At 69.9% G+C, this 90,813-nt stretch carries 66 protein-coding genes and 2 pseudogenes; 46 read left to right on the plus strand and 22 right to left on the minus strand.

The window, feature by feature from the left end; genetic code table 11:
• Positions 1 to 43 precede the first annotated feature (43 nt).
• The 6 genes from FB600_RS30670 to FB600_RS30695 all read right to left on the minus strand — a co-directional run bounded on the left by FB600_RS30670 (position 44) and on the right by FB600_RS30695 (position 6,003).
• The gene (locus FB600_RS30670; RefSeq protein ID WP_036031966.1) at positions 44 to 730 is read right to left on the minus strand and encodes an SDR family NAD(P)-dependent oxidoreductase; all 687 of its coding nucleotides are present in this window, start codon (positions 728 to 730) and stop codon (positions 44 to 46) included.
• Positions 731 to 785: 55 nt separating this feature from the next.
• Positions 786 to 2,123: an NAD(P)/FAD-dependent oxidoreductase gene (locus FB600_RS30675; RefSeq protein ID WP_013697599.1), complete on the minus strand. Its 1,338-nt coding sequence runs from the start codon at positions 2,121 to 2,123 to the stop codon at positions 786 to 788.
• A gap of 57 nt (positions 2,124 to 2,180) precedes the next feature.
• On the minus strand, positions 2,181 to 2,960 hold the full coding sequence (locus FB600_RS30680) for an amino acid ABC transporter permease (protein ID WP_047835442.1): 780 nt from the start codon (positions 2,958 to 2,960) through the stop codon (positions 2,181 to 2,183).
• A 70-nt stretch (positions 2,961 to 3,030) separates the two neighbouring features.
• Positions 3,031 to 3,858 (minus strand): substrate-binding periplasmic protein, encoded by an 828-nt coding sequence (locus FB600_RS30685; protein WP_013697601.1) that lies wholly within the window; start codon positions 3,856 to 3,858, stop codon positions 3,031 to 3,033.
• Positions 3,859 to 3,914: 56 nt separating this feature from the next.
• Positions 3,915 to 4,640 carry an amino acid ABC transporter ATP-binding protein gene (locus FB600_RS30690; RefSeq protein WP_098154215.1) on the minus strand — a complete coding sequence of 242 codons (726 nt, stop codon included), beginning with the start codon at positions 4,638 to 4,640 and terminating at the stop codon, positions 3,915 to 3,917.
• 28 nt (positions 4,641 to 4,668) lie between these two features.
• A complete protein-coding gene (locus FB600_RS30695; RefSeq protein WP_145757908.1) occupies positions 4,669 to 6,003 on the minus strand; it encodes an NAD(P)/FAD-dependent oxidoreductase in 1,335 nt (444 codons plus the stop codon).
• A gap of 132 nt (positions 6,004 to 6,135) precedes the next feature.
• Between FB600_RS30695 and FB600_RS30700 the strand changes: the two genes are divergently transcribed.
• Both FB600_RS30700 and FB600_RS30705 read left to right on the plus strand, forming a co-directional pair.
• Complete coding sequence (locus tag FB600_RS30700; RefSeq protein ID WP_096749266.1) at positions 6,136 to 7,047, plus strand: LysR substrate-binding domain-containing protein; 912 nt, start codon at positions 6,136 to 6,138, stop codon at positions 7,045 to 7,047.
• Positions 7,048 to 7,263: 216 nt separating this feature from the next.
• The gene (locus FB600_RS30705) at positions 7,264 to 9,240 is read left to right on the plus strand and encodes a methyl-accepting chemotaxis protein (RefSeq protein WP_098154214.1); all 1,977 of its coding nucleotides are present in this window, start codon (positions 7,264 to 7,266) and stop codon (positions 9,238 to 9,240) included.
• 52 nt (positions 9,241 to 9,292) lie between these two features.
• Here FB600_RS30705 and FB600_RS30710 read toward each other — a convergent pair whose 3' ends face one another.
• Positions 9,293 to 10,021, minus strand: coding sequence for a GntR family transcriptional regulator (locus FB600_RS30710; RefSeq protein WP_025100022.1), 729 nt, complete (start codon positions 10,019 to 10,021; stop codon positions 9,293 to 9,295).
• A 190-nt stretch (positions 10,022 to 10,211) separates the two neighbouring features.
• On the opposite strand from FB600_RS30710, the gene FB600_RS30715 reads away from it, so the two are divergent.
• The 3 genes from FB600_RS30715 (at position 10,212) to FB600_RS30725 (ending at position 14,397) form a co-directional block, all read left to right on the plus strand.
• Positions 10,212 to 11,570 carry an MFS transporter gene (locus FB600_RS30715; protein WP_145757909.1) on the plus strand — a complete coding sequence of 453 codons (1,359 nt, stop codon included), beginning with the start codon at positions 10,212 to 10,214 and terminating at the stop codon, positions 11,568 to 11,570.
• Between the two features lie 35 nt (positions 11,571 to 11,605).
• Positions 11,606 to 12,880, plus strand: coding sequence for a glucarate dehydratase family protein (locus FB600_RS30720; protein ID WP_096749261.1), 1,275 nt, complete (start codon positions 11,606 to 11,608; stop codon positions 12,878 to 12,880).
• A gap of 185 nt (positions 12,881 to 13,065) precedes the next feature.
• Entirely contained in the window at positions 13,066 to 14,397 is a 1,332-nt protein-coding gene (locus FB600_RS30725) for an MFS transporter (protein ID WP_096749260.1), read from the plus strand.
• A gap of 31 nt (positions 14,398 to 14,428) precedes the next feature.
• On the opposite strand, the gene FB600_RS30730 is transcribed toward FB600_RS30725, so the two are convergent.
• The 3 genes from FB600_RS30730 to FB600_RS30740 all read right to left on the minus strand — a co-directional run bounded on the left by FB600_RS30730 (position 14,429) and on the right by FB600_RS30740 (position 15,937).
• On the minus strand, positions 14,429 to 15,238 hold the full coding sequence (locus tag FB600_RS30730; protein WP_145757910.1) for a TlpA family protein disulfide reductase: 810 nt from the start codon (positions 15,236 to 15,238) through the stop codon (positions 14,429 to 14,431).
• The gene (locus FB600_RS30735; protein ID WP_127837622.1) at positions 15,235 to 15,417 is read right to left on the minus strand and encodes a hypothetical protein; all 183 of its coding nucleotides are present in this window, start codon (positions 15,415 to 15,417) and stop codon (positions 15,235 to 15,237) included. The genes FB600_RS30730 and FB600_RS30735 overlap by 4 nt, the downstream gene beginning before the upstream one ends.
• A 64-nt stretch (positions 15,418 to 15,481) precedes the next feature.
• On the minus strand, positions 15,482 to 15,937 hold the full coding sequence (locus tag FB600_RS30740) for a GNAT family N-acetyltransferase (protein ID WP_096749258.1): 456 nt from the start codon (positions 15,935 to 15,937) through the stop codon (positions 15,482 to 15,484).
• A gap of 139 nt (positions 15,938 to 16,076) precedes the next feature.
• Between FB600_RS30740 and FB600_RS30745 the strand changes: the two genes are divergently transcribed.
• The 5 genes from FB600_RS30745 (at position 16,077) to FB600_RS30760 (ending at position 20,121) form a co-directional block, all read left to right on the plus strand.
• Positions 16,077 to 16,739 (plus strand): GntR family transcriptional regulator, encoded by a 663-nt coding sequence (locus FB600_RS30745; RefSeq protein WP_013697612.1) that lies wholly within the window; start codon positions 16,077 to 16,079, stop codon positions 16,737 to 16,739.
• Positions 16,723 to 17,970, plus strand: coding sequence for a dicarboxylate/amino acid:cation symporter (locus FB600_RS30750; protein ID WP_096749257.1), 1,248 nt, complete (start codon positions 16,723 to 16,725; stop codon positions 17,968 to 17,970). The genes FB600_RS30745 and FB600_RS30750 overlap by 17 nt, the downstream gene beginning before the upstream one ends.
• A 273-nt stretch (positions 17,971 to 18,243) precedes the next feature.
• The gene (locus FB600_RS30755) at positions 18,244 to 19,125 is read left to right on the plus strand and encodes an autoinducer binding domain-containing protein (protein WP_186083387.1); all 882 of its coding nucleotides are present in this window, start codon (positions 18,244 to 18,246) and stop codon (positions 19,123 to 19,125) included.
• 270 nt (positions 19,126 to 19,395) lie between these two features.
• Positions 19,396 to 19,674: a hypothetical protein gene (locus FB600_RS37375; RefSeq protein ID WP_127837621.1), complete on the plus strand. Its 279-nt coding sequence runs from the start codon at positions 19,396 to 19,398 to the stop codon at positions 19,672 to 19,674.
• Positions 19,675 to 19,797: 123 nt separating this feature from the next.
• A complete protein-coding gene (locus FB600_RS30760; RefSeq protein WP_127837620.1) occupies positions 19,798 to 20,121 on the plus strand; it encodes a hypothetical protein in 324 nt (107 codons plus the stop codon).
• 70 nt (positions 20,122 to 20,191) lie between these two features.
• On the opposite strand, the gene FB600_RS30765 is transcribed toward FB600_RS30760, so the two are convergent.
• The 6 genes from FB600_RS30765 to FB600_RS30790 all read right to left on the minus strand — a co-directional run bounded on the left by FB600_RS30765 (position 20,192) and on the right by FB600_RS30790 (position 25,484).
• Entirely contained in the window at positions 20,192 to 20,833 is a 642-nt protein-coding gene (locus tag FB600_RS30765; protein ID WP_096749255.1) for a DUF1109 domain-containing protein, read from the minus strand.
• 37 nt (positions 20,834 to 20,870) lie between these two features.
• The gene (locus FB600_RS30770; RefSeq protein WP_096750626.1) at positions 20,871 to 21,374 is read right to left on the minus strand and encodes a DoxX family protein; all 504 of its coding nucleotides are present in this window, start codon (positions 21,372 to 21,374) and stop codon (positions 20,871 to 20,873) included.
• A 5-nt stretch (positions 21,375 to 21,379) separates the two neighbouring features.
• Positions 21,380 to 22,159: a DNA-binding domain-containing protein gene (locus FB600_RS30775; protein ID WP_098154208.1), complete on the minus strand. Its 780-nt coding sequence runs from the start codon at positions 22,157 to 22,159 to the stop codon at positions 21,380 to 21,382.
• Positions 22,149 to 23,087, minus strand: coding sequence for a DUF692 domain-containing protein (locus tag FB600_RS30780; RefSeq protein ID WP_096749254.1), 939 nt, complete (start codon positions 23,085 to 23,087; stop codon positions 22,149 to 22,151). Before FB600_RS30780 ends, FB600_RS30775 begins: the two co-directional genes overlap by 11 nt.
• Positions 23,088 to 23,114: 27 nt before the next feature.
• Complete coding sequence (locus FB600_RS30785) at positions 23,115 to 23,426, minus strand: DUF2282 domain-containing protein (RefSeq protein ID WP_013697620.1); 312 nt, start codon at positions 23,424 to 23,426, stop codon at positions 23,115 to 23,117.
• A gap of 204 nt (positions 23,427 to 23,630) precedes the next feature.
• Entirely contained in the window at positions 23,631 to 25,484 is a 1,854-nt protein-coding gene (locus tag FB600_RS30790; RefSeq protein ID WP_244099358.1) for an alpha/beta fold hydrolase, read from the minus strand.
• 889 nt (positions 25,485 to 26,373) lie between these two features.
• On the opposite strand from FB600_RS30790, the gene FB600_RS30795 reads away from it, so the two are divergent.
• The 17 genes from FB600_RS30795 (at position 26,374) to FB600_RS30875 (ending at position 64,983) form a co-directional block, all read left to right on the plus strand.
• Complete coding sequence (locus FB600_RS30795; RefSeq protein WP_013697622.1) at positions 26,374 to 26,598, plus strand: MbtH family protein; 225 nt, start codon at positions 26,374 to 26,376, stop codon at positions 26,596 to 26,598.
• Positions 26,585 to 27,469, plus strand: coding sequence for a cupin-like domain-containing protein (locus FB600_RS30800; protein WP_096749252.1), 885 nt, complete (start codon positions 26,585 to 26,587; stop codon positions 27,467 to 27,469). Before FB600_RS30795 ends, FB600_RS30800 begins: the two co-directional genes overlap by 14 nt.
• Positions 27,470 to 27,527: 58 nt before the next feature.
• Positions 27,528 to 28,592, plus strand: a complete 1,065-nt coding sequence (locus FB600_RS30805; protein ID WP_096749251.1) for a pyridoxal phosphate-dependent aminotransferase — start codon at positions 27,528 to 27,530, stop codon at positions 28,590 to 28,592.
• A complete protein-coding gene (locus FB600_RS30810) occupies positions 28,585 to 29,691 on the plus strand; it encodes a methyltransferase domain-containing protein (RefSeq protein ID WP_096749250.1) in 1,107 nt (368 codons plus the stop codon). The genes FB600_RS30805 and FB600_RS30810 overlap by 8 nt, the downstream gene beginning before the upstream one ends.
• A gap of 55 nt (positions 29,692 to 29,746) precedes the next feature.
• Positions 29,747 to 30,565, plus strand: a complete 819-nt coding sequence (locus tag FB600_RS30815; protein WP_013697626.1) for a formyltransferase family protein — start codon at positions 29,747 to 29,749, stop codon at positions 30,563 to 30,565.
• A 34-nt stretch (positions 30,566 to 30,599) separates the two neighbouring features.
• Entirely contained in the window at positions 30,600 to 31,814 is a 1,215-nt protein-coding gene (locus FB600_RS30820; RefSeq protein ID WP_025100039.1) for an argininosuccinate synthase, read from the plus strand.
• Positions 31,811 to 33,211 (plus strand): argininosuccinate lyase, encoded by a 1,401-nt coding sequence (gene argH / locus FB600_RS30825; protein ID WP_096749249.1) that lies wholly within the window; start codon positions 31,811 to 31,813, stop codon positions 33,209 to 33,211. The genes FB600_RS30820 and argH overlap by 4 nt, the downstream gene beginning before the upstream one ends.
• A gap of 28 nt (positions 33,212 to 33,239) precedes the next feature.
• Complete coding sequence (locus FB600_RS30830) at positions 33,240 to 34,124, plus strand: kinase (protein ID WP_175427779.1); 885 nt, start codon at positions 33,240 to 33,242, stop codon at positions 34,122 to 34,124.
• 83 nt (positions 34,125 to 34,207) lie between these two features.
• Positions 34,208 to 35,470, plus strand: a complete 1,263-nt coding sequence (locus FB600_RS30835; RefSeq protein WP_096749247.1) for an MFS transporter — start codon at positions 34,208 to 34,210, stop codon at positions 35,468 to 35,470.
• A complete protein-coding gene (locus tag FB600_RS30840; RefSeq protein ID WP_096749246.1) occupies positions 35,467 to 36,108 on the plus strand; it encodes a hypothetical protein in 642 nt (213 codons plus the stop codon). Before FB600_RS30835 ends, FB600_RS30840 begins: the two co-directional genes overlap by 4 nt.
• A complete protein-coding gene (locus FB600_RS30845; RefSeq protein ID WP_145757911.1) occupies positions 36,105 to 37,271 on the plus strand; it encodes a pyridoxal-phosphate dependent enzyme in 1,167 nt (388 codons plus the stop codon). The genes FB600_RS30840 and FB600_RS30845 overlap by 4 nt, the downstream gene beginning before the upstream one ends.
• A 52-nt stretch (positions 37,272 to 37,323) precedes the next feature.
• Positions 37,324 to 40,008, plus strand: a complete 2,685-nt coding sequence (locus tag FB600_RS30850; RefSeq protein WP_105819291.1) for a lyase family protein — start codon at positions 37,324 to 37,326, stop codon at positions 40,006 to 40,008.
• A gap of 103 nt (positions 40,009 to 40,111) precedes the next feature.
• On the plus strand, positions 40,112 to 41,185 hold the full coding sequence (locus FB600_RS30855) for a GntG family PLP-dependent aldolase (protein WP_164467526.1): 1,074 nt from the start codon (positions 40,112 to 40,114) through the stop codon (positions 41,183 to 41,185).
• Between the two features lie 68 nt (positions 41,186 to 41,253).
• A complete protein-coding gene (locus tag FB600_RS30860; protein ID WP_186021817.1) occupies positions 41,254 to 41,841 on the plus strand; it encodes a GNAT family N-acetyltransferase in 588 nt (195 codons plus the stop codon).
• Positions 41,838 to 60,707, plus strand: coding sequence for a non-ribosomal peptide synthetase (locus tag FB600_RS30865; protein ID WP_145757912.1), 18,870 nt, complete (start codon positions 41,838 to 41,840; stop codon positions 60,705 to 60,707). Before FB600_RS30860 ends, FB600_RS30865 begins: the two co-directional genes overlap by 4 nt.
• 115 nt (positions 60,708 to 60,822) lie before the next feature.
• Positions 60,823 to 62,544, plus strand: coding sequence for a carbamoyltransferase (locus FB600_RS30870; protein ID WP_013697637.1), 1,722 nt, complete (start codon positions 60,823 to 60,825; stop codon positions 62,542 to 62,544).
• Between the two features lie 75 nt (positions 62,545 to 62,619).
• Positions 62,620 to 64,983, plus strand: a complete 2,364-nt coding sequence (locus tag FB600_RS30875; RefSeq protein WP_145757913.1) for a penicillin acylase family protein — start codon at positions 62,620 to 62,622, stop codon at positions 64,981 to 64,983.
• 139 nt (positions 64,984 to 65,122) lie between these two features.
• Here the strand turns inward: FB600_RS30875 and FB600_RS30880 are convergent, their stop codons facing one another.
• The gene (locus FB600_RS30880; protein WP_145757914.1) at positions 65,123 to 66,268 is read right to left on the minus strand and encodes a TDT family transporter; all 1,146 of its coding nucleotides are present in this window, start codon (positions 66,266 to 66,268) and stop codon (positions 65,123 to 65,125) included.
• Between the two features lie 241 nt (positions 66,269 to 66,509).
• On the opposite strand from FB600_RS30880, the gene FB600_RS30885 reads away from it, so the two are divergent.
• The 3 genes from FB600_RS30885 (at position 66,510) to FB600_RS30895 (ending at position 68,997) form a co-directional block, all read left to right on the plus strand.
• Complete coding sequence (locus tag FB600_RS30885; protein WP_096749240.1) at positions 66,510 to 67,463, plus strand: LysR family transcriptional regulator; 954 nt, start codon at positions 66,510 to 66,512, stop codon at positions 67,461 to 67,463.
• A 326-nt stretch (positions 67,464 to 67,789) separates the two neighbouring features.
• On the plus strand, positions 67,790 to 68,107 hold the full coding sequence (locus tag FB600_RS30890; protein ID WP_013697641.1) for a DUF4148 domain-containing protein: 318 nt from the start codon (positions 67,790 to 67,792) through the stop codon (positions 68,105 to 68,107).
• A gap of 86 nt (positions 68,108 to 68,193) precedes the next feature.
• Positions 68,194 to 68,997, plus strand: a complete 804-nt coding sequence (locus FB600_RS30895) for a response regulator transcription factor (RefSeq protein WP_098181068.1) — start codon at positions 68,194 to 68,196, stop codon at positions 68,995 to 68,997.
• A 16-nt stretch (positions 68,998 to 69,013) separates the two neighbouring features.
• Here the strand turns inward: FB600_RS30895 and FB600_RS30900 are convergent, their stop codons facing one another.
• Entirely contained in the window at positions 69,014 to 70,168 is a 1,155-nt protein-coding gene (locus tag FB600_RS30900) for an alpha-hydroxy-acid oxidizing protein (RefSeq protein ID WP_145757915.1), read from the minus strand.
• A gap of 390 nt (positions 70,169 to 70,558) precedes the next feature.
• On the opposite strand from FB600_RS30900, the gene FB600_RS30905 reads away from it, so the two are divergent.
• The 6 genes and pseudogenes from FB600_RS30905 to FB600_RS38245 all read left to right on the plus strand — a co-directional run bounded on the left by FB600_RS30905 (position 70,559) and on the right by FB600_RS38245 (position 76,249).
• Positions 70,559 to 71,836, plus strand: coding sequence for a PLP-dependent aminotransferase family protein (locus FB600_RS30905; RefSeq protein ID WP_096749237.1), 1,278 nt, complete (start codon positions 70,559 to 70,561; stop codon positions 71,834 to 71,836).
• An 89-nt stretch (positions 71,837 to 71,925) separates the two neighbouring features.
• Entirely contained in the window at positions 71,926 to 72,522 is a 597-nt protein-coding gene (locus FB600_RS30910) for an anthranilate synthase component II (RefSeq protein ID WP_013697645.1), read from the plus strand.
• A gap of 634 nt (positions 72,523 to 73,156) precedes the next feature.
• Positions 73,157 to 74,635 carry a catalase gene (locus tag FB600_RS30915; protein ID WP_164467579.1) on the plus strand — a complete coding sequence of 493 codons (1,479 nt, stop codon included), beginning with the start codon at positions 73,157 to 73,159 and terminating at the stop codon, positions 74,633 to 74,635.
• A 135-nt stretch (positions 74,636 to 74,770) separates the two neighbouring features.
• Positions 74,771 to 75,382, plus strand: a complete 612-nt coding sequence (locus tag FB600_RS30920; protein ID WP_013697647.1) for an ankyrin repeat domain-containing protein — start codon at positions 74,771 to 74,773, stop codon at positions 75,380 to 75,382.
• A gap of 114 nt (positions 75,383 to 75,496) precedes the next feature.
• Entirely contained in the window at positions 75,497 to 75,700 is a 204-nt protein-coding gene (locus tag FB600_RS38240; RefSeq protein ID WP_366920123.1) for a DUF1016 N-terminal domain-containing protein, read from the plus strand.
• A gap of 163 nt (positions 75,701 to 75,863) precedes the next feature.
• Positions 75,864 to 76,249: pseudogene (locus FB600_RS38245) on the plus strand (PDDEXK nuclease domain-containing protein).
• Between the two features lie 57 nt (positions 76,250 to 76,306).
• Here the strand turns inward: FB600_RS38245 and FB600_RS30930 are convergent.
• Complete coding sequence (locus tag FB600_RS30930; RefSeq protein WP_145757916.1) at positions 76,307 to 77,503, minus strand: MFS transporter; 1,197 nt, start codon at positions 77,501 to 77,503, stop codon at positions 76,307 to 76,309.
• Positions 77,504 to 77,615: 112 nt separating this feature from the next.
• On the opposite strand from FB600_RS30930, the gene FB600_RS30935 reads away from it, so the two are divergent.
• Together FB600_RS30935 and FB600_RS30940 are read left to right on the plus strand one after the other, a co-directional pair.
• The gene (locus tag FB600_RS30935; protein ID WP_145757917.1) at positions 77,616 to 78,617 is read left to right on the plus strand and encodes an AraC family transcriptional regulator; all 1,002 of its coding nucleotides are present in this window, start codon (positions 77,616 to 77,618) and stop codon (positions 78,615 to 78,617) included.
• A 433-nt stretch (positions 78,618 to 79,050) separates the two neighbouring features.
• Complete coding sequence (locus FB600_RS30940; RefSeq protein ID WP_145757918.1) at positions 79,051 to 80,340, plus strand: MFS transporter; 1,290 nt, start codon at positions 79,051 to 79,053, stop codon at positions 80,338 to 80,340.
• A gap of 45 nt (positions 80,341 to 80,385) precedes the next feature.
• On the opposite strand, the gene FB600_RS30945 is transcribed toward FB600_RS30940, so the two are convergent.
• On the minus strand, positions 80,386 to 81,261 hold the full coding sequence (locus FB600_RS30945; RefSeq protein ID WP_013697652.1) for a LysR family transcriptional regulator: 876 nt from the start codon (positions 81,259 to 81,261) through the stop codon (positions 80,386 to 80,388).
• Positions 81,262 to 81,391: 130 nt separating this feature from the next.
• On the opposite strand from FB600_RS30945, the gene FB600_RS30950 reads away from it, so the two are divergent.
• The 5 genes from FB600_RS30950 to FB600_RS30970 all read left to right on the plus strand — a co-directional run bounded on the left by FB600_RS30950 (position 81,392) and on the right by FB600_RS30970 (position 86,562).
• On the plus strand, positions 81,392 to 82,516 hold the full coding sequence (locus FB600_RS30950; protein ID WP_105819280.1) for a mandelate racemase/muconate lactonizing enzyme family protein: 1,125 nt from the start codon (positions 81,392 to 81,394) through the stop codon (positions 82,514 to 82,516).
• A 49-nt stretch (positions 82,517 to 82,565) separates the two neighbouring features.
• Entirely contained in the window at positions 82,566 to 84,113 is a 1,548-nt protein-coding gene (locus tag FB600_RS30955; protein WP_098181065.1) for a UxaA family hydrolase, read from the plus strand.
• Positions 84,114 to 84,126: 13 nt separating this feature from the next.
• Positions 84,127 to 84,936, plus strand: a complete 810-nt coding sequence (locus FB600_RS30960; protein ID WP_145757919.1) for an NAD-dependent epimerase/dehydratase family protein — start codon at positions 84,127 to 84,129, stop codon at positions 84,934 to 84,936.
• 66 nt (positions 84,937 to 85,002) lie between these two features.
• Positions 85,003 to 85,788, plus strand: coding sequence for an SDR family oxidoreductase (locus tag FB600_RS30965; RefSeq protein ID WP_098154189.1), 786 nt, complete (start codon positions 85,003 to 85,005; stop codon positions 85,786 to 85,788).
• A gap of 69 nt (positions 85,789 to 85,857) precedes the next feature.
• Positions 85,858 to 86,562: a ribonuclease activity regulator RraA gene (locus FB600_RS30970; protein ID WP_013697657.1), complete on the plus strand. Its 705-nt coding sequence runs from the start codon at positions 85,858 to 85,860 to the stop codon at positions 86,560 to 86,562.
• A gap of 37 nt (positions 86,563 to 86,599) precedes the next feature.
• Here FB600_RS30970 and FB600_RS30975 read toward each other — a convergent pair whose 3' ends face one another.
• The gene (locus tag FB600_RS30975; protein WP_098154188.1) at positions 86,600 to 87,679 is read right to left on the minus strand and encodes a lactonase family protein; all 1,080 of its coding nucleotides are present in this window, start codon (positions 87,677 to 87,679) and stop codon (positions 86,600 to 86,602) included.
• A gap of 331 nt (positions 87,680 to 88,010) precedes the next feature.
• Between FB600_RS30975 and mgrA the strand changes: the two genes are divergently transcribed.
• Positions 88,011 to 89,054 (plus strand): L-glyceraldehyde 3-phosphate reductase, encoded by a 1,044-nt coding sequence (mgrA, locus tag FB600_RS30980; RefSeq protein WP_047835524.1) that lies wholly within the window; start codon positions 88,011 to 88,013, stop codon positions 89,052 to 89,054.
• A 336-nt stretch (positions 89,055 to 89,390) separates the two neighbouring features.
• Positions 89,391 to 89,696 carry a hypothetical protein gene (locus tag FB600_RS30985; protein WP_105819277.1) on the plus strand — a complete coding sequence of 102 codons (306 nt, stop codon included), beginning with the start codon at positions 89,391 to 89,393 and terminating at the stop codon, positions 89,694 to 89,696.
• Between the two features lie 34 nt (positions 89,697 to 89,730).
• On the opposite strand, the gene FB600_RS30990 is transcribed toward FB600_RS30985, so the two are convergent.
• Positions 89,731 to 90,309 carry a class I SAM-dependent methyltransferase gene (locus FB600_RS30990; RefSeq protein ID WP_025102066.1) on the minus strand — a complete coding sequence of 193 codons (579 nt, stop codon included), beginning with the start codon at positions 90,307 to 90,309 and terminating at the stop codon, positions 89,731 to 89,733.
• Positions 90,310 to 90,709: 400 nt separating this feature from the next.
• On the opposite strand from FB600_RS30990, the pseudogene FB600_RS30995 reads away from it, so the two are divergent.
• A pseudogene (locus tag FB600_RS30995) lies at positions 90,710 to 90,813 on the plus strand (electron transfer flavoprotein subunit beta/FixA family protein); the annotation flags it as partial.

Below are 90,813 nucleotides of genomic sequence, written 5' to 3' on the forward strand. Positions count from 1 at the left end.
GCCCAGGGTGCCGAAGCGATCGTCGTGCCTGGGCGGTGCATCGTCAGAACAGGTCCTCGTGCCGGCAATTCACCAGCAACTCGGCGATGCTGGCCGAATCCGGCATCTCGATCGTGTTCGCGACCAGCCGGGCGATATCCTCGGGCTGGGTCATCGCCTCGGCCGGCAGGTCGGCGATGCCGGCCGCCATCTCGGTGTTGACGAAGCCGGGGCACACCGCCACCGCGCGCAGCCCCTGGTCCCAGCCGGCGCGGCGCACCGCGTGCGTCAAGGCGATGGTCGCGTGCTTCGACATCTGGTAGCCGACGTTGCCGTTGCGCACGCGCTTGCCCGACAGCGAGGCGATCTGCACGAAGCGCGCGCCGCCGGCGCGGCGCAGATGCGGCAGCGCCGCCTGTACCAGCCGGAACGGCGCCTTGACGTTGATGTCGAGCGTCTCGTCGAGCAGCGCGTCGGTGCCGTCCTCGAAGCCGATCTGGCGGCAGATGCCGGCATTGCTGACCAGCACGTCGATGCGCCCGAAGCGCGCCACGGTGGCCTCGACCCAGGCCCGCGCGGCGTCCGGCTCGCGCGCCTCGTAGCTTGCCAGCAGCGCGTCGCCGAAGCGGCCGGCCAGCGCCGCCGGCTCGCGCACGCCCAGCGACAGCCGGTAGCCGCGCCGCTGCAATTCGCCGGCGATCGCCAGCCCGATGCCGCGGTTCGCACCGGAGATCATCGCCACCTTGTCCATGCGTCATGTGCCTCGTGTTGACGGCGGCGCAGTCTCGCTGCCCCGCCGCCGCGGATCAGAACCCGGCATCGATCACGATCTTCGTGCCGTCGGAGAAGCGGGTGAGCCGGAACGCATGCGGATCGACCAGCGGCGCGTCGTTGGCGACCAGGTCGGCCATCAAGCGGCCCGCGCCGGGGCCGATGCCGAAGCCATGCCCGGAGAAGCCGGTGGCGATGAAACAGCCCGGCAGCCGCTCGACGCCGGAGATCACCGGAATCGCGTCGGGCGTGACGTCCATGTAGCCGGCCCAGCGCTGCGCGATGCGCGCCTGCGCCAGGTGCGGAAACACCCGCTTGAATTCCGCCAGGCCCGGGTCGACATAGCGCGCGATCGGCTCGGGGTCGAGCGTGCGCACGCGTTCGAATTCGGTGGGGCGGTCCAGCGCCCAGCGGCGCGGGCGGCGCAGCTCCTCGACGAAGCGTCGGCCGATACCGAGCCGCATCGCGCCGCCCTGGCTCTTCAGGGCCTCGAGATACTGGAAGAACAGCTTGAACGCGTCGGGCGTGAGATCGGTCCAGGTGCGAAAGCCCGCCGCGATCGTGTAGCCGCCGTCGGCACGCTTGCGGAACGCGTAATGCTTGTTGCTGGCGCTCACCTCGGGGCCGCCGTCGAGCGGCTCGGTACGCATCACCGAGGCGCGTACCAGCAACTGCGGCAGCTCGATGTCGAGGCTGCCGCAGAAGTAGCGGGTCCAGGCGCCGCCGGCCACCACCACGGCCGAGCAGGCGATCGTGCCGTGCTCGGTCACCACCGCGCTGACGCGGCCGGCGCTGGTCTCGATGCCGCGCGCCGCGCAGGGCGCGAGGATCGACACGCCGCGCCGGCGCAGCGCGTTGGCGATCGCGGGCGCGGCCTTCTGCGGCTCGGCGCGCGCGTCGCCGGGCGTGTAGAGCCCGCCGCGGTAGCGCACCGTGGCGCCGGGCAGCAGCGAGTCGATCTCGGCGGTGCCCACCTCGCGCGTGTCGAAGCTGTCGCCGGCCTCGTCGCGCGCGCGCCGCAGCCAGTCGCGATGATCCTCGATGGCGGCCTCGTCCTCGGACATGTAGAGGATCCCGCACTGGCGGAAGCCGGTCTCGATGCCGAGCGTGGCGTCCAGCGTGCGCCAGATCCGCAGGCTCTCGATCGCCAGCCGCAGCTCGCGCGGGTCGCGCCGCGTGACGCGCACCCAGCCCCAGTTGCGGCTCGACTGCTCGCCGGCGACATGGCCTTTCTCGCACAGCGCCACGGACAAACCCTTGTCGGCCAGCGCCAGCGCGGTGCTCACGCCGATGATGCCGCCGCCGATCACCACCACGTCCGCGCGCTCGGGCGGCCTGATGTCTTCTGCTACGGGGTCGACTTTCGGTCCCATCTCGGATGCGATCTCCTGTGGTTCATGAGGGCGAGGGCGGCGAACGATGCCGCGCGCTCAGTGGCGCGGCGCGACGCGCGCGACCGCCGCGCGCAAGGCGCGCCGCATCGCGGTGGCGCGCTCGGGCCGCTGCGTGCCGGGGTTGGCGTGGCGGTTGGTCCAGCGGTCCAGGTGGTTGATCGCGTGGGTGAGCGGCACGGTGATCAGCAGGTAGACGGCGCCGGCGGCCACCAGCGGCGAGAGGTTGGCGGTGTTGACCGCGGTGTTCTGGCCGATCGTGAACAGGTCGCGCTGCGAGGTCAGCAGGCCGAGGAAGTACACCAGGCTCGAATCCTTGACGATCGAGATGAACTGGTTGGCCAGCGCCGGCAGGATGCGCCGGATCCCTTGCGGCACGATCACGTGGCGCATGCTGCTCCAGTAGCTCATGCCCAGCGCCTGGCAGGCGTAGAGCTGGCCGCGGCCCACGCTCTGGATGCCGGAGCGGAAGATCTCGGCGATATAGGCCGAGGAGATCAGCGCCAGCGCCACGATCGCGAGCGGATACGGATTCGGCCCGAACAGCGCCAGCCCGACCGGCGCCAGCCCCTGGCCGACCACCAGGATCACCAGCGCGGCCGGCAGCCCGCGGAAAACGTCCACGTAGATGCGCGCCGGCGTGGTCAGCCAGCGCGTGGGCGACACCGCCATCAGCGCCAGCACCATGCCCGCCAGGATGCCGAGCAGGGTGGAGAACACCGACAGCACCAGCGTGTTGACCAGGCCGGTGTAGAGCAGCGAGGGCAGCGACGAGACCAGCAACTGCCAGTCGAGGAAGTTCTCGATGAAGGCCTGCATGGTGGACTCCTCCTGATCGTGAAAGGGACCGGGCGCGGCGGCGCGCTCGGTTGTCGGCTCGGTTACCGGCTCAGTTGCCGGTCTTCATCGCATAGGGCGGCAGGCTGGTGGGCGTCGGGTAGGTCGGGTTGAACTGCTTGTAGAGCTTGAGCCAGGTGCCGTCCGCCACCAGCGCGTCGATCGACTTGTTGAGCGCCGCCGCCAGCTTGCTGTTGCCCTTGCGCAGCGGGAAGCCGGCCGGCAGGTTGACCGCCGAGATGTCGAGCTTGTCCTGCAGGTTCAGCTGCGGGTACTTTGCCTGCAGTCCCACCGCGAGCGTCTTGTCGATGAAGTAGCCGTCGATGTACTTCGAGCGCAGTTGCAGGAAGCCGGCGTTCAGGTTCGGGAAGCGCACCACCTGGGCGCCGGGGATGTAGGTATCGGCATAGGTGTCCTCGATGGTGCCCTGCACCACGCCGATCCGCTTGCCTTTCACCGAGGCGACATCGGCGCTGATCGCGCTGCCCGGCAGGGTCGCCACGCTCAGCAGGCCGGTCAGGTAGCCCTCGGAGAAGTCGACCATCTTGAGGCGGTCGGTGGTGATCGAGATCGAGCCCGCGGCCACGTCGAGCTGGCGGTTCGCCACGCCCGGCAGCATCCCGGCGAAGTCCTGCGCGCGGAATTCCACCTGCAGCCCGAGCCGCGCGCCGATCGCGCGCAGCAGCTCGACGTCGAAGCCCGTCATCTTGCCGTTGTCGACGTAGGAATAGGGCTTGTTGTTGGCGTCCACGCCGGCGATCAGCTTGCCCGGCGTGAGCGTGCCGAGGTCGTCGGCGGCAGCGGCCGGGGCGGCGCACAAGGCGGCGAGGGACAGCGGCACGGCGATCGCGGCGGCGCGCAGGAACTGGCTCAAACGCATGACGGAACTCCTTCGTGGCAAGGGTGGGCGAACGGGAAGCGGATGCTGGGCCGTGCTCAGTGCAGGATGCGCGACAGGAATTCCCGCGCGCGGGCCGAGCGCGGCCGCTCGAAGAATGGCTCGCTGCGGTCGTCCTCGACGATCGCGCCGCGATCCATGAACAGGATGCGATCGGCCACGCGCCGCGCGAAGCCCATCTCGTGGGTCACGCACAGCATGGTCATGCCTTCGCGCGCGAGCTCGCTCATCACCTCGAGCACCTCGTGGACCATTTCCGGATCGAGCGCGGAGGTGGGCTCGTCGAACAGCATCGCCACCGGGTCCATCGACAGCGCGCGTGCGATCGCAACGCGCTGCTGCTGACCGCCGGAAAGCTGCGCGGGAAAGCGATCCTCGTGCGCATGCAGGCCGACGCGCCGGAGCAGCACGCGTGCCCGCTCGGCGGCCTCGTCGCGGCGCCGCCGCAGCACCTTGATCTGCGCCAGCACCAGGTTCTCGCGCACCGTCAGGTGCGGGAACAGCTCGAAGTGCTGGAACACCATGCCGACCGAGGCGCGCAGCGCGGCGAGCCGAGCCGCGCCGCCGCCCACGCGGCGCCCGTCGACGAGGATCTCGCCTTGCTGGATCGCCTCCAGCCCGTTGATCGACTTGATCAAGGTGGACTTGCCCGAGCCCGAGGGGCCGCAGATCACCACCACCTCGCCGCGCGCGACCGTCGCCGAGCAGGCGTCGAGCACGCGATGCTCGCCATACCATTTCGAAACCTTGTTCAAGCTGATCATCGTCGGCTCCTGCGGGTCGAACCTCGAATCATGCGAGCGCGCTGCGATGGCGGCCGCTCCAGTAATCGTCGAGCTGGTAGAGCGCCGCGCCCACCGGCACCGCCAGCGAGCGCGCCAGCCCCATCGGGCCGAGCGGAAAGCCGCCCTCGCCGAACGGTCCGGCCTCGGCGGCGGCCCCCACCAGGCGGCGCGCGATGCGCTGGCCGAGCCAGCTCATCAGGGCCACGCCGTTGCCGTTGCAGCCCAGCGCGTAGTGGATGCCGTCGGCCTCGCCGAGGTGGGCGAGGCGGTCGGTGGTCATCGCCACGAAACCCTTCCAGGCATGCGTGAGCCGCACGTCGCGCAGCGCCGGCCACAGGCCGACCAGCTTGGCGTGGAGCCGCCGCGCCGCGTCGCGTTCGTCGAGATCGCGGATCGCCGGGCGCGAGCCGAACAGGATGCGCGTGCCGTCCGGCGAGGGCCGCGTGTAGAACAGGTTGCGCCGCGAATCACTGACCATGCGCCGGCCGGGATTGAGCGCGTCCATCAGACCCGGCGGCAACGGCTCGGTGGCGATCTGGTAGCTCGCCACCGGCAGCACGCGGCGCGCGAGGAAGGGCAGCAGGTCGCCGGTATAGCCGTTGGTGGCGACCAGCACGTGCGCGGCCTCGATCGTGCCGCGCGCGGTATGCACGCGAAACCGCGCGGCCCGGCCGCCGCCGAGCCGCTCGATGCGCTCGGCGCCGGCATGCGAGTGCAGGCTGGCGCCGCGTCGGCGCGCGAGAGCGCGCAGGGCGCGATGGTATTTCGCGGTGTGCAGGCCGCCGTAATCGTCGATCAGGATGCCGCCGTAGTAGTAGTCGCTGCCGATCAGCGCACGCTGCTGCTCGCGCGAGATCACGTGGACGGTCACGCCGGTCTTGTCGCGCAGCAGTTCGCCCTGGGCGCGCAGGGTATCGAAGTGGCGCGTGGTGTAGGCGCCGAAGAAACGGCCGCTGATCTGCAGGTCCGCATCCAGCCCTTCGTCGGCGATCAACTGCTTGAGGAAGTCGAAGCTGGCGATCGATTCGCGCATCAGCCGCTGCAGGCGTTCGGCCGAGACGCCGCGGATCGCCTTGGTCAGCGCGAGCTTCTGGCCGCTGGAGACCATCCCGCCGCTGCGCGTGCTGCCGCCCGCGCCGAGCTCGGCCGCGTCGATCACGGCGGTGGCCAGGCCGTGGCGCGCGGCCTCGGCGGCCGCCGACAGGCCGCAGTAGCCGCTGCCGATCACCAGCAGCTCGACCGAGCCGGGCAGCGGCGAACGGTCGGTCTCGGGCGGCGCGGCGTCCCACCAATATGGCGCGAGACGGAAGTCGTCGTGGAACAGCAGGGCATCGGGTCGCATCCGGGCTCCGTCGTGCAGAGGTCGGGACCAGTCTAGGTTTGCGCCGCTCATGCGGTCAAATAGCGACAAAAACAGCTTCCATTCATTTTTGATATGGCAACCTGCCAGGGGATCCGGACCAGGCGGGGCGCGATGAATCAACGGCAGATCGAGGCATTCCGGCTGGTGATGCTGCGCGGCTCGATGACGGCCGCCGCGGAGGAGATGGGCACCTCGCAGCCGAGCGTGAGCCGGCTGATCGCGGAACTGGAGGCGGCCACCGGGCTGGCGCTGTTCGTGCGCCACGGCGGGCGGATCCGCGCCACCGACGCGGGCACCGCGTTCTATCGCGAAGTCGACCGCAGCTTCGTCGGGCTCGAGAAGCTCGGGCAGGCGGCGCGCGAGATCCGCCAGTTCGGCAGCGGCCGGCTGCGCCTGGTGGCCGCGCCGATCATGGCGCTGTCCTTCCTGCCGGCGGTGATCGAGGATTTCCTGGCCGAGCATCCGCGCGTGGCGGTATCGCTGGAAATGCGCAGCGAGGGCACCATCCAGCGCTGGGCCTCCTCGTCGAGCTGCGATATCGGCTTCGCGACCACGCCGCCTGAGGTGGTCGAGGTGACCAGCGTCGACCTGTATCGGCTGCCCGGGGTCTGCGCGCTGCCGGCCGGGCATGCGCTGGCCGCGCGCGAGCGCATCGTGGCGGCCGACCTGCGCGGCGAGCGCCTGATCCTGCCGTCCTACGCGGACGACACGCGCGCCTCGGTCGACCGCGTGCTGCGCCAGGCGCAAGCGGACCAGGTGCCGGCGATCGAGACGCCCTATGGCGCGACCATCTGCGCGCTGGTGGCGCGCGGGCTCGGCGTGGGCGTGGTGAACCCGCTGGCGATCGCCGGGACGGATCCCGCGCGCATCGTGTTCCGGCCGTTCGCGCCGGAGATCCTGTTTCGCGGCTTCACCGTATGCCCGCGATGGCAGCAGGAGAAGCCGATCGTGCAGGTGTTCCTGGCGATGGCGCAGGCGCGCATGGCGAAGATCCGGGCGGCGATTGCCTCAGGCTCGTCCTAGTCGCCGCAATCCGCCGCCTCGGGCGGCCATATCCACCCGAGCCCGGATCCTTTCGCATCCGGAAGCATTTTGAAATGTGCATGAAATGGCATATTCAAGATCCTCGGGGAACTGCCGTTAAGGGCTGATACCGCGCACGCTTTGTCGCGCGGGTCGTGGCGCCATGCAGCGTCCCGCTGCCTGTCCATGGTCTTTTCCTGTCATTGCCGCTCACTTATGAACTTCCTAGCCTTGCGCCGCGCCGGTATCGGTGTGCGGCTCGCGATTCTTTCCTGCCTGCTGTTCGCGCTGAGCCTTGCCGTGTTCGCCTGGGCGCTCACGCGCACCGCCGGCACCCAGGTGACCGACCAGGTATTGCTGCGCGTCGCCGAGAGGAATCAGTCGATCGCCGAGACCATCGCCCTGTTCGACAAGGCGCTCGGCACCGAGGTCGGCCGCTCGATGACGCAGTTCGAGAGCCTGCTGCCCGGCGGTTTTTCGCTGGACCTCGCGCAAACGATAAACATCCAGGGCACCGACGCGCCGACGCTGAAGGTGGGCGATCGCGTGCTCGACCTGGACTTCACGATTCCCGACGAATTCCTCGCTCATAGCGGCGCGATCGCGACCGTCTTCGCGCGGCGCGGTGACGATTTCGTGCGCGTCACCACCTCGCTGAAGAAGGCCGACGGCACGCGCGCGATCGGCACCCTGCTCGACCGCAAGGGGCCCGCCTACGGCCCGGTCGCGTCGGGCCGCAGCTACACGGGCCTGGCCGCGCTGTTCGGCAAACGTTACATCACCCAGTACAAGCCGATCAGCGACGCGAGCGGGCGCGTGATCGGCGCGCTGTTCGTCGGCGTGGACGTCGGCGCCGAGATCGCCTCGATCGAGGACGGCATCCGCCGGCAGAAGATCGGCGAGAGCGGCTACTTCCTGGTGATCGACGCCTCGGGCGGCGCGGATCGCGGCAAGTTCGTGGTCCATCCGAGTGCCGAGGGCAAGCTGGCCGAGGAGGCGAACCTGCCGGTGCGGCGCATGCTCGAGGCCGGGCAGGGCCGGCTCGACTACGTGTCGGCCGACGCGGCGCTCGGCGAGCGCGAGGCGCGCGCCAAGTACGTGGTGTTCCAGACCGTGCCCGAATGGCACTGGCTGGTGGCCGGCATCGCCCCGCGCGACGAGGTGATGGCGGATGTGACGGCCACCCGCGATCGTTTCCTGCTGGTCGGCCTGGCGCTGGTGCTGGTGTTCGGCGTGCTGTTCGTGCTGGCGGTGCGTCGGCTCGTCAGCGGCCCGCTGGAGGCGGCGGCGCGCGCCTCGGAGCGGCTCGCCGCGGGCGACCTCAGCGTGCGGATCGCAGACGGCGCGCCGCCGCGCCATGACGAGATCGGCCGCCTGATCCGCGCCATCGACGGCATCGGCGACGGCCTGGCGCGCATCGTCGCCCAGGTTCGCGAGGGCGCGGCCGGGATGTCGGCGCGCACCAGCGAGATCGCCGGCGGCAGCGGCGACATCGCCGCGCGCATCGCCGCGCAGGCCGGCAACCTCGAGCGCACCGCCGCCAGCATGGAGGAGCTGACCTCGAACGTGCAGCAGAACGCCGATCACGCCGCGCAGGCCAATCAACTGGTGGCCGGTGCCGCCGAGGCCGCGCTCGACGGCGGCCAGGCGGTCGGCCGGGTGGTCTCGACCATGGACGATATCGGCCGCTCGGCGCGCCGCATCGCCGACATCACCAGCGTGATCGAGAGCATCGCCTTCCAGACCAATATCCTGGCGCTGAACGCGGCCGTCGAGGCGGCCCGCGCCGGCGAGCAGGGCAAGGGTTTCGCGGTGGTGGCGGCCGAGGTGCGCGCGCTCGCGCAGCGCAGCGCGGCATCGGTCAGGGAGATCGAGACGCTGGTGGCCGAATCGACGGCCACCGTCGACAGCGGCGCGCGGATCGCCGGCGAGGCCAGCGCCACCATGCAGGGCATCGTCGAGCGGGTGGGCCAGGTGCGCGACCTGATGGGCGAGATCAGCCAGGCCTCGCGCGAGCAGTCGCAGGCGATCGAGCAGGTCAACATCGCCGTCACGCAGATCGGCGAGGCGACCCAGCAGAACGCGCAGGTGGTGGATCAGGCGCAGCGCGAGGCGGTGGCGTTGAGCGACGAGGCCGCGTTGCTGGCCGACGCGGTCAGCGTGTTCAAGCTCAGGGGCGCGGGGCGCGGCTGAGCCCGGCCAGGCGGTGCGCGGCGCGGTTCGTGCGCTGCGTCGTCGCCCGCCTTCAATTCTTCAGGAATCCTCCAAAGCGCGCGCGGATCTCGTCGACCTGCGACAGCGTCCCCGACAGATGCGCGCGCAGCGCCGCTTGCGCCGCCTCGGGATTGCCCGCCGCGATCGCGGCGACGATCGCCGCATGCTGCTCCAGCACCCGCTCGGTCTTGCCCGGGATCGGCACGTGCAGGTTGCGCAGCCGGTCCAGGTGCCCGCTTTGCCGGCGCACCAGCGTCCATAGATCCATCACCTCGGCCGCGTCGTACATCAGCTTGTGGAAGGCCTCGTCGGCGTGCACGAACTCGACGTAGTTCTCGCGCGCCGCGTGCATGCGCTGCAGCTCGATGCTGTCGGCGAGCCGCGCCAGCAGCGGCGCGCTCGGCGCGCTGGCGAGCCGGTGCACGATCTCCAGCTCGATCGAGCGGCGCAGGAACAACTGCTGGCGTGCCAGCGGCACGTCGATCGAGCTGACCACCGTCGCGTGCTGCGGAAAGATGTCGACCAGGCCTTCCTCGCCGAGCCGGATCAGCGCGTCGCGGATCGGCGTCTGGCTCAGGCCGTAGAGCGCGGCGAGCTCGGCGCGCTGCAGCACGGTGCCCGGCGCGATGCGCATCGCCACGATCAGCTCGCGCAGGTGCTCGAAGACCTGCGGCGCGGCATGGCGCGAGCGGTCGAACGAGGGCGCGATCAATTCGGCGGGAGACGAGGCGGCGGGAGCGTCGGAAAGCGTCGGAGTCATGTCGGAACGGGATGACGGAAAGCGGGGAAGCAGAAAAGCCGGCCGCCGCGTGGCGGCCGGCCAGCCGCCACGATACCGCAATCCCGCTTCATTGACGCACTAATGTTTTAGTGTTTTAATCCGCCCCAGCTCGAGGCGAACACCCGTCGCGGGCGCAACGAATACGAACGAGAACATCCAGGAGACAGCCGTGGACACTGCGAAGCATTGCGCCGCGCCGGGCGCGCTCGCGCCGATATCGGCCGCACCGCTGGCGCGGGCGGTGGCGAAGATCGAGCGCCGCGTGCTGCCGCTGTTCGTGATCATGTTCATCGTCAACTACATCGACCGCGTGAACATCGGCTTCGTGCGCGAGCACCTGGCGGCCGACGTCGGCATCGGCACGGCCGCCTACGGGCTCGGCGCGGGGCTGTTCTTCGTCGGCTACGCGATCTTCGAGGTGCCCTCCAACCTGCTGCTGGCGCGCTTCGGCGCCAAGGCCTGGCTCACGCGGATCATGCTGACCTGGGGCATCGCGGCCACCGCGATGGCCTTCGTGCGCGGCGAGACCTCCTTCTACGTGCTGCGCTTCCTGCTCGGCGTGGCCGAGGCGGGTTTCTTTCCCGGCGTGATCTATTACTTCACGCAATGGCTGCCGGCCGGCGCGCGCGGCAAGGCGATGGCGGTATTCCTGAGCGGCTCGGCGCTGGCCTCGATCCTGGCCGGCCCGGTTTCCGGTGCCTTGCTGGGGCTGGGTGCGATGGCGGGCAGCGGCCTGCACGGCTGGCAGTGGATGTTCGTCATCGAGGGCGCGGCCTCGATCCTGTTGTGCGCGGTGGTGTGGTGCTGGCTCGATTCGCGTCCGGCCGAGGCGCGCTGGCTGGCCGACGAGGAGCGGCGCGCGATCGTCGAGACCATCGCCGCCGAGCAGGCCGCGCGCGAGCGCGAGCAGCCGGCCCATGTCTCGCCGCTCGAGCTGCTGGCCGATCCGCGCATCGCGCTCTACTGCTTCATCTACTTCGCGATCTCGCTGACGATCTACGGCGCCACCTTCTGGCTACCCGGCATCATCCGCAAGATGGGCCACTACAGCGACTTCCAGGTCGGCCTGTTCAATTCGATTCCCTGGCTGGTGTCGATCGTGGCGATGATCGGCTTCGCGCGGCTGGCCGCGCGCCATCCCCACCAGCAGTGGTGGACCTCGGTCGCGCTGCTGATCGCCGCGCTCGGCATGTTGGTCTCCAGCTTCGGCGGCGGGGCCTTCGCCTTCGTCTCGATCTGCTTCGCGGCGGTCGGCTTCAAGGCCGCGTCCTCGCTGTTCTGGCCGATCCCGCAAAACCATCTCGATGCGCGCATCGCCGCCGGCGTGATCGCGCTGATCAATTCGATCGGCAACCTCGGCGGCTTCGTCGCGCCGACCGTGTTCGGGCTGCTCGAGCAGCACACCGGTTCGATCCGCGGCGGCCTCGCGGGCCTGTCGGTCTGCTCGCTGCTGGCCGTGCTCGCCGTCTGGTTCACGCGCGAGCGGCCCCGCCGGCGCGCCGAGCCCCTGTCGCACCGCGCCGGCTGAGCGCCGCCTTCCCCCTTTCCCACCCAGAGATCCGCATGAAGATCACCCGCGTCACCGTCACCCCGATCGCCTTCAAGGACGCGCCGCTGCTGAACGCGGCCGGCATCCACGAGCCCTATGCGCTGCGCTCGATCATCGAGATCGAGACCGATACCGGCCATATCGGCCTGGGCGAGAGCTACGGCGACGCGCCCGCGCTGGCCGTGCTCGATGCGGTGAAGGGCGAACTGGTCGGGCTCGATCCGTTCAAGCTGAACCGGCTGCGCGAGATCGTGCGCGGCGTGGTGGCCAGGCAGGCGCCCGCCAGCGCCGCCGGCGCCGAGCTCGCGCCGGGCTCGCATGCGAGCAAGGCCGTCAGCAATGCCTATTCGGCCTTCGAGGTGGCCTGCCTGGATGCCCAGGCGCGCTACCTGAACGCGCCGCTGGTGGACCTGCTCGGCGGCGCGGTGCGTCGCGAGGTGCCGTTCAGCGCCTACCTGTTCTTCAAGTACGCCGAACATATCGACAGCCCCTATGCGCCCGATGCCTGGGGCGAGGCGCTCGACGAGGCGCAGATCGTCGAGCAGGCGCGCCGCATGATCGACGCGCACGGTTTCGAGAGCATCAAGCTGAAGGCCGGCGCGCTCGCGCCCGAGCACGAGGTGGCCTGCATCAAGGCGCTGCGGCGTGCCTTCCCTGCCGCGCCGCTGCGCATCGACCCGAACGGCAACTGGTCGCTCGACACCGCGCTGCGCATGGCCGAGCTGCTCGGCGACGATCTGCAGTACTACGAGGATCCGACGCCGGGACTGGAGGGCATGGCCGAGCTGCACCGGCGCACCGGCATGCCGCTGGCCACCAACATGGTGGTCACCGATTTCGACGAGTTCCGCCGCGGCGTGGCCTTGAACAGCGTGCAGATCGTGCTGGCCGACCATCATTACTGGGGCGGCCTGCGCGACACGCAGCAACTGGCGCGCATGTGCGACAGCTTCGGGATCGGTGTGTCGATGCATTCGAACTCGCACCTCGGCATCAGCCTGATGGCGATGACGCATGTGGCCGCCTCGGTCGAGAACCTCTCCTATGCCTGCGACACGCATTACCCCTGGCAGGAACCCGACGAGGAGGTGGTGCGCGGCGGCAAGCTGCCGATCCGCGGCGGCTGCGTGCAGCTCACCGACGCGCCGGGCCTGGGGCTCGAGATCGATCGCGAGCAACTGCGCAAGCTGCACGAGCTGTACCTGGGCTGCGGGATCCGCCAGCGCGACGACGTCGGCCAGATGCGCAAGTACCGGCCCGACTGGAAGAACCTGAAGCCGCGCTACTGAGGCGGGGGCGTCGAGGCAGCCCGCGCGAGGCGGGACGTTCGCGACGGCGCGATAAGGCAGTAACCGGCAGTAACCGGCAACAACAGGCAACAACAGGCAGCAACGGCGGCAACGGCGGCAAGCGGCGAGGGCGAGTCATGCGCCCCGTCGCGCGTCATGCGCGCGGGCGCGGATCGAACACCAACATGGAGACAGACGTGAACCTACCGAATCCGGGTGCCGCGGGCCGGCCCTCGACGCGCTACCGCTGGACCATCTGCGCGATGATGCTGTTCGCCACCACCATCAACTACATGGACCGGCAGACGCTGGGCCTGCTCGCGCCGCTGATGCAGGCCGACATCGGCTGGAGCCAGGTGCAGTACGCGCAGACCGTGATGATCTTCACGGCCGCCTACGCGCTGGGGCTGATGCTGTTCGGGCGGCTCGCCGATCGCGTCTCGACGCGGCTGGTCTATGGCGGCGCGATGGCGATGTGGAGCGCGGCCGCCATGCTGCACGCGCTGGCCGCCAGCGTGCCGGGTTTCGCCGCGGTGCGCGGGCTGCTCGGCTTCGCCGAGGCCTCGAACTTCCCGGTCGCGCTGCGCACCACCGCGATCTGGTTTCCGAAGGCGGAGCGGGCTCTGGCCACCGGCATCTGGAACATGGGCGCCACCGTGGGCGGGGTGGTCGCGCCGGCCGTGATCCCGATCATGGCCGTGCTGTGGGGCTGGCGCGCCAGCTTCGCGGTGAGCGGGGCGGTCGGCTTCGTCTGGCTGGCCGCCTGGTGGCGCATCTATCGCGCGCCGGCCGAGCATCCGCGCGTGGCGCCTGACGAGCTCGCCCACATCGACGCCGATGCCGGCGGCGAGCCCGAGCCGCGCCGGGTCGGCTGGCTGGCGGTGCTGCGCCACCGCGAGGCCTGGGCCTTCATGGTCGGCAAGCTGCTGACCGATCCGATCTGGTGGTTCTACCTGTTCTGGCTGCCGAAGTGGCTCAACGAGGCCAACGGCATCGACATGCAGCACATGGGGCCGCCGCTGATCCTGATCTACGCGATGGCCTGCGGCGGTAGCGTGCTGGGCGGCTGGGCCTCGTCGCGGCTGGTCGCGCGCACCGGCCGCGTGAACTTCGCGCGCAAGCTGACGATGGGCGTGTGCGCGCTGTGCGTCACGCCGATCGGCCTGCTCTCGCAGTTCCATGCGCTGTGGTTCTCGGTGCTGGCGGTCGGCCTGGCGGCGGCCGCGCACCAGGGCTGGTCGGCCAATCTCGTCACCACCGTCTCCGACGTGTTTCCGCGGCGCGCGGTCGGCACCGTGATCGGCATCGGCGGCACGATGGGCATGCTCGGCTCCTTCCTGTTCTCGGGCGTGATCGGCGAGACCCTGCAGCGCACCGGGCAGTACTGGGCGCTGTTCGCGATCGGCGCGCTGGCCTACCTGGTGGCGCTCGCGATCATGCACGTGCTGATGCCGCGCATGAAGCCGGTGCGGCTGGCCGCGACGGAGCCCGCCGAAGGCGTGCGGCTGCCTGGCTGAGGGCCGGCGCGATCCGTTTTCGCGCGAGCGCTCAGCGGCCGAACTGCCGCTGCAGGATGTCCTCGAGCCGGGCCGCGGTGATCTCGCCCACATGCGATTCGACCAGGCGCCCGCGGGCGTCGAAGAACAGCGTGGTGGGCAGGCCGCGCGAGCCGTAGACGCGCATCGCGTCGCGTCGCGGATCGAGCATCACCTCGTTGAAGCGCAGGCCCATCCGCGAGAGAAAGCCGCGCACCGTCGAGGCGTCCTCGCCCTGGTTGAGCATCAGCACCGTGAGCTCGGGATGGGCCGCCTGCGCCTGCGCGAGCACCGGCATTTCGCGGCGGCAGGGCGGGCACCAGCTCGCCCACAGATTCAGGATCACCGGCTTGCCGGCAAAACGGCTCGGCGCCACCGGCTTGGCGTCGAGCGTGCTGATCGCCAGCGTGTCCAGCGGCGGCGCATTGTCCCGGATGCTGCCCAGCCCCCCCTGCGCGATGCCCCACGCGGCCAGGCCGACCAGCAGGCCGCCCAGCACCGGGCGGCGCGCCGCCGGCCGGCGCCGCAGGCGCCAGGCAAGCAGGGCCAGCGCCGCGGCCAGCCCGGCCCAGGCCGAGAATCCGCCGTCGCCGATCGCGACGATCGAGGCCGGTGCCGCCGCGTATTGCGGCCACCAGCGCAGCACATAGGCCAGGCGCGCGGCCAGCAGGCCGACCAGCAGGGCGTCGACCAGCAGGCTCGGCGCGCGCCGGTCGGCCTCGCCCGGCAGGACACGTGCCAGGCCCAGGGCGATCAGCCATGCCAGCAGCGCTGCCGCGGCCAGCGCCGCCACCTGTACCGAGAAGGGACCAATACTCGTCATCGAATCAAGTTGCCGTCGGGTTGTCGAGGCAAGGTCGGCGCGACGGGATAAATAAACAGGTGAATGATCCGGTGCGTGATGCGGCCGACGATGCGGCCCGCATAATCGCGCATCGCATCGTCGGCGCGATTAACCGGCGGCCGTGCCGCGCGCACGCTTTCGGCGCGACGTATTTTCACGACATCGAGACGCCGCGCCCTGGAGTTTCAACTCTAGATAATCGCGCCGATTGAGCTGCGATTTTCAAATATCCATCCACATCCGATAAAACTGCACATCGGGCTTGGTCGGTAATGACAGCACCTGGGGATCGCTGGTAAACCCCAATCCTTCATAAAACCCCTTCGCCGTTTCTCGCGCGGTGCACCACAGGGTCCGGCCGCCGCGCCCGCGCGCATGCTCGGCGCACAGCCGCACCAGCACGCGGCCGAAGCCGAAACCGCGCAGCGCCTCGTCGATCGCCATGCCCCTCAGGCGCCAGCCGTCGCGCGGCAGGTCGGGGCAATCCTCGCGACATACCGAGGCCACGCCCACCAACTGCTCGCCGCGCCGGATTCCTAAATGCAGCGTATCCGCTCCGAGATCGCCGGACAGCCGGGAGGCGATCTCATCGCCGTCGAGCAGCAGTCGCGCGCGCAGCGGATACACCTGATCCGCGCTAACCGTAAGAATTTCAAATATCGGAGCGTGAGTATTCATTGAGAATCGGGGAGCAAAAAGATGCCTTCGTAGTCGTTATTCGATTCGTCACATCTGACGGTTGATCGGCGCTGGCGGTAGAGGTATCCTCAGCGCGGGCCGATTGCGAGTTTAGCAATGACAACACTGCGATCACAGAATGGAAGAAAAAACAAATTCCGATGCTGACCACGCCTACGACGAAATTCGAACACGAATTCTCGACGGCAGGCTGGAACCAGGGCAAAAAATTTCACATCGCGGGTTGGCAAGCAAGCTCGGAATCGGGCAGATGCCGGTCAGGAGCGCGTTGCAGCGGCTTGCCGCGGAGAACCTCGTCACCGTGTTCGACAAGCGGGGGACCTTCGTCAACGATCCGACGCGCGACGATCTCCAGCAGATCTACGAGGTTCGCCTCGCGCTGGAGAGCACGGCGGCCTACCTGGCGGCAGCCCGCGGGCCGACGCTGGCGATGTCGGCATCGGTGGAGCGCATGGAGCGGCTGATCGAGAGCGGTGACACCGACATCATGGCCGAGCAGCGCATCGGCTGGGTGTTTCACCAGGAGCTGTTCCTGGCCGCGCGCAACGAGCGGTTGCATAACTTCTATAAATTGCTGAGAGCACAGACGCTTGCATTGAACGAGTTGCCACGCCAGGACATCGAGACCGTCCGGCGCGGCACCGTGGAGCACCTGGCGATCTATGCCGCGATCCGCGACGGGCAGCCCGAGGCGGCCCGCACGCATATGTGGCATCACATCGTCGACGGTACCCCTGCAAGAATCAAATTAATCCGGGCCAAAAATGAGTCAAAAGAATAGCAGGACCTCGCTTCCCCTGTTGATGATCGTGGCGCTGATCCTCGGCGCGATCGCGGGCGTGGCGGCGCCGCGTTTCGCGGCCGACGTCGGCTTCCTGTCGACCATGTTCGGCCACGCCATCAAGATGGTGGTGATGCCGCTGATCCTGTTGTCCGTGACGGTCGGGAGCTACCGCGCGGTCGAGCAGCGACGCAATCTCGGGCGCACCGCGCTCATCACCATCCTGTTCTTCATCGTCATGACCCTGGTGTCGAGCTCGCTCGGGCTCGGCCTCAACTGGATCTTCCGCCCGGGCCTGGGCGCGCCGCTGACCGAATCGGGCGCGCTGCCCGAGCACCTCGCCTCGAGCATCGACTGGGTCAAGTTCATCACCGACCTGATCCCGCAGAACCTGGTGGCCGCGCTGTCCTCGGGCAACGCGATTCCGGTGCTGGTGTTCGGCGTGCTGCTGGGCACCGCGCTGGGCGCCACCGGCGAGGCCGGGCGTCCCGCCATCAACCTGTTCGCCTCGCTGCTCGCCGGCCTGTTCAAGATGGTCGAGTGGATCGTCGCGCTCTCGCCGCTGGCGATCTTCGCGGCCGTCGCGGGCCTGATGAGCAGCCGCGGCGTGTCGGGCCTGATGCCGCTGGTCAAGCTGCTCGGCATCTCCTACCTCGGCATGCTGATCCTCGGCCTGCTGCTCAGCGCGATCGTGGTCGCCGCCGGCCAGCGGCCGCTGGCCGTGATCCGCAAGGTCAGCGAGCCGCTGATCCTCGCCTTCACCACGCGCTCCTCGGAAATCACCTACCCGGTGCACCTGAAGAAGCTGACCGAGATGGGCGTGCCGCAGTCGGTGGCCTCCACCATCCTGCCGCTGTCCTACATCTTCAACCGCGACGGCGCCGTGCTCTATACGGCGCTCGCGGTCGGCTACCTGGCCGATGCCTATCACGTGGCCTGGAGCTGGCCGCTCGCGCTGACCATCCTGGTGCTGACCATCATCACCATCGACGGCGCGGCGAACGTGCCCTCGGGGGCGATCGTGGCGATCACCATCGTGCTGGCCGCGATCGGCCTGCCGGCCGAGGCGGTGCTGCTGATCCTCGGCGTCGACGCCTTCTTCGACATGGGCCGCACCGCGCTGAACGTCTATGCCAGCACGGTGGCGATGACGGTGTCGCTGCGCCTGACCCGCAGCGAGGACCGGGCCGCCGCCGACGAGCTGGACGGCGGGGCGAGCCTGCGTACCTGAGCCGGCACGATGCCATGACACGAGAGGCGCCGCGGGCCACCAGCCCGGCGGCGCGAGCAGGGCAGCATCAGGCAGTCGAAGTTGCGGCACGGCGTCCTTTCCGATCGGAGAGGATGCCCCTGGTCCATTGAAGCGATCGCGCAAGCTGCGATCACAGATTTTGCAAGCGACAAGGGCAGGCTGGAGCGGAAAACCGTCTATCCATGACGTGGCGGGTTCGATCGAGGGCGCCATCGGCGCACGAACCCCGGCACACACCTAGAGAGCCTTCGTATGAGTGTTTTCTCAAGACCCGGCAAGACCGACGGCAGGCCCGGCCTGCCGACTCCCTCCGATGGCGTGCTGTGCGCGCAGACGCATGCCGGCGCATTCGGCTTGCGTGCCGGCGTGCTGTCGATCGCGGCGCCAGCCCTGTCGCATGAAGCATCCGAATACGACTGCTTCGCGTTGTTCGACGAGCTCGAATGCGCGCCGCATCGCGAGGCCCTGCGCGAGATCGTCTCGCGCCTGGTCCGGCTGCTCGGCGCCGAACGTTTCGCCTTCCTGCTGGTTCCGGCGGAAGGCGAGCCGCCGCGGCTGGGCGACGAGGAGGTGCTGACCGATGCCGCTCCGGCCTGGCTGGACAGCTATCGCGCGCGCGGCTGGTTCGAGACGGATCCCGGCATCGCCTATGCGCGGCGCAACTCGGCGCCCACCGGCGCGGCCGCCATCGCGCCGCGCGCGGACGGCCCCTGCGCGCTGGGCGAGCACGACGCGGCGCATGGCTTTCGCGCCAAGCTGATCGCGCCGGCCCACCTGCCGACGCCGGGCTTGGGCGGGGTACTCTACGTCGGCCTCGACGCGAGAGCGGGCGAGGGCGAGGCCGCCTTGCACGGCAAGCGCATCCTCTATCGGTTGATCGCCAGCGAACTGCTCGACTGGCATGCACGGCAACAGCGTTCCGACGCGGCCCGCTCGCTCGCGCTGACCGAACGCGAGACCGGCATCCTCAGGCTGCTGCGCAGCGGCTGCACCGCCCACGATATCGCCGGGCAATTGTGCGTGGCGGTGCCCACCGTATATGGCTATTACAAGCGGCTTAACGAAAAATTTTCCGTTAATCACATTTCGCTGACAGTAAAACGCGCCGCAACACTCGGCTTATTGGATATGTAATTGGATTGAATGCGGCTCGATGGCGATCATCGTCGAGAACGAAATGCCCCGATATCACTCGGGCCGCACGATTAATCTAGTGCCGGGAAATGGCGGATGCTAGGATATGTCCGCATTCCCGCTACAGGGCCGGAAACGGCGCATGGGCCGCACCGCGGCGCCAGTCCTGGCGCGTGCCGGCCTGGACTCGATGCTGCAATTGTTGCACTGCCGGTTCATCTTTCATGCGGTGATCGGACAATGATAAATCGAACTGTCGTCGATAACAAAATGCCGTCTATCGCGAATGAAAGGCGCGGATTGCATAATCCCCGCATTCATTCCGCGATGTTGAAAAACCGGAATTCCTTCAACTCGCGGCAGATGCCGCGATCTGGCTCGGCCGCCGCGCGTTTCGATTCGCGGCGTCGTTTCGATATCGGGAGGGCGATGGAAACTCCATTGGGCGAACCGCGCCGCAGCCGGGCCGTGACGTTCGAGAAATACCTGCTCGGGGCGAGTGCCCTGCTGGTGGCCTGCGCGGTGGCGCTGGCCATCTTCGTCAGCTGAACCACGGCGCGAGCGGCACATCGGGCAGGACAGGGCAGACAGGACGGCTCCGCGCGCGGGGCCGGTTAGCGCGGCCGCGGCATCGCGCCGGGCGCGCGGCATGCATCACGGGAGCAAGACCAGATGAACGGGCAGTATCGAGACGGCACGCAGCGGCGCGAGCGAACCGCAGCCGCGGCGGGCGCGGGCAGGATGAGCAGGGACGAGATGCGGATCGACGTGCTGTCCGGCCGGGTCCATGCCCAGGAGATCCTGCTCAAGGCGATGCTGGACCAGTGCAGCGATCGCGAGGGCCTGCTGCGCCAGCTCGACAGCGAGGCCGAGCAGCGGAGCGTCGCGCTGCGCGACAGCGATTGCTCGCTGCTGATGTACGCGGCCTTCATCGAGCACACCGCCGCGCTGCGCGAGACGATCTCGGCCGAGCAAGCCTGCGTCGGCGGCGGCTGATCCCGATTTCCACGTTGTCCCGTTCCCATTCCCGTCGCGCTCCTGCGCGACGCGGCATCATCGATCCGCCTCACCAGCGCAGGTACCTGGGCGCCAGCGCGGCACCGAGCGCGCTGGTCAGGCCGATCGCCAGCGCATAGGCCAGCCCCCAGAGCGACAGCGCGCCGTCGGCCCCATACAGCGAATCCACCAGCAGGCCCTGCGCACCGGCCAGCAGCCCGGCGCCCGCGCCGGCCAGCGCCAGGCGCGTGGGCGCCAGCCCCTTCAAGGCATGCATCGCGGCGGCCAGCGGCGGCAGCGACAGCAGCACCAGGTTCCCGACCGCGAGCGGCCAGCAGTCGGCCAGCATCAATTGCAGCCGGTAGCCGGGCGGCGTCGCCAGCAGCAGGCCGATGCCGGCCAGCGCCATCACCGCCAGCGGCAGCGCCGCGGCGAACCAGGCCAGGCGCGTGGGCGCGCCGGGCCGGCCGAGGCGCTCGGTCAACTGCACCGCCGCCACCATGATCGCCAGCGGGAACGCCAGCCGGATCCAGAAGGCCGCGCTCAGCAGCACTTGCGGCATGTCGCTGCGGATGCCGTAGAGCGCGACCAGCAGCGCGATGCTGCCGGCCAGGCCGCCCAGCAGGGCGCGCCCGATCCGGCGCGTCACGCGGTCGGGCTCGACCGGTCCGGCATCGGCGGCGAGCCGCGCGACCAGTTGGCGGGTTTTCATCGGAGCATCTCGTCGGGCGGCCGGCCGTCACGCCGTATCAGTCGCGCGGCGAACGATCGCCGAGCAGATGGTCGATCGAGATCCGGCCCGGCCCCCAGGCTGCGATGCCGAGCGCCATCGCGGCCCAGGTCAGGTGCACCGGCCAGCCGTCGGGCACGGTCAGCTCGACGATGCAGGTCATCAGCAGCAGGCCGATCGCCGCGAAGCGCGTGCCGAGGCCGAGCACCAGCAGCACCGGCAACAGCACCTCGCCGCATCCGGACAGGAAGGCGAACAGGGCCGGCGCCGGGAACGGATAGGGGCCGCCGGGCAGGTGCAATTGGAATTCGCTGGTGAACAGCTCGATCGCCGTGTCGTTGAGCTGCAGGAAACCGTTCCATTTCAGGATCCCCGATTTCCAGAACGGCACCGCCAGGGCCAGGCGCAGCACCAGCTGGACCAGCCAGGGGCGGGCCAGCCATTGCACCGCGCGGCGCGCGCGGCCGACCAGCACGGCGGCGCAGGCCAGCGGCGAGCGCTTCAGGGTTCGGGCGTCGGACATCATGATCAGTCTCCGAGGTGGGCGGCGCTGAACACGCCGGCGTCGAGCATGCCGCCGAGATGGGCGGACAGCTCGAACGCGGGTTGGGTTTGCATGGCGAGCGCGAGCGCCTCGCCGAGCGTGGCGCCGTCGATCAGGCTGCCGAGGAATTCGGCGCCGCCGGCCGGCAGGCGCGTGACGATCACCTTTAGGCCGGGACGCGTGACGAGCGCGTCTTCCGCCTCGCTGGCATCGAGCGTGCGCAGCGGTGCGTCGCCCCGGTTCATCGCGAAGATCGCCAGCGCCGAATAGGGCGAGCGCACCATGCGCGTGGCCGGATGCGGCGTGAAGCGCAGCTCGGCCAGCCGCTCCGGTGCGAAGGCGGCGAAGTCCTGCGCCGACAGCGGTTCGGCATCGGCCGCGTGATAGGCGTCGAGCCAGGCGCGCTCGATGCGTGCCGTGTCGGCGAGCCAGGGCATCGCGCGCGCATGCTCGTAGCGCTCAATGAAGGCCGGGAAGTCGCGGCCGTATTCGAACAACAGGGGCGAGACGGGCGGCGTCTCGCGCAGATGGAAGCGCGCCATGGCGCGGAAGAATTCGGTGCCGGTGATGCGTTGCACGGCCGGGTAGATCGCGGCGAGCGCATCGATCAGGCTGACCGTGACGTTGTTGCGATAGACGTCGTAGCGTTTCGCGACCCGCTTGCCTCGATGCGCGACCACCTCGGCCGGCGCGTCGACGCGAGGGTCGATCAGGCCCGGTGCGAATGCCGAAGCATAGTTATCCATATCGATCTCAGTACGCATGATCGGCTGCCTCGTGGTGGGCACGGGCCGGTTCGGAACGCGGCGCGAGCGCGAGCTGGATGCGCCGTGCCTCGAGCGCCTGCGCGTGCAGCGTCGGCCAGTCGGGCAGCGCGCTGTCCCATTCGATCAGCGTCGGGATCGGGCCGGTGCGCGCGATCAGGTCGGCATAGAGCTGCCAGAGCGCATCGGCGATCGGGCGATCGTGGCTGTCGATCAGCAGCGCCTCGCCTTCGTCGTCGCGCTGCTCGGTATGGCCGGCCAGGTGGATCTCGCCGACCCGCTCGATCGGGAACTCGGCGAGATAGGCCTCGGCCGAGCCGCCGTGATTGGTCGCGGACACGAACACGTTGTTGAGGTCGAGCAGCAGGCCGCAGCCGCTGCGTCGCGCCACTTCGCGGATGAATTCGGTCTCGCTGAAGCTCGATTGCGCGAAGGCCACGTAGGTCGAGGGATTCTCGAGCAGGATGGCGCGGCCGATCGCGTTCTGCACCTGGTCGAGGTGATCGCAGACGCGCTCGAGCGTGGCCTTCGTGTAGGGCAGCGGCAGCAGGTCGTTGAAGAACGCGCCGCCATGCGAGGACCAGGCCAGGTGCTCGGAAACCAGCGCGGGCTGGTAGCGCCGCAGCACCTCGCCGAAGCGCGCGAGATGCGTGGCGTCGAGCGGGGCCGGGCCGCCGATCGACATGCACACGCCATGCACCGACAGCGCATGGCGCTCGCGCACGGCGGTCAGCCAGCGATGGGGCGGGCCGCCCGCGCCCATGTAGTTCTCGGCGTGGACTTCGAAGAATGCGTCGTGCAGGGTTTCGTCGAGGATCTCGGCGATGTGCTGGCTCTTGAGGCTGGTGCCGGCCAGCAGGCCCGCCTGCGCGGCGGCCGGCTGGAGACGGCTGGGCTCGTGGCCTGCCGGGCTGAGGAACTCCATCATGCTCGTCTCCTGGGCCGCCGGCGGCGATCAGGACTTGATCGGCGTGGTCGAGCCGTGGCCGCCGCCCGGCGTCACGATGCTGGTGCAGGTGCCGCCCTGCACGAACTTCCACGAGTTGCCCTGGAAGTCGACCGTCGAGGTGCCCTGGCACGTCGTGCCGGGACCTGCCGCGCAATCGTTCTGGCCTTTGAGCGCCACGCCGTAGCACTTCTCCTTGTGGGCCGCGATGGCCGCGCCTTCCTCGGCCTTGGTGAGCGGGGCGGCATGGGCGACCGAGGCGAGCAGGCTCGCGACGGCACCGAGGACGAGGGCGGAATGGATCGATTGCTTTGCCGACATGGTGATTCTCCTGATGGGTAGGTGAGTGATACCCGCAGCGGGTACGACAGTGAGTTCGACGCATGAGGGCTGGCGGTTACAGCGCGGGGAAGGTTTTTTTGCGAGCCGCGGTCGAGGCGGGGAAGACGGCGGGGAATACGCCGGGAAAGCGGACCACGGCGCAGGCGCAACGAGCAAGGTGGAAGAGCGGGCGGCCTGGCCGCCTCAGACGATGCGCCAGCGTTCGCGCATCGTCAGCGCGATCTCGCGCACGGCCGGCTCCTGGAGCAGGCTCATGTGATTGCCGCGCATCACGGCGAACTCCACGTGCTCGACCAGCGCGCTCCAGCCGAACGCGCCCGGCATGGGGCCGCCCTCGCCGCCGTCATGCGCGACGATCACGATGGCTTCACCGTCGAGGCGCCCGCGTGCGACATGGCAGGAGCGCAGTTGCGCCTCGAAGGTACGCAGCATCGGCGCGATGGCGGCGTCCCGATGGGCACCCGCGGCGGGCGGCAACAGGGCGGCGTCGCGCATCAGGCTGCCGACGAAGGCGAGCCGCGCCTCGAAATCGCTCGCGGCGGCGGCTTCGATCGTTGCGTCGTCGAGCTGGAACGACAGCCCCGAGGATTGCTCCAGCAGGCGCACCAGGGTGCGAAGGATATCGGCAGGGCTTGGCTCGGGTGCGAGCGGCAGGATCGGCGGCGGCGGCGAATCGAGCAGCACCAGCGGCGCGCAGCGGCGCCCCAGCCGTTCGAGCTGCCGCGCCGTCTCGAGCGCGATCCAGCCGCCGAACGAGTGCGCGACGATCCTCACCGGGCCTTGCGGGCATAGCGCCAGGATCGATTGCAGATGGCGGCGCGCGGCATCCTCGACGCTGGTTTCGGGCGCCTGTCGTGGGTCGAGGCCGCGTACCTGCAAGCCATGGATCGGCACGCCGGGGCCGAGCGCGGTGGCGAGTGCCACGAAGCTGGCCGCGCTGGCGCCGGCGCCCGGCAGGCAGAACACGGGCGGCTGCGCGTGTCGCCCCGCCTGGATCGGAATCGGCGCGGGCTCGTCCTGGCCGGTAACACGGGCCCGTGCTTGCACGACGCCGCAGAGATACGTCGCCATGCCTGCGGGCGTCGGCGCGGCGAGCAATGCGCCGAGCGGGATCGAGACGTCCAGCCGATCGCGAACCTGCATGGCGATCCGCAGGGCCTGCAACGCGCGTTGCTCGGGCGCTTCGCTGCCGAGCAGGTCGGCATGCAGGCCGTTCGAGGCCAGGCCGGTCGCCTCGGCGGCCAGCGCGGCGAGCTGGGCGCGCAGCGCCGTATCCGTGTCGACGTCGGCATCGCCCGCTTCGGTGCTTGCGGGTGCGCAGGCCTCGATCTCATGCCACGGGGCGGGGCGCAACGCGGCGGGGAGGGGCTCGATCCGTTGAAACACGGCCAGCCCGGCGCCGGGATCGTCGGCGACGGCCTCGCGCAGGAAGGTTGCGAGCGCATCGAGTCCGATAGCGAGCGGCGAGGCCAGCAACTGCAACCGCCATGGCCGCGCACCGGGCAGGCGCGCAATCACGGCATGCAACAGCGGCGGCCGTTGCGGATCGATCTGCATGCCGGGCAGGGCTGCCAGCGCCGTTAACTGCGCCTCGCCGTCGACGCCGGCCGCCAGCCGGGCGGTATGAACCCGCAACGTCGCCTCGCGCAGCGTGAAGCGCATCGGCCGCGAAGGCAGCGCCCAGGCCACGCCGCTGCGCAAGGCCGTATTGCCGTCGATCGCGCGCTGCAGCGACGCCAGGCAGGCATCGAGCCGCGCACGCGAGGCGAACGCCAGCGTCAGCGACGATGGACGTCCTTCGCCGCCTGGATCCAGCAAGCTGGCCATCAGGCGCGATCGTTGCATTTCTTCCAGCGGTGCCGTGCTTTCCAGCTCGCCGATGCCGCCGGCCAGCACGGCGATCGCGTCTCGCGTCCCGGCCTCGGGCGCGCGGGCGGCCCGATGAGAAGCCGCGCCGGGCGTATCGCCGGCGCTTTCGGCGTGGTTCGGCGACGGCGTCGTCGGCGCTTCCTTCGGTCGTTCCTGTTCGTGCAACATTGTCGTTCCGGGTTGCGTTTGTGGAAACGCGGATGGTGCCCATGAGGCGATTCGCGAAACATCCCGCATCAATCGCCTAATTCGTGATCCGCTTCGCAATAAATAAAAAATGAATAATCGCCGCGTTCAATCATAGCTTTTTGACTTCGCCGATCCGAATCGGAATGAATAAAAAAAGAAATCAATTGGGATTCGGGGTGGCGGTCGGGTACGGTGGTCAATAAATGAAGCGGCAATGCCAGGTAATAATTTCGCGCGCCGCCGGCATTAAGTGACGATATCGAAATTTCCCGGAATGAGCGATGGCGATAAGAAAACGATCGTCTTGATCGCGTCAAGGCTCGATAACACAAAGAATGTCAATATGAAAAATGCCTTTCAAATCATGCCCCAGCCTGTAAGGCCGGCTCGAGCGACCTGGCTGAATCCACGCCGGCAAAGGGATGTGGGGCGATGGCGGCAACCCGGCATGTAAGCTTCGCGCCGGCGCGACCGCGCGCGTGGTATCACGTTTCCCGTATGCCGGCCAGTGTCGGCGCGATGTAAGTTTTTCCACCGTCAGAATCGGCAGGTTCGATTCATTTATTTACGCTTCAAAACTTTTTCAATTGATATCGGATCGTTTTCTGATTTAACTCAAAATGACTCGTTATTTGAATAAGTCTTGACACTCGTAAGGCGGATGCCTCAGTCTTTGCGCTCATTGGAGCCGGGAATGAATCGACATTATGTTTTTCGGGTGATTTTGTTGACCAATCCGAATTGACCAGGTGGCGGCGCATTTCGATAGCTCCTGACGGGGCAGGCGGCTTCTGCATTCGCGCGACGCGGCCCGGCCGCGATCGCGGCGAAGTTCGGCGCTTCACATTGCCTTTCCAGGGGAACAGCCATGGATGACGATTTGTATTTTGTAGTGCGAAACAGCGAGGGGCAGTACTCGGTATGGCTCGACGGACGCAACCTGCCTGCCGGCTGGGAGACGGTCGGCGAACCCGCCAGCAAGCAGGCCTGCCTGCAGCGGATCGAGCAACTTTGGACGGACATGGTGCCCGCCAGCGTCCGCGAACACCTCAACCAACATTCGGGATCGGAAATTGACCATGCCGTTCGATGAAATCCTGTCCGTCGACACCTTGCACCAGCCCAAGGTCTCGGACTTCCGCAAGCACTACCTGAACAAGGACCGCCCGGTGAAGATCGCGGGCGCGCTGGGCGGCTGGCCCGCCATGCAGAAGTGGTCGCTCGACTACTTCGAGAAGAACTTCGGCGAGGAGACGATCGGCGTCGAGAGCTTCCAGCCGCACGAGCGCGGGCCGGGCAACAACAGCCCGCAGGGCTACGTGAAGTACCTGCGCTTCCAGGAGATGAAGCTCAGGGAACTGATCGCGATCCTGCGCGAGAAGCCGGACCACATGTACTACATGGCCTCGCACCCGTTCCGCAAGACCTTCCCGAACCTGCGCGCCGACCTGGTCCAGCACCCGTACATCAAGGGGCATATCGAGCACATCCCCGGCGCGCACATGGACTCGTACCTGTGGATCGGGCCGGCCGGCACGCACACGCCGACCCACACCGATCCGATGCCGAACTTCCTGACCCAGATCGTCGGCCGCAAGATGGTCTGGCTGTTCCCGCCCGAGCAGGCCAAGTCGCATCTCTACATCGGCGAGTTCGAGCGCGAGACCTTCAGCCCGGTCGACATCGAGAACCCCGATTTCCAGCGCTTCCCGAAGCTGCGCGAGGCCACGCCCTATCGCGTGATCATCGAGCCGGGCGAGTCGCTGCACATTCCGCGCAACTGGTGCCACTGCGTGATCTCGATGGACGTGTCGATCTCGATCAGCTCGTTCTTCATCACCTATCCGCAACTGTTCAGCCTGGTGCCGGAGTTCTTCGGCGAGTACATCAAGCGTGCGATCGAGGGCTGGCGCTGGAAGGGCATGCGCAACGAGCGCGCCGGCCTCAACCCGCCGCCGCGCTGAGCCCGACGTGCCAGGCAGCCAGGCAGCGATTCCCAACCCACCCGGCAAGGATCACACCGTGAGCGATGGAGCAGTGAAGGAGCGGGCAGCAGGCGTGCGCACGGCGACAGCCGTCGAGGCCGTCTGCCTCGCGTTCAACGAGAACCCGGCGCCGGTCGAGGCGGCGGTGGTGGCGGCCATCACCGCCGCCGCCTCGCGCGTCAACCGCTATCCGTTCGAGGACGAACCGCGCGTGATGCGCCGGCTCGCCGAGCACTTCGACTGCCCGGAAGCGAACCTGATGCTGGTGCGCGGCATCGACGAGTGTTTCGACCGGCTCTGCGAGGCGTTTCCCGGCATGCGCCAGGTCAGCGCCTGGCCCGGTTTCGACGGCTATCGCGGGCGGATCGGCGTGTATGGCCTGCCGCACTTCGAGCTGGGGCTGACCGAGTCGCTGCAACTGGACCCGGCCGACCTGGCCCGGCTCACGCGCGAGGATTTCGTCACGCTCGCCAGCCCCTCGAACCCGACCAGCCTGCTGCTGGGCGAGGACGAACTGGCAACGCTGCGCGCGCGCGCCGGCAAGCTGCTGATCGACGAGACCTACGTCGACTACTCGACGCGGCGGCGCCAGCGGCCCGCCTTCGGCGAGCACGAGTACGTGTTCCGCTCGTTCTCGAAGTCCTACGGGCTGGCCGGGCTGCGGCTGGGCGTGCTGTTCGGGCCGGCCGAGGCGATCGCGTCGATGAAGCGCCGCCAGTGGTTCAGCAATGTCGGCACGCTCGAGCTGAACGCGCTCGCGGCCGTGCTCGACCACGACCAGGCCCGCGACGCGCACGTGGCGTCGATCCTGGCCGAGCGCGCTCGCGTGAGCGAGGCGCTGCGCGCGCTCGGCTACCGCGTGGTGCCCTCCGAGGCGAACTTCGTGCTGGTCGCCAACCCGGCCGGCGCGCGCACGCTGGCCTGGCTGGCCGGGCAGGGCGTGCAGGTGAAGGACGCCGCGCAGTTCGGCCTGGCCGGCCACCTGCGCGTCAGCATCGGCCTCGCTCACGAGAACGATCGTCTGCTGGCCGCGCTCGGCAGCTTCCCCGAAGCCGCCGGCTTTTCCGAATCCGTTTCCATCCAAGGTGAATTCCATGACTGAAGCAACGCTCGAACGCGCCGACGTGCGCGACGCCGAACCGACCGTCGAGGCCATCCTCGACTCGACCTGGTTCCAGCCGGAACAGTTCAAGACGCTCGACTACGTGAAGGGTTTCGTCGGCGCCAAGGTGATCTTCCAGATGCTGCAGCTCGGCGTGTTCGACGACCTGCTGGCGGGCAAGTCGCTCGCGCAGATCGCCGAGGGCCGCAAGATGGACGCGTACCTGCTGCGCACCGTCTTCGAATACCTCGCCGTCGAGGGGCTGCTGGTGAAGGAGGGCGAGGGGCGCGATCCGCAGGCGAGCTTCCGCCTGTCCGACTACGGCTCGCGCATCAAGCACTACGAGGGCTGGTTCAACATCCTGATCGGCGGCTACGACAGCATCTTCTCGAACGTCGGCGCGATGCTGACCGAGGGCATCGACGGCTACAAGCGCAACGGCCGGCTGGTTGGCGTCGGCAGTTGCCAGATTTCGCAGTACGACACGATTCCGATCACCAAGGCCTTCATCGAGTCGGTCAAGCCCGACGCGAAGCAGATCGTCGACTTCGGCTGCGGCAACGCGCAATACCTCTGCACCCTGGTCAAGGAGCTCGGCGCGATCAAGGCGGTCGGCATCGAGCCGGACACCGGCGCCTACGAGGCCGGCCTGCGCCAGGTCGAGTCGATGGGCATGCAGGACCAGATCCGCCTGGTCAATGTCGACGCGCTCGACTACGAGATCGACGAGGCGCCCGACTTCATCCTGTTCGGCTTCGTGCTGCAGGAAATCATCTCGCAGATCGGCCGCCCGGCCTTCATCGAGTACCTGCGCAAGCTCGGCCGCAAGTTCGCCGGCAGCTACCTGATGGTGATGGAGGTCGACTACGACATCGACAACGCGGCCGCCATGCAGGCACCGATGGGACGCGGCTACTACAACCCGTACTTCCTGCTGCATCCGTTCACCAACCAGCTGCTGCTGCCCAAGCGCGAGTGGGACCAGATCTTCGACGAGGCCGGCTACGACATCGTGCGCGACGAGGTGACCAGCGCCAAGGCCGATCCGACCGGCTTCGGCATCTGCTACGTGCTCAAGCACCGCGGCGAGGCCGACTGAGCGACCGGACAACGACCGCGCGCCGTCCCGCGCGCGGACCGAACAGGATTCCTGAATGAATACCCCAATTCGCGACAAGGTGCTGCTCTGCATCGACAACATCGCCGGGCTCGAATCGCTGCGCTACCTGGCGCAGCGGCCGAGCGTCGAGGTGGTGGCCGTGATCGTCCATCCCGAGGCGAATGCGGTGCAGCTCGACGAGATCCTCGCGCTGTGCGAGCGGCACGCGATTCCCGCCATCAACGTGCTCGACGCGCGCGCGCGTTTCGACGAGCTGATCGTGCCGCTCGCGCCCGACTTCATCGTCTCGATCTATTTCGACTACATCCTCGACGACCGCTTCCTGGCGCTGGCCGCCAAGGACTCGATCAACCTGCATCCGGGCTACCTGCCCTACAACAAGGGCTTCTATTACTACGCCTGGGCGGTGCTCGACGGCACCCCGGCGGGGGTGAGCATCCACCGCATCGAGACCGCCGTGGATGCCGGGCCGATCATCAGCCAGATGCGCGTGCGCGTGGAAGGCACCGATACCGGCGACATCATCTACGACAAGCACATGGACGCCTCGATCGAGCTGTTCCGCACCACCTGGCCGAGCATCGAGACCGGCACCTACCGGCTGTTCCGCCAGCGCCACGGCGGCACGCGCAAGAAGATCACCGAGACCACCGCGGCCATGGAGATCGACCCGGACGCGACCTACGTGGCGCGCGAGCTGATCGACCTGCTGCGCACCTTCAGCTTTCGCGGCGAGGGCGGCTGCCTGATGCAGATCGACGGCAAGAAATACAGCATCGGCATCGAGTTCTCGGAACTCGTCGACAACGTCAACCAGGTGCGCGGCAAGCGCGACAACTATCTCGTCGGCTGACCCGGCGGCGATCCACCCTCACGGAAGACCAGACATGAAACCCAAGCACATCCTGCTCGCCTACTCGGGCGGCCTCGACACCTCCACCGCGCTGCACTTCCTCAAGCAGCAGTTCGACTGCCGCGTCACCGCCTACTGCGCCAACCTCGGCCAGAAGGAGGACTGGGAGCGCATGAAGAAGCGCGCCGCGATCGCCGGCGCCGACGAACTGGTGATCGCCGACCTGCGCGAGACCTTCATCCGCGACTACGTGTTCCCCGCGCTGAAGGCCAATGCCGCCTACGAGCGCGACTACCTGCTCGGCACGCCGCTGGCGCGCCCGGCGATCGTCAAGGGCCTCACCGACTACGCGCTGGCGCACGACGTCGACACGCTCTCGCACGGCTGCACCCAGAAGGGCAACGACCAGGTGCGCTTCGAGATGGCCTCGCGCATCCTCGCGCCGAACCTGCCGACCGTGGCGCCGTGGCGGATGTGGGACATCGCCTCGCGCGAGGACCTGTTCGCCTATTGCCAGAAGCACGGCATCCCGGTCGAGAGCCGCCCGGACAATCTGCTCAGCCACGACGAGAACCTGGTGCACATCACCACCGAGGGCGACTACCTGGAGAGCGTGGGCAATGCCTTCGACTGGCACGACGCCAACTGGATCACGCCGCCGACGCTCGCGCCGGACGCGATCGAGACGCTGCGCGTGGGCTTCGAGCAGGGCGTGCCGGTCAGCGTGGACGGCGAGGCGCTGGGCCCGGTCGAGCTGGTGGCGCGCCTGAACGCGGCCGGCGCGCGCAACGGCGTGGGCTTCCAGGACATCATCGAGAACCGCATCAACGGCCTGAAGGTGCGCGGCGTGTTCGAGAACCCGGCGCTCACCATCCTGCACACGGCGCACCGCAAGCTCGAGAAGATCACCCTGGGCCGCGACGTCGAGCGCCTGCGCAACCTGGTGTCCGATGAATACGGCGACATCGTCTACCGCGGCCTGTGGTTCAGCGACGAGCGCCTGTGCCTGCAGGCCCTGATCGACGAGACCCAGAAGTACGTGACGGGCGAAGTGACGGTGCAGCTCTACAAGGGCTCGGCCACCGCCGCTGCGGTGGAGTCGCCGCAATCGCTGTACTCGCGCGACCTGGTCACCCTGCACGCGGGCCAGTCGATCAGCGGCGAGGACGCCACCGGCTTCCTCAACACCCTGGGCCTGCGCATCGGCATCGAGGCCGCGCGCGGCGCGAAAGCGGGAGGCCAGGCATGAGCACGCCCCTGGCGAATCCCTGGGCCGGCCGCTTCAGCCAGCAGATGACCGACAGCCTGGTGGCCTTCAACACCAGCCTGCCGCTGGAGGCCCGCCTGTTCGAGGCCGACATCGACGGCACCGCCGCCCACGTCGACATGCAGCACGCGGTGGGGCTGCTGCAGGACCACGAGCACGCGGCGCTGGCCGCGGCGCTCGGCGAGATCCGCGCCGGCTGGCAGGCCGGCGAGATCACGCTGCGCCCGGCGCTCGAGGACATCCACATGAACCTCGAGACGCTGCTGGTGGAGAAGGTCGGCGAGCTCGGCAAGAAGACCCATACCGCGCGCAGCCGCAACGACCAGCAGGCCACCGCGCAGCGCATCTACTTCATGCGCTCGACGCGCGAGCTGGTGGACGCGATCGACACGCTGCAACGCACCCTGCTCGAGCACGGCGAGCAGCACGCCGGCCTGGTGATGCCGTCCTACACGCACCTGCAGCGCGCCGAGTTCACCTACTACACGCACTGGCTGGCCACCTACGTGGTGATGCTGGAGCGCGACCGCAGCCGCTTCGTCGACGCGCTCGAGCGCGCCGACCAGTGCCCGCTCGGCGCCTGTGCCTCGACCGGCACCAGCCTGCCGATCGACCGCCGCCTGTCTGCCTCGCTGCTGGGCTTTCGCGAGCCGACCCTGCACAGCATCGATTCGGTGTCCGACCGCGACTACCTGGTCGAGTTCGGCGCGCACGCGGCCAACCTGATGATCCACCTGTCGCGCCTGTCGGAGGAGCTGATCTCCTTCACCAGCCAGGAGTTCGGCTTCATCGCGCTGGCCGACGGCTACTGCACCGGCAGCTCGATCATGCCGCAGAAGAAGAACCCCGACGTGCCCGAGCTGGTGCGCGGCAAGTCGGCCTCGGTGATCGGCAACGCGATGAGCCTGATGGCCCTGCTCAAGGCGCTGCCGCTGGGCTACAACAAGGACCTGCAGGAGGACAAGACCGCCTGGTTCGCCGCGCTCGACAACTGCATGAGCTCGCTGGCGATCCTCACCGAGCTGGTGCGCACCATGGCGCCGGTGCCCGAGAAGATGCGCGCGGCCACGCTGGGCGGCCACATCATCGCCACCGAGTACGCCAACTACCTGGTGCGCAAGGGCCTGCCGTTCCGCGAGGCGCATCGCGTGGTCGGCGAGCTGGTGAAGACCGCCGACACGCTCGGCGTGGACGTGGCCGAGCTGCCGCACGAGCGCTTCACGCAGGCCAGCGCGCTGTTCGGCGAGGACGTGGCGCGCATCACGGTGGAGGACATGGTGGCGCGCAAGAACTCGCTGGGCTCGTGCGGCGACCAGGCACTCGACGAGCTGCTCGCGCGGCTGCGCTCGATGCTGGCCGCGCACCAGTCCGGCCGCTGACGGGACGACCATGCTCATGTCCGAGCCCATGCGTTCCTTCCATCCGGCCCCGCGCGCGGCGGCGGGCATCTCGTACTGCTCGTTCGGCGAACTGCTGCAGGGCGTGCTGCTCGAGGACGAGAGCGACTTCCTCGTCACCCTGCCGATCCGCAAGTATTCGGTCAGCACCTTCGTGCCCGATCACGGCAGCAGCGAGATCGTCACGCAGCCCAGCGGCAAGACCAAGGCGGCCGCGCTCGCGCGGGTGATCCTCGCGCGCCACGGCAGAGCGGTCGGCGGCACCTTCCATATCGACTGCGATATCCCGGTCGGCAAGGGCCTGAGCAGTTCCTCGGCCGACCTGCTGGCCACCGCGCGCGCGATCGAGGTCTACCTGGGCCGCGAGCTGCCGCTGGAGCAGCTGTGCCGCGACATGAGCGGCATCGAGCCGACCGACGGCGTGATGTTCGCGGAATCGGTGGTCTACCTGCAGCGCAAGGGCATGTTGCGCACGCGGCTGGGCCGGCTGCCGAACCTGCAGATCGTCTCGCTCGACGAGGGCGGCACGCTGGACACGCTCGAATACCATCGCGGCGGCGAAGCCAACCGCCACAATCGCGAGCATCGCGCCGAGTTCAACGAGCTGCTGGAGCGGATCGTGGCGGCCTTCGCGGCGCGCGACCTGGCGGAGATCGGGCGGGTCTCGACGCGCAGCGCCCAGATCAACCAGAAGGTCAACCCGAAGCGGCACCTGGCGGCGGTGCAGGAGGTCAGCGCCGCGACCGGCGGGCTCGGGCTGGTGACGGCGCATAGCGGCACCTGCATCGGGATCCTCTACGAGGCGGGGCGCGCCGACCATGCGGCGAACCTGGCACGGGCGGTCGACGCGCTGTCGGCCCACGGAAGCGTGAGGGTCTATGACACGATCTGCTGAACGCCTGCCCGGCCGCGCGCCGGGCGCCTCGCGCACGCGGCGGCTCGCCGTCGCCGCCGCGCCGGCCAGCCGGGGAGGGTGCCATGCGCGTGCCTGACACCGTCGCCGAACTGCCGAGCCCGGTCGATCGGGCCGGGCGGCTCAGCACCCGCAACGCGCGGATCTACCTCGCCTACCGGGTGCTGACGCTGGCCATCGTGGATCGCGCGATCTTCGTGATCTTCCTGTTGCACAAGGGCTTCGACGCCTACCAGATCGGCATCCTGCAGGGCGTGTTCTTCGTCGCCAACATCCTGTTCGAGGTGCCGGCCGGCATGTTCGGCGATGCCTTCGGCCGCAAGCGTTCGGTGCTGCTGGGGCTGGCCGCCTACTGCCTGTATGCGCTCGGGGTGATGGTCAGCGACGGCTTCGTGGCCTTCCTGTGCCTCTACGCGCTGCTCGGCACCGCGCTCGCGCTGGTCTACGGCTCGGACACGGCCTTGCTCTACGACAGCCTGGTGGCCGACCGGCGGGTGGCCGACTTCAACGGCATCCAGTTGCGCGCCAACGCGCTGGGCCTGATCTCGGGGGCGCTGGCGGTGCTGGCCGGCGGGCTGCTGCAGGAGCTGTCGTGGAACGCCGTGTATGCCGCCTACTTCGTGGTCTACGCGCTGGCGCTGGCGGCCTGGAGCTTCGCCGCCGAGCCGCCGCGGCTGGCCGCCGAGGGCCAGGCGGCGGGGCACGCGCCGCCGGGCAAGGAGGTGATGCGCGGCGAGGTGATGCGCGAGCTGTTCGCGTTCCTGCGCGGCCACTGGCGAGGCGTGGCGCTGCCGATCCTCGGCTTCACCGCCTTCGCGGCCTGCACCTCGCCGTTCTTCACCTTCAGCCAGGCGCTGTTCAAGGGCAACGGCTTCAGCATCGAGACCATCACCTGGTTCTTCTTCGCCGCGCAGATGCTGATCGGCGTGGTCTACCTGGTGATGCAGCGGACCATGTCCTTCCTGCGTTTCTACCCGGTGGTGATCGCCAGCACGCTGCTCACCACCGCGGTGCTGGCCTCGATGTGGTTCAACCTGGTGGCGGTCGATTTCGCCGGCTTCTTCCTGGTGATGATCATCAACCCGATCGTCACCGTGGTGGCCAACGAGTACTTCAACAAGCGGCTGCCGAGCCGGATCCGCGCCTCGTTCCTGTCGCTGATCGGGCTCTGCATGTCGGTCACCATCGCGGTGATGTACTTCCTGTACAGCTATCTCGCGAAATCGCTGGCGATCCATCAGGTGATGGCGTCGTCCTCGCTGATCGCCGCCTGCGCGTTCGGCATCTTCATCGTCGCGCGCTGCGTCGACACCGGGGAGGAAGCATGAAGCTGCGTCGTCTGCTGTACCGCGAGACGCCGTTCGAGGCGCTCGCGCCCGCCGAGCTGCAGCATCTCGGCAGCGCCTTCGGCGAGATGGTCGCCGCCCATCCGCTGATCTACTACTGGGTGCATCGCGTCGATGCCCGGCGCTGGCTGATCACCGACTTCTTCCACGCCTCGATGCTGCGCTACCGGGGCCTGGAATTCGTGCTGATCGAGGACGGCACGGTGTCCTACTACCGGCTGCCGGGCGCGAAGGTGGGCGGCACCGGCCACGTGCCGGAAGGGATCTACCACGTGGCCATCACCTCGGGCACGGGCGCCGCGTTCCGGCTCTCGATCCGCAAGAACCGCACCGGCCGGCTGGAGCTGCTGGAGATCGCGCCGGCGGCCGCCGGCAGCACGCCCGGCGCGCACCAGGAACTGCCGCGCCACGTGCTCGAGCCCAGCAAGTTCGCCGACGAGCTGAAGACCGCGATCGCCAGCGGCGTGGAGTGGTGCTACCGGCGCCATCGCAGCGCCGACGCGCTCGCGCGCGCCGCGCTGGCCGACGAATGGCGCGCGGCGCGCTGGCCAAAGGTGGTGCGCGGTAGCGGCACCGATTCGGATACCTATCTGTGGATGCTCGAACAATCGATCGCATGAACGACACCATGACCCAGATCCTCGACCATGCCGGCGGCCTCGACGCCCGGCTCTACGACAGCGTTTCCGCCTCGCTCGACCACCCGGACCTGATCGCGCTGCGGCCCGGCCTGGTGGCCGCCGCGTTCCGGCTCATGAAGCTGGTGCCGGCCAAGTACATCATCGAGAAGGCGCTGGCCACCGGCCAGCTCGATCCCGGCATGCCGGTGCTCGAAACCTCCAGCGGCACCTTCGCGATGGGGATCGGCATCGTCTGCGCGGAGAAGCGCATCCCGTTCCATATCGTCAGCGACGCGGCGATCGACGCGCGCTTGCAGGCACGCCTCGCGCAGCTCGGCGGGCGCGTGCAGATCGTCGGCGCCGACGCTTCCGGCTCGAACGTGCAGGTGCTGCGGCTCGAGGCGCTGCAGGAGCAGTTGCGCGACAACCCCGGCGGCTTCTGGCCGCGCCAGTACGACAACCCCGACAACCAGCAGGCCTATCGCGCCTTCGCCCGGCAGCTGATCGCCGCCTTCGGCCGCGACCTGGTGGTGGTCGGCACGGTCGGCTCGGGCGCCTCCACCTGCGGCACCATCAAGGCGCTGCGCGAGACCGATCCCTCGATCCGGCTGGTCGGCGTCGACACCTTCGGCAGCGTGCTGTTCGGCCTGCCGGTGGGCAAGCGCGCGCTGCGCGGGCTGGGCAACTCGATCCATCCCGGCAATGTCGACCACGCCTGCTTCGACGAGGTGCACTGGGTGTCGCCGGCCGAGGTCTATGCCAGCACGCGGCGCCTGCATGCCGAGCACGGCCTGTACTGCGGGCCGACCTCGGGCGCGGCCTTCATGGTGGCGCAATGGGTGCGCGCGCAACGGCAGGACGGCAAGACCGTGGTGTTCATCGCGCCGGACGAAGGCCATCGCTACATCGATTCGGTCTACGACGACGCCTGGCTGCGCGAGCAGGGCGTGGCCGACACCGTGCTGGCCACCGAGCCGGCGCGCGCCGGCAGCCCGGCCACGGCCGGCGGCGCCTGGGCCCGCTTCGAGTGGGAACGGCGCAGCTTCGCCGAGGCCACCGGCCGCGACAAGCCGGCCGGCGACGCGCTGGCGCAGATCCGCGCCACGCCCACCGTGCCTGCCGTGCCTGCCACGCCCGCGGCGGCCCCGGCGCCCGCGGCCTGACCCGCCCGGCGAACCCGAACCATCGAGCAACCGACCACCTGACGCCCTGACCGTGAAGACCTTCGTATTCATCGAAAGCAATACCACCGGCACCGGCCGGCTGTGCCTGCGCCAGGCGCTGCTGCGCGGCTACCACGTGGTGTTCGTGACCGGCCGCCCCCAGCTCTATCCGTTCCTGCGCGAACTGCTGATCGAGCCGCTGGTGGTCGATACCGCCGACGTGGCGCGCATCGTCGACGCGCTCGGCGCGTTCCCGCAGATCGCCGGCGTGTTCTCGACCTCCGAGTATTTCATCGAGACCGCCGCCACGGTGGCCGCGCACTTCGGCTTGGCCGGCGCGAGCCCCGAGGCGATCCGCACCTGCCGCGACAAGGCCCGCCTGGCCGCCTGCCTGCAGCGGGCCGGCGTGGGCGCGGCCCACACCGAGGTGGTGCCCGACCTGAGCGCCTTGCGCGACCTGGCGCTCGGCCTGTCCTATCCGCGCGTGCTGAAGCCCTCGTTCGGCTCGGGCAGCGTCGGCGTGCGGCTGGTGCGAAACGAGGCCGAGCTGCTCGAGCACGGCGCTCAGATCCTCGCGGCGCGCAGCAACGAGCGCGGGCTGGCGGTGGTGCCGCAACTGCTGGTGCAGGCCTTCGTGGAGGGCGCGGAGTTCTCGGTGGAGGTGGTGGGGCTGGGCGCGGGGCGCGGTTATCGCGTGCTCGGCGTGACCGGCAAGCATCTCGGGGAACTGCCGTTCTTCGTCGAGAGCGGCCACGATTTCCCGGCGCCGATCCCGGCCGCCCAGCGCGACGCGCTGGTGGCCGAGACGCTGCGCGCGCTGGACGCCACCGGCCACCGCTTCGGCCCGGCCCATGTCGAATGCCGGATCGCCGAGGCCCGCGTGGTGATCATCGAGATCAACCCGCGCCTGGCGGGCGGCATGATCCCGCAGGCGATCGAGGCGGCCACCGGCATCGACGTGCTCGGCGCGATGGTGGACCTGCACGCGGGCGTCTCGCCCGATCTCGCGCCGCGTCGCGACGGCCAGGCCGCGATCCGCTTCGTGCTGCCGGGCCGGCGCGGCACGATTCGCGCGCTGTCGTTCGCCCAGGCGCCGCGCGAGGCCGGCGTGCGCATGCAGTTCATGGCGCTGCGCCAGCCGGGCCAGCGCGTCGAGCTGGACGGCGATTTCCGCGATCGCGTCGCGCTGGTGCTGGCCTCGGCGGCCGATCGCGAGACCCTGGCGCGCGCGCTGGACGGCATCGAGGCGCGCGTGAAGCTGGAACTGGACGACACGGACGCGCCCGCGCCGGCGGCCGGCACGGGGCGCCTGCGCCGCGGCCTGCATCCCGAGGCGCTGGCGATCGTGCGCCGTCCCGAGCCGCCGGCCGAGCGCCTGGCCGAGCTGGAGGCCTATGCCGCGATCGACGAGGCCCATCTGCTGATGCTGGTCGACGCCGGGCTGTGCCCGCCGGCGCGCGCGGCGGTGGTGCTGGCCGAGCTGGCGCGCCAGCGCGAGGCCGGCTTCGCGGCGATCGTCGAGGCGCTCGCGCCGCGCGGCAGCTACGCGCTCTACGAGCAACTGCTGATCGAGCGCGTCGGGCTGGAGGCGGGCGGCGCCGTGCATACCGCGCGCTCGCGCAACGACATCAACGCCTGCGTCGCCAAGCTGCGCGCGCGCGACTGGTTCGACAGCGCCGCCGACCGCCTCTGGCGGCTGCGCTCGACCCTGCTCGACAAGGCCGGCGCCACGCTCGACTGGCCGCTGCCGGTCTACAGCCAGTACCAGGTGGCCCAGCCGGGCAGCTTCGGCTACTACCTCTGGTCGGTCGAGGCCGCGCTGCGGCGCGATCAGGCCGCGCTCGACGCGCTCGACGAGGACCTCGCCCGCTGCCCGCTCGGCGCGGGCGCCGGCGCCGGCACCGATTTCCCGATTCGCCCGGAAACCAGCGCCGCGCTGCTCGGCTTCGGCCACAGCTTCGACAGCGCGCTGGACGCGGTGGCCAGCCGCGACCTGGTGCTGCGCCTGCTGTCGGCGCTGGCGATCGCGGCCGCCACCTTGAGCCGCCTGGCGCACGACCTGCAGCTCTGGACCATGCGCGAGACCGACTTCCTGGCGCTGCCCGACGAGCTCGCCGGCGGCTCCTCGCTGATGCCGCAAAAGCGCAACCCGTACCTGCTGGAGATCGTCAAGGGCAAGCTCGGCCACGTGGCCGGCGCGCTCAACGCGGCGGTGTTCGCGGCGCAGCGCACGCCCTTCAGCAACTCGGTGGAGATCGGCACCGAGATGCCCGCACATTGCGCCGACGCCGTGCGCGAGTTCGGCGAGAGCTGCGAGTTGCTGCGCTTGATGATCGACGGCATCGAGGGGCACCCGGGGGCGATGCGCGCCGCGGCCGACCGGGGCCTGGTGACGGCCACCCAGGTGGCGAACGCGCGGGTGCGCGAGACCGGCACCAGCTTCCACGAGGCGCATCACGAGGTAGGCGCGCTGATCACCGCCACGCTGGAGGCGGGCGGCGACGCACCGGCCGCGCTGGCGGGCCTGGTGCGCGAGCCGCTCGCGCCGGTCGAGGCGGCCGCCGCGCGGCTCGCCCACGGCGGCGGCCCGGGCGCGGCCGAAGCCGGCATCGAGCGCGCGCTTGCGCTGCTGCGCGGCTCGGCCGAGACCGCCTGGAAGCGTCGCGCGGCCTGGCAGGCCGGCGCGCGGCAGCGCCAGACGCGGGTTGCCGCGCTGCTGGCGGCGGCGCCGCACTGAGGCCGGGCGCGGCCTGGCCAGCCGCAACATTCACAAGCGGCGGCGATCGCATCGATCGTCGTCAGGATGACGAAACGAAGTGACCGAACGAGAGACGCAGGCGATGGACCGACCCCTGATTGATTTCCTGAGCGATACCGTGACCGTGCCGACCGCGCCGATGCGCCGGGCGATGTTCGAGGCCGAAGTCGGCGACGACTGCTACGGCGAGGACCCGACCGTCAACGAACTGGAGGCGCTGGCCGCGCACATGACCGGCAAGGCGGCCGCCGCCTTCGTGTCGAGCGGCACGCTGGGCAACCTGACGGCGCTGCTGGCGCAGTGCCCGCGCGGCCACGAGGTGATCCTCGGCGACCAGTCCGACCTCTACAACTACGAGGCGGGCGGCATCTCGCTGGTGGGGGGCGGCGTGCTGCACCCGGTGGCCACCGCCGCCGACGGCAGCCTGCCGATCGAGGCGCTGCGCGCGGCGATCCGCGACCGCCACGACTACCAGTGCGCGCCGGCCGCCGTGATCGCGCTGGAGAACCCGCATTGCCTGGCCGGCGGCCGCGTGCTCTCGCTCGACTACCTGCGCCGCGTGCGCGAGCTGGCCGACCAGCACGGCCTGGCCGTGCACATGGACGGCGCCCGCCTGTTCAACGCCGCGGTGGCGCTCGGCGTGCCGGCCGCCGAGATCGTCTCGCATGCCGATTCGGTGCAGTTCTGCCTGTCCAAGAGCCTGGCCGCGCCTTACGGCTCAATGGTCTGCGGCAGCGCCGAGCTGATCGATCGCGTCAAGCGCTACCGCAAGCTGCTCGGCGGCGGCACGCGCCAGGCCGGGATCATGGCCGCCGCCGGCCTGGTCGCGCTCACCGAGATGGTGGAGCGGCTGGGCGAGGACCATCGCCGCGCCGCGCGCCTGGCCGCCGGGCTCGCGCGGATTCCCGGCATCGCGCTGCGCGCGCCCGCCTTCGACACCAGCATGGTGTTCTTCGACGTGGCCGTGCCCGGCAATGCCGCCTTTCTCGATGCGCTGCGCGAGCAGGGCATCCGCATGGGCCTGCTCGGTGACGGCGTGATCCGCGCCGTCGTCCACTACCAGATCGACGACGCGGCGATCGACGCCACCATCGCGGCCGCCGGGGCGATCCTCGCCGAGGCCGCGCTGCCCGAGACGATGGAGTCGCATCGATGAGCGCCGCGACTTCCCGCATCTCCACGGTCTGCGCCGACCAGCCCGCCACCGGACTTCAAGGAACCCGAATGAGCTTGCCGCTTGCCACCGCGCGCCTGGTGCTGCGCCCCTTCACGCGCGACGACCTCGCCAGCTTCACCGCCTACCGCAACCATCCCGAGGTGGCGCGCTACCAGGGTTGGTCCTCGTATTCCTTCGACGACGCGCTGGCCTTCTTCGCCGAGCAGGCGCCGCTCGCCTTCGACACCGATGAAACCTGGTTCCAGATCGCCGCCGAACGCCGGACCGACGGGCAACTGGTCGGCGACGTGGCGGTGCACTTCCTCGACGAGGGACGCCAGGCCGAGCTCGGCGTGACCTTCGACGTTCAGGCGCAGCGCCAGGGTTATGCGCGCGAGGCGGTGGCGAGCGTGGTCGAGCTGCTGTTCGAGCAGCATGGCAAGCACCGGCTGGTGGCCACCGTCGATGCGCTCAACGCGCGCGCGCAGCGGCTGCTGGAGCACCTGGGCTTCCGCCGCGAGGGCATGTATCGCCAGAACGTGTTCTTCAAGGGCGCCTGGGGCGACGAATACGCCTATGCGCTGCTGGCCAGCGAATGGCGCGAACGACGCGCGCAGGCCGGGGCGGCTGACATGGCCGCAGGGGAGGCGCGATGAGCGACCACGCGAATTTCGTCGATCTGTGCCGCGCGCGCGCCGAGACGCTCGGCGAGGCGCTGGCCTATCGCTATCTCGAAGGCCGCGACGGCGACGATGCGGCGCCGAGCCTGAGCTTCGCCGGCCTTGACCTGGCGGCGCGTCGCGTCGCCGCGCGGCTGGCCGCGAGCGGCGCCGCCGGCGATCGCGCGCTGATCGTCTGCCCGCAAAGCCTCGATTACGTGAGCGCCTTCTTCGGCTGTCTCTATGGCGGCTTCATCGCCGTGCCGGCCTACGCGCCGCGCAACAACCATCACTTCGAGCGCCTGGCGCGCATCATCGAGGACGCCGCGCCGCGCTTCGTGATGCTCACCCGCAAGCAGGCCGCCTCGATCGAGGCCTTCATCGCCGAGCGTCCCGCGCTGAGTGCGGTCGAGCTGATCGTGGTCGACGAGCTGGGCGAGCTCGACCCGGCCGGCTGGCGCCCGCACGCGGCCACGCCCGACACGCTGGCCTTCCTGCAATACACCTCGGGCTCGACGGGCCAGGCCAAGGGCATCATGGTCACGCACGGCAACCTGCTCGCCAACGAGGAGATGATCCGCCTGATGTGCGGCAACACGCCGGACAGCCACGCGGTGTTCTGGCTGCCGCTGTTCCACGACATGGGGCTGATGACCCTGCTGCAGGGCGTCTACGTCGGCTACCCGACCACCCTGATGGCGCCGATGGACTTCCTCGGCAATCCGCTGCGCTGGCTGCAGGCCGTCTCGCGCTACCGCGCCACGCTGACCGTGGCGCCCAACTTCGCCTGGCAGCTGTGCGTCGAGAAGATCGCGCCGGCGCAACTGGCCGGGCTCGACCTGTCGAGCGTGACGGCCGCCGTGAACGGCTCGGAGCCGGTGTCGGTGCGCACCCTGGACGCCTTCGTCGCGCGCTTCGGCGCCTGCGGCTTCCGCGCCGAGGCGTTCCGGCCCAGCTACGGGCTGGCCGAGGCCACCCTGCTGGTGACGGGCTCGACCGGCTACGGGCCGCGCCACGTGATCGAGCAGACCAGCCTGGCCGCCTCGGGACGCAGCACGGTGTTCCGGCGCGTGGGCTGCGGCGGCCCGGTGGCGGGCGGCGAGCTGGCGATCGTCGATCGCGACAGCCGCGCGCGCCTGGCCGACGACGCGGTCGGCGAGATCTGGGTCAAGGGCCCGCACGTGGCCCAGGGCTACTGGGGCGATGCCGAGAAGAGCGCGCAGACCTTCGGCAACGTCACGGCCGACGGCGACGGCCCCTTCCTCGCCACCGGCGACCTGGGCTTCCTGCACGGCGGCGAGCTGGTGGTCACCGGCCGTTGCAAGGACGTGATCATCCTGCGCGGCGACAACTACTATCCGTCCGACCTGGAGGCCACCGCCACCGCCGCGCATCGCGCGCTGGTGCCGGACGGCGCGGCCGCCTTCACGCTGGCCGAGAATGCCTCGGCGGGGAGCGCCGGCGAGAGCGCCGCGGAGACAGCGCAGGCCGCGCAGGCAGCGCAAGCCGACACGCAGGCGCTGGCCCTGGTCGCCGAGGTGCGGCGCAATACGCCGCCAGCCGAGTTCCCGGCGATCGTCGCGGCGATCGTCGAACGCGTCGCCTCGGGGCATGGCCTTGCGCTGGAACGCGTGGTGCTGATCAAGGAGCGCTCGATCGCCAAGACCTCCAGCGGCAAGGTGCAGCGCAGCGCCGTGCGCGAGGAACTGCACGGCGGCGCGCTGAAGGTGCTGCACGAGGCGCGGCCCGGCGCGAGCGGCACGCGGGACGCGTCGCGCGTCGCGCAGGACCCGCACGCGGCCCTGCACGCGATGCTGGCCGCCGCCCAGGGCGAGGCCTTCGCGCGGCTGGTCGAGGGCGTGGTGCAGAACCAGTTCGCCGAGCTGCTGAAGACGCCGTTCTACGCGCTCGACCTGTCGCGGCCGGTGTCGGCGCTCGGCCTCGATTCGCTGGCGCTGGTGCAGGTCCAGCATCGGCTCGGCGCCGCGTTGCGCGTCGAGCTGCCGGTCGAGCTGCTGTTCGGCGATCTCACGCTGGCGGCGCTGGCCGCCGAGATCGGCACGCTGGCCGAACGCGCCTGGCGCGCGCCGGCCGCCGAGGAAACCGGCACGCCGACGCGAGCCGAGGCGGCCGCGCCCGCCGTTGGCGACTGGCCGGCGACGCCGGGCCAGGCCGCGCTGTGGCTCGCGCAGCAGGCGAACCGGGGCTCGGTCGACTACAACGAGGGTTTCGTGGCCGAGGCCGACGCGGCTTTCGATGCCGAGCGTTTCTCCCGTGCGCTGGGTCAACTGGCGGCGCGCCACGACGTGCTGCGGATGATGCTGGTCGAGCGCGACGGCAAGCCGGTGGCGGCCGAGGCGCCGGCACCGGCCCTGGTGCAGGCGCGTTTCGCCGACGACGAGGCCGCGCTGCAGGCCGCGCGCGAAACGCTGGTCACGCCGTTCGACCTGGGCGTCGCCGCCTGGCGCGCCAGCGTCACGCAAGGCCCGACGCGGACCTGGGTCGCGCTCGCCCTGCATCATGGCTGCGTCGACATGTGGTCCTTCGACCTGCTGCTGGCCGAACTCGGCCGCCTCTACGACGCGCTCGGCCGCGGCGAGGCCGAACCGCCGGTGGCCACGCGCGGCTATCGCGCCTTCGCCGCCGCGCAGCGCGACTGGCTCGCCTCGCCGGCGGCCGCGCGCGCGCTCGACGCCTGGCGCGGCCGGCTGGCCGGCATGCCCGAGCGTTCCGCCTTCCCGGCGACGGTGGCGCCCTCGCGCGCCGGCGAGGCTGGCGCGGGCCAGCATCGTTTCCGCATCGACGCGGCCACCACCGGCGCGCTCTCCGCGTTGGCCGGCCGTCACGGCCTGAGCGTCTATCAACTGCTGTTCGCGGCCGGCGCGCTGCTGCTGGGTCGCTACGCGGCGCAGCGCGAGGTGGTGCTCGGCATGCCGGCGCATGCGCGCGAGCAGGCCGACGCGAACACCATCGGCTATTTCGCCAACGTGCTGCCGATTCGCGTCGCGCTCGACGACGGCCAGCCGATCGGCGCCTGGCTGCGGCAGGTCAAGGCCGCGATCGTCGACGGGCTGCGCGACCAGGCCTTGCCGCTGCCGGTGCTGGCCGACGCGCTGGGCGCGACCGGCCCGCTGGTGCAGACCGTGATCTCGCTGCTGGCGCCGGGCGCCGGCCGCCCGGCGCTGTCGGCTGTCGATGCGGCCGAAGGAGAACGCCTCGCGCCGTTCGCGCTGGGTAGCGCGGGCGGGCGCCTGGCGCTCGGCGACAGCGTGCTGGCCTCCTGCGAGACCGGCCATGTGCGCGCGCCGTTCGACCTGACGTTCCAGCTTTGCGAGGACGGCGGCGAGCTGGCCGGGGCGATCGCCTATCGCGCCGAACGCCATGCCGCGCCGATGATCGCGCGCCTGGCCGCCAACTTCGCGCGGCTGCTGGCTGCATTGAGCGAGGCCGGCGACTCGGCCCGCGTCGGCGAGCTGCCGATGCTGGCCGAGCCCGAGCTGGCGCTGCTGCGCCGGCACCTGACGGGCCCGGCGGCCACGCCGATGCGCGCCGGCGACGACGTGGCGGCGCGCTTCGCCCGCCTCGCGGCCACGCAGGCGGATGCGCCGGCGCTGGCCGGCGGCGAACGCGCCTTCAGCTACGGCGAACTGGATCGCGCCGCCGACGCGCTGGCCCGCATGCTGCGCGCCGACGGCGTCGCGGCCGGCGAGCGCGTGGCGGTGGCGGTGGCCGATCGCGGCATGCAGGCGCTGCTCGCGCTGGCCGTGCTGAAGGCCGGCGCCAGCTACCTGCCCGTCGATCTCGGCAACCCGGCCGAGCGCCTCGCCTGGCTGCTCGACGACAGCGGCGCGCGGCGCGTGCTGAGCACCCGGCGCGACGCCGCGCGCGTGCCGGCCACGGCGGCACACGTGATGGTGGTCGACGCGCATCTCGATGCCGCCGGCGCTGGCGAAGCGCTGCCGGCCGTCGCCCCGCGCGCGGACGACATCGCCTACTGCATCTACACCAGCGGTTCGACCGGCCAGCCCAAGGGCGTGCTGGTGCCGCACGGCGGCCTCGCCAACCTGGTGGACTGGCATGTCGAGGCCTTCGGGCTCGATGCGGGCTCGCGCGTGGCGATGCTGGCCGGCCCGGGCTTCGACGCGGCGGTCTGGGAGATCTGGCCGGCGCTGTGCGCGGGCGCGAGCCTGGTCGAACCGCCCGCCGCGCTGCGCCACGACGCCGCCGCGCTGGCGCAATGGCTCGATGCCGAGGCGATCAGCCATGCCTTCCTGCCCACGCCGCTGGCCGAGGCCTTCCTGGCCACCGGCGCCGCGCCGCGCGCGCTGCGCGTGCTGCTCACCGGCGGCGATCAGCTGAAGTCGCGCGCCGTGCCCGGTGCCGCGTACCGGCTCGTCAACGCCTATGGCCCGACCGAGAACAGCGTGGTCACCACGGCCGGCGAGGTCGCCGCGGATGATTCGACCGAAGGCGCGTCCGCGCTGCCCGACATCGGCCGGCCGATCCGCGGCCAGCGGCTGCACGTGCTCGATACGGCGCTGCGCGCCGTGCCGCTCGGCGTGGCCGGCCAGCTCTACGTGGGCGGCGCCGGGCTGGCCGCCGGCTACCTGGGACGCCCCGAGCTGAGCGCCGAGCGCTTCGTGTTCGCGCCGCATGGCGAGGCGGCCGGCACGCGCCTCTATGCCACCGGCGACGTGGTGCGGCTCGACGAAACCGGGCGCATCCACTTCATCGGCCGCGCCGACGACCAGGTGCAGATCCGCGGCTTCCGCGTCGAGCCGGCCGAGGTGGAGGCGGTGATCGCCGCGCATCCGGCGGTGGGGCAATGCAAGGTGCTGGCCTTCGAGCGCGCCGCGGCCGGGAAGCTGCTGGCCGCCTATGTCGCGCCGCGCGCCGGCGCGGGCGCCGCGCTGGACGAGGCCGCGCTGCGCGCCTTCGTCGAGGCGCGGCTGCCGTCCTACATGCGGCCCGCCGCCTATGTGCTGCTCGACACGCTGCCGCTCGACGCGAACGGCAAGATCAGCCGCCGCGCGCTGCCGTCGCTCGACGCCGCGCCGGCAAGCCCGGCCGAGGAAGCGCTGTTCGCCGACGAAGTGGAGCAGGGCGTGGCCGCCTGCTATCGCGAGCTGCTCGGCGGCGTGACGCCGCGTGCCGACGAGGATTTCTTCGCGCTCGGCGGCCATTCGCTGCTGGTCGCGAAGCTGGCCGAGGCGCTGCGCGAGCGCTTCGGCGTGACAGTGGCGATCGCCGAGCTGTTCACGCATGCCACGGTGGCCTCGCTGGCCGCGCATCTGCGCGAAGCGGCCGGCCGTGCCGCGCCGGTGGCGCTGGCGCGTGTCGAGCCGGGCCTGCCGGTGCCGCTGAGCCCGGCCCAGCAGCGCATCTGGCTGCTGCAGAGCTACGATCCGGCCAGCACCGATTACCACGTCGGCGGCGCGCTGCGCGTGCAAGGCGAGCTCGATCTCGAGCGCCTGGAGCAGGTGCTGACGGCGCTGGTGGCCGAGCACGAGGCGCTGCGCACCGTTTTCCCGCTGCGCGACGGCCTGCCGGTGCAGGAAGTGCGCGCGGCCGGGCCGTTCGCGATCGAGCGGCTGTCGGTCGAGCTCGACGGTCTCGCGTCGACCGCGCGCGAGGCGCGCGTGGAGGCGGCGATCGAGGCCTTCCAGTCGCGTCGTTTCGATCTGGCCGACGGGCCGCTGCTGCGCGCGGGCTGGCTGCCGCTCGCGGCGGACCAGGCTTACCTGCTGCTGAGCCTGCATCACCTGATCGCCGACGGCCGTTCGGTGGCGATCCTGCTCGACGAGATCGCCCGGCGCGGTGCCGCGGGCGCGACGCCCGTCGCCGAAACGGCGGCCGCGCAAACCGCGCTGCAGTACCGCGACTACGCGGCCTGGAGCCGCTCGGCCGAGGCGCAGGCCGCCGAAGCCGCCGCGCTGCCGTTCTGGCGCGAGCAGTTGACGGGCCTCGCCCCCGACGGGCTGGCCGCCTTGCGCCTGCCGCAGGCGGCGCGGCAGGCCGAAGCCGTCGAGGCCGGCGATATCGATACGGCGCCGGGCGACGAAGTCGCCGCCGAGCTGCCGCGCGAACTGGCCGCGGCAGTGCGCGCGATGGCCGCGCGCGAAGGCGTCAGCGAGTCCACCGTCTACCTGGCCGCCTATGGCCTGCTGCTGGCGCGCCTGGGCGGCGAGCCCGAGGTGCTGGTCGGCACCGCCTACGCGGGGCGCGACGTGCCCGGCACGGCGGCGATGATCGGCATGTTCGTCAACGTGCTGCCGCTGCGCGTGACGATCGGCGACGGCACGCCTTTCGCGCGTCAACTGCACGACTGGCGCGAGGCCAGCGTGGCGGCCTGGCGCCATGCGCGGCTCGGCTACGGCGAGATGGTCGAGCTGGCCGGCGTGGAGCGCGCGGGTGGGGCGGGCGAGCTGGTGCGCGCCATGTTCGACTACGAGGAGCGCGAGTTCGGCGCGATCGGCTTCGGCGCGGCGACGCTCGCGCTGGAGCGGCGCGCCGACCACAGCGCCAAGTTCGACCTCACGCTGCGCTGCCGCGCCGAGGGCGAGGCGATGCGCATCGCGCTGAACCATCGCCTCTCGGCCTTCGACCGCGAGCGTGCGACGCTGTTGCTCGATACGTATCGTCTGCTGCTCGAACAGGTGGTCGCGGCGCCCGAGCTGACGCCGGCCCAGACGCGGGTGGTCGACGCCGGCGCGGCCGAGGCGCTGCTCGCGCTCGGCCGTGGCTTCGGCTTCGGCGAGGCCGGCGTGCTGTCCGGCGAACCGATCCATCACCACCTCGAGCGGATCGCGCGCCTGCATCCCGAAGCGCTCGCCGTGATGGGCGCCGATGCCGCGCAAGGCATCGCCTACGGCGCCTTCAACGCGCAGGCCAATCGCCTGGCGCGCCGCCTGCGCGCGCTCGGCGCGGTGCCGCGCGAGGCCGTCGCGCTGTGCCTCTCGCCGGGGCCCGGCTTCGCGCTGGCCGCGCTGGCCGTGCTCAAGCTGGGCGCCGCCTATGTACCGATCGACCCGCGTTATCCCGAGGCGCGTCGCGCGCGCATCGTCGCCGATTGCGGCGCGCGACAGTTGCTGGTGGAGGCCGGCACGGCGCCCGAAACGCTGCCGGCCGGCGTGGCCGCGCTCGAGCTCGACACACTGGTCGCCGAGGCCGCCGGCCTGGACGGCGAGGATCTCGACGTTGCCGTGGCGCTCGACGACCTGGCCTACCTGGTCTACACCTCGGGCACCACCGGCACGCCCAAGGGCGTGGAGATCCCGCATCGCGGCCTGGCCAATCTCTGCGACTGGCACGCGCGCGCCTATGCGCTGCACGAGGCGCCGCGCACCACGCGCGCCAGCCAGACGGCCGGCGTCGGCTTCGACGCGGCGGTCTGGGAGATCTGGCCGTACCTGGCCACCGGCGCCAGCGTCTGGTTCGCGCCCGAGGCGGCGCGCCAGTCCTCGCGCGAGCTGACGGCCTGGTTCGCCGCGGCCGGCATCACCCATGCCTTCGTGGCGACGCCGCTCGCGCACGCGGTGCTGGCCGACGGCTGGCGCGGCACGCCGGCGTTCCGCTACCTGCTGACCGGCGGCGAGCGGCTCACGCGCCGCGCGCCGGCCGGCGCCGGCTACCGGCTGTTCAACCATTACGGCCCGTCGGAGAACAGCGTGGTGGCGACCGCCACGGAAGTGCCGGCGCAAACGCCGCACGCGCGGCAGGCGGCGCCCGCGATCGGCACCGCGATCGATCGCGTGCAGGCGCTGGTGCTCGACCGTCACGGCCAGTTGGTGCCGCGCGGCCTGGCGGGCGAGCTGCACGTCGGCGGGGCCTCGCTGATGCGCGCTTATCGCGGCAACGAGGCGCTCACGCAGGCGCGCCTGATCGCCGATCCGTTCTCGAGCGAGGCCGGCGCCCGGCTGTATCGCAGCGGCGACCTGGTGCGCTGGAACGCGGCGGGCGAACTCGACTACCTCGGCCGCGCCGACGACCAGCTCAAGATCCGCGGCCATCGCATCGAGCCGAGCGAGATCCTGCACGCGATCAAGGGCGAGGCGGGCGTCTACGACGCGGTGGTGGGCACGCACCAGCATGCGCAGGCGGGCTTGCAACTGGTCGCCTACGTGGTGTTCGACGCCGCATCGACCGACATCGCCGGCACGCCGGCCGCGCGCGCCGCGTGGCTCAAGCAGGCGGTGGCCGCGAAGCTGCCGGCCTTCATGGTGCCCACGCACGTGGTCGAGCTCGACGCGTTGCCGCTCACGCGCAACGGCAAGGTCGACTACGCGGCGCTGCCCGCGCCGCGCGTTTCGGTTGAAACGGGCGGGGAGGGCGAGGCGGCCCGCACGCCGCTGACCACCGACACCGAACGCGCGCTGGCGGCGATCTGGAGCGAACTGCTCGGCGAGCGCGTCGACCACGCCCACGCCAATTTCTTCGCGCTCGGCGGGCACTCGCTGCTGGCCGCGCGCGCCGTCGCGGCGATCGAGACCCGACTCGGCCGCGCGATTGCCCTGAAGGACTTCTTCATGACCCAGGACCTGGCTTCACTGGCGCAACGGCTCGACGGCGATGCCGCGCGCCCGGCGGGCATCCCGCTCGCCCCGGCCGACGCGGCGATCCCGCTCGCGCCGCTGCAACATCGGCTGTGGCTCGCGCAGCGTTTCCATCGCGAGCATGTCGGCCACAACGTGGTGGGCGCGCTGCGCCTGAGCGGCACGCTCGATGCGGCCGCGTTCCGCGCGGCGCTGATCGATACCGTGGCGCGCCACGCGATCCTGCGCACGCGCATCGTCGAGACCGACGAGGGGCCGCGCCAGATCGTGCCCGCCGCGCAGGAGGCGGCCACGCTCGTGCCGGCCGACGCCGACCTGCTGCAGATGAACCTGAGCGGCAACCCGGCCTCGATGCTGGAGGGCTTCGTGCGCGACCAGCTCGCGCGCATGGCCAAGGAGCCCTTCGACCTGGCCGCGGGCCGCCCGTACCGGCTCGCGCTGATCCAGACCGCCGCCGACAGCGCGGTGCTGGCGGCCAGCTTCCACCATATCGTCGTCGATGCCTGGTCCGCCGAGGTGTTCCTCGCCGACCTGCTGGAAGCCTATGCCGCGCATCGCGAGCAGCGGGCCGCTCGGCTCGCGCCGCTGGCGGTGCAGTATCGCGACTACAGCGTGTGGGCGCAGCAGGCGCTGTCCCGCGAGGAACCGGCCCTGCTGGATTTCTGGCGCGACTACCTGCGCGCGTTGCCGGCGCAGGCGCCGCTGCCGGTGGCGCGCGGCGCGGCCGAGGGCAGCGCCGGCCAGGCGCCCGGCGCCGTGCCGGCGCGGCCCGCCGGCCGTCACACTCGCGTCTGGCCGGCCGCCACGCTGGCCGCGCTGAAGGCCCTGGCACGCCGCGAGCAGGCCTCGCTCTACGAGGTGTTGATCAGCGCCTACTTCGCCTGGCTGCATCGCCTGGGCGGGCAGGACGACCTGGTGGTCGGCATGCCGTATCACGATCGCGGCCGAGCCGAGCTGGCGCCGCTGGTCGGTTTCTTCGTCAACGTGCTGCCGGTGCGGGCCCGCGTGCGCGCGCATCGCAGCGGCACGGCGCTGATCCGCGAGATGCGCGACACGCTGCGGCGCGTCTATCGCCATCACGCGCTGCCCTTCGACCGGATCGCCGGCGAATGCAGCGAAGCCAGCGGCGAGCTGTTCCAGACCACCTTCGACCTGCTGCCGAGCACGCTCGCGCACGACGGCCGCGCGGCCGACGGCGAGGGCCTGCGGGCCGAGCTGCTCGACGAGGCGCCGCAGGCGCTGGTGGCCGACCTGTCGGTGACCTTCCGCGAAACCGGCGAGGGCCTGGCCTTGTCCTGCGTGCATGCCGTCGATCAGTTCGACGAGGCGAGCGTGGCGCGCTGGCTCGACAACTTCCAGTTGCTGCTCGACGGCCTGGCCGCCGACGCCTCGCGCCCGGTCGGCGAGCTGGACTTCCTGACGCCGGCCGAGCAGGCGGTGGTGGCGCGGCTGCACAACGCCGACGTGATCGACCACGCCGCGCTGCTGGCCGAGCCGGCCGGCCCGCAAGGCGGTGCCTTGCTGCATGCGCTGGTCGATCATCGGGCGCGCGTCTCGCCCTCGGCACCGGCCCTGGTATCCAGCGCCGGCACGCTCGACTACGCAGCGCTGGCGCGCGAGACCGATCGCCTCGCCGGCCTGCTGGCGGCGGCCGGCGTGCTGCCCGGCAGCGTGGTGGGCGTGGAAGCCGTGCACGGCGTGGATGCGGTGCTGGCCATCGTCGCCACGCTGAAGGCCGGCGCGATCTGCTTCCCGGTCGACCTGGCGCTGCCGGCCGAGCGGCTGGAGGCGATCATCGCCGACAGCGGCTGCCGCCATATCCTGGCCCGCGCCGGCGCGGTGCTCGGCAGCTTCGACGGGCGGCGCCTGCCGCTCGAGCACGCGGCCTGGCGCGACCAGCCGGCCCAGGCGCCGGCGCTGTCGCTCCCGGCCGACCACGGCGTGTTCCTGACCTACACCTCGGGCACCACCGGCACGCCCAAGGCCTCGGTGCTCACGCATCGCGGCGTGGCCAACTATCTCGGCACGGTGCTCGATCGCTTCGGCTACACGCCGCGCGACCGTGCGCTGCTGTTCGCGCCGCTCACCTTCGACGCCTCGCTCGAGGAGATCTTCACGCCGCTGATCGCGGGCGCCGCGCTGGTGATCGGCGAGGAGGACGTGAAGCGCTCGGTGCCGGCCCTGCTGGACTGCTGCCGCGCCCAGGCGATCAGCGTGCTGACCCTGCCGACCGCCTACTGGCGCGTGCTCGGCGAGCAACTGGCCGCCGAGCCGGCCGCGCGGCCCGCCTCGGTTCGGCTGATCAGCGTCGGCGGCGAGAAGATCACCACCGAGGCGATCCGGCAATGGCAGCGCGGCGGCGCGGCCGAGGCCATCGCGCTCTACAACATCTACGGCCCGAGCGAGTGCTCGATCGGCTGCATCGTCGATCGCGTCGATATCGAGCGCGCGCTGGAGGACGGCGAGATCTACCTGCGCGAGCCGGTCGCCAATGCGCAAGTGCACGTGCTCGACGCGCACGGCAACCGCGTGCCGGCCGGCATGCCGGGTGAGCTCTACGTGGGCGGCGCCGGCGTCTCGCAGGGTTATCGCGGCCGCGCCGCGCTGACGGCCGAGCGCTTCGTGCCCGACCCGTTCTCGACGGCGGCCGGCGCGCGCCTGTACCGCTCCGGCGACCAGGTCCGCTACGATCTGGAGGGGCGCCTGCACTACCTCGGCCGCGCCGACTTCCAGCTCAAGGTGGACGGCATCCGCGTCGAGCCCGAGGAGATCCAGGCCGTGCTGGAATCGCATCCGGCCGTGGCGCAGGCGATCGTGCTGGCCGGCGAGCGGCAGCACGCGCGCAATCCGCTGATCGGCTACGTGACGCTGGACCGCCAGGGCGGCGCCCCGGCGGCGCGCGCCACCGGCACCGACGGCGCGGCCCTGGTCGACTACCTGCGCGAGCGGCTGCCGCGCCACATGGTGCCGGCCCAGGTGGTGGTGATGGAGGCCTTCCCGCTGACCACCAACCAGAAGGTGGATCGCCGCGCGCTGCTGGCGGTGGCCGCCAACGACGCGGTGGTGGCCGCGCCCGCGCTGTCGGGCACCGAGTCGGCGCTGCTGGCGCTCTGGCACGAACTGCTCGGCGACACGCGCTTCGGCATCGACGACAACTTCTTCAGCCTGGGCGGCAGCTCGCTGCTGGCGATCCGCATCAACAGCCGCGTGGAGGCGGCCTTTGCGGTGCGGCTGCCGGTGGCGGCGCTGTTCGACTGCCCGACCGTGCGCGCGCTGGCGGCCCTGGTCGAGCGGCTGCGCGAGGGGAACGTGGCGGGCGGGGCACGCGAGGCGGGCGCCACGGCGGCCGGCGGCGCGCTGCCGGCGATCGAGCGTATCGAGGCGCTCGCCACGCCGCTGTCGGGCGCGCAATACCGGCTCTGGTACCTGCATCAGCGCGACCCGCTGAACACCGCCTATCACCTGCCGGACCTGCTGACGCTGGACGGCGCGCTCGACGAGGCGGCCCTGCGCGCGGCGCTGGCGGCCACGCTGGCCGAGCACGAATCGCTGCGCACGCGCTTCGTGGTGGAAGGCGAGACGCCGCTGCAGGTGATCGACGCGCCGGCCGCGCCGCAACTGGCGCGCCACGACCTCTCGACGCTCGCGCCCGAGGCGCGCCGCGCCGCGCTCGACGCGCTGGTGCAGCGCGAGCTCGGCACGCCCTTCGACCTCGAACGCGGGCCGCTGGCACGCTTCAGCCTGGTCAGGCTGGCCGGCGAGGAACACGCGCTGCTGTCGATGTTCCATCACATCGTGATCGACGGCTGGTCGGTGGCCTTGTTCCAGCAGAGCCTGGCGCGCCACTACAACCAGGCGCGCGTCGGCCGGGCACCGGCGCTCACGGCCGCCGACCCGGCCACGCGCGCGCTGCAATACCGCGACTTCGCCGACTGGCACCGCCGCCTGCTCGACGGCGGCGAGCGCGAACGCCAGCTCGACTACTGGCGCGCGCGGCTCGACGGCACGCTGCCGGTGCTGCAACTGCCTACCGACCACGCCCGGCCGCCGCAGCCGAGCGGCGCGGGCGCGGCCTTCTCCTTCGAGTTGGACGCGGCGCTGGCCGCGCGGCTGGAGGCGGTGGCGCAGCGTCACCACGTCTCGATGTTCATGCTGCTGCTGGCGGCCTACGCGGCGCTGCTGGCGCGCTACGCCCGCCAGGACGACCTGCTGATCGGCGTGCCGGCGCTGGGCCGCGGGCGGCCCGAGTTCGAGCCGGTGGTCGGCTTCTTCGTCAACACGCTGGTGATGCGGCTGCGCGCCCAACCGTCGACGCGCTTCGCCGAGCTGCTCGACACGGTGCGCGCCACCTGCCTGGAAGCCTTCGACCACCAGGACGTCGCGCTCGAGGAGATCGCCGCGGCCGTCAACGGCCAGCGCGAACGCGACGGCAGCGGCCTGTTCCAGACCATGTTCTCGTACCAGGACGGCGCCGCGCTGGAGACGGCCCGCTTCGACGGCCTGCGTGCCGGCAACCTCGAACCCGAGCATCGCAGCGCGAAGTTCGACCTGTATCTCGCCACCTGGTCGCTGGACGGCCGGCTGCACGGCGGCTTCGAGTACAGCACCGACCTGTTCGAGGCCGCCACGGTGGAGCGCCTGGCCGCGCACTTGCGCCATCTGCTGGCGGGCGTGGCCGCCGATGCGGGCACGGCGCTGCACGCGCTGCCGCTGCTCGACGAGGACGAGCGTCGCTATCAGCTGGAGACGCTCAACCAGGCGCGCCGGCCGCTGGAGCCGGGCCTGACGGTGCGCGAGCTGTTCGCGCGGCAGGCCGCGCGCGTGCCCGAGCGCATCGCGGCGAGCTGCGGCGATCGTTCCATGACCTACGCCGAGCTGGACCGCGCCTCCGATCGCGTGGCCCACAACCTGCTCGCGCTCGGCGCGCGCGACGAGGCCCTGGTCGGGCTGCTGCTCGGCCGCGATCTCGGCTACCTGGTGGCGATGCTCGGCGTGCTGAAGGCGGGCCTCGCGTTCACGCCGCTGAACCCGGCCGATCCGCTGCCCAAGCTGGAGCGTGTCGCCGAGCTCGGCAAGCTGCGCTACGTGCTGCACGACGCGGCCGGCGCCGGCTGCGCGCAGGCGTTGAACGTGGCCGCCGAGCGCGTGGCGCTCGACACGCTGCTGCGCGAGCCCGAGGCGCCGGGCGCGTTCCTGCCGCTCACGCCGGCCTCGCTGGCCTACGTGATCTACACCTCGGGTTCCACCGGCCTGCCCAAGGGCGCGATGATCGAGCAGCTCGGCATGCTCAACCACCTGCTGGCCAAGATCGACGACCTCGGCATCGGCGAGCGGGACGTGGTGGCCGAGATGGCCGTCACCACCTTCGACGTGTCGATCTGGCAGTACCTGGTGGCGCTGCTGGTGGGCGGGCGCACCGCGGTGATCCCCGGCGACGCGGCCTGGGATCCGCAACAGTTGTTCGCGCAACTGGATGCCGAGGGCGTGACGGTGTTCGAGTCGGTGCCCTCGCACATGAAGATCCTGATCGACGAGCTCGAATCGCGCCCGGGCGCCGAGCGCCTGCCGGGCGTGCGCGTCTACGTCAGCAATGCCGAGGCGCTCACGCCCGCGCTCTGCGAGCGCTGGTTCGCCTGCGTGCCGCATATCCCGGTGGTCAATACCTACGGCGCGACCGAGTGCTCGGACGACACCAGCCATCTGTGGATCCGCGAGCCGCTCGGCACCGCGCTGCCCTATGTGCCGATCCAGGGCACCCTGCCGAACCTGCGCACCTACCTGCTCGACGCACAGCTCGAACCGGTGCCGCTCGGCGTGACGGGCGAGGTCTATATCGGCGGCACCGGCGTGGGCCGCGGCTACCTGGGCGACCCGCTGCGCACGGCGCGCGCCTTCCTGCCCGATCCGTTCTCGGCGCAGCCCGGCAGCCGGCTCTACAAGACCGGCGACCTGGCACGCTACCGCCCCGGCGGCACGCTCGAGTTCCTCGGTCGCGAGGACTTCCAGGTGAAGATTCGCGGCCAGCGCGTCGAGATCGGCGAGGTCGAGAAGGCGATCGGCGATCACGACAACGTGCGCCAGGCGGTGGTGGTGGCCGCGCGTGATGCGAAGGAGCGGCTCTACCTGCTCGGCTACGTGATCCCGCATCGCCACCCGGCGCCGACCGTGCCCGAGCTGCGTGCCTTCGTGGCCGACCGCGTGGCGGGCTACATGGTGCCGGCCTCCTTCGTGCTGATGGACAGCTTCCCGCTCAACGCCAACGGCAAGGTGGACCGCAAGCGCCTGCCGCAGCCCTCGGACCAGGACGTGTTCCGCCGTCACGAGCACGTCGAGCCGGCGGCCGGCACCGAGGCGCAGCTCGCCGAGCTGTGGCGCGAGCTGCTGGAGGTGGACCAGGTGGGCGCGCTCGACAGCTTCTTCGAACTGGGCGGCCATTCGCTGCTGGCCGCCGAGCTCACGCTCAAGCTGCGCACCCGCTTCGGCGTGGCGCTGCCGCTGCGCGCGCTGTTCGAGGCGCCGCAACTGCGCGCCGTGGCCGCCGCGCTCGACGCGCTGCGTGACGGGCAGGGCGCGGTGGTGCCCGAGCCGATCGAGCGCCTGCCCGCGCAGCCGCATTACGAGCTCGCGCCCTGCCAGGTGCCCGAGTGGTACGCCTACCAGATGGACCCGACGAGCCCCGTCTACAACATCAGCGTGTCGGACCTGTTCTTCACCGGCAAGCTGAATCGCGATGCCTTCGTCAAGGCCTGGCAGACCCTGCTCGACCGCCACGAGGTGCTGCGCGTGAAGTTCGACTACCGCGACGGCGCGCCGATCCAGATCGTCGATCCGTCGATCGGCATCGATGCCGGGGAGGTGTTCCTCGATCGCACGCAGTTCTCGGGCGCGGAGGCGATCGACGAGGCCAACCGGCTCGGCGCGCGCTTCGGCGTGGCGCCCTTCGATTTCGCCACCGGGCCGCTGTTCCGCCTGCACGTGGCCAGCTACGGGGGCGACTTCCACCAGTTGATCTTCGTGGTCCACCACATCATCTGGGACGAGACCTCGCTGATCAACCTGATGCTGGAGATGAGCGAGCTGTACAACGCCTACGCCGCCGGGCGGCCGCCCGAGGTGCCGGCCATCGAGGTGGGCTACTTCGACTATGTGCAGTGGATGCACCGCCAGTTGCGTTCGGGCGCCTTCGACGAGCACAAGCGCTACTGGCTCGACATGTACCGTACGCTGCCGGCGCCGCTGGACCTGCCGACCGACCGGCCGCGCCCGAACGTGATGTCGTATCGCGGCGATGCGCTGCGCAGCTGGCTGCCGCGCGGCGTGGTGCGCAAGATCGAGGCCTACCTGAAGCAGCACGACGTCACGCTGTTCATGCTGCAGCTGGCGATCATCGACGCCTACCTGGCGCGCATCAGCGGCCAGCACGACTTCGTGATCGGCTGCCCGATCGCGGGCCGCGCCGACGAGCGCCTGAAGCCCCTGTTCGGCCTGTTCGCCACGCCGATGCCGATCCGCTGCACGATCGACGAGGGCATGAGCTTCGCCGGGCTGCTGGCCCAGGTGCGCCAGCGCACGCTGGATGCCTTCGAGCATTACCACTACCCGTCGAACCAGGTGATCGAGCAGTTGCAGCACGAGAAGGACCTGTCGCGGCCCAAGCTGTTCTCGATCATGTACGGGGTGCAGAACAACAAGAGCGACCTGATGAGTAGGATCCGCTTCGACGGGCTGGCGCTGAGCCTGGAGAACGTGGTGGACACCGAGAACAAGTCCTCGCGCTTCGACCTGAACTTCGTGGTCGACCAGTTCGGCAGCGACATCATGTTCAGCTGCATCTACAACGCCGACCTGTTCGAGGGCGAGACGGTGCGGCAGATGCTCGACAACATGACCGCGCTGATGGAGCAGGTGCTCGACGATCCGCACCAGCCGCTCGCGCGCTACACGATGGTCGGCGCGAACGGCAATCCGCCGGCCGTGGTGCACGGCGAGCCGGTCGAGTACGACGCGCGGGCCAGCATGCACTCGCTGTTCGCCCGGCAGGCCGCGCGCACGCCGCAGGCCACCGCGCTGGTGGTCGACGGCGAGCGCCACGACTACGCGACGCTGAACCGCCAGGCCAATCGCCTCGCGCATTACCTGATGTCGCTCGGCGTCGAGCCGGGCGACAAGGTGGCGGTGCTGCTCGCACCCTCGCTGGACATGATCGTCTCGCTCTACGCGATCCTGAAGGCGGGCGCGAGCTTCGTGCCGATCGGTTCGCAGACGCCGCAAAAGCGCATCGACGCGATCCTGCGCGGCTCCCGCGCGCGCTGGGCCCTGACGGCCGGCGCCACGCGGCGCGCCTTCGCGCAGTTCGCCTACGACGTGGTGCTGGTCGACGAGGTGATGGGCGCGCTGGGCGGGTATTCCGATGCCGATCCGGCGCCCGTCGAGCCGCGTTCGCTGGCCTACGTGCTGCATACCTCGGGTTCGACCGGCACGCCCAAGGGCATCGAGATCGAGCATCGCGGCGTGGTCAGCATGATCGCCGACCTGCAGCGCAGCTATGCGCTCGATGCGAGCGACCGGGTGCTGTTCCATACGCCGTTCACCTTCGACGTGTTCATCCAGGACGTGTTCTGGCCGCTGGCCTCGGGCGCGAGCGTGGTGGTGATGGGCGACGACTGGCTGCGCAGCGCGCATGCCTACGGCGAGCTGATCGAACGCGAGGGCGCGAGCTTCGCGCAGTTCGTGCCCTCGATGCTGGAGAGCCTGGTGCAGGCGCGCGAGCGCGGCGAGATCGGCGCCTTGCCCTCGCTGCGGCACGCGGTGGTCGGCGCGGCCGCGCTCTATCGCGGCCTGGCCGAGCGCTTCGCCGCCGCCTTCCCGGGCTGCCGCCTGCATAACCATTACGGCCCGACCGAGGTGACCGTCGACGCGAGCCGCTTCGATTGCAGCGAGCCCTATGCGGGCGACACCGTGCCGATCGGCCGCCCGGTGGGCAATGCCAGCCTGCATGTGCTCGACGCGCAATTGCAGCCGGTGCCGCGCGGCGTGATCGGCGAGATCTGCGTGGCCTCGCCGGGCCTGGCGCGCCGCTACCTCAACGACGACGCGGCGAGCGCGCGTGCCTTCGTCGAGATCGAGTACCAGGGGCAGCCGCTGCGGGTCTATCGCACCGGCGACCTGGGGCATTGCGATCGCGCCGGCCTGGTGCATTTCCACGGCCGCGCCGATCGGCAGTTGAAGATCCGCGGCAACCGCGTCGAGCTGGAGGAGATCGCCAGCGCCTTGCGTGCCCATCCGTCGATCGCGGCAGCCGCGCTTCAGTACCGCGAGGACCTGGGCAGGCTGGTGGCCTTCGTCGAGCAGCCGGCCGAGGCGATCGGCGTGGCGGGCGAGCCGGGCGGGGCGCCGCGTTATGCGTTCACGCTCGAGCAGCGTCCCGAGCTGACGGCGGCCGCGCTGGCCCTGCGCGAGCCTGCGCCGCTGGCCGAAGCAGTGGCCGAAGCGGTTGCCGAAGTCGCTGGTGCGAGCGGCTTGGGTGACGACGAGGGCGAGCCTGGCGTGCCCGCCGTGGCCGAAGCCGGCAACGAGCTGGCGCGGCGCTTCCCGGCCTGCCAGTTGGTGCTGACCGATGCCGCCAGCCAGGTGCTGGCCTGGATCGAGGCGGTGCCGCTGCGTGCGGACGCGATGGCGGATTCGCTCTCGTTCCCGCTCGATCGCGAGGCCGCCGTCTCGCTCGCGGCGGCCCAGCAGGATGCGGGGCAGGTGCCCGACACGCTGCTGGTGTTCGATGCGCCCGCCGGCGCCTTGCCGGCCGCGCAGGCCGAGGCGCTGACCGCGCAATGGCGGCGTGTCGCGGCCTCGCTGGGCCTGGCGCGTTTGCGCCTCGCGAGCGACGCCGAGGCCGCCACGCTCGCGCCGTCGGCGCCGAGCCTGACGCGCGAGGCGGTGCGCAGCTGGCTGCGCCAGTCGCTGCCCGATTACATGATCCCCGACCAGGTGCACTTCATCCCGGCGATCCCGCTGACCGAAAGCGGCAAGGTCGACGCGCGCCGGCTGCCGGTGATCGAGGTGGGCGAGCGGCAGCAGCGGCAGGCCGCCAGCACCGATCGCCAACGCGAGCTGGCGGCGATCTGGACGCGCCTGCTGGGCGCGGCCGCGGTCGGCGTGACCGACGACTTTTTCGAGCTGGGCGGCCAGTCGCTGAAGGCGATCGAGATGATCTCCGAGGTGAGCCGGCGCTACGGCCAGAAGATCGAGCTTCGCCAGTTCTACGAAAACCCGACCATCCGCGCCCTGGAGATGCTGCTCGACGGCCGACCCTGAACGCGGGACACGCGCGCCGGCCCGCCGCCGCCGGCGCGCGCCCGAACTCCGAGCGGACACGCATTAGCACCGAATCATCGACGAATCGCAACTGGACTGAAGAGGACAACACATCATGTACGTACTCGGGATCAACGCCGCTTACCACGAATCCGCCGCCTGCCTGATCAAGGACGGGCAGGTGGTGATGGCGATCGAGGAAGAACGCCTGAATCGCATCAAGCACGGCAAGCTGTCGACGCCGGAAACCACCGGCCAGCTGCCCTGGAAGTCGATCCGCAAGTGCCTGGACGCGGCCGGCATCGAGCTCGACCAGGTGGCCCATATCGGCTACTCCTTCAGCCCCGAGATCCTGCAGGAAGGGGTGGCCTCGTGGCGCGCCGCCAGCGGCGGCACGCACGACTGGCCGCTCGACAAGCAGAGCTACCAGACGCTCGAGGGCGGCCTGAGCTTCGCCGACGGCGTGCTGTCCTCGCGCCGCCAGTTGATCGAGGAAGCCGGCTTCCAGGGCGAGTTCCACTTCCTGCCGCACCACGACTGCCACGCGGCCAGCGCCTTCCACGTCTCGCCCTTCGAGAAGGCGGCGGTGCTGGTGATCGACGGCATCGGCGAATGGGCCAGCACCTCGCTCTATCACGGCGACGGGCTCAAGCTCAGCAAGGTGCATGACTTCAACTTCCCGAACTCGCTGGGCTTCGTCTGGGAGAAGCTCTCGAAGTACCTCGGCTTCAGCCAGTACGACGCCTCCAAGGTGATGGGCCTGGCCGCCTACGGCGACGCCAGCAAGACCATCGAGCTGTTCTCGCGCATCGTGCCGGACAAGGCGGACATGACGGTGGACCTGTCGGTGCTGCGCCACGAGTCGCCCGACTTCTCCACGCTCGAGGCACTGTTCGGGCTGCCGCGCCGCCACGAGCCGGTCGATTTCAACACCGACAACTGGCAGGCCTACGTGGATGTGGCCGCCGGCCTGCAACTGCTGACCGAGCAGGTGCTGATCCACATCCTGCGCAAGTTCGACCGCCAGACCTATCGCAACCTCTGCATGGCCGGCGGCGTCGCGCTGAACTGCGCGGCCAACGGCGTGATCGTGCGCGAGAAGCTGTTCGACGACGTGTTCATCCAGCCCGCCTCGAACGATGCCGGCACCGCGCTGGGCGCCTGCTTCCTGATCTGGAACGAGGTACTGGGCCAGCCGCGCAACTACGTGTTCACGCATTCCTACCTGGGGCCGTCGTATTCCGACGACGAGATCGAGGCCGTGCTCAAGCGCACCACGCTGGCCTATCACAAGGTCGAGATCGAGAAGGAGGTGGCCCAGCTGATCGCCAAGGGCGCCGTGATCGGCTGGTTCAACGGGGCGATGGAATGGGGCCCCCGCGCGCTGGGCGGCCGCAGCCTGCTGGCCGATCCGCGCAATGCCGACATCCGCGAGGTGATGAACGTCAAGGTCAAGCATCGTGAGCTGTACCGACCTTTCTGTCCGAGCATCCTCGGCGAGCAAGCCGAGGCCTGGTTCGAGGGCAGCACCGCGGCGGTGGCCGGCAAGTACATGCTGACCACCTCGGTGGCGCGCGCCGACAAGGCCGACCGGATCCCGGCGGTGGTCCATTTCGATCGCACGGTGCGGGCCCAGGCCGTCTATGCCGAGGACAATCCGCGCTATCATCGGCTGATCTCCGAGTTCTACGCGCTGACGGGCGTGCCGCTGCTGCTGAACACCTCGTTCAACGATTCGGAGCCGATCGTCTGTACCCCGCAGGATGCGATCAACACCTTCATGAAGACCGATATCGACTACCTCGCGCTCGGCAACTTCCTGATCTCCAAGCAATGAGATGAGCCTTGCCGCCGGCCGCCGCGAGAGGGCGGCCCGCGGTGTCTCCCTGTCCCGTTTCGGAATCCCGTATCCATGACTTCCCGTAAGCGCCGCCTGTCGAGGTGGCTCAAGATCCTGGCAGGCCTGCTGGTGCTGGCCGTGGTGGCGGTCGCCGTCGGCGCGACGCTGTTCCTGCGCGCGAGCCTGCCGCAACTCGACGGCGAACTGCGTGCCGCCGGGCTCGGCGCGCCGCTGACGGTGACCCGCGATGCCGCCGGGGTGCCCACCCTGAGCGGGCGCGACCGCTACGACCTGGCCTACGGGCTCGGTTACCTGCATGCGCAGGACCGTTTCTTCCAGATGGACTACCTGCGCCGCAGCGGCGCGGGCGAACTGTCGGCCCTGGTGGGCAGCGCGGCGCTCGGCCTGGATCGCGAGCATCGCCTGTACCGCTTCCGCGCGCGGGCCCGCGAGGCCGTGGCACGGCTCTCGCCCGACGAACACAAGGCGCTCGATCGCTACACGCAGGGCGTCAACGACGGGCTGGCCGCGCTCGGCGCGCGGCCCTTCGAATACGCGCTGCTGGGCGCGCGCCCCGAGCGCTGGCAGCCGGAGGATTCGCTGCTGGCGATCTACGCGATGTACTTCGAACTGCAGGGCAACCTGCCGGCGCGCGAGGTCGGCCGGCTGTGGTTGCGCACGCATGCAACGGCCGAGCAGCAGGCCTTCCTGCTGCCCGAGTCGTCGACGCACGACGCGCCGCTCGACGCGGCCGGCATCGACGCGCCGCTCGCGCCGCTGCCCGAGAGCGCGCCCGAAGGCTTCCGCGGCGGCTCGGATGGATTGCAGAAGCGCGCCGCGCTCGATTTCCGTTCCTCGATCGGCAGCAATAGCTGGGTGATCGCCGGCAAGCGCAGCGCCAACGGCGCGGCCATCGTCGGTGACGACATGCACCTGGGCATCGCCTTGCCGAACACCTGGTATCGCGCCGCGCTGGTCACGCAGGACGGCACGCACACGCGCCGCGTGGTGGGCGTGACGCTGGCCGGGCTGCCCGGCGTGGTGGTCGGCAGCAACGGCGAGGTGGCCTGGGGCTTCACCGACGGCTACATCAACGGCCTGAACCTGGTGCCGCTCGAACACGAGGGCAGCGACCCGCTGGCGTTCCGCGTGAACGGCGTGAGCGAGCGCGCCCGAGCCTATACCGAGACGATCGGCGTGCACGGCGCCGCCGCGCAGACCATGACGGTGCTCGAAACGTCCGTGGGCCCGGTGCGGGAGATCGATGGCCGGCCCTACGCGGTGCACTGGGTCGCGCAGGCGCCCGAGGCGGTGAACCTGAGGCTGGGCGGGATGGCCGAGGCCAGCGACCTGGACAGCGCGATGCGGATCGCCAACGCCTCGGGGATTCCGGCCGAGAACATCATGATCGGCGATCGCTCGGGCCGCATCGGCTGGACCATTGCCGGGCCGCTGCCGGATCGGCGCGGCGTGGGCGACGGCCCCGGCTGGCGGGGCGTACTGCCGCCCGAGGCGGTGCCGCGCGTGGTCGATCCCTCGGGCGGCCAGCTGTGGACCGCCAACAACCGGCAACTGGCCGGCGACGCCTATCAATTGATCGGCGACGGCGGGGCCGACCATGGCTCGCGCGCCTCGCAACTTCGCGACGACCTGACGGCGCTCGGACAGACCAGCGAGCCCGCCGCCTACCAGGTCGATCTCGACGATCGCGCGCTGTTCATCACGCCGTGGCGCGACCGCGCGCTGCGCCTGCTCGACGACGCGGCCGTGGCCGGCCATCCGCAGCGCGCCGAATTCAAGCGCCTGCTGACCGAAAGCTGGACCGGGCGCGCCAGCGTCGATTCGGTCGGCTACCGGCTCGCGCGCGGCTTCCTGTATCGCCTGTCCGGCGACGTGTTCGGCGGGCTCGACACGCAGATCCACCAGCTCGATCCCGATGCCGACTACGAGCATGTGAACTCGCGCTGGTCGATCACCATGGCGCGCCTGCTCGACGCGCAGCCGGCGGGCTGGCTGCCGGCCGGCGCCGGGAGCTGGCGCGAGCTGCAACTGAAGGCGATCGACCAGGTGATCGCCGAGCTCACGCGCGACGGCGCGAAGCTCGACCAGGCCACCTGGGGCCGCCACAACACGCTGCGCATCGCGCATCCGTTCGCCTCCAGCGTGCCGCTGCTGGGCCGCTGGCTGGCGGCGCCGGCCGAGCAGGTGCCGGGCGATTCCGGCATGCCGCGCGTGGCGGGCCCGAACTTCGGGCAGTCGGAGCGCATGGTGGTGTCGCCCGGGCACGAGGAGGCCGGCATCTTCAACATGCCGGGCGGGCAGAGCGGCCATCCGCTGAGCCCCTTCTTCCTGGCCGGCCACGAAGCCTGGGTGAAGGGCGAGCCCACGCCGTTCCTGCCCGGGGAAGCGAAGCACAGCCTGCGATTCGTGCCCTGACGAGCCCCGATAAGCGCCGAGGTGCCCCGAGGTGTCTTGAAGCGCTTCAGGCCGGCGCGAAGCGCGGGCTGGAATACCGAAGGGGGCCGCGATCCCGGCGGATCGCGGCCCCCTTCCATTTGGCGGATCGACGCGTGGCTCAGGCGCGGCGGGTCGCCAGGCACGGCGCGCGGAACATCCGCTCGAACATCAGGCCGCGCAGCGTGCGGGCCAGCACCACGATCCACAGCATGCCGAGCAGGCTGGCGAAGCCCAGGCCGAGGCCGGTGAAGATGCCGAAACCGGTCACGTGGGCGAGGTTGAAGGTCGCCAGCGTGTAGACGCCGATCGGAAACGTGAAGCCCCACCAGCCGAGATTGAAGGGCAGCCCCTCGCGGCGATAGCGCCACATGAACAGCAGGGCACAGGCCAGCCACCAGAGCCCGGCACCCCAGAGCAGCAGCGCGCCGAGCACGCCGAAGTCGCGGGCGGCGACGGCCACGCTTTGCAGCGCCGTGCCGGCGAAGGCCTGGCTGGCGGCATGGCCGAGCGTGAGCAGGCCGAGCGCGCCGGTGCCGATGGGGCCGAGCGTGAGCCAGCTGGTCACGCCGAGTTCGCGATGCGGCAGCTTGTGGATCACCAGGCGGAACAGCACGATGGTCAGGATCGAGAAGGCCAGCGGCACCGAGATCGCCCACAGCACGTAGCCGAGGCCGATCACCACCTGCGCGGCGGCAGGGGCCAGGTGCGGTGCCAGCAGGGCGGCGCTGGCGGCGGCCACCTCGGGCGCCACGATCGGCAGCAGCAGGGCCGCGGTCAGCTTCTCGAGGCTGTGTTCCTGCACCGTGAACACCAGGTAGGGCACGCCGATCGCGACCAGCACCGACAGCGCCGCGTCGAAGCTCCACAGGACCAGCGCGAGCTGCCCGGCCGTGTTGTCCTGCTGCGCGCCGCCGAACAGCACCAGGCCGTTGACGATCGGCGCCAGCCCCATCGGCAGCGTGCCGAGAAACAGCGATTGCATCGGGTGGTGCAGCATCGGCCGGATGGTGTCGCCGAACAGCGCCAGGCGAGCGACGAACATCGCGGCGAACAGCGCGTAGAGCAGGATGTCGAGGCGCCACAGCCAGGCGGCGGCCAGCGTCTTGAGCGGCGAGGCGCCCGGCAGCGCGTTCAGCACCAGGTAGACCACGCCCGTGCCCATCGTCACGGCGAACCAGTTGGGCGTGAACTGGCGGATATTCTCGAGCCAGGCGGGCCGCTGGGCGGCGCGGCGGGCGAGGGCGGCTTGGGAGGTTTTCATCATGGCTCCGATCGGATCGGGAGGAGATGAGGGCAGTCTAGGGTTCGTGGCGGGATAAGAAAAATACATATTAATGATCGGAATCATGCTTTTTTGATATGCTTTGCGCCAGCTTCCGAGGTCTCGATCGAAAGATTGCCGCCGGGCCGGGAATAACTGCCCGCGCGCGGTGTTTGCCTGTCATGAAGCCCGTTGCCGGCGGCATCGTCGTGTCCGCCGACCGGGCCACGAGGTCTGTCCACTCATGAACTTCACGCATTTACTGGCCTTCCACGAAGTCGCGCGCGCCGGCAGCATCAGCGCCGGCGCGGAGCGCCTGCACGTCAGCCAGCCCGCCGTCACGCGCGAGATCCGCGAACTCGAGGCGCGGCTCGGCCTGGTGCTGTTCGATCGCCTGCCGCGCGGCGTGGCGCTGACCGAGGCGGGGCGGCTGCTGTTCGACCACGCGTCGCGGATCTTCGCGCTGGCCGACACGGCCGAGAGCGAACTGCGCGAGCTGGCCGGCCTTGGCGCCGGGCATCTGCGGATCGGCGCGAGCAACACGCTGGGCGTCTACCTGGTGCCGGCCCTGATCGCGCGCTTCAACGCGCGGCACCCGCGCATCACGATCGACTTGACGGTCACCAATACCGAAGGCGTCGAAGCCGGCCTGCGCGATCTGAGCTTCACGCTCGGTTTCGTCGAGGGCCCGTTCGATACGACCGTGCTCGATGCGCGCCCGATCGGCGCCGACGAGATCGCCGTGGTGGCCGCCGCCGGCCATCCGCTGGCCGGGCGGCGACTCGCGCCGGCCGATCTCGCCGAACACGCGGTGATCCTGCGCGAGCCCGGCTCCGGCACCCGCGCGATCGTCGAGCAAGCCTATGCGCGGCTGGGGCTGTCGATCACGCCGCTGATGTCGGTCAGCGATACCGAGGCGATCAAGCGATTGTTGCTGGCACAACGATCCCTGGCCTATCTCTCGCGGCTGAGCGTGAGCGACGAACTCGCGCGTGGCGACCTGCAACTGGTGGAAGTGGATGCGCCACGTATCGAGCGGGCCCTGCACATGGTCTGGCTCAAGGGGCGTTCGCTGTCGCCGGGCGCGCAGGCGCTGATGGCGCTGCTGCCGCCGGGCGCGGCCGGCGATCTCGCGGCGCCGTCGAGCGCCTCCGTCACGCCGCGCCAGGCGGCGAAGGCCCGCCGCAAACCGGCCTGAGGCCGTCGCGCGGGCGCTGCCGCTCGCGCGTTTCCTGTCTTTTCCTCCCTTTCGTTTTTTCTCCACCCGCTCGCATCGTTGGATCGCGCCGCGATATCTCGCGTCGCGATGTAACGGAATCGCCGCGCCGCCCGATCTGGTGAATGACGGCACGCATTTCGCCTCGCCTGAAAAAAGATTCGGGACGAGACGGGAATATTCGTCGCGAAATGCTGTTAGCCCTTATGACAGGCACGCAACGAAGCAGCAAGCGAGCCCGTCGAGCGAACCGGAATCCATCGATTGATGAGGATTTCGAACCATTCATCCGAACCAGGAGCATCATCATGAAGAAGCTGAGCACCCTCGCCATCGCCCTTTGCGCCCTCACCATCCCGGCGTTGTCGTTCGCCCAGGGCACCGCGCCGATCACGCGCGCGCAGGTGGTGGCAGAACTCGCGCAACTCGAACAGGCCGGCTACGATCCGGCGGCGGGCGAGAGCGTCGACTACCCGGCCAAGCTGCAGGCCGCCGAGGCGAAGGTCGCGCAACAGCAAGCCGGCCAGGCGCAGCGCGCCCAGGCTGCGAACGGCCAGAACTCGGCCGCCTCGGACCCGAACTGCGTGGGCCCGGCCAGCTTCTGCAACGTGTATTTCGGTAGCTGAGCGATGCGTGCCGCATCGAACCCGGGCCCCGGCGCCATGCGCTCGGGCCGCCCGGCCTGGATGGCGACCCGCCGGCGAGACCGATCATGAGCCGCATCCTCGTGATCGAAGCGGATCGGCAGGCATGGCGAGGTATCGCGCAATCGCTGCAGCGGCAGGGCTTGTCGGTCGACGACACGGCCTCGGCGCGCGGCGCGCTGTATCGCGTGACCAGCGGCGCCTACGCGCTGGTGATCGTGGCCTACGACCTGCCCGAGATCGACGGCCCCGCGCTGGTGGCGGCAATGCGCGCGACGGGCCTGAGCGTGCCGATGCTGGCGATCGACGCCCAGGGCAGCATCGAGCGCTGCGTGCGCATGCTGAAAGCGGGTGCCGACGACTACCAGCCGTTCCCGCTGGACCTGGAGGAACTGGGCGCGCGCGTGCTCGCGCTGCTGCGACGGCAGGCGAGGCCGCCGGCACCGGCCGACGACGCGGCCGCGGCGCGCCTGCAGGCGGGCGGCATCGTGCTGGACCGGATTCGCCGCATCGCGCTGGTGGATGCCACCCTGGTGGAACTGCGCCCGACCGAGTTCCGCCTGCTCGAATTCCTGATGTTGAATGCCGATCGCGTGATGACGCGGCGGATGATCCTCGAGGCGGTCTGGCAGCATCATTTCGATCCGGGCACCAACCTGATCGAGGTACACGTCAAGCAGTTGCGCGCCAAGCTGCGCGACCCGGACGGCCGGCGCTTCATCCACACGGTCCGGCGTGCCGGTTATTACTTCTCGGGCGATGCGCCGGATGCGCGTCGCGAGGCAAGGGACGAGGGCGGCAAGGACGATACGAACGCGCTCCCGCGTCGGCACGGCGACACGCGCTCCAACGCGCTGCATTCCGTCGCCTGAACCCGCGGCGACGATTTCACCAGCCTTCGCCGGGCGCGGCGGACGGCTCGACATGCGCGGCCGACAAATCGGCTACGCCGCGGCAGCCCAGCATCGCCAGCGTGCGATCGAGCTCGTCGCCGAGGATCTCGATCACACGCGTCACGCCGGCCTCGCCGGCCGCCGCCAGGCCATAAAGCACCGCGCGCCCCAGCATTACCGCATCGGCGCCGAGCGCGAGCGCCTTGGCGATATCGGAGCCGCGCCGGATGCCGCTGTCGAGCAGCAGCGCGCCGCGCCGCTCGCAGGCATGGCGCGCGGCCGCGATCATGTCGATCGGCGCCACCGCGTCGTCGAGCTGGCGCGCGCCGTGGTTCGACAGGATCACGCCGTCGACGCCGAGCTCCAGGCAGGCCAGCGCATCGTCGGTGCCGAGGATGCCCTTCACCAGCAGCCGATGCGGCCAGCGATCGCGTAGCCGCCTCAAGTCGTGCCAGTTGAAGCTCGCGTCCATCTGCCGGCGCAGCAGCGCGGCCTTCACCTCGACGCTGGCATGGTCGTCGGTGCCCACGTTGGCCAGCGTCGGCACGCCGCCCGCGCGCAGCAGCGCGGTGCTCCAGCGCGGATGGCGCAGCGTGTCGAGCAGCAGGCCCGGGCTGGGCCGCAGCGGCAGCGCGAAGCCGTTGCGCAGGTCGCGCTCGCGCTTGCCGTTGAGCGGCACGTCCACGGTCACCACCAGGGTGCGATAACCGGCGCGCGCGGCGCGCTCGGCGAGGCTGTCGGCCAGCTCGCGATGCATCACGTAGAGCTGGAACCACAGCTCGCCGCCCGCTTCGCCGGCCAGGCGCTCGAGCGAGACGTTCGAGGCGGTGGACATCGCGAACGGGATGCCGGCGCGCTGCGCGGCGCGCGCCAGCACGATATCGCCTTGCGGCCAGATCAGGCCGTTCAGGCCGGTCGGTGCCAGCACGAAGGGCGCGGCCAGCGGCTGGCCGAGCAGGGTGGTGGACAGCTCGCGCGAGGCCACGTCCACCAGGCGGCGCGGCACGAAGGCCAGGCGCGCGAAGGCGTCGCGATTGCGGCGCAGGCCGCGTTCGTCCTCGGCGCCGCCGTCCAGGTAGTCGAACACGCGGCGCGGCAGCCGGCGTCGGGCGAGCTTGCGGAAGTCTTCGACGTTGATCGGTGGCGGCATCGGCGCGGTTCGGAAGGTCCGGTGAGGCGGGGCGGGGCGCCCCGCGCGAAAGCGCACGAGTGTAAACGCTGGTCCGGTGGTTTGTCGCGTTTCCCGCCGTGCACGATACCGATGGTCTCGCCGCAAGCCGGATTGGATCGCTTCGTGCAACAGCGCGCGAATTTATCAAGAAAAATCAGCAAATAATTTATCGATCGCCGACGGTGCTATCGTAGCCGCCAGTTTGCGTGCTGCTGCTTTCGCAAGGAAGCGGCACGCGATGCACAGAATGAATGACGGCGGCTCGATGCCGTCGATATGGCACTGAGAGATATCCCGAAGCCATCGCCTGGCGGGCCCGACCGGCCGGCCTTCGCGCCTCGGGACATGCACAGGATGGGAGAGAGGGCCTTGTCGACTCAAGCAAGCGCCGGAGCCTCGCGGCTCTCGGTGATGAATTTCCTCAACGAGGCCGCCAACGAGTATCCGCAGGCGATCTCCTTCGCCTCGGGCCGCCCGGCCGAGCAGTTCTTCTCGCTGGAAGGCTGGCTGGGGGCGGTGCCCGACTACCAGGCCCACGCGGCCCGCGCGGCCGGCCAGGACCTCGTGCTGGCGGGCCGGCGGCTCGCCCAGTACGGCCGTACGGCCGGCATCATCAACGCCCTGATCGCCGAGCAACTGCGCCTGGACGAAGGCGTCGACTGCGATGCCTCGCAGGTGGTGGTGACGGCCGGCTGCCAGGAAGCGCTGGCGCTGCTGGTGCCCGCGCTGTGCCGCGCCAGCGGCGATGTGATGCTGGCGCGCAATCCCACCTATATCGGCATCACCGGCGTGGCCGATTTCGCCGGCATCGAGATCCTGCCCGTCGAATGCGAGGCCGGCGAGAACTGGGAGCAGGCGCTGGCCCGTACCGCCGCCGCGCTGCGCCGCGCCGGCAAGACCGCGCGCGGCTTCTACCTGACGCCCGAGTTCGACAATCCGACCGGCACCGTGCTCGACGAGGCCGAGCGGCGCTCGATCATCGCCGGCTGCCTGGAGCATCGCATCGTGGTGCTCGAGGACAATCCCTACGGCATGTTCCGCTACGACGGCGAGTCGACCCGGCCGATGATGGCGCTCGATCCGGCCGGCTGCGTGATCTACCTGGCCACCTATTCGAAGACGCTGTGCCCGGCCGTGCGAGTCGGCGCGGCGGTGCTGCCCAGGCGCCTGTTCGGCAGCGAGCAGGCCGCCGAGCGCCTGCGCGCGGAAATCTCGGAGCGCAAGAGCTTCGTGACCGTCAACACCAGCCAGGTGACCCAGGCGCTGGTGGGCGGCGTGCTGCTGCGCGAGGGCCATAGCCTGCGGCGGCTGGTCGATGCGCCGCGCCGCTTCTACCACGACAATCGCGACGTGCTGCTGGGCGCGCTCGAACGCGCCTTCGGCACCGATGGCGAGATCCGCTGGAATCGCCCCGATGGCGGCTTCTTCCTCGGCCTCACGCTGCCCTTCGAGTTCGGCGAGCGCGAGACCGTGGAATGCGCGCGCGATCACGGCGTGATCGTGATGCCGATGACGTTCTTCTCGCTCGATGCCTCGCGACGCCGCGAAGTGCGGCTCGCCTTCAGCAATGCCGGCGCGGCCGAGATCGAGGCCGGCGTGGCGCGCTTGGCCAGCTACCTCGGCGAGAAGCGCGCCTCGCTCGCCTGAGCGGCCGGACGCGGCGGCCCGCTCCCACCCGGAGCGGTGCCGATCCGCGCGGCCGTGTCCTCCCTCACCCATGCAAGGACCGTGCGCCGATGTGCCAAGCCCTGATCATCGATAACTTCGATTCCTTCACGTACAACATCTTCCAGCAGATGGGGCAGGTCTGCGGGGTCGAGCCGACCGTGGTGAAGAACACCGCCTCGCTCGACGAGATCGACTTCTCGCGCTACGACTGCATCATCGTCTCGCCGGGCCCCGGCACGCCGGCGGTGCCGGCCGACGTGGGCATCAGCGCCGACGTGATCCGCGATACCGAGCTGCCGCTGCTCGGCGTCTGTCTCGGCCACCAATGCATGGCGCACCTGTACGGCATGGAGGTGGTGCATGCGCCGGTGCCGATGCATGGCCGCGTCAACGTGATCCGTCACGACGGGCGCGGCGTGTTCACGGGGCTGCCGGAGGAACTGTCGATCGTGCGCTACCACTCGCTGGTGGTGAAGGCGGTACGCGAGCCCTTCGAGCTGTGCGCCTGGGGCGAGGACGGCGTGATCCACGGTATCCGTCACCGCACGCGGCCGCTGCATGGCGTGCAGTTCCATCCCGAATCGATCTGCACCGAGGCGGGCATCGAGCTGTTCCGGAACTTCCGCGATATCGCCCTCGAGCACAAGAGCCAGGTGGTGGCCTGAGCCGCCGCCGCGCAGCGCTCTTCACCAAAACGAACGACATCGTCACGGCTTCATGCCGGCGATGTCGTTTTTTATTGGGCGGAAAACAAGCGTGGCGCATGCTGCTTTATCCGGGGCGCCGCGGAGTCGTTGCGCGCGCATCGAGTGGACTGGTCTGTCCTGCTGTTGGTTAAGGCAGGTTCGAGTCCGGTACTGCCTGAAAACGCGCGCGATATTACCGAAATTCCTCGATGTCCGGTAAATCATGGACATGAAATATCATCGAAAAAATGCTGCGTCGCGGTAGTTGTCAATTGGACGATGTGTCCGGAAATTGCGAAAATTCAGTAACGAAAAGAAGAAAAATGTCGGAATGCTGATCAATTCAAAGCTTTCGTAAACGCCGTCACATCCTTGATGGATGGGCGTTTCCAGCCGATTTTCGATGTCTTCGATGGCCTTCTATAGTTCATATGATTGAGGCTGCCTATTTGTGCCATTACCAATACCAATTGGAATCGCGTGGCCTGTCTCAATAGCATTCACTCGTCTCGATAACCGGTATCCCCAAGTGGTGTCACTTCCTCACGGAGACGAAATGAACAAGCAGAAAACCCTGTCGCGATGGGCAATCCCCACCGCCGTCGGCCTGATGATGTCGTCGATGGCGTTCGCGGCAAACCTCACGCGCGATAACGGCTCGCCGGTCGGCGACAATCAGAACTCGCAGACGGCAGGCCCGAGCGGCCCGGTCGTGCTGCAGGACTCGCACCTCATCGAGAAGCTGCAACGCTTCGATCGCGAGCGCATTCCCGAGCGCGTGGTGCATGCGCGCGGCACCGGCGCCTTCGGCGAATTCGTGGCCGACGCGGACATCTCGGACCTGTCGGTCGCCAAGGTGTTCACGCCGGGCGTGCATACGCCGGTGTTCGTGCGCTTCTCGACGGTGATGGGCTATCGCGGCTCGCCCGAGCAGGCGCGTGACCCGCGCGGCTTCGCCACCAAGTTCTACACCAGCGAAGGCAACTGGGACCTGGTGGGCATCAACCTGCCGATCTTCTTCATCCGCGACGCGATCAAGTTCCCCGACTTCGTCCATGCCAACAAGCCCAGCGCGGTGACGGGCGTGCAGGATCCGAACCTCGCCTTCGACTTCTTCGCGCATACGCCGGAAGCCACCGCGATGCTCACGCGCCTGTATTCGGACGAGGGCATGCCCAACTCGTACCGCAACATGGACGGCTTCGGCGTGCACGCCTTCAAGCTGGTCAACGCGCAGGGCGAGGTGCACTACGTGAAGTTCCACTGGAAGAGCGCGCAGGGCATGCAGGGCATCCGTCCGCAGGACATCCCGGCCTCGATCGGCAAGGACTGGAACCTGATGAGCAACGATCTGTACGGCGCGCTCAAGCGCGGCGACGATCCGAAATGGGACCTCTACATCCAGGTGCTCAAGCCGGAGGATCTCGACAAGTTCGACTACAACGCGCTCGACGACACCAAGGTCTGGGCCGACGTGCCGGAGCGCAAGATCGGCACCATGACCCTGAACCGCGTGCCGGACAACTACTTCGAGAGCACCGAGGAATCGGCCTTCGCGCCCTCGCGCATGGTGCCGGGCATCGAGCCTTCGGAAGACCGCATGCTGCAGGGCCGGATGTTCTCCTACGCCGATACGCAGATGTACCGCCTGGGGCCGAACTTCAACTCGCTGCCGATCAATCGTCCGCGCGTGCCGGTGGTCAACAACAACCAGGACGGGCTGATGAACGCGGGCGACCGCAAGGGCGAGGTGAACTACGAGCCCTCGACGCTCGGCGAGATCCCGCAGGATCCGAAGTACAAGTACGTGCAGACGCCGCTGTCGGGCACCACCCAGCAGGCCGCGATCAAGAAGACGCTGAACTTCCGCCAGGCCGGCGAGTACTACCGCTCGCTGTCCTCGCAGGGCAAGGCGGACCTGGTGACGGCGCTCTCGGGCGACCTGGGTCGTGTCAGCAACGACGACAACAAGATCACCATGCTGTCGTACTTCTACAAGGCCGACGCCGACTACGGCAAGCGCCTGGCCTCGGCTACCCACGCGGACCTGTCGCGCGTGCAGGCCAAGGCGGCCACGCTGAGCGACATGTAAGCGGCGCGCGCCGTTGCCAGCCGACGGCGCGCCGCCCGGGCCGGGAGCAAGGGGCGCCGCATCACGCGCCGCCTGCGGCCCGGGTCGCCCGTTTCCCGAATCCGCATTCCCGGCACTTCGACGGAGCCCTATGACATGCCATCGCGCTGCAACCCATCCTCGTTCCTCAAGGCCCTCGTCCCCGCGCTGCTGCTCGCGCTCGGTGCCTGCGCGGCACCCGAGCTGCACAAGCCGGAACCCGGCGTCGCGGTGCAGGATATCCATCATTACGACGACGACTGGTTCGCCGCGGCCCGCCTCGGACGCACCGACATCCTCGAAGCGCTGCTGCAGGCCGGCTACCCGATCGATTCGACCACCCGCCAGGGTTACACGGCGCTGATCCTGAGCACCTACGACGCCCAGCCCAAGGCGATGGAATTCCTGCTCGAGCATGGCGCGAACGCCTGCCTGGGCGACCGCAACGGCAATACCGCGCTGATGGGCGCGCTCTTCAAGGGCGAACTGGACAGCGCGCGGCGCCTGATGCGGACCGATTGCCCGATCGACCAGGTCAACAACTCGGGCGAGACCGCGCTCTCGTTCGCGGCGCTGTTCGGCCGGCTCGACCTGCTGCCGGAACTGGTCAAGCGCGGCGCGAACCCCGATCACGCGGACGCGCGCGGCACCACGGCGCTGCGGCTCGCGCAGGCGCAGGGCAACGACGCGGCCTATCACGCGCTGCTGACGGTGGGCGCGACCCGCTGAGCGTCGGGCAGGGGCGGGGCCGCTGGCGCGCTCCCCGTGCGTGCGCGTCTCGCTGCTGGCGGTCGACCCTGGCGGCCAGTCTATGTCGGCATTCACGGCGGCATCGTGGGACTGATGAATGCGGCTCGCCGGGCTGCGGCGCGCAGTGTCAATGCGCTGATGAGGGCCGGTTATTGGGAGATCGGCCGCCGGATCGTTGAAGCCGAGCAGAAAGGCAAGCGCCGGGCCGGTTATGGTGAGCAGTTGATGGCGCGACCGTCGTTCGATCTGACTGCCTGCTTCGGGCGAGGGTTCAGCCGGACATCCTGGAGAACATGAGGCGCTTCTTCCTCGCATACCCCGCGGCTGCAATTTCCGAGACACCGTCTCGGAAATCTGGAAAAGGACGGCGCGGGAAAAAATCCGAGACAGCGTCTCGGAAATTCGACCTCGCCGAACTGGTCCAGGTTTTTGCACGGTCTTGTCCAGGGACAAGGCGGCGATGCTGAGCAAGGTAGCCGTGGTCAAGCCCGAGGATGTCGTGGTGCCCGGCGACGCGATTAAGGACCCGTACCTGCTGGAGTTTCTCGACCTCAAGGAGCAATATTCGGACTCCGATCTGGAAGCGACCTTGATCCGTCGGCTGGTGGACTTCCTGCTGGAGTTGGGAGAGGGATTTCCTTCGTAGGTCGGCAACGGCGGTTGCACATCGATCCGACCTGGTACCGAGTGGACCTGTTGCTCTTTCACCGTAAGCTGCGCTGCATGGTCATCGTCGACCTGAAACTGGGCAGCCTGACCCATGCCGACGTGGGGCAGACGCGCATGTACTGCAATTACGCCAGGAGCATTGGACCTATCCGGATGAGAGCCCGCGAGTGGGGCTGATCCTCTGCGCCGACAAGGGCCATGCCCTGGCGCGGTATGGACGGCAAACTCCTTTCCTCAGGACTCGCCGCGCACCGGCACGCCGGCCACGATGGTGGTGACCGCCACCAGCAGCACCACGGCGGCGGCCACGAACACGCCGGTCGCGCCATGGGTGTCGAACACCACGCCGCCGGCCGCCGCGCCCAGCGAGATGGCCAGTTGGATGGCCGCCACGATCAGGCCGCCGGCGCTCTCGGCCTCGTCGGGCACTACCCGCGTGACCCAGGTCGACCAGGCTACCGGCACGCCGCCGAAGGCCGCGCCCCACAGCGCCACCAGCACCGCGTCCAGCGCGGTGAGCTTGCCGAACAGCGCCAGCGCCGCGCCCAGCACCACCATCAGCGCCGGCATCGCGATCATCATCGGCCGCAGTCCGCGCTCGAGCGCGCGGCCCGCCACCGGCGTGAACAGGAAGTTGGCCACGCCGTAGCCGAGCAGGATCGCGGACAGCGCGTTCACGCCCACCCCGGCCACGTCCTCCAGGAAGGGCCGCAGGTAGGTGAAGAAGGCGAAGTGGCCGCTAAACACCAGGGTCACCGCGAACATGCCGATGCCCACCGTCGGGCGGCGCAGCACGTCGAGCAGGGTGCGCAGCCGCGTGGTGCCGTTCGGTGCCATCGAGGGCAGGGTGGCGAATTGCGCGGCCAGGGCCAGCGCGCCGATCGCGGCGGCCGCGTAGAACACGTTGCGCCAGCCGATCAGGTGACCGAAGTAGCTGCCGAGCGGCGCGGCGGCGATGGTCGCCACGGCCACCCCGCTGAAGATGATCGACAGCGCGCGCGGCACCATCGCGGTCGGCACCAGCCGCATCGCGGTGGCCGCCGACATGGTCCAGAAACCGCCCAGCGCGATGCCGAGCAGCACGCGCCCGAGCAGGATCGCCAGGAAGCTGCCGGCCGATGCCACCAGCAGGTTGGAGATCACCAGCAGCACCGAGAAGGCCAGCAGCACGCGGCGCCGGTCGATGCCGCGCGTGAGGACCGCGATCAGCAGGCTGGTGACCAGCGCCACCGCGGCGGTGACGGTCACCGCCTGGCCGGCGGTGCCCTCGGTGATGCCGAGGCTGGCGGCCAGCGGCGTGAGCAGGCTGGCGGGCAGGAATTCCGCGGTGACCAGCCCGAACACGCCCAGCGCCAGGGCGTAGACGGCGCTCCAGGCGGCGCGTTCGACCGGGATCACGGTCGCGGAGGAGGTCGGGGTGCCGATGTCCATGTTCTTGATGAGGCTTCCGGTTAGGGTTTACGACAGGCGCACAGATTACGGGCCGGCAGCCTGACGGTCTATGACATACAATCCGCAAAACTTGATCGTTCGTCCGGAAATCATGCCCGACCTTTCGAAATTCGACCCCGATTCCCACGATCTGGTCAGCGAGCTGCTGCTGGGGATGCGCCTGAAGGGTGTGCAGTACCGCCGGATCCACGTCGCGCCGCCGTTCGGGCTGCGCTTCCAGAATCCGCCCGAGTGCGGGGTGTTCTACTTCGTGGCGCGCGGCTCGATGCTGCTGCGTGACGGGAGCAACGCGTGCGGCGGCGCGCTCATGGCGCTGAAGGCCGGCGACGCGGTGTTGATGCCGCGCGGCGGCGAGCATGCGCTGCTGTCGGCGCCCGGGGTGGGCTGCACCTCGCTGGCCGATCTCGACGCGACGCGCATCTGCGAGTCGATCGCGGCGATCAACGCGATGCACGGCGGCCGGCTCGAGAAGGGCGAGATCAGCGACGACGTGCTGATCTTCTGCGGCTGCATGGAGCTGGACCTGGGCGGCATGCAGCCGTTGGTGGCCTCGATGCCCGGGATCATGCACGTGGGCACCTTGCTCGACCGCTATCCGGAGCTGCGCGCGATGCTCGACGCGATGGAGCGCGAGTCCTGCTCGGAGCGCGCCGGTTACGCGGCGGTGCTGGCGCGGCTGGCCGACGTGGTGGCCGCCTTCATCGTGCGCGGCTGGGTGGAGTGCGGCTGCGGCGACGCGGCCGGCTGGGTGCAGGCGCTGCGCGATCCGCGCCTGGGCCGCGCGCTGGTGGCCCTGCATCGCGAGCCGGGCCGCAACTGGACCGTCGCCGAGCTGGCCGCCGAGGCCGGCAATTCGCGCTCGGTGTTCGCCGAGCGTTTCCTGGCCGCCACCGGCATGACGCCGCTGCGCTACCTGACCGAGCTGCGCATGCGGCTGGCCGCGCAATGGATCGCGCGCGACCGCGAGCCGATCGAGGCGGTGTCCTATCGGCTTGGCTACGGCTCGCTGGCCGCCTTCAGTCGCGCCTTCAAGCGCACCATCGGGCAGCCGCCGGGGGCGTTGCGCGCCCAGGGCGAGGGCTTGCGCAGCTGAGGGGGCGGCGTCGGCTGGGCTCTGCCTCGCGCTTGCGCCTCGCGCCGCTGCTTCGTGTTCCTGCCTTTCCGTCCCGCCAGCGCGACGCCCTTCGCCGCCGGCTTCCTGAGCGCCTGCTGACCACCCGCTGACAAGCCGGCGACGCCCGCGCCGCGCATGACCGCTCGCCCAGGCGCGCGGCGCCTCGGTATTTTCCCTCGTGTTCCCGTCTCGCCCGCGGGCCGCCTCGCCCCGCAAGCCACGGCCGTCGCGGCTCGCGCGCCAAGCTCGAAAGAATTTTTATCTTTTGAATCAATCGGTGCTTGCTTTCAGCGCGCCGGCCCCGCCATCACACTCCAGACCGACACGAGCCGCACCGCTGCACCGCCGCGCCGCGTGTCGCGCGCCCGGGCCCGACCCCGCGCCGCCACGACACCGAACCATGGAGACATCGATGAATTTCCGCAGGTATCGTTATGTGGTCGCCGGCCTGCTGTTCGCGGCCGGCGCGATCAACTACATGGACCGCGCCGCGCTCGGCATCGTCGCGCCGCTGGTCGGCAAGTCGCTGGACCTCTCGCCCTCGCAGCTCGGCATCGTGTTCAGCGTGTTCTTCGTCGGCTACTCGATCTTCTCCTTCCTCGGCGGTTATCTGTCGGACAAGTGGGGCACGCGGCGCGTGTTCACCTGGGCGATGGCCGTCTGGTCGCTGTTCTGCGCGCTGACGGCGGCCGCCACCGGCTTCGTCTCGCTGCTGGTCTACCGCGTGCTGTTCGGCATCGGCGAAGGGCCGATGAGCTCGAACACCAATCGCACCATCTCGAACTGGTTCCCGCGCCACGAGGCGGCCACCATGATCGGCTTCACCTTCTCGGGGCAGACGCTCGGCAACGCGATCGCCGGGCCGGTGATCGGGCTGGTCGCGCTGGCCTTCGGCTGGCGCATCTCCTTCGTGATGATCGGCGTGCTCGGGCTGGTGTGGATCGCCTGCTGGCGCTGGCTGGTGACCGAGAAGCCGGCCGCCAACCGGCGCGTGGGCGACGAGGAGCGGCGCCTGATCGAGGACAGCCGCGCCAGCGCCGAGGTGCGCAATGCCGAGCCGGTCGGCACCACGCTGGGCAGCTACCTGCGCCGGCCCAGCACGCTCGCGCTCGGCGCCGGGCTGTTCGCGGTCAACTACACGCAGTACGTGTTCATCTCCTGGCTGCCGAGCTACCTGACCACCGAGCGGCACCTGGACCTCAAGTCGATGAGCCTGGTCTCGTCGATCCCCTGGATCTGCGGCGCGATCGGCTATTTCGGCGGCGGCCTGGTGGGCGACTTCATCTACCGCCGGATGGACGACCCGATCCTCGCGCGCAAGCTGGTGGCCACCATCCCGCTCGCGCTGTCGGGCGTGGCGGTGCTGCTGATCACCTCGGCCAGCTCGCTGGTCGCGGCCGTGGCGCTGATCGGCGCGGCGCTCCTGTTCCTGACCGGTTCCTGCCAGTCGATCTGGGCGATCCAGCACGAGATCCTGCCGCTGCACCGGCAAGGCGGGGTGGGCGGCTTCATCCACTTCCTGAGCAACCTGTCGGGCATCGTCGGGCCCGCGCTGACCGGCTTCCTGATCCAGTACTTCGGCGGCTACAGCAGCGCCTTCCTGTTCGGAGCCCTGATCGATTTCGTCGGCGCGCTGGCGATGGTGCTCTGCATCCGCAACGTGATGTCGATGCGCGTCGCGCACGCGCATTCGGTGGAGTGAGGGCAAGCGCGACGGCCCACCCGCGCTCGACCGGCTTCGCCGGTTTCAATCGGTCGAGCGTTCGGCGGCCACGCCGAGAAAGGCCTGCACCAGCCGCACGCGTGCCGAGGAGCGGTTCCAGATCAGCCCGACCTGACGCTTCATGAATGCGTGCGGCAGCGACCACTTCGCCAGCGATAGCTCGGTCAGCGGCCGCAGGTTCCAGTCCGGCACCAGCGAGACGCCGAGCTTGCGATCGACCAGCGCGGCGATCGCCGCCAGCCCGTCGAGCTCGCAGCGCTGGTTGGTATGGATGCCGTGCTGGCGCAGGTAGCTGTCGGCGAGCTGGCCGCCCACCACGTTGCGGTCGTAGCGGATAAAGGGCTCGCTGCGCAGCGTGCGATGCGGATCGGTGACGCGCATCGCCGCCGGCGTGAGCAGCACCAGCGCCTCCTCGCGGAAGGTGTGCCAGTCGCAGTTCTTGGGGATGTTGAACAGCGGATGCGCGACCAGGGCCGCGTCGAGGTCGCCGTTGACCACCTTGCGATAGAGGTCGAGCGAGGTGCCCGGCTCCAGGTAGAAATCGATGCCGGGGTGGCGCGCCAGCAGCTCGGCCAGCACGCCGGGGATGAAGGCCGTCATCATGGTGGCCATCCCGCCGAGCCTGAGCTGCCCGGCCAGCGAGGCGCTATCGGCGAGGTCCGACTTCAGGTCGCGGATGTCGTGGAGGATCGCGCGCGAGCGTTCGAGGATCCGCTCGCCGGCCTCGGTGGTGGCCACCGTGCGGCCCGAGCGGCGCACCAATTGCGCGCCCAGCTCCTGCTCCAGCATCTTGACCCGCTGTGCCACCGCAGCCGGCGTCAGGTCGAGGCGCCGAGCGGCCTCGGCGATCGAGCCGAGTTCGACCACATAGACGAAGCTCTGCAGGTAGCGGGAGTCCATCGATAAAAATTCTATGCTTTGAAGAAGCCAGAGGATACTTCCTTTGACTATCGGCCGCCATCACACTAACCCTCATGACATTAACCCTGATAGGCGGGCATTCCGGACCGCCTTCGACGGAGGAGACGAGATGCCGGTGATCGAATCGATCGAGGTGTGCGCGGCGGCCGTGCCGCTGGACCGCGTGACCTCATTTGCCACGCGAACCGTCGCGGTTCGCCACTATGGCCTGGTGAAGCTCCGCTCGACCGATGGCGTCGAGGGGATCGGCTTCTGCTATGTCGGCAGCGCGGCCGGCGGCCTGCTGAGCGCGGCCGTCGAGCAACTGCTCGCGCCGCTGTTGATCGGCAAGGATTCCTATGCGAGCGAGGGGCTCTGGCAGGCGATGTACAACGAGGCGCTGCTGCAGGGGCGCGCCGGCACCGTGATGCGGGCGATCAGCATCCTCGACACGGCGCTGTGGGACCTCAATGCGCGCACCCACGGCCTGCCGCTGCACAAGTACCTCGGCGCCAACCAGCTCGACACCGTGCCGGCCTACGCGAGCGGGGGCTACTACCTGGAGGGCAAGACGCCCGGCCATCTCGGCGAGGAAATGGCCGCCTATGTCGAGGCCGGGTTCCGCGCCGTGAAGATGAAGTGCGGGCGGCTCTCGCCGCGCGAGGAAGAGGCGCGCGTGCGGGCCGCGCGCGAGGCGATCGGCCCCGACGTCGAGCTGATGCTCGACATCAACAACGGCTGGACCGACGTGCCCCAGGCGCTGCAGTACCTGAACCGCCTCGAGCCCTACGACCCGTACTTCGTCGAGGAGCCGTTCTCGCCCGACGACATCGACAACCACGCGCGCCTGGCCGGCGCCACGCGGATCCCGGTGGTGACCGGCGAGATCGGCTACGGACGCTGGTATCACAAGGCCCTGCTGGAGGCGGGCGCGGCCGCGATCCTGCAGACCGACGCGGCTGTGTGCGGCGGCATCAGCGAATGGCGGCGCATCGCGGCCACCGCGGCCAGCCATGGCGTGCAGATGTGCCCGCACTGGTTCCACGACCTGCACGCGCCGCTGGTGGCGGCCACGCCGAACGCGCGCTACGTGGAGTTCTTCCCCGACGACCAGGTGCTGAACTTCCGCCGTCTGGTGGATACCCAGCTCACGCAGCGCGACGGCCGCGTGATCCTGCACCAGACGCCGGGGCTCGGCTTCGGCTTCGACGAGCGCGAGGTCGCGAAGTACGGGCGCTGGACGCGGATTCACTGAACCTTCGCCAAGCACGCTGCGAACCCAATCCTAGCCATCGATCCAGACCATGATTTCCACCTCGGGCAAGACCGTGGCCGGCCCCGTGATCCGGCTGCATCCCGACGACAACGTCGTCATCGCGCGGATCGACATCGGCATCGGCACGCCGCTGCCGATCGGCGATGTGGCCTGCCGCAGCCAGGTGCCGGCTGGCTACAAGATCGCCGCGCGCAGCATTCGCGAGGGCGAGCCGATCCGCAAGTACAACGTGGTGATCGGCTTCGCGGCCGGCGAGATCGCGGCCGGCGCCCTGGTGCACAGCCACAACCTGACGTTCCGCGAATTCGATCGCGACTATGCCTTCGGCGCCGACTACCGCGCCGTCGAGCCGGTGCCCGAGGCCGAGCGCGCCAGCTTCATGGGCATCGTGCGCGAGAACGGCGAGGTCGGCACGCGCAACTACATCGGCGTGCTGGCCACCGTCAATTGCTCGGCCACTGTGGCGCACCGGATCGCCGCGCACTTCACGCCGGAGCGGCTGGCCGACTACCCGAACGTGGATGGCGTGGTGGCCTTCACGCACGGCATCGGCTGCGGCATGGAGATGAGCGGCGAGCCGATGGCCCTGCTCAGGCGCACCATGGCCGGTTATGCGCGTCACGCCAACCTGGCCGCGGCCGTGATCGTCGGGCTCGGTTGCGAGCGCAACCAGCTCGGCGGCCTGCTGGAGCAGGAAGGCCTCCAGCCGAACGCGCGCCTGCATACCTTCGTGATGCAGGAGAACGGCGGCACGCGCGCCACCATCGAATCGGGCATCGCGGCCGTGGCGGCGCTGCTGCCGGAGGCGAACCGTGTCGCGCGCACCGCGGTGCCGGCCAGCGAGCTGCGCGTCGGCCTGCAATGCGGCGGCTCGGACGGTTTTTCCTCGATCACGGCCAACCCGGCGCTGGGCGCCGCGGTCGACCTGCTGACGAGGCACGGCGGCACCGCGATCCTGTCCGAGACGCCCGAGATCTACGGCGTCGAGCACACGCTCACGCGCCGCGCGGTGAGCCGCGAGGTGGGCGAGCAACTGGTGGAGCGGATCCGCTGGTGGAAGGACAGCTATTCGGTGGGCCGCGACGTACAGATCAACGGCAAGGTCAGCCCCGGCAACCAGGTCGGCGGTCTCGCCAATATCTTCGAGAAGTCGATCGGCTCCTCGATGAAGGGCGGCACCGGCCCCTTGATGGCGGTCTATCGCTATGCCGAACCGGTCCGCGCGCGCGGCCTGGTGTTCATGGACACGCCGGGTTTCGATCCGGTCTCGGCCACCGGGCAGATCGCCGGCGGCGCGAACCTGATCGCCTTCACCACCGGGCGCGGCTCGATGTTCGGCGCGAAACCGGTGCCCTCGCTGAAGCTGGCCACCAATACGCCGATGTACCGGCGGTTGCAGGAGGACATGGACCTCAATTGCGGCGGCATCCTCGACGGCACGGCCACCATCGAGAGCTGCGCGCGCGAGATCTTCGACGCGCTGCTGGCGACCGCCTCCGGGCAGCGCACGCGCAGCGAGACCCTGGGCCTGGGCGACCACGAGTTCGTGCCCTGGCAGATCGGCATCATGAGCTGAGAGGAACGGGAACATGAGCAAGGTATTGATCACGGGCGCGGCGGGGCAGATCGGCCGCGTGCTGCGCGAGGGGCTGCGCGGGGCCTATCCGCTGCTGCGGCTGGCCGATATCGCCGAGCAGCAGCCGGCGCGCGAGGGCGAGCAGGTCGTCACGGTCGACATCAACGATCCCGATGCGCTGCTGCGCGCGATGGACGGCATCGACTGCGTGGTGCACCTGGCGGGGATCCCCGACGAGGACAGTTGGGAGCGGATTAGCCGCATGAACATCGAGGGCTGCTACAACGTGTTCGAGGCGGCGCGGCTGGCCGGCGTGAAGCGCCTGATCTTCGCGAGCTCGAACCACGCGGTGGGTTTCCAGCGGCGCGATCGCATGATCGACGACCAGGTCCAGCCGCGGCCCGACAGCCGCTACGGCGTGTCCAAGGTGTTCGGCGAGGCGCTCGGGCGCCTCTATGCCGACAAGCACGGGCTCTCGGTGGCCTGCCTGCGGATCGGCTCGTTCCGCCCCGACGACCGGCCCAGCGCGCCGCGCCATCTCTACACCTGGATCAGCCATCGCGACACGGTGCAACTGGTGCGCCGCGCGATCGACCATCCGGATTATCACTTCGTGGTCGTGTACGGCGTGTCGGACAACGCGCGCAACCGCTGGGACAACGCCAATGCGCGCTGGCTCGGCTACCGGCCCGAGGACGATGCCGAGCGCCACGCGGCCGAAATTCTCGCCGGCTCGGCCGCCGAGGACGAACTCGAGGCGCTGTTCCATGGCGGCTTCGGCTGCCGCGTCGAGTACACGGGCGATCCCGACCGGGTCGATTGAGCCGGCGGCGCGGCAGGCATCCTTGTCATCCACCACATGGCCCGAGGGCCGGGAGAACGCAAGCACATGGATCTGGGTTTGAACACGAAGACCGCGCTCGTGATGGGCGGCGGCGGCGGCCTTGGCCGAGCGATCGCGACGGCGCTGGCCGGGGAAGGCGCCAGGCTGGTGCTGGCCGATCTCGACGAGGCGGCCTTGCAGGCATCCAAGCAGGCGGTCGAGGCGACGGGCGCCGAGGTGCTCGCGCTGCACTGGGACCTGTCCGACCTGGCCTCGATCGAGCGCCACGTGGCGGCGATCGAGGCGCGCTTCGGCGGCGTCGACGTGCTCGTCAACAATACCGGCGGGCCGCCGCCGACGCCGGCCTCGGGCCAGCCGAGCGACGCCTGGCGCAAGTATTTCGAGTCGATGGTGCTGTCGGTGATCGCGATCACCGATCGGGTGCTGCCCGGCATGCGCGAGCGCCGCTGGGGCCGCGTGATCACCAGCGCCTCCTCGGGCGTGATCGCGCCGATCCCGAACCTCGGCATGTCGAATGCGCTGCGCGCCTCGCTGCTGGGCTGGTCGAAGACGCTGGCGCGCGAGGTCGCGCGCGACGGCATCACGGCCAATATCGTGGTGCCGGGGCGCATCGCCACCGACCGGATCCGCTTCCTCGACGAGGCCAAGGCGCGCCGCGAAGGGCGGCCGGTGGAGCAGGTGAGCGCCGAGAGCACCGCCTCGATTCCGCTGGGCCGCTACGGCGAGCCGGCCGAGTACGCCGACGTCGTCACCTTCCTGGCCAGCACGCGCGCGGCCTATGTGACGGGCTCGGTGGTGCGCGTCGACGGCGGCCTGGTCGCCAGCATCTGAGTCCCGATTCCCGATCGAACCCGGGGCCGCGCGTCGCGAGACGGCGCGGCCTCGCTGCAAGGAGCTGCCATGGCAGACGAGCAAGGCATCATCGACACGCTGTCGTCCGTGACGACCGCCACCCTCACCACCCTGCTGCTGAAGAAGGGCCTGCGCAATGTCTGGATCCGCGGCGCGCAGCCCTTGCGCGAGGGCCAGCCGCGCCTGGTCGGCCGTGCCTTCACGCTGCGTTTCGTGCCGGCGCGCGAGGATCTCGCCACGCCGGAATCCTGGTCCTCGCCGCGCTCCACGCGCGCGGCGATCGAGGCCATGCCGGGCGGTTGCATCGCGGTGGTCGACGCGATGGGGATCCGCGACGCCGGCATCTTCGGCGACATCCTCTGCCAGCGCATGCAGCAGCGCGGCGTGGCCGCGCTGATCACCGACGGCGTGGTGCGCGACGTGGCCGGCGTGCTCGACACGCAACTGCCGGTCTGGTGCAGCGGCGTGGCGGCGCCGCCCTCGGTGGCGGGCCTGACCTTCGTGAACTGGCAGGAGCCGATCGGTTGCGGCGGCGTGGCCGTGTTCCCGAACGACCTGATCGTCGTCGATGCCGACGGCGCGGTGGTGATCCCGGCCGCGCTGGTCGACGAGATCACGGCGGCCGCGGTGGAGCAGGAGCGGCTGGAGGGCTGGATCATCGAGCAGGTGCGCAACGGCGCCTCGCTGCCGGGGCTTTATCCGCCCAACGAGGAGAACAAGGCGCGCTACGAGGCGTACAAGCGCGGCCTGTGAGTCCGCGCCGGCCCCCCGCGCCCCTTGCTCGCTTGCGTCAGGCCCCGCTCGCGACGATCTCCACCCAGTTCGCGCCTTGGCCGCCGGGGTGGCGCGAATGCAGGGCCGGCAGGCCCGAGGCGGCATCGATCAGGTAGAGCGATACCTGGGGCGAATGCTCGCCGCAGGCGACCAGACAGCGCCCGCCCGGATCGATCGCGAAGCCGCGCGGCTGCGTTTCGGTCGACACGGCGCCCGCATGCGCGAGCGTGCCGTCGGCCTCCACGCGCAACACGAACAGCCGGCTGGTGGTGCGCTCCGACAGATAGACGAAACGGCCGTCGGGGCGCACCTGCAGGTCGGCCGCCCAGATCGCGCCGGCCAGCGTGGCCGGATCGGGTTGCGGCTCGGTGGCGGGCGGCCGGGCCTGGCCGTCGCGCATCGCCGCGAGTTCGGGCGGGCGCGTCGTGACGTGGTGGCGGCTGAGCCTGCCGGTGCGCGGGTCGCGCCGGAACACGGCTACCGTCGCGCGGAACTCGCTGAGCACATGGAGCCAGGCGCCGTCGGGCGAGAAGCGCATGTGGCGCGGGCCGAAGCCCTTGTCGAAGGCCAGCGTGTCGACGATCTCGAGCGGCGCCTCGCGTTCTGCATCGAGCGAGCAGCAGAGCAGGGCGTCGCTGCCCAGCGAGGTGACGTAGACATGGCGGTCGTCGGGCGAGACCAGCACGGCGTGGGCGTTGCGAATGCCTTCGAGCGTTTGCAGCGGGCTTGCATCGCCTTCGTCGAGGCGGGCGATGGCGTGCACCACCAACTGGTGGCTGCCGTAGGAGGCGCCGAACAGGAAGCGCCCGGCGCGATCGATCGCCAGCGAGACGTGGCCCGCGCCGACGTCGAGCCGATAGTCGGTCGCGAGCTGGCCGGTGCCGGGATCGAGCCGGCATCGCGCGATGGCCGGCGGCGTGCTGCGCAGCGCGGCGAACAGCGTGCTGCGATCGGATGCGATCGCCAGCGGCATGAGTTGCGGGCCGAGCGGGTGGCGCCCGGCGGCCTGCATCGAGGGCGCGTCGGGGTCGAGGCGGTAGACGCTCAGGTCGGCGCTGATGGAATTCGAAACGATGACGGTCAGGGTCTTCGACATGGAAAGGGCGCAGGGATGGACGAACGGCGGCGCCTCCTCGTGGGTCGATGCAGCAGGGCAGGCGCAGCGGGATGCGCCAGTATCGCGTGGGCGGTGTTCGCCTCCAAGCCGTCGCCGTTTGCTTGAGTCGATAGCGATTCTTGCGTTCCGTGCCGCTCGCCCTGTTTCTGGTGCAGAATCCGGCCTGTCCAATCTGATCCGGGCCGTTCGCGCGGTCGATCTATTCCGGAAATAGATGGATGCAATCTCCACAATCAATTTCCCGCCGGCGACGAAGGCCTCTACACTCGCCGTTTTCGCAAGTGCCTTCAACGGTTCAGGAGAGACATCCATGACGCAGTATCTGGCTGATTCGAATCGCTACAACGACGCCATGCCCTACCGCCGGGTCGGCCGCAGCGGGATGGTGCTGCCGGCGATCTCGCTCGGTCTCTGGCAGAACTTCGGCGGCGTGGACGTGTTCGAGACGGGCCGCGCGATCCTGCGCCGCGCCTTCGATCGCGGCGTCACGCACTTCGATCTGGCCAACAACTACGGCCCGCCCGCCGGCTCCGCCGAGGAAAACTTCGCGCGCTGGCTCGCTGCCGACTTCAAGCCGTATCGCGACGAACTGGTGATCTCGACCAAGGCCGGCTGGGCGATGTGGCCCGGCCCCTACGGCGGCCCGACCGGCACGCGCAAGCACCTGATCGCGAGCTGCGAGCAGAGCCTGCGCCGCATGAAGCTCGACTACGTCGACGTGTTCTATTCGCACCGCGTCGACCCGGATACGCCGCTGGACGAAACCATGGGCGCGCTGGTGCAACTGCACAAGCAGGGCAAGGCGCTCTATGTCGGGATCTCCTCGTATTCGCCGGAACTGACGCGCCAGGCCGCCCAGATCCTCGAATCGGAAGGCGTGCCGCTGTTCATCCACCAGCCGAACTATTCGATGCTGAACCGCGGCATCGAGCACGGCCTGCTGCAGACGCTCGACGAGCTCGGCGTGGGCTGCATCGGTTTCTCGCCGCTCGCGCAGGGGCTGCTCAGCTCGAAGTACCTGAAGGAGGTGCCGGCCGACGCGCGTGTCGCGCGCAGCGGCTCGATGAACGCGGGCATGCTGAGCGAGCAGAACCTGGAGCGGATCCGCGCGCTGAACGCGATCGCCGAGCGCCGTGGCCAGACGCTCGCGCAGATGGCGATTGCCTGGACGCTGCGCGATGCGCGCGTGTCCTCGACGCTGATCGGCGCGCGCACGGTGGCCCAGCTCGACGATTCGCTCGATGCGGTCAAGCAGCTCTCGTTCACGGCCGAGGAACTGGCCGAGATCGACCGTCATGCGCAGGACGGCAACGTCGATATCTGGAAGGTGTCCTCGGGCATCGGCGCGAACTGATGCGCCTCGGCGGGGCGCGAGCGCGTCCCGCCGGTCATCCCCGCCGCCGCGCCGCAAGGGCGCGGCACCTGGCGCAATGCGATGCAGGCTGCCGCGGGCAGGCGTCACAGCCCGACGGCGACCCGTCATCAAAAGAAATCTTCATTTTCACGCCCCCCATTCTTCAGGCGACGAGCCCGGCGCTTCGTTAGGCTGGTGCCCGATCGGTCCGGCAGGCGCGCCGATCGTCCCGAGTCGATCTCCGCTCACGGAGGTGACGAATTTCCCTATCGGCCGATATCGATGCGGCCGAGGGGCGGTCGTGCGCCGGGCCGCCTCGCATATCGAGGATTCCCAATGAAGAAATTCCTGATCGGCGCGTCCATGGTGCCGCTGCTGGCCGCCGCGGCCAATTTTGTCCACGCTTCGGATGCGCAATTGTCTCGATTGTCGGCACCGGCCGCCCAGCGCGACCGGGTGCAGGCGCAACTGGTGGATGCCTGGCTGCGTGGCGTCAGCGCGGCCGACGAGAAGCAGACCTATCCCTCGCCCCCGGAATACCGCAGGTTCATCTCGATGCGCCGCTGCCACTACGCACGCCTGCATCCCGACCGTCGCTACACGGGCGTGGTCGCGGCGGATTGTGGCAAGGCGATTTCCTGACGCCCAGGGTGCTGCGGGGCGGCGCCCCGGCCGTTCATTTGCGCGTGATGCGGTAGACGGCGGCCGGCGGCAGGTTGCGGATCACGCGGCCCACGCAACTGGCCTTCAGGCCCAGCGCGTCGAGCGTGCGGCGCGGGATCGGGCAGCGATACCCGTAGGTGAACTGATGGAAGGCGCCATCCTCGCGCAGATAGTGGAACGCGCCTTCAAGAATCGCCGCCACCTTCGGCCTGGGCATCGACAGCAGCGGCAGGCCGCTGACCACCGCGCCGACCGATTGCGGCAGTGCCACGCCGAGCGGTGCCAGCGCGGCCGCGTCGCCGATCACGATCTTCGCATCGGGGAAGCGCTCGGCCAGCAGGCTGCCGAAGCGCTCGCTGTTGTCCACCAGGATCAGGTCGCGCTGGGCCAGGCCGCGCTGCAGCAGCGCCCGCGTGAACACGCCGGTGCCGGCGCCCAGTTCCAGCACGGGGCCGTCGATGCCGGTGATGTCGCGCGTGATCAGGCGGCTCAGCGGCTCGCCGGAGGGCGCGATCGCGGCCACGTTCATCGGGTTCTCGAACCACGACCTCAGGAAGAACAACAGGTCGGACGATGCGCTTCGGGTTCGCATGTGACGGGCACCTCATGGGAGTGACGCGCGCCGGCCGTGCCGCGAGGCATGGCCGGCGCCGGAACGGAAGAGGGAACGCGACAGCCGGCGCGCACGCGGCGTGCCGGCCATGGAAAGCAAGGCGATGCGTAGTGTTGCATCGTTTTGGGCGTCGATGCGAGCTTCGTCATGGATGGTTGCAATTTTCCCGGCGAATGGTGCCGGACCTGTCGCCGCCGTCAGCCAATGGACATGAAAGCTTCATCGGCGGCTTTGGAAGGCGCCAGGGTGCAATTCGCGTGCCCGGCCGATAGGCCCATGCTATGACCGGCAAAGCTAATTGGTAGTGGTCGAACGCGCCGAATCCACGTGTAATGGGCCGGTTCAATACAAGCCAGCCTGGGCTGGGAAGGAGCATGCATTGAAGATTCTGGTGCCGGTAAAGAGAGTGGTCGACTACAACGTGAAGGTTCGCGTGAAGTCGGACGGAACGGGCGTCGATATCGCGAACGTGAAGATGTCGAT

Source organism: Burkholderia sp. SJZ089 (assembly GCF_007828315.1).
GTDB lineage: Bacteria > Pseudomonadota > Gammaproteobacteria > Burkholderiales > Burkholderiaceae > Burkholderia > Burkholderia gladioli.

Excerpts from the sequence above, each read along its gene's own strand:
- FB600_RS30800 (WP_096749252.1), top strand. The coding sequence starts at position 26,585 with ATGCCGTTCGATGAAATCCTGTCCGTCGACACCTTGCACCAGCCCAAG.
- FB600_RS30960 (WP_145757919.1), top strand. The coding sequence starts at position 84,127 with ATGAGCAAGGTATTGATCACGGGCGCGGCGGGGCAGATCGGCCGCGTG.
- FB600_RS30920 (WP_013697647.1), top strand. The coding sequence starts at position 74,771 with ATGCCATCGCGCTGCAACCCATCCTCGTTCCTCAAGGCCCTCGTCCCC.
- FB600_RS30940 (WP_145757918.1), top strand. The coding sequence starts at position 79,051 with ATGAATTTCCGCAGGTATCGTTATGTGGTCGCCGGCCTGCTGTTCGCG.
- FB600_RS30770 (WP_096750626.1), bottom strand. The coding sequence starts at position 21,374 with ATGTCCGACGCCCGAACCCTGAAGCGCTCGCCGCTGGCCTGCGCCGCC.
- FB600_RS30880 (WP_145757914.1), bottom strand. The coding sequence starts at position 66,268 with ATGATGAAAACCTCCCAAGCCGCCCTCGCCCGCCGCGCCGCCCAGCGG.
- FB600_RS38240 (WP_366920123.1), top strand. The coding sequence starts at position 75,497 with ATGAATGCGGCTCGCCGGGCTGCGGCGCGCAGTGTCAATGCGCTGATG.
- FB600_RS30840 (WP_096749246.1), top strand. The coding sequence starts at position 35,467 with ATGAAGCTGCGTCGTCTGCTGTACCGCGAGACGCCGTTCGAGGCGCTC.
- FB600_RS30935 (WP_145757917.1), top strand. The coding sequence starts at position 77,616 with ATGCCCGACCTTTCGAAATTCGACCCCGATTCCCACGATCTGGTCAGC.
- FB600_RS30930 (WP_145757916.1), bottom strand. The coding sequence starts at position 77,503 with ATGGACATCGGCACCCCGACCTCCTCCGCGACCGTGATCCCGGTCGAA.
- FB600_RS30975 (WP_098154188.1), bottom strand. The coding sequence starts at position 87,679 with ATGTCGAAGACCCTGACCGTCATCGTTTCGAATTCCATCAGCGCCGAC.
- FB600_RS30955 (WP_098181065.1), top strand. The coding sequence starts at position 82,566 with ATGATTTCCACCTCGGGCAAGACCGTGGCCGGCCCCGTGATCCGGCTG.
- FB600_RS30785 (WP_013697620.1), bottom strand. The coding sequence starts at position 23,426 with ATGTCGGCAAAGCAATCGATCCATTCCGCCCTCGTCCTCGGTGCCGTC.
- mgrA (WP_047835524.1), top strand. The coding sequence starts at position 88,011 with ATGACGCAGTATCTGGCTGATTCGAATCGCTACAACGACGCCATGCCC.
- FB600_RS30730 (WP_145757910.1), bottom strand. The coding sequence starts at position 15,238 with ATGACGAGTATTGGTCCCTTCTCGGTACAGGTGGCGGCGCTGGCCGCG.
- FB600_RS30760 (WP_127837620.1), top strand. The coding sequence starts at position 19,798 with ATGAACGGGCAGTATCGAGACGGCACGCAGCGGCGCGAGCGAACCGCA.
- FB600_RS30845 (WP_145757911.1), top strand. The coding sequence starts at position 36,105 with ATGAACGACACCATGACCCAGATCCTCGACCATGCCGGCGGCCTCGAC.
- FB600_RS30780 (WP_096749254.1), bottom strand. The coding sequence starts at position 23,087 with ATGATGGAGTTCCTCAGCCCGGCAGGCCACGAGCCCAGCCGTCTCCAG.
- FB600_RS30680 (WP_047835442.1), bottom strand. The coding sequence starts at position 2,960 with ATGCAGGCCTTCATCGAGAACTTCCTCGACTGGCAGTTGCTGGTCTCG.
- FB600_RS30775 (WP_098154208.1), bottom strand. The coding sequence starts at position 22,159 with ATGCGTACTGAGATCGATATGGATAACTATGCTTCGGCATTCGCACCG.
- FB600_RS30970 (WP_013697657.1), top strand. The coding sequence starts at position 85,858 with ATGGCAGACGAGCAAGGCATCATCGACACGCTGTCGTCCGTGACGACC.
- FB600_RS30755 (WP_186083387.1), top strand. The coding sequence starts at position 18,244 with ATGAGTGTTTTCTCAAGACCCGGCAAGACCGACGGCAGGCCCGGCCTG.
- FB600_RS30750 (WP_096749257.1), top strand. The coding sequence starts at position 16,723 with ATGAGTCAAAAGAATAGCAGGACCTCGCTTCCCCTGTTGATGATCGTG.
- FB600_RS30815 (WP_013697626.1), top strand. The coding sequence starts at position 29,747 with ATGAATACCCCAATTCGCGACAAGGTGCTGCTCTGCATCGACAACATC.
- FB600_RS30890 (WP_013697641.1), top strand. The coding sequence starts at position 67,790 with ATGAAGAAGCTGAGCACCCTCGCCATCGCCCTTTGCGCCCTCACCATC.
- FB600_RS30830 (WP_175427779.1), top strand. The coding sequence starts at position 33,240 with ATGCGTTCCTTCCATCCGGCCCCGCGCGCGGCGGCGGGCATCTCGTAC.
- FB600_RS30810 (WP_096749250.1), top strand. The coding sequence starts at position 28,585 with ATGACTGAAGCAACGCTCGAACGCGCCGACGTGCGCGACGCCGAACCG.
- FB600_RS30860 (WP_186021817.1), top strand. The coding sequence starts at position 41,254 with ATGAGCTTGCCGCTTGCCACCGCGCGCCTGGTGCTGCGCCCCTTCACG.
- FB600_RS30820 (WP_025100039.1), top strand. The coding sequence starts at position 30,600 with ATGAAACCCAAGCACATCCTGCTCGCCTACTCGGGCGGCCTCGACACC.
- FB600_RS30690 (WP_098154215.1), bottom strand. The coding sequence starts at position 4,640 with ATGATCAGCTTGAACAAGGTTTCGAAATGGTATGGCGAGCATCGCGTG.
- FB600_RS30990 (WP_025102066.1), bottom strand. The coding sequence starts at position 90,309 with ATGCGAACCCGAAGCGCATCGTCCGACCTGTTGTTCTTCCTGAGGTCG.
- FB600_RS30835 (WP_096749247.1), top strand. The coding sequence starts at position 34,208 with ATGCGCGTGCCTGACACCGTCGCCGAACTGCCGAGCCCGGTCGATCGG.
- FB600_RS30895 (WP_098181068.1), top strand. The coding sequence starts at position 68,194 with ATGAGCCGCATCCTCGTGATCGAAGCGGATCGGCAGGCATGGCGAGGT.
- FB600_RS30985 (WP_105819277.1), top strand. The coding sequence starts at position 89,391 with ATGAAGAAATTCCTGATCGGCGCGTCCATGGTGCCGCTGCTGGCCGCC.
- FB600_RS30685 (WP_013697601.1), bottom strand. The coding sequence starts at position 3,858 with ATGCGTTTGAGCCAGTTCCTGCGCGCCGCCGCGATCGCCGTGCCGCTG.
- FB600_RS30695 (WP_145757908.1), bottom strand. The coding sequence starts at position 6,003 with ATGCGACCCGATGCCCTGCTGTTCCACGACGACTTCCGTCTCGCGCCA.
- FB600_RS30865 (WP_145757912.1), top strand. The coding sequence starts at position 41,838 with ATGAGCGACCACGCGAATTTCGTCGATCTGTGCCGCGCGCGCGCCGAG.
- FB600_RS30700 (WP_096749266.1), top strand. The coding sequence starts at position 6,136 with ATGAATCAACGGCAGATCGAGGCATTCCGGCTGGTGATGCTGCGCGGC.
- FB600_RS30740 (WP_096749258.1), bottom strand. The coding sequence starts at position 15,937 with ATGAATACTCACGCTCCGATATTTGAAATTCTTACGGTTAGCGCGGAT.
- FB600_RS30765 (WP_096749255.1), bottom strand. The coding sequence starts at position 20,833 with ATGAAAACCCGCCAACTGGTCGCGCGGCTCGCCGCCGATGCCGGACCG.
- FB600_RS37375 (WP_127837621.1), top strand. The coding sequence starts at position 19,396 with ATGCCGTCTATCGCGAATGAAAGGCGCGGATTGCATAATCCCCGCATT.
- FB600_RS30945 (WP_013697652.1), bottom strand. The coding sequence starts at position 81,261 with ATGGACTCCCGCTACCTGCAGAGCTTCGTCTATGTGGTCGAACTCGGC.
- FB600_RS30675 (WP_013697599.1), bottom strand. The coding sequence starts at position 2,123 with ATGGGACCGAAAGTCGACCCCGTAGCAGAAGACATCAGGCCGCCCGAG.
- FB600_RS30910 (WP_013697645.1), top strand. The coding sequence starts at position 71,926 with ATGTGCCAAGCCCTGATCATCGATAACTTCGATTCCTTCACGTACAAC.
- FB600_RS30875 (WP_145757913.1), top strand. The coding sequence starts at position 62,620 with ATGACTTCCCGTAAGCGCCGCCTGTCGAGGTGGCTCAAGATCCTGGCA.
- FB600_RS30790 (WP_244099358.1), bottom strand. The coding sequence starts at position 25,484 with ATGTTGCACGAACAGGAACGACCGAAGGAAGCGCCGACGACGCCGTCG.
- FB600_RS30885 (WP_096749240.1), top strand. The coding sequence starts at position 66,510 with ATGAACTTCACGCATTTACTGGCCTTCCACGAAGTCGCGCGCGCCGGC.
- FB600_RS30670 (WP_036031966.1), bottom strand. The coding sequence starts at position 730 with ATGGACAAGGTGGCGATGATCTCCGGTGCGAACCGCGGCATCGGGCTG.
- FB600_RS30855 (WP_164467526.1), top strand. The coding sequence starts at position 40,112 with ATGGACCGACCCCTGATTGATTTCCTGAGCGATACCGTGACCGTGCCG.
- FB600_RS30900 (WP_145757915.1), bottom strand. The coding sequence starts at position 70,168 with ATGCCGCCACCGATCAACGTCGAAGACTTCCGCAAGCTCGCCCGACGC.
- FB600_RS30705 (WP_098154214.1), top strand. The coding sequence starts at position 7,264 with ATGAACTTCCTAGCCTTGCGCCGCGCCGGTATCGGTGTGCGGCTCGCG.
- FB600_RS30795 (WP_013697622.1), top strand. The coding sequence starts at position 26,374 with ATGGATGACGATTTGTATTTTGTAGTGCGAAACAGCGAGGGGCAGTAC.
- FB600_RS30965 (WP_098154189.1), top strand. The coding sequence starts at position 85,003 with ATGGATCTGGGTTTGAACACGAAGACCGCGCTCGTGATGGGCGGCGGC.
- argH (WP_096749249.1), top strand. The coding sequence starts at position 31,811 with ATGAGCACGCCCCTGGCGAATCCCTGGGCCGGCCGCTTCAGCCAGCAG.
- FB600_RS30950 (WP_105819280.1), top strand. The coding sequence starts at position 81,392 with ATGCCGGTGATCGAATCGATCGAGGTGTGCGCGGCGGCCGTGCCGCTG.
- FB600_RS30720 (WP_096749261.1), top strand. The coding sequence starts at position 11,606 with ATGAAGATCACCCGCGTCACCGTCACCCCGATCGCCTTCAAGGACGCG.
- FB600_RS30870 (WP_013697637.1), top strand. The coding sequence starts at position 60,823 with ATGTACGTACTCGGGATCAACGCCGCTTACCACGAATCCGCCGCCTGC.
- FB600_RS30915 (WP_164467579.1), top strand. The coding sequence starts at position 73,157 with ATGTCGTCGATGGCGTTCGCGGCAAACCTCACGCGCGATAACGGCTCG.
- FB600_RS30710 (WP_025100022.1), bottom strand. The coding sequence starts at position 10,021 with ATGACTCCGACGCTTTCCGACGCTCCCGCCGCCTCGTCTCCCGCCGAA.
- FB600_RS30725 (WP_096749260.1), top strand. The coding sequence starts at position 13,066 with ATGGAGACAGACGTGAACCTACCGAATCCGGGTGCCGCGGGCCGGCCC.
- FB600_RS30745 (WP_013697612.1), top strand. The coding sequence starts at position 16,077 with ATGGAAGAAAAAACAAATTCCGATGCTGACCACGCCTACGACGAAATT.